This window comes from Micromonospora wenchangensis, assembly GCF_002210435.1.
Lineage (GTDB): Bacteria > Actinomycetota > Actinomycetes > Mycobacteriales > Micromonosporaceae > Micromonospora > Micromonospora wenchangensis.
In genome coordinates this window covers 1-115,343 of record NZ_MZMV01000003.1, presented here as the reverse complement: position 1 = coordinate 115,343, position 115,343 = coordinate 1, and the positions used below count along the sequence as shown (strand labels likewise).

Annotated in this window: 56 protein-coding genes and 1 pseudogene (1 of these 57 running past the window's edge); 35 read left to right on the top strand and 22 right to left on the bottom strand. The window is 73.8% G+C overall.

From position 1 onward, the window contains the following. A protein-coding gene (locus tag B5D80_RS02710; RefSeq protein WP_088642156.1) for a beta-ketoacyl-[acyl-carrier-protein] synthase family protein crosses the window boundary here: on the top strand, positions 1-177 show its 3' portion. The gene continues 1,059 nt to the left of window position 1, outside the view; only the last 177 of its 1,236 coding nucleotides appear in the window; its start codon lies beyond the left edge, outside the window; its stop codon occupies positions 175-177. A 45-nt stretch (positions 178-222) separates the two neighbouring features. On the opposite strand, the gene B5D80_RS02705 is transcribed toward B5D80_RS02710, so the two are convergent. From B5D80_RS02705 to B5D80_RS02695, 3 genes are all read right to left on the bottom strand, one after another. Next, entirely contained in the window at positions 223-1,536 is a 1,314-nt protein-coding gene (locus B5D80_RS02705; RefSeq protein ID WP_088642155.1) for a glycosyltransferase family 2 protein, read from the bottom strand. A gap of 44 nt (positions 1,537-1,580) precedes the next feature. After that, positions 1,581-1,862, bottom strand: coding sequence for a phosphopantetheine-binding protein (locus B5D80_RS02700; RefSeq protein WP_245854181.1), 282 nt, complete (start codon positions 1,860-1,862; stop codon positions 1,581-1,583). A gap of 71 nt (positions 1,863-1,933) precedes the next feature. Next, on the bottom strand, positions 1,934-2,638 hold the full coding sequence (locus B5D80_RS02695) for a 4'-phosphopantetheinyl transferase family protein (protein WP_088642154.1): 705 nt from the start codon (positions 2,636-2,638) through the stop codon (positions 1,934-1,936). 98 nt (positions 2,639-2,736) lie between these two features. Here B5D80_RS02695 and B5D80_RS02690 point away from each other — a divergent pair, with 98 nt between their 5' ends. Continuing rightward, positions 2,737-4,134: a condensation domain-containing protein gene (locus B5D80_RS02690; protein ID WP_088642153.1), complete on the top strand. Its 1,398-nt coding sequence runs from the start codon at positions 2,737-2,739 to the stop codon at positions 4,132-4,134. Between the two features lie 82 nt (positions 4,135-4,216). Here B5D80_RS02690 and B5D80_RS02685 read toward each other — a convergent pair whose 3' ends face one another. Then, entirely contained in the window at positions 4,217-5,422 is a 1,206-nt protein-coding gene (locus B5D80_RS02685) for a cytochrome P450 (protein WP_088642152.1), read from the bottom strand. A gap of 30 nt (positions 5,423-5,452) precedes the next feature. Next, positions 5,453-6,649 carry a nucleotide disphospho-sugar-binding domain-containing protein gene (locus B5D80_RS02680; protein ID WP_169733024.1) on the bottom strand — a complete coding sequence of 399 codons (1,197 nt, stop codon included), beginning with the start codon at positions 6,647-6,649 and terminating at the stop codon, positions 5,453-5,455. Positions 6,650-6,836: 187 nt separating this feature from the next. On the opposite strand from B5D80_RS02680, the gene B5D80_RS02675 reads away from it, so the two are divergent. Further along, positions 6,837-8,009, top strand: coding sequence for a cytochrome P450 (locus B5D80_RS02675; protein ID WP_245854180.1), 1,173 nt, complete (start codon positions 6,837-6,839; stop codon positions 8,007-8,009). Between the two features lie 50 nt (positions 8,010-8,059). Here B5D80_RS02675 and B5D80_RS02670 read toward each other — a convergent pair whose 3' ends face one another. Beyond that, complete coding sequence (locus tag B5D80_RS02670) at positions 8,060-8,923, bottom strand: TauD/TfdA dioxygenase family protein (RefSeq protein WP_088642151.1); 864 nt, start codon at positions 8,921-8,923, stop codon at positions 8,060-8,062. 167 nt (positions 8,924-9,090) lie between these two features. Between B5D80_RS02670 and B5D80_RS02665 the strand changes: the two genes are divergently transcribed. The 6 genes from B5D80_RS02665 to B5D80_RS02640 all read left to right on the top strand — a co-directional run bounded on the left by B5D80_RS02665 (position 9,091) and on the right by B5D80_RS02640 (position 16,400). Continuing rightward, the gene (locus B5D80_RS02665; RefSeq protein WP_088642150.1) at positions 9,091-10,116 is read left to right on the top strand and encodes a methyltransferase; all 1,026 of its coding nucleotides are present in this window, start codon (positions 9,091-9,093) and stop codon (positions 10,114-10,116) included. A 230-nt stretch (positions 10,117-10,346) separates the two neighbouring features. Beyond that, positions 10,347-11,366, top strand: coding sequence for a polyprenyl synthetase family protein (locus B5D80_RS02660; protein ID WP_088642149.1), 1,020 nt, complete (start codon positions 10,347-10,349; stop codon positions 11,364-11,366). After that, positions 11,363-12,400: a UbiA family prenyltransferase gene (locus B5D80_RS02655; protein ID WP_088642148.1), complete on the top strand. Its 1,038-nt coding sequence runs from the start codon at positions 11,363-11,365 to the stop codon at positions 12,398-12,400. The genes B5D80_RS02660 and B5D80_RS02655 overlap by 4 nt, the downstream gene beginning before the upstream one ends. Beyond that, complete coding sequence (locus B5D80_RS02650; protein WP_088642147.1) at positions 12,397-14,097, top strand: prenyltransferase/squalene oxidase repeat-containing protein; 1,701 nt, start codon at positions 12,397-12,399, stop codon at positions 14,095-14,097. The genes B5D80_RS02655 and B5D80_RS02650 overlap by 4 nt, the downstream gene beginning before the upstream one ends. Then, positions 14,094-15,368 (top strand): FAD-dependent oxidoreductase, encoded by a 1,275-nt coding sequence (locus tag B5D80_RS02645; protein WP_088642146.1) that lies wholly within the window; start codon positions 14,094-14,096, stop codon positions 15,366-15,368. The genes B5D80_RS02650 and B5D80_RS02645 overlap by 4 nt, the downstream gene beginning before the upstream one ends. A gap of 6 nt (positions 15,369-15,374) precedes the next feature. After that, positions 15,375-16,400 (top strand): aminotransferase class I/II-fold pyridoxal phosphate-dependent enzyme, encoded by a 1,026-nt coding sequence (locus B5D80_RS02640; protein WP_088642145.1) that lies wholly within the window; start codon positions 15,375-15,377, stop codon positions 16,398-16,400. An 18-nt stretch (positions 16,401-16,418) separates the two neighbouring features. On the opposite strand, the gene B5D80_RS02635 is transcribed toward B5D80_RS02640, so the two are convergent. Beyond that, positions 16,419-17,336: a 2-hydroxy-acid oxidase gene (locus B5D80_RS02635; RefSeq protein WP_211291364.1), complete on the bottom strand. Its 918-nt coding sequence runs from the start codon at positions 17,334-17,336 to the stop codon at positions 16,419-16,421. 64 nt (positions 17,337-17,400) lie between these two features. Further along, positions 17,401-18,345, bottom strand: a complete 945-nt coding sequence (locus B5D80_RS02630) for a 3-oxoacyl-[acyl-carrier-protein] synthase III C-terminal domain-containing protein (protein WP_088642144.1) — start codon at positions 18,343-18,345, stop codon at positions 17,401-17,403. A 168-nt stretch (positions 18,346-18,513) separates the two neighbouring features. Here B5D80_RS02630 and B5D80_RS02625 point away from each other — a divergent pair, with 168 nt between their 5' ends. From B5D80_RS02625 to B5D80_RS02610, 4 genes are all read left to right on the top strand, one after another. After that, positions 18,514-19,695, top strand: coding sequence for a glycosyltransferase (locus B5D80_RS02625; RefSeq protein ID WP_088642143.1), 1,182 nt, complete (start codon positions 18,514-18,516; stop codon positions 19,693-19,695). 81 nt (positions 19,696-19,776) lie between these two features. Further along, positions 19,777-20,757 carry an ATP-binding cassette domain-containing protein gene (locus B5D80_RS02620; protein ID WP_088642142.1) on the top strand — a complete coding sequence of 327 codons (981 nt, stop codon included), beginning with the start codon at positions 19,777-19,779 and terminating at the stop codon, positions 20,755-20,757. Positions 20,758-20,782: 25 nt separating this feature from the next. Next, on the top strand, positions 20,783-21,547 hold the full coding sequence (locus B5D80_RS02615; RefSeq protein ID WP_088642141.1) for an ABC transporter permease: 765 nt from the start codon (positions 20,783-20,785) through the stop codon (positions 21,545-21,547). A gap of 188 nt (positions 21,548-21,735) precedes the next feature. Next, positions 21,736-23,352 (top strand): class I adenylate-forming enzyme family protein, encoded by a 1,617-nt coding sequence (locus B5D80_RS02610; protein ID WP_211291368.1) that lies wholly within the window; start codon positions 21,736-21,738, stop codon positions 23,350-23,352. 65 nt (positions 23,353-23,417) lie between these two features. Here the strand turns inward: B5D80_RS02610 and B5D80_RS02605 are convergent, their stop codons facing one another. After that, positions 23,418-28,883 carry an ATP-binding protein gene (locus B5D80_RS02605; RefSeq protein WP_088642139.1) on the bottom strand — a complete coding sequence of 1,822 codons (5,466 nt, stop codon included), beginning with the start codon at positions 28,881-28,883 and terminating at the stop codon, positions 23,418-23,420. Positions 28,884-29,085: 202 nt separating this feature from the next. After that, positions 29,086-30,009, bottom strand: coding sequence for an NmrA/HSCARG family protein (locus B5D80_RS02600; RefSeq protein WP_088642138.1), 924 nt, complete (start codon positions 30,007-30,009; stop codon positions 29,086-29,088). A 92-nt stretch (positions 30,010-30,101) separates the two neighbouring features. On the opposite strand from B5D80_RS02600, the gene B5D80_RS34710 reads away from it, so the two are divergent. Beyond that, positions 30,102-30,668, top strand: a complete 567-nt coding sequence (locus tag B5D80_RS34710; protein WP_088642137.1) for a TetR/AcrR family transcriptional regulator — start codon at positions 30,102-30,104, stop codon at positions 30,666-30,668. Positions 30,669-30,764: 96 nt separating this feature from the next. Here B5D80_RS34710 and B5D80_RS02590 read toward each other — a convergent pair whose 3' ends face one another. After that, positions 30,765-31,469, bottom strand: a complete 705-nt coding sequence (locus B5D80_RS02590) for a YoaK family protein (protein ID WP_088642136.1) — start codon at positions 31,467-31,469, stop codon at positions 30,765-30,767. Positions 31,470-31,585: 116 nt separating this feature from the next. Between B5D80_RS02590 and B5D80_RS02585 the strand changes: the two genes are divergently transcribed. The 10 genes and pseudogenes from B5D80_RS02585 (at position 31,586) to B5D80_RS02540 (ending at position 67,630) form a co-directional block, all read left to right on the top strand. Then, the gene (locus B5D80_RS02585; protein ID WP_088642135.1) at positions 31,586-31,864 is read left to right on the top strand and encodes a hypothetical protein; all 279 of its coding nucleotides are present in this window, start codon (positions 31,586-31,588) and stop codon (positions 31,862-31,864) included. Continuing rightward, positions 31,861-32,874: a cupin-like domain-containing protein gene (locus B5D80_RS02580; protein ID WP_211291363.1), complete on the top strand. Its 1,014-nt coding sequence runs from the start codon at positions 31,861-31,863 to the stop codon at positions 32,872-32,874. Before B5D80_RS02585 ends, B5D80_RS02580 begins: the two co-directional genes overlap by 4 nt. Before the next feature lie 167 nt (positions 32,875-33,041). Next, on the top strand, positions 33,042-34,130 hold the full coding sequence (locus tag B5D80_RS02575) for an NYN domain-containing protein (RefSeq protein WP_088642134.1): 1,089 nt from the start codon (positions 33,042-33,044) through the stop codon (positions 34,128-34,130). A 74-nt stretch (positions 34,131-34,204) separates the two neighbouring features. Continuing rightward, on the top strand, positions 34,205-34,423 hold the full coding sequence (locus tag B5D80_RS02570; RefSeq protein WP_088642133.1) for a hypothetical protein: 219 nt from the start codon (positions 34,205-34,207) through the stop codon (positions 34,421-34,423). 280 nt (positions 34,424-34,703) lie between these two features. After that, positions 34,704-35,969: a glycoside hydrolase family 16 protein gene (locus tag B5D80_RS02565; RefSeq protein WP_088642132.1), complete on the top strand. Its 1,266-nt coding sequence runs from the start codon at positions 34,704-34,706 to the stop codon at positions 35,967-35,969. A 334-nt stretch (positions 35,970-36,303) separates the two neighbouring features. Next, positions 36,304-41,727 (top strand): annotated as a pseudogene (locus B5D80_RS02560) (type I polyketide synthase); the annotation flags it as partial. 47 nt (positions 41,728-41,774) lie between these two features. Further along, positions 41,775-50,801 carry a type I polyketide synthase gene (locus B5D80_RS02555; protein WP_088642130.1) on the top strand — a complete coding sequence of 3,009 codons (9,027 nt, stop codon included), beginning with the start codon at positions 41,775-41,777 and terminating at the stop codon, positions 50,799-50,801. A 40-nt stretch (positions 50,802-50,841) separates the two neighbouring features. Beyond that, complete coding sequence (locus B5D80_RS02550) at positions 50,842-55,602, top strand: type I polyketide synthase (protein WP_088642129.1); 4,761 nt, start codon at positions 50,842-50,844, stop codon at positions 55,600-55,602. A 59-nt stretch (positions 55,603-55,661) separates the two neighbouring features. Next, entirely contained in the window at positions 55,662-66,713 is an 11,052-nt protein-coding gene (locus B5D80_RS02545; RefSeq protein ID WP_088642128.1) for a type I polyketide synthase, read from the top strand. 11 nt (positions 66,714-66,724) lie between these two features. Continuing rightward, positions 66,725-67,630: a proline iminopeptidase-family hydrolase gene (locus B5D80_RS02540; protein WP_211291367.1), complete on the top strand. Its 906-nt coding sequence runs from the start codon at positions 66,725-66,727 to the stop codon at positions 67,628-67,630. Positions 67,631-67,654: 24 nt separating this feature from the next. On the opposite strand, the gene B5D80_RS02535 is transcribed toward B5D80_RS02540, so the two are convergent. Next, entirely contained in the window at positions 67,655-68,119 is a 465-nt protein-coding gene (locus B5D80_RS02535; RefSeq protein ID WP_088642127.1) for a winged helix-turn-helix transcriptional regulator, read from the bottom strand. Positions 68,120-68,241: 122 nt separating this feature from the next. Here B5D80_RS02535 and B5D80_RS02530 point away from each other — a divergent pair, with 122 nt between their 5' ends. After that, positions 68,242-69,108: an aldo/keto reductase family oxidoreductase gene (locus B5D80_RS02530; protein ID WP_088642126.1), complete on the top strand. Its 867-nt coding sequence runs from the start codon at positions 68,242-68,244 to the stop codon at positions 69,106-69,108. 64 nt (positions 69,109-69,172) lie between these two features. Here the strand turns inward: B5D80_RS02530 and B5D80_RS02525 are convergent, their stop codons facing one another. Further along, positions 69,173-69,427: a phosphopantetheine-binding protein gene (locus tag B5D80_RS02525; RefSeq protein ID WP_088642125.1), complete on the bottom strand. Its 255-nt coding sequence runs from the start codon at positions 69,425-69,427 to the stop codon at positions 69,173-69,175. Positions 69,428-69,585: 158 nt separating this feature from the next. Between B5D80_RS02525 and B5D80_RS02520 the strand changes: the two genes are divergently transcribed. Next, complete coding sequence (locus tag B5D80_RS02520; protein WP_088642124.1) at positions 69,586-71,181, top strand: D-alanine--poly(phosphoribitol) ligase; 1,596 nt, start codon at positions 69,586-69,588, stop codon at positions 71,179-71,181. 144 nt (positions 71,182-71,325) lie between these two features. Here the strand turns inward: B5D80_RS02520 and B5D80_RS02515 are convergent, their stop codons facing one another. The 4 genes from B5D80_RS02515 to B5D80_RS02500 all read right to left on the bottom strand — a co-directional run bounded on the left by B5D80_RS02515 (position 71,326) and on the right by B5D80_RS02500 (position 76,521). Then, positions 71,326-72,870, bottom strand: a complete 1,545-nt coding sequence (locus tag B5D80_RS02515; RefSeq protein ID WP_088642123.1) for an AMP-binding protein — start codon at positions 72,868-72,870, stop codon at positions 71,326-71,328. Positions 72,871-72,895: 25 nt separating this feature from the next. Next, positions 72,896-73,825, bottom strand: a complete 930-nt coding sequence (locus B5D80_RS02510; RefSeq protein ID WP_088642122.1) for an ACP S-malonyltransferase — start codon at positions 73,823-73,825, stop codon at positions 72,896-72,898. Between the two features lie 64 nt (positions 73,826-73,889). Next, positions 73,890-75,146, bottom strand: coding sequence for a pyridoxal phosphate-dependent aminotransferase (locus B5D80_RS02505; protein WP_088642121.1), 1,257 nt, complete (start codon positions 75,144-75,146; stop codon positions 73,890-73,892). Positions 75,147-75,174: 28 nt separating this feature from the next. Next, entirely contained in the window at positions 75,175-76,521 is a 1,347-nt protein-coding gene (locus B5D80_RS02500; protein ID WP_088642120.1) for a KamA family radical SAM protein, read from the bottom strand. Positions 76,522-76,879: 358 nt separating this feature from the next. Between B5D80_RS02500 and B5D80_RS02495 the strand changes: the two genes are divergently transcribed. The 4 genes from B5D80_RS02495 (at position 76,880) to B5D80_RS02480 (ending at position 100,210) form a co-directional block, all read left to right on the top strand. After that, positions 76,880-78,067, top strand: a complete 1,188-nt coding sequence (locus B5D80_RS02495) for a cytochrome P450 (RefSeq protein WP_088642119.1) — start codon at positions 76,880-76,882, stop codon at positions 78,065-78,067. Further along, positions 78,064-78,300: a ferredoxin gene (locus B5D80_RS02490; RefSeq protein WP_088642118.1), complete on the top strand. Its 237-nt coding sequence runs from the start codon at positions 78,064-78,066 to the stop codon at positions 78,298-78,300. The genes B5D80_RS02495 and B5D80_RS02490 overlap by 4 nt, the downstream gene beginning before the upstream one ends. Before the next feature lie 138 nt (positions 78,301-78,438). Further along, positions 78,439-99,729: an SDR family NAD(P)-dependent oxidoreductase gene (locus B5D80_RS02485; RefSeq protein WP_425437147.1), complete on the top strand. Its 21,291-nt coding sequence runs from the start codon at positions 78,439-78,441 to the stop codon at positions 99,727-99,729. Between the two features lie 214 nt (positions 99,730-99,943). Beyond that, positions 99,944-100,210, top strand: coding sequence for a PqqD family protein (locus B5D80_RS02480; RefSeq protein WP_088642116.1), 267 nt, complete (start codon positions 99,944-99,946; stop codon positions 100,208-100,210). A gap of 86 nt (positions 100,211-100,296) precedes the next feature. Here B5D80_RS02480 and B5D80_RS02475 read toward each other — a convergent pair whose 3' ends face one another. Further along, entirely contained in the window at positions 100,297-100,884 is a 588-nt protein-coding gene (locus B5D80_RS02475; protein WP_088642115.1) for a TetR/AcrR family transcriptional regulator, read from the bottom strand. Positions 100,885-100,966: 82 nt separating this feature from the next. On the opposite strand from B5D80_RS02475, the gene B5D80_RS02470 reads away from it, so the two are divergent. Beyond that, a complete protein-coding gene (locus B5D80_RS02470) occupies positions 100,967-102,739 on the top strand; it encodes an MFS transporter (protein ID WP_088642114.1) in 1,773 nt (590 codons plus the stop codon). A 216-nt stretch (positions 102,740-102,955) separates the two neighbouring features. Next, positions 102,956-103,732 (top strand): thioesterase II family protein, encoded by a 777-nt coding sequence (locus B5D80_RS02465; RefSeq protein WP_088642113.1) that lies wholly within the window; start codon positions 102,956-102,958, stop codon positions 103,730-103,732. A gap of 56 nt (positions 103,733-103,788) precedes the next feature. Here the strand turns inward: B5D80_RS02465 and B5D80_RS02460 are convergent, their stop codons facing one another. Continuing rightward, positions 103,789-104,058, bottom strand: a complete 270-nt coding sequence (locus tag B5D80_RS02460) for a DUF5988 family protein (protein WP_240762714.1) — start codon at positions 104,056-104,058, stop codon at positions 103,789-103,791. A gap of 829 nt (positions 104,059-104,887) precedes the next feature. Between B5D80_RS02460 and B5D80_RS02455 the strand changes: the two genes are divergently transcribed. From B5D80_RS02455 to B5D80_RS02445, 3 genes are all read left to right on the top strand, one after another. Next, entirely contained in the window at positions 104,888-107,731 is a 2,844-nt protein-coding gene (locus B5D80_RS02455) for a helix-turn-helix transcriptional regulator (RefSeq protein ID WP_088642111.1), read from the top strand. Between the two features lie 151 nt (positions 107,732-107,882). Beyond that, on the top strand, positions 107,883-108,692 hold the full coding sequence (locus B5D80_RS02450; protein WP_088642110.1) for an ABC transporter ATP-binding protein: 810 nt from the start codon (positions 107,883-107,885) through the stop codon (positions 108,690-108,692). Next, entirely contained in the window at positions 108,692-111,256 is a 2,565-nt protein-coding gene (locus B5D80_RS02445; protein WP_088642109.1) for an FtsX-like permease family protein, read from the top strand. Before B5D80_RS02450 ends, B5D80_RS02445 begins: the two co-directional genes overlap by 1 nt. 122 nt (positions 111,257-111,378) lie before the next feature. Here B5D80_RS02445 and B5D80_RS02440 read toward each other — a convergent pair whose 3' ends face one another. The 3 genes from B5D80_RS02440 to B5D80_RS02430 are packed head-to-tail and all read right to left on the bottom strand — an operon-like array spanning position 111,379 to position 114,848. Continuing rightward, on the bottom strand, positions 111,379-112,041 hold the full coding sequence (locus tag B5D80_RS02440) for a response regulator (protein WP_088642108.1): 663 nt from the start codon (positions 112,039-112,041) through the stop codon (positions 111,379-111,381). Next, entirely contained in the window at positions 112,005-113,309 is a 1,305-nt protein-coding gene (locus B5D80_RS02435) for a sensor histidine kinase (RefSeq protein WP_088642107.1), read from the bottom strand. The genes B5D80_RS02440 and B5D80_RS02435 overlap by 37 nt, the downstream gene beginning before the upstream one ends. 18 nt (positions 113,310-113,327) lie before the next feature. After that, positions 113,328-114,848, bottom strand: a complete 1,521-nt coding sequence (locus B5D80_RS02430) for a serine/threonine-protein kinase (RefSeq protein ID WP_088642106.1) — start codon at positions 114,846-114,848, stop codon at positions 113,328-113,330. Positions 114,849-115,343 lie beyond the last annotated feature (495 nt).

Sequence of the window (115,343 nt, the reverse complement as noted above, 5' to 3'; positions counted from 1 at the left end):
GCGCTGCGCCGCGGCCTGCTCCCGCCGACCCACAACCTCGACGACCCCGACCCGGGCGACGATCTCGACCACATCCGCAAGCAGCCGCGCGAGGCCGCGGTGACCACGGTGATGTCCAACTCGTTCGGCTTCGGCGGCCACAACGTCAGCCTGCTGCTCGGACCGCCCGGGGCGTGACCCGCCGCGTCCCGGGACGGTTCCGGCTGCCGCGTCGGGGCGGTGTCAGCGGACGGTGAGCACCGACGCCCCGTCGTGCCGGGCGACGGTGACGGCGAAGTGCTGGTCCAGCATGTCGGTCACGTAGTCGAGGTCGGCCACGAGCGGCACCGGCAGCATCGCCCGCTGGTCGACCGGGGCGTGGGTGCAGACCAGCTCGATCCGGTCGGCCTTGAGCAGCCCCCGGGTCAGGAAGGCCGGCAGGTCCTCGGGCAGCAGGAACCGCCACAGGTCGACGTTGACGATCACGTCGAGCGCGCCGGCCTTGAACTGCTGGAGCACCGTGCCGATCAGGTGCGCGTTGGTCGGCCCGGCCGGGGCGTCGTGGTCGAACGTCTGCGAGTCGGGGCCCAGCTCCAGGGTGGACACCCCGTTGCCGATCACCAGTGCCGTACGGCTGGCCAGCTCCTTGCGCAGCGTGTCGGGCAGCGCCTCCGGCCGCCCCAGCCCCGCCCGCCGGTACGCCTCGATGGCCTGACCGTAGAGGCGGATGCGGCCCACGTGCCGGCCGAACGTGCTGATCGTGTACAGCACCTCGACGTCGTAGCGCAGGTGCTTGCGCAGCAGGTACTTCATGTTGTCCATCGAGGCGAGCCCGTTGGACGTCTTGCGGAAGTGCGGCAGGTGGTAGGACGTCGCCTCGACGTCCAGCTCGAACACGTCGGGTCGGCCCCCGTGCAGGTGGAAGATCCGGTAGAAGAACTCCAGGTCCTCGAACCCCCACTTGACCATCGCCTCGTCGAAGCCGGCCACCCGCAGGAACGACTCCCGGTCGACCGAGGCGTTGTGGGTCAGGCCGAGCACCCAGGGCGCGCTGAGGAAGTCGCGGACGCGTTGCGGGTGGGCGAGGTCCTCCAGCCGCGGGTCGCCCCGCTCGGCGTCCAGCAGCTCCGGGCCGATGGGCTCGCCCCGACGCAGCGCGTCCGCACCGGCCCAGTCGAGGTCGTACCGCTGGCCGAGCAGGACCCCGGGGCGGCCGCCGCGCGCGGCGTGGTGGTCGCGGTGCCGGGCGAGCAGGGTGGGGTGGGGGACCGTATCGGCGTCCAGGAACAGCAGGACGTCGGCCTGGGCACGGGCCGCCGCCGCGTTGCGGTTGGCGCTGCGGCCCCGGTTGGTCTCGCTCCGCACGCAGGCGATCCGCAGCCGGTCGGCGTAGCGTTCGACGACCGGGGTCAGCGGGACGGCCGAACCGTCGTCGCCGACGATGACCTCGAACTCCTGCGCCGGGAGGGTCTGCCGGGTCAGCGACGCGACGGTCGTGTCGAGCGCGACGGCGTTGTTGTGGGCGGGGATCACCACGCTCAGGTGGGGCCGGTCCATGGAACTCCTTAGGAAGATGCCGGCCGGGCCCCCGTCGCGGGCCGTCAGCGGGGGGTGCTGTGCTGGGTGATGTAGTCGGCCAGGTCGCCGACGGTGGTCATCCGGTCCTCGTCGAGGTCCTCGACGTCGATCTGGATCTCCAGCTCGTCCTCGACCTCGAGCAGCAGCTCCAGCGCGAGGGAGGAGCTGAGGCCCAGCTCGTCCATGAGCTGCGTGCCGACGGTGACCGGGGCCTCCGGCCGGAGCATCCTGGTCAGCAGCGCGACCATCGTGTCGACGACCTGCGCGCGCAGTTCCGGCGCGGTGGTCGTGTCGGACTCTGTCACTGGACCGCACGCTCCAACATGGAGCCATCAGAGCAAACGTGATCGTCGGGTGTCAACGGGTGTCGCGATCTTCAGCCGGTCGGCCGCGGAGCCGGTCCGGACGGCCCGTCGAGACCGTGGAACGACGCCGTGTCGTAGGGCGCGTCGCCGGCCAGGGCCACCGCGACCCGGTAGCCGGCCGGGGTCGCGACGTCGGTGACCCGGTGTACACCCGGCGGGTCGCCGCACGCCACCACGTCGCCCCGGTGCACCGGCAGCGCCAGGTGCGGCCAGAGCCGATCCCCGGCCGCCTTGACCACCGCCTCCTTGCGGGCCCACAGCCGGGCGAACCGGTCGGCCCGGCCGGCGACGTCCGGCCCCGAGGCGACGTGCCGGGCCTCCCCGGCGGCGAAGAACCGGGCGGCCAGCGCCACCGGGTCCCGGCCCGGCGTCACGTGCTGGAGGTCGACCCCCACCGGCCGGTCGCCGCCCACCGCCACCGCGACCAGGTCGTCGGAGTACGACAGGCTGGTCTGCGGCCCGCCCCGGGGCTCGGTCAACGTCGGCTTGCCGTGCCGGCCCCGCCGCCAGGCGAGCCGTTCGGGTGCGACGCCCAGGGCCGCGCCCACCAGCAGACGCAGCGCCCCGTGCGCCACGGTGAACCGGTCCCGGGCGGTGGCCGGGCCGAGCGCCGCCGCCCGGCTGCGTTCGTCGGCGGTGAGCACCGCGTCGTACCGGGCCAGCTCGTCCGGGCCGACCCGGGCCGACAGGATCCAGATCCGGACGGTGTCCCGCATGGGCCGTACCCTAACCCCGTCGTCCGCACGCGCGGCCCGGCCGGCGGCGGCGATTTGCGACGTTGACACGTGCCGATCTTCGTTGCTCTGATGGACCGATGTTCGCGCAGACCGCCGAGGCGCAGGTGCTCGTCCCGTTCGCCGGCCCGGGGGCCGGGACCGCGCCGCTGACCTGGGGTCAACTGGCGATCATGCAGGACATGCGGGAGACCGGGTGGACGCACAACGTCAGCGGCGCGCACCCGGTGCCGGCCGGGGTCACCGTGGAGCAGGTCGCGGCGCAGCTCGGTGACCTGATGAGCCGGCACCCGGCGCTGCGGATGCGGCTGGGCACCGACGACCGCGGCGAGCCCTGCCAGGTGGTCGCCGCCGACGGGGAGATCGCCCTGGACGTGCTGGACGTCCCCGACGACGCCGACCCGGCCGACGTGGCGAAGTTCGCCTACGAGCTGGGCCACGCCCGGCTGCTGGCCCCCTACGACCTCTACCGGGACTGGTCGGTGCGGATGGCGGTGATCCGGCACCGGGGCGCGCTGGTGCACCGGGTGCTGACCCTCGACCACCTGGTCGTCGACGGCGCCGCGACCGGCCTGGTGATGGCCGACCTCGGGCTGGTCGACCTGACGGCCCGGCGCGCGCCCGACCCGCGTACGGTGCAGCTGCTCGACCTGGGCCGGCGGGAGCGCACCCCGCCGCTGCGCCGGGTCAGCGACCGCGCGGTCCGCCACTGGGAGGCGCACCTGCGCGACCTCCCGCCCTCGACCTTCGGCGAGGTCACCAACCCGGCCGGGCGGCACGGCCGGCGGTTCTGGCACGGCCGGTTCAGCTCACCGGCGGCCTACCTGGCGGTGCAGGCCATCGCCCGACGCACCCGCACGGACACCTCCCGGGTGCTGCTCGCGGTGATCGCCGTGGCGGTCGGCCGGGCCACCGGGGTCAGCCCGCTGACCGCCAAACTCATCTTCAGCAACCGGTTCCGGCCGGGGTTCGCCGAGGTGATCGCCCCGCTGAGCCAGAACGGGGTACTCACCGTGGACGCCACCGACACCACCGTGGACGAGGTGGTGACCCGGGCCCGTCGCGCCTCCGTCGCCGCCGGCATGTACGCCTACTACGACCCGGTGCAGCTCGCCGAGGCCGGTGCCCGGCTCGACGAGGAGCGCGGCTACCCGGCCCGGGTCACCCTCCGGATCAACGACCGGCGGGGGGCGACCCGGCAGGCGGCGGATCACGCGGCCCGCGCCGCCGAGGTGACCCCGGAGCAGATCCGCCGCCGGGCGGACGAGACGTTCCTGGTCTGGGACGGCACCCTCGACCACCTGCCCGAGCAGGCGTTCATCACCGTCGAGGACCAGCCGGACACCATCTTCCTCCAGGTGATCTTCGACCTGGGCTGCTTCACCGAGGCCCGGGCCGAGGCGCTGCTGCGCGGGGTGGAGGAGGTGGCCGTCGAGGCGGCGTTCGACCCGACGGCACCGACCCGGGTCACCGGCTGACCGCCCGTACGACGGTCACCGGCCGCCGGGCCACCCGGTGACCGACGCCGCGACGGTCACCGGTCCACGGCCCGGGGGAGGGTCACCGCTCGACCCGGTCCCAGGTCACCGGCAGCGCCTCCAGGCTGCGTACCACCAGGCCGGGCTTGAACCGCAGCTCCTCCTCGGGCACGGCCAGCCGCAGGCCGGGCAGCCGGCGCAGCAGCGCACCGAGGGCCTCCTGCAACTCCATCCGGGCCAGCGCCGCGCCGAGGCAGTGGTGCGGGCCGGCCCCGAACGCCAGGTGCGGATTGTCGGTCCGGGTCAGGTCGAGGGTGTCCGCCCCGGCGAACACCGACGCGTCCCGGTTGGCCGAGGCGATCGCCGGCAGCACCGGGGTGCCCGCCGGCAGGCACACCCCGCCCAGTTCCACCTCCTCGGTGGTGACCCGGGGCAGCAGCACGCCGTTGTCGCCGAGCTGGATGAACCGGGACAGCTCCTCCACCGCGCGGGCCACCGCGACCGGGTCGTCCCCGCGCAGGCCGGCGAGCTGCTCGGGGTGCCGGGCCAGCACGAGCAGGAACAGGTTGAGCTGGTTGGTGGTGGTCTCGTGGCCGCCGACGAAGATGCCTGCGGTCACCGAGACGAGTTCCCGTTCGGTGAGGTCGTCGTGCTCGTCCCAGGCCTTGATCAGGGCGCTCATCAGGTCGTCGCCCGGCTCGCGGCGACGTTCGACGATCATCTCGCCGAACGCGTCGAGGGCGGCCTGCGGGGCCGCCGGGTCGGCGTCCCAGTCGCCGACGAGCGCGTCGGACCACTCGCGTACCCGGTCCTGGTCCTGCTCCGCGATGCCGAACAGCTTGCTGATCACGTAGATCGGCAGCGGCGCGGACAGGTGGGGGATCAGGTCCGCCGGTGGCCCCGCCGCCACCAGGTCGTCGATCATGCCGTCGACGAGCGCGGCCACCGTCGGGCGCAGCGCCTCCACCCGGCGGACGGTGAACGCGTGCGACACCGCCCGGCGCATCGTGGTGTGCCGGGGCGGGTCCATCCCGATCAGCGAGTCCTCGGCCAGCGAACCCAGCTCCCGGGTCGGCCGGTCCGGCCCGGCCGCGGCGGCCCGGCTGAACCGCTGGTCGGTGAAGACCCGGCGGACGTCCGCGTGCCGGGTGGCCAGGTAGGCCTTCCCGCCGTCGGGCAACGCGATCGGCGCGACCGGGCAGGTCTCCCGCAGCCGGGTGTAGTCCGGTGACGGGTGGTAGATCGTCGGAGCCGGAGCGAGCGGGTACGGGATGGGCTCTTGCGTCATCTGCGACTCCTAGGGTGGTCTGACGGTGGATCAGCTCCGGGTGCCCGCAGCGAGGTCCACCAGCGCCGGCACCACCTCGGCGGGGGCGGGCATCGCGTGGACCCGGTCGCGCATCAGCGCGGCGGCGGCGCGCCGGGGTCCGTCGGCGATCAGCTCGCCGACCAGCGCGCGGAGCGTGTCGTCGTCGGCGGCCCGCGCGTCGGGCAGCCAGGTGCCGGCCCCCGTGACGGCCAGCCGCTCGGCGTTGAAGTGCTGGTCGCTGACCTGCGGCAGGACGAGCTGCGGCACCCCGAGGCCGAGCGCCGTCATCGTGGTCCCCGCGCCGCCCTGCTGCACCAGCGCGGCGCAGGTCGGCAGCACCAGCCGCAGGGCCAGCGGGCTGTCGACCAGCCGGACGTTGCCCGGCAGCGGGCCGAGCGCCGCCTGCTGGGCCGGCTCGACCAGCACGACGACCTCCACGTCCAGCCCGGCCACCGCCCGCACGACCCGGGGGAGGTCCAGCCGGTCGTCGAGCCCGGCCCCGGCCATCATGGTGCCGGCCGTGACGCAGACCCGGGGCCGGTCCGCCGGGCCGTGCAGCCAGGGCGGCAGCACGGCCGGGCCGTTGTACGGCACGTAGCGGACCGGCCGGGTCGGGCCGGTCGCCGGCACCTGCATCGGGGGCGGCACCGGGTCGAGGGTCAGCACCCCGGCGAGGTCCACGTCGGCGGCGGCCAGCCCGAACCGGCCGGCCAGCGGGCCGAGCACCGGCTCCGGGTCGAGCCGGAGGGTGACCGAGGAGTCCGGCCCCCACAGGTGCCGTACCCCGGGCACGCCAAGCGCGGCGGCGGCGACCGCGGCGGCGAGGTTGAACGGCTCCCAGACCATCAGGTCCGGTCGCCAGGAGCGGCCGAAACCGACCAGATCGTCGAGGAGGGCGTCGGCGAACCGGACCACGCCGCCGTCGGCGGTGATCGCCGGTTCGACCGTGCCGTCGGGGTTGTCGTCCGGCTCGTCTTCGGCCGGGTCGAGGGCGCCCACCGCGCCGATCCGGCCGGCGAACGCGGTGGCGAAGTCGACGTCCGCGCCCAACGGCACCGCCGCCAGCCCGGCCGCGGTGATCGCCGGCACCAGCGCCGGATGGCTGGCCACCCGCACCTCGTGGCCGGCGGCCTGTAGGGCCCAGCCGAGCGGCACGAGGCCGTAGAAATGCGACCGCCAGCCCCACGTCGTCAGCAGAATCCGCAAAGCCGCAGTCAAGTCCGACCCATCCGCGCGCACCACCCGGCAGTCCTGGTGCACCGATGCTAGGCGATGGGTGTCCGCACCCGGAAGATCGTCGCGGCGACCAACGGATATTGACGCCGGCCGTACCGATGACCGAGTCTTACCGGTGCCCGATGTGGACCGCCGACCGACAGGTGGGTAGCTCGCCATGACCGTCGTCTCGGAGCTGCGGGACTACCCCTTCGCGCCGTTCACCGGTGACCTGCCCGCCGAACTGCTGGACATGGTGGTGTCCGAGCCGGTCAGCCGGGTGCGGCTGCCCGACGGCCGGCCCGCCTGGCTGGTGCTCGGCTACCAGGACTGCTGCACGGTGCTGGCTGATCCCCGGTTCTCCCGGCTGCCGCTCGGCGCGACCGGGGCCCCCGACGGTGGCGGCCCCCGCGAGTTGAACATGGACGGTCCGGCGCACGCGGTCGTCCGCCGGGTGGCCAGCCGCGCCTTCACCGCCCGCCGGATCGACACCTTCCGCCCCCGGGTACGCCGGCTGGTCGACGCGCTGATCGACGACCTGCTGGCCGGGCCCCGCCCCGCCGACCTGGTCGCCGCGCTGGTGGCGCCGCTGCCGGTCCACGTGGTCTGCGACGTGCTGGGGGTGCCGGTGGCCGACCGGCCCCGGTTCTACGGCTGGATCGAGGGCCTGAACTCGGTCACCGCGTACGGCTCCGCCGACGCCGCCGCCGCCCAGGCGGAGCTGCGGGCGTACCTGGCCGGACAGTTGGCGGGCAAGCGGGCGACCCCCGGCGACGACCTGCTCTCGGCCTGGGTGCTGGGCCGCGACGCGCACGAACTCGACGACGCGGAGCTGGTGGAGCTGGCGATGGGGGTGCTGCTCGGCGGGCTGGAGATCAACTCGACGAGCGCCGGGCTGCGCGCGCTGTTCCAGCACCCCGAGCAGTTGGCCAAGCTGCGGGCCGACCCGGGCAGGCTCTCCTCGGCCACCGACGAGATCCTGCGGTACACGTCGGTGAGCAGCATGTTCCGGGTCCAGGTGGTCCGCGAGGACCTCACCCTGGGCGGGGTGGCGATGCGCGCCGGGGACTGCGTGATGGCGATCCCGTGGGCCGGCAACCGCGACCCACGCGTCTTCCCCGATCCGAACGTGTTCGACATCGACCGGGTGCCGGCCGCACCGCACCTCACCTTCGGCTTCGGGCCGCACTTCTGCCTGGGCACGGCGCTGGGCCGGATGCAGGTGGAGCTGTCCATCGGCGAGCTGCTGCGGCGGCTGCCAGGGCTGGCCCCCACGGTGCCGCTCGACGAGATCCCCTGGCGGCACGACCGGATGAACGGCGGCATCGCGTCGTTCCCGGTCACCTGGTGAGGCCGCCCGCCGGTCACCGGCGGGCGGCGGCCAGCCCCCTGCGCGGGCGGTCAGTAGCTCTCCACCGCGTTGACCCGGTCCGGCCAGTACCGCTGACCGGGCGCGGCGACGTAGTGCTCCCACCGGGGCGTGTCGCCGGTCGGGTGGTCGCCGAGCACGGTGATCCGCTGCCCGCGCCGCACGCCCGTGTAGTCGTTGATCGCGTAGTGCTGGGTGACCCGGTTGTCCCAGATCGCGACGTCGCCCACCCGCCAGCGGTACCGGCAGGTGAACTGGGGGCCCTCGGAGAAGGCGAACAGGTACTCCAGCAGCGCGTCGCTCTCGTTGCGACTCAACTGCGGGATGTGCGAGGTGAACAGCCGGTTGACGTACAGCGAGCGGCGGCCGGTCTCGGGGTGCACCCGGACCACCGGGTGTTCGGCCCGGCTGGTGAACTCGGTGCCGATCCGGATGACGTGGATGGCGGTCAACCCGTCGAGCAGGTCCCGCATCGGCGCGGAGAGCGCCTCGTACACCCTGCACTGGTTGGTCCACATGGTGTCGCCGCCGGTCTCGGGCAGCTCCACCAGGTGCAGGATCGAGGCGATCGGCGGGCTCTGGTGGAAGGTCATGTCGGTGTGCCAGACGTCCACCTTGCCGCCGTCCTCGGAGTCGATCAGGACGATCTCCGGGTGCCCCGCCAACCGGGGCAGGTACGGGTGCAGCTCGACCTCGCCGAAGCGCCGGCCGAGGGCGATGTGCGCCTGCGGCGTCAGACCGGTCTGCCCGGCGACGAAGACCACCTGGTGCGCGAGCAGCAGCCGGTGCAGGTGGGCGAACCCCTCGTCGGTCAGGGTGTTCAGGTCGATGCCGTGGACCTCGGCGCCCAGGGCGCCCGCGACGAGCCGTACCTGTGGCACGAGGGACGTGGTCATCGGTGCTTCCTCCGGTCTGGGCACCCGGGCCCGTCGGCGCATTGTTCCACGACGGTGAATGGGATCTCCACCGTCGATGTTGACGCCGTCGCGCCGTGCCTGGGAGCATTCGGGCCGGCGGAGGCCACGGCCATCGTGGACGCGCGGCGCGACGGAGGGCTGTCCCGGTGACGATCGAGACCTCGACCGATGACGATGCGGCGGCCCGGCTCGGCCGGCTGACCGACCTGGCCACCCCGTTCGCCGTACGCACGGCGGTCACCCTGCGGGTGCCGGAGCGGATCGCGGCCGGCGTGACCGGCCTGGACAAGCTGGCCGCCGCCTGCGAGGCCGACCCGGACGCGTTGGGCCGGCTGCTGCGCTACCTGGTCCACCGGGGCGTGTTCGTGGAGACCGCGCCGGACGTGTTCGCGTTGACCGACGTCGGTGAGCTGCTCTGCGAGCGCGACGGCGGCGGCCACGGCGGCTACCTCGACCTGGACGGTCTCGGGGCGCGGATGGACCTCGCCTACACCGGGCTGCCGCACGCGGTGCGCACCGGCGGGCCGGGCTACCAGGCGGTGCACGGGCGGGACTTCTGGGCCGACCTCGACGCGCACCCGTCCTACCGGGCCTACTTCGACGCGCTGATGCTCAGCCAGCAGCGGTTCACCGCGCCGCAGGTGGCGGCGCTCTACCCGTGGCAGCGGGTGGGGCACGTGGCCGACGTCGCCGGGGGCGCCGGCGGGCTGCTGCGGGAGCTGCTGACGGCCCACCCGCACCTGCGGGGCACCCTGGTCGACCGCGCCGAGCCGGTGGCCACGGCGACGGCGACGTTCGCCGCGCACGGGCTGACCGACCGGGTCGACACCGTGGTCGGGGACTTCTTCGCCGAGCTGCCGGCCGGTGCCGACGTGTACGTGGTGTCCCGGGCGCTGACCGACTGGAGCGACAGGCACGCGACGGCGATCCTGCGCCGGTGCGCCGAGGCGGCCGGGCGCACCGGTCGGGTGCTGGTGGTGGAGGTGCTGCCGACCGACCCGTACGTGCCGCACCGCTCGCCGTACGACCTGCAGATGCTGGTGCTGGTGGGTGGCCGCGAGCGGGGGGTGCCCGAGCACGTGGCGCTGGCCGCGGCGGCGGGTCTGAAGCAGGTGGGGACCTACCGCGGCACCGGGGGGCTGACCCTGTTGGAGTTCGCTGTGGACGCCTGATCCGCCGACGGGTGATCCGACGTTCGTACCTGTTTTCCCGGTGCCGTGTGACGCACGGTGAGCAGTTCAGCGGATTTCTCTGGCATCGACCGATTTGCCGGTGAATAGGTTCGTGACATTCGTGTTTCTCCATAGCTGGCGCAGTTTTCCGAAGGTTGTTCATGGACGGACCGGCAGGTAACGTCTCGCGTGCCGGCTGGGCCGAGCCTTTGCGAAAGGGTCGACACGCTATGACGGTTACTGGTTTCACGCGATATCCGCCCTTCATCGACGACCTTGCCCACAGCGAATCGGGGCGGCTGCTGCACGCGGAACTCGGACGCCGGTGGCCGGAGTCGACCGACCCGTTGGTCGGCATCGCCCGCTACGCCCTGCTGCCGGCGGGCAAGCTGCTCCGTCCGATGATGACGCTGCACGCGGCCGAGTCGGTGGGCGGATCGCCGGCCGACGTCTTGCCGGCCGCGCTGGGGATGGAGTACCTGCACGTCGCGACGCTCGTGCACGACGACATCATCGACGCCGACACGCTGCGCCGGGGCCGCCCGGCGGTGCCCGTCGCCTTCGGCATCCCCAACGCCATCGTGGTGGGCGACCACCTCATCTTCACGGCCTTCCAGTCCATTGTGGAGTCCGGGGCGACCGCGCCGGCCGGGCACGTCGCCGCCGCCGTCGCGGCCCTGGCCGAGGCCGGCCGGGACCTGTGCCGGGGGCAGATGCTCGAAACGCAGCTCGTCGGCGACCTCGACGAGGGCGCCCGCAGCTACGCCGAGATGATCCGGCTCAAGACCGGCGCGCTGTTCCGCGCCGTGTGTCACGTCGGCGCGCTGCTCGGCGGCGCCGAACCGCAGGTCGCCGCCGCACTGGCCCGCTACGGCGAACACCTCGGCGTCGCCTTCCAGATCCGCGACGACCTGCTGTCCTACGTGGCCACCCCCGAACAGACCGGCAAGCCGGCCACCAGCGACCTCAACAACGGCCGGCCCACCCTGCCGCTGCTGCTCGCCTACGACGCCGCCACCGACGCCGCCCGGGTGGAACTGATGGCCGTGCTGCACCGGCGCGGGGCCGGCCCGGGGGACGTCGAGTGGGTCGCCGGCCTGCTCACCGAGGTCGACGCGGTGCGCAGCGCCCGCCGGCAGATGGTGGAGCACGCCGAGCGGGCACTGACCGAGCTGGCCGGGCTCGCCCCGTCCCCCAGCGCCACCGTGCTCGCCGGCATCGCGCACTGGATGACGAGCGAGACGGCGTGAGCGCGGCCGGCGCGGTACGGGCGCTGCGGGCACACGTCGAGACCTGGCGCCCGTACACCCTGTGGTACGTCGGGCTGGTCGGCCTCGCCGGTGCGGCCCTGGCCGACGGGCCGCACCACCCGTGGCTGCTGCTGTCGGCCTGGGCCGCCCCGACCGCCGGCTGGCTCGGCGGCCACTACCTCGGCGACTACTTCGACCGGGACCTCGACGCCGGCAGCAAGCCGCACCGGCCGATCCCGTCCGGCCGGCTGGCCGCCCGTACGGCGCTGTGGTGCGGCTGCGCCTGCTTCGCGGTGCTGGCGTCGCTGGCGGTGCTCGGCGGGTGGGGCACCACCTCGGCGGCGGTGCTCGCCGCGTTCGGCATCGTCGCCTACAGCCGCTGGTGCAAGGCACGCGGCATCGCCGGCAACCTGGTCCGGGGCGCGCTCGGCGCGATCGCGCTGCTCTACGGCACGCTGACCGTCGGACTGTCCCCGCAGCAGCCGTCGGCGGTGCCGGTGCTGCTCGCCTCGATGCTCGCGTTCTGGGCGCACGACACGATGTCCAACCTGGTCGGTGCGCTGCGCGACATGGACGGTGACCGGGCCGGCGGCTACCGCACCCTGCCGGTGCGCCGCGGCGCGCCGTTCGCGGTGCGCACGGTGCTGGCCCTCTACGCCGGCACCGTCGCCGCCGCGCTGGCCGCCGGACTGCTGGCCGACCCCGCCCGACGGGCCGGCTACCTGGCGACGCTCGCCGTCGTGGTGGCGCTGGGCGTCGCCGCCCTGGCCCCGCTCGTCGCACACCGCGCCGACATGCCCGTGCTGGTGGCGTTGCGGGCGCACGCCGTCCTGGTGGTGGAGCGGGTGGTGCTGGCCTCGGCCCTGGTCGGGCTGGGGCTCGGGGTCGGCCCGCAGCTGCTGCTGGCGCTGCCGATGGTCGTCCTGACCTGGTGGGCGCAGCGGATGATGCGCGCCGGGCACGAACTCGGCACCGGACGACCCGCGCTGGCGCTGGCCACCCCCCGTCGAGCCGCCATGGAGGACGTGTCATGACCGCTGTGCCCACCGAGGCCCTCGACCGGGCCATCACCCGCGGCGCGGAGGCGCTGCTGCGCCGGCAGCGCCCCGACGGGGTGTTCGGCGACGACCCGCCGGCCTCGGTGCTGGGCACCGCCGGCACGGTGGCCGCCCTGCACGCCGCCGACCCGGTGGGCAGCGCCGACCTCGTCGACGCCGGCACCGGATGGCTGCGCCGGCAGCAGCACGACGACGGCGGCTGGGGTGGGGTGGTGGGGGCCGACAGCGAGGTCGTCGCCACCGCCGTCGCAGTCGCCGCGCTGGCCCTGACCGCGCCGGCCGACAGCGCCGAGGCGATCGCCGCCGGGCGGGCCCGGCTGGCCGCGATGGGCGGCGTCGACACGGTCACCGACCCGGCCATCTCGCTGCTCTGCCGGCAACTGCTGACCATGGCCGGGATGACCGCCGAGGCGGGCCCGCTGCGCCGGCTGCCGCTGGAGATCGTCCTGTTCGACCGGGTCCGCCGCCAGCGCCTGTCGTTCCGTACCGCGCCGTTCATCGGGTTGGCCCTGATGCAGGCCGACCTGCTGCCCACCGGGCGGCTGCGCCGGGCCACCCTGCGCCGGGCCCGCCCGGCGGCGCTGCGGCTGCTGCGCGCGATCTACGACCACGAGGGCCGCACCGGCGCGTTGAGCGAGGACCCGTGGCCCGCCGCCCTGGTCCTGCTCGGCCTGGCCCGCTCCGGCGAGGCCCCCGACATCGCCACCGCCGTGACGGGCTGGCTGCGCCGCGCGGTCCGCCCCGACGGCGCCTGGGACGCGGTGGCCAACCTCGACCTGACCCGCTCCGGGTACGCGGTGACCGGGCTGATCGCCGCCGGGTACGCCGCCGACCCCCGGCTGCGCCCCACCCGCGAGTTCTTCCACGCCACCCGGAAGCCGACCGCGTTCACGGTGCTGGACGTGCCACCGGGCGGGTGGAGCTACTCCAACGTGGGCGGCTGGCCGGTGACCCTGGAGTCCGCCGAGATCCTCTCGGCGCTCGCCGGCTACCCCGACGCCGGCACCGACCCGGTGCTGCGCGGTGGCCTGGACTGGCTCGTCGGCCGGCAGGACAGCCGGGGCTCGTGGAGCCTGTGGGTACGCGACACCAAACTCGCCAACGACGGCCCCTGCCCCGCCATCACCAGCCAGGCCGTGCTCGCCCTGCACGACGCGGGGCACCCCGACGACCACCCGGCGATCGCCGCGGGGGCGGCCTGGCTGCTGACCGCCGCGCGCCCCGACGGCAGCTACGAGAACCTGTGGTACCGCGACCACACCTCCGGCACGGCCGTGGTGGTGGCGACGCTGTCCCGGGTCGGGCACGCCCGGCACGACGTGGTCCGGCGGGCGGTGCGCTGGCTGCGCGACACCCAACTGCCCGACGGGTCGTGGGGGCCCGGCGACGGCACCGCCGGGTCGGTCGAGGAGACCGGCTGGGCCGTGCAGGGGCTGCTGGCCAGCGGTGACCCGGAGGCCACCGACGCGGTCGACCGGGGGGTCTCCTGGCTGCTCGCCGCCGCCGGGCCCGACGGTGGCTGGCCGGCCACCCGGGTCTGCAACTACATCCGCCACCACCTGCGCTACCCCAACGCGGTGATTACCCAGGCGGTCGCGCTGCGGGCGCTCGGTGAGTACCGGCGTGCCGTGGCCGGGCGGGCCGGCGTCACACCCGGCGCGGTCGCCCGATGAGCGCCGACGTCGTCGTGGTCGGTGCCGGGGCCGGCGGCCTGGCCGCCGCCCGTGCGCTCGGCGCGCGGGGGCTGCGGGTGCTGGTGCTCGACCGGCAACGCACCCCCGCGTCGATCGCCAAGGGTGAGATCCTGCAACCCGAGACGGTACGCATCCTGGACGGCTGGGGTGTGCTCGACGCCCTGCGGGCCACCGGCGCGTGCCCGGTCGACCGGCTGGCCATCCGCGACCCGCAGGGCCGTCCGCTGCTCGCCCTCGACTACGGCACCCTGCCCGGCGGGTACCGGCAGATCCTCTGCGCCGACTACGGCGACCTGCGTGCCGTGCTCGCCGACGGGCTGCCCGCCACCGTCGAGATCCGGTGGGGTCAGCGGGTCACCGGCCCGCTGTGCGCCGCCGACGGCCGGGTCACCGGGGTCCGGGTCACCGGCGGCGACGGCGGGCAGGAGATCCGGGCGGCGCTGGTGGTCGCCGCCGACGGGATGTCCTCGCCGCTGCGCAAGGCCGTCGGCATCGACGTCGAGCGGCGGGAGTACCCGCACGGCCTGGTCGCCTTCGACGTGCCCGGCGTGCAGGTGGCCGACGAGGTGTCGGCCTACCGCACCGAGCGGGGCCTGTGCCTGGTCTACCCGCTGCCCGGCGGGCGGTGCCGGGTCTACGTCCAGGTGACCCCTGACGAGTTCCGCGGCCGCAGCACCGCCGACCTGGCCGACTGGTGCGACCGGCTGCTCGCCGGGGTGCCGGCCGTCCGGCCGCTGGGCGCGGCCCTGCGGGCGAACCTGCACCGGCGGCAGCTCCTCGCCGTCTACCGGCTACGGGCGGCACGGTTGACCGTGCCCGGCCTCGCCCTGCTCGGGGAGGCCGCCCACGCGGTGCACCCGATGGCGGCGCAGGGCGTGAACAGCTCCCTCGCCGACGCCGAGACCCTCGCCGCCGGCCTGGCCGCCGGTGCGGGCGGCCTGGACGACGCCGTCGTGGACCGGGCGCTGCGGGACTACGACGCCGCCCGCCGGCCACAGCTCGACCACGTCGCCACGGTCAGCCACAACGCCGCCCGCATGATCACCAGCGTGTCGGGGCTGCCCCGGCTGCTCGGGGCGCGGATGATGCGGCGCACCGCGGCCAACCCCCGGCTGCTCGGGCTCACCGCCGGGAACCTGTCCGGCACGAACGTCCGACCGCTGTCCCTGGTCGACCGGATGTACCAGCTCGGGCTGCTCACCGACCGGCACGCCCAGCCACCCGTTCCCGCCGGCCCCGCGACGAAGTGAGCGACGATGACCACTGCCACCCCCGTCGGCACCCAACCGCCGGCCGACCTGTCGATGAACGAGACGCCGTACCCGCCGCTGCCGAGCATCCGGCGGATCGTCGAGGACGGGGCCGCCGCCCTCCAGCGGTACCCGGACCGGACCGCCGCCGCGTTGCGCGGCGCGCTGGCCGCGCGGTTGGGTGTGGGACCGGAGTCGATCCTCGTCGGGCCCGGTTCGGCCGGGCTGTGCCAGCACCTCGTCCAGGCGCTCGGGCCGAAGCCCGAGGTGGTGCACCCGGCGCTGTCCTTCGAGGGCTACCCGCTGATCATCCGCAACGTCGGGGCCCGGGGCGTGCCCGTGAAGATGGACGGCTACCGCCACGACCTGCCGGCGATGGCCGCCGCCGTGACCGACCAGACCCGAGCAGTGCTGCTGTGCAACCCGAACAACCCGACCGGGGCGGTGCTGCACCGCGACGAGATCGAGGCGTTCCTGGCCCGGATCCCGGCCGACGTGCCGGTGATCATCGACGAGGCGTACCGGGAGTTCGTCACCGACCCGCAGGTGCCCGACGGGATGGACCTGTTCCGCGCCCACGACAACGTCTGCGTCCTGCGCACCTTCTCCAAGGCGTACGGGCTGGCCGCGCTGCGCGTCGGCTACGCGGTGGTGCCACCCCGGGTGACGCCACTGGCCGGCATGATGGGCGCGGTGTTCTTCCCGAACAGCCTGGCCCAGGCGGCGGCGGTGGCGAGCCTCGACGAGGCGGTCACCCCCGAGCTGACCCGGCGCTGCGCCGACCTGGCGTCCTCGCGGGCCCGGCTGATCGACGGGCTGCGCGGGATCGGCCTCACCGTGGCCCCCAGCGAGGCGAACTTCGTCTGGCTGCCGCTGGGGGAGCGGGCGGTCCCGTTCGCCGAGCGGGCCCGCGACGCCGGCATCCTGGTGATGGCCCTGCCCGGCGCGGGGGTCCGGATCACCGTCGGCCCTGACGAGGCGAACGAGCGGCTGTGCGCCGTCGCCCGGACCATCCTGGCCGTCGGCGACTGACGGGCCGGCGGGGGCCGGTCAGCGGGGGCGGGTGTCGACCGGGGTGGTCTCCCAGCCGGTCAGGCAGAGGTAGCGCAGGTCCGGGTCGTAGTCGGCGGTCAGCACCGGCCCGGACCGGGCCGGGCCGGCGGCGAGGACGTCGAGCAGGGTCCACCACGGTCCGGTGACCGGCTGCCCCGGCGGGGCGACGGTCACCCCGCCGGTCGGGTGCGCCGGCCAGGCCGCGGCGAGGTCGACGCCGAGCACGATCCGGGTGTCGGGCCGGCCCGCCGACAGCGCGGCCAGTTCGGACCCGGCCAGCGCCGCGACGTCGCCGGCCGCCACGTCGGGATGCTGGCGGAGCACCGTCATCCGGGCCGGGGCGGGCACCACGTCGCCAGCGGGGTCCGGCCCCGGCTCCGTCCCGGCCACCGGGGCGGTGCGGTAGAGCATGGCGACGGCCTGCTGCCGGGCCGGGGCGGGCGTCGGCGTGCGGTACGGCAGCACAGCCTGGTCGACGGCGATCAGCAGGGCCGTGGTGCCGCCGTCCGGGGACGCGTACGCGTGGGCGAGCCGGAGACCGCTGACGACCGCCGCCGGCCCCTGGTCGCAGACGGCGAAGGAGAGCGGCGTCCCCGGGCAGAGGTGGCTCAGGTAGGTGGCGGTGGCCCGGCCGGGCAGCACGTCGTGCCGGGCGAACGCCAGCACGAGCAGGTCCACCGGTTCGTGTGGCGGCACGAGCGCCCCGATCAGCGCCTCGGCCATCTCCGCGTGGGACCGGCCCAGCGCCTCCTGCCCCGGGCCGTCCGGCAGCTCCAGCCCGTACGGGTGGGCCAGGTCGGCCAGGTAGCGGGCGGACCGGGCCCGCTGCTTCGGGTCGTCCAGCAGCGTGGACGGCCCGGTGAAGACCCGCCGGGCGGCCCGGATCAGGTGCAGGTCGGTCGACGGGACCGCCATCGCGGTGCTCCTTCCTCGGTGTCCGGCCGGTGGGCGGTCCCGGTGGGCGAAGACCATCGCGGTGTCAGTGGGCGAAGACCATCGCGGCGAAGGTCGCGCCCTCGCCGGCCCCGACCGCCGCGACCAGGTAACGGTCACCCGGGCTCAGCAGGCCCCGGTCGCGGGCGGTCAGGTAGTTGGTGAACGCGTCCGCGCAGAACACGTGGCCGGTCTCCCGGACGTTGTCCAGCAGCACCCGGTCGCGGGGGAACCCGATCAGCCGGCTCAGCCGTTGCCAGGTCACCACGTTGACGTTGTGCGGCAGGATCAGCCGGATGTCGTCGAGGTCCACCCCGGCCACCGTGAGGGCCCGGCCGATCACGTCCGCCAGCGCCGGCCGGTACTCGCGCTGGAACTGCGCGCCGGACGCGCCACCGGCGACGTCGAACTCGCCCCGCTGCCGGCACGCGTAGCCGAGCAGCCGGTCCCGGGGGCCGTCGAGGCTGACCAGGCACGCCGACGCCCCCTCGCTGAACACCGAGGTCTCCGGGATGAACTGGGCGTCCCTGGTGAACGCCTTCTCGGCGGTGAGCACCAGCGCCAGCGGCCCCCCGCCCGGCGGGTGCGGCCCCGGCTCGGCGGCCAGCAGCCGGCCGGCCATCTCGACGGCGAGCAGCGCGCTGGCACAGGACTGCTGGGTCAGGGTGAAGGAGACCGCGTGGCCGAGCCCCAGCGCGCGGCACACGTCGTGCAACGGGTTGACCGGGTACGGCACGACGACGGGGAACGCCCGCCCGTACAGCACGAACCGGACCCGGTGCTCCTGCCCGCGCAGGGCGGTGAGCCCGGTCGCGGCCTGCCGGAGCAGGTCGGCCAGGGACCGGTCGGGATCGCGGCGTACCTGGTCGAGACCGTGGAACCGGCGGAACAGCCGGACCTGCATCTCGGTCAGCTCCAGCGGGCCGGCCAGGCTCTCGATGGGGACGCGGTGCGGCGGCAGGTGGACGGCGACCGCGTCGAGCGCCGTCATGCCGCCGGTGCCTCAGTCGACCGGGGGTGGCCGGCGACCGGGCCGGAACCCCTCGCACCGCCGCAGGACACAGTGGACGGTCGCACCCGGGAACGTTGCTCGTCGACCGCCACGTCAGGAATCCCATCAGCGGCGTCGGTCGCTGTCAACGCGTGCCAGAATATCGACGTGTCCCGCTTCCTGTTCGTCGTCCTGCCGGTGGCGTCGCATCTCAACGCCCCGCTCGCCATCGGCCAGGCGCTCCGGGCAGCCGGGCACGAGGTGGCGTGGTGCGGTCCCCGCACCGACCTGCGCCCGCTGATCGGCCCCGACGCGACGCTCTACCCGACCGGCAAGCGGTACTTCCGCCTCGACGGCGAGACCGGCATGGCGTCGGTGCGCACCCTCTGGGAGGGGCACGTGCTGCCGGTCAACCGGTTCATCCGGGACGCCGTCGACCGGGCGGTCGCCGACCACCGGCCGGACGTCGTCGTCGTCGACCAGTACGCGTTGGTCGGCGCGCTGGCCGCGCACCGGCACGGGGTGCCGTGGGCGACCTTCTGCGTCGGCGCGCTGGAACTCACCCCGCCGGACCTGCCCGGGTTCGGCGACCACGTGCGCGCGCAACTGGGCAGGGTGTGGGCGATGACCGACCTGCCCGTCGACGACGCGATCGACCTGCGGTTCTCGCCGTACCTGGTGCTGGGGTTGACCAGCACGGCGCTGACCGGCGCGACGCCGCTGCCGGCGCGGTGCGTGCTGACCGGCCCGGCCCTGGGTCACCACCCCGACGCGCCGGCCTTCGACTGGGCCGCCTGGGACCCTTCCCGCCGGCATGTGCTGGTCACCGTCGGGACGATGGCCGAGCACCTGGCCCGGGACTTCTACCGGCGGATGATGGCCGCGACGGCGGCCCTGGCCGACCGGGTGCAGGTGGTGGTCACCGCCTCGCCCGACGTGCTGCCCGAGCCGCCCGCGCACGTGCTGGCCGCCCCCCGGGTGCCGGTGCTGGAGCTGATGCCCCGGCTGGACGCGGTGGTGTCGCACGGCGGGCTGGGCACCATCACCGAGGCGTTGGCGCACGGCGTGCCGGTGGTCGTCGCGCCGATCCGGCACGACCACCCGACGGTGGCCCGTCAGGTGACCGACGCGGGCGCCGGCACCGAGGTCGCGTTCGCCTCGGCCACCCCGGCGGACCTCACCGCCGCGCTGACCGCCGTCCTCGACGATCCGGGCTACCGGGAGGGGGCCCGCCGGGTGGGCGAGTCGTTCGCCGCCGCCGGTGGCGCGGCCGCCGCCGCCCGGCACCTGGCCGCCCTGGCCGCCCGGCCCATCGAGCATTGTCCTTCGGGTACGGCCGCACTAGCCTGACCTGACGCACCCGCACGGGTGTCGCCGTCCATGGTCGACACCCCCCCGTGGCCCGGCGTCGTCCCCGTCCGAGGAGGCTCGATGATCGAGGCCACCGGCCTGCGCAAGTCCTACCGGGTCGGCCGTGGCCGCAAGGCCGGCACCGTCGAGGCGGTGCGGGGGGTGGACTTCGCCGTGGAGCGGGGCGAGATCGTCGGGTTCCTCGGCCCCAACGGCGCGGGCAAGTCCACCACCATGCGGATGCTGGCCACGCTGATCCGCCCGGACGGGGGCCGGGCGACGATCGCGGGTGTCGACCTGCTGCGGGCCCCGGCCCAGGTGCGCCGGCAGATCGGTTTCGTGGCCCAGGCCAGCGGCACCTACGACGACTCTACGGCCCGCCGGGACCTGGTGCTCCAGGCCCGGCTGTACGGCTTCGGCAAGGCCGAGGCGCAGCGCCGGGCCGAGGCGGCGATCGGGGCGTTCCAGCTCGACGACTTCGCCGACCGGCGGATCAGGACGTACTCCGGGGGGCAGCGTCGGCGGCTCGACGTGGCGCTCGGGGTGATCCACTCTCCGCAGGTCATCTTCCTCGACGAACCGACCGCCGGGCTGGACCCGCCGAGCCGGGTACGGATGTGGCAGGAGGTCCGGCGGCTGCGTGCCGAGGGCATGACGATCTTCCTCACCACCCACTACCTCGACGAGGCCGACACCCTGTGCGACAGGCTGTCCATCATCGACGGTGGCCGGATCGTCGCCGAGGGCACCCCGTCGGATCTCAAGCGGGAGATCTCCGGTGACGTGGTCGCGATCGACCTGACCCGCGCCGACGTGACCGACGGCCCGGCCGACGCCGACCTGCCGATCGCCGCGAAGCTGCTGGCCGAGCAGCCGTACGTGCACTCGTCGGAGGCGGTCGACGGGACTCTGCGCCTCTACGTGGACAGTGCCGCGACGGCGATTCCGCAGATCATGCGCACCCTGTTGACGCGGGGGGTCGAGCCGGGGGCGATCGAGGCCCGCCGGCCCAGCCTCGACGACGTCTTCCTGGCCAAGACCGGCCGCTCCCTTCAGGAGTGACCCGGCCGGCACGAGAGGAGCCGCAGTGAAACTGGTCCGCGACACCTGGCTGATCTTCCAACAGGAGGTCGGCCTGATGGTGCGCAACCCGGTGATGGTGGCGTTCAGCCTGGCCCAGCCGGTCACCTACCTCATCCTGTTCGCCCCGTTCCTCAAGGTGGTGATGGTCGACCGGGGCGCTTCCTCGTACGCCGACGCCTACCGCATCTACGTGCCCGGCCTGTTCGTGGCGATGGGCCTGTTCGGTGGCCTGTTCGCCGGGTACGGGCTGCTCAGCGCGCTGCGCGCCGGCATCATCGACAGGTGCCGGGTGACCCCGGTGAGCCGGACCGGCCTGCTGCTGGGCCGGGCCCTGATGCACGTCTGCCTCAACGTGGTGCAGGCGGTGATCATCACGGTCGTGGCGTTGCCGTTCGGGTTGCGGGTGCACCTGGGCAACCTGCTCATCTCGTACGCGCTGCTGTCGGTGATGGTGCTGCTGAGCACCTCGATCTCGTACGACATCGCGCTGCTGGTACGCAACGAGAACAGCCTCGGCGTGCTGGTCAACACCGTCGGCCAGCCGATCTCACTGCTCGCCGGGGTGCTCATCCCGCTCGTGCTGGCACCACTGTGGATCCAGCAGGTCGCGGTCTGGAACCCGTTCTCCTGGGCGACCAACGGCATGCGGGCGTTGTTCAACGGGCAGATCACCGAACCCGTGGTCTGGCAGGGCGCCCTCATCATGATCGTGCTGGCCGCGGTCAGCCTGGTCTGGTCGTCGCACCTGTTCAACCGCGAGGTCTCCTGACCCCGACCCGCCGTGGACCGGGCGGCGTGACCAGGATTGATGTTGGCCATTGTCTGCCGGTGATCGGCGCTCTAGCCTGAGCGTGTCCCAGATCGGCTGCTGCGCCGGGGTGCGGCGACCGTGAGCGTGCCAGGTGAGGAGACAACTCGTTGGGTGCCGACAACTTCCGGGCGACGCTCGCTGCCGACATGGAGCTGGGGGCCGGCAACGTGCTGCTCCGGCTCGCCGAACACGGTGCCGACCCGGATTCACCCCGGGTGACCTTCGACGTCGACGTGGACGGCATCCCCGCCTGGACGCCGCTGTCGTTGGCCACCCTGACCGAACGGGTCGCCGCCCGCGCCGACTGGTTCCGGCGGCGGGGCGTCGGCTGGCGTGACCCGGTCGCGGTCTACGTGACGTCCGCGCCCGACGTGTTCCTCAACTTCTTCGCCCTCAACCGGCTCGGCGCGATCCCGGCCCTGATGAACGGCAACATGCCGATCGAGTTGGCAGCCGAGTTCATCAGGCGGCTGCGCGGTGTCGGCGTCGTCGTCGACGCCGACCACGCCGCGCTGCGTGAGCACGACCTCGGGGTGCCGATCCTCGGCGACGCCGCCGAGACCGGCACCGGCGACCCCGACCAGGCCCCACCGCACTACCGCCACCACCCCGAGGACCCGGTCGCCATCACCCACTCGTCGGGCACCACCCGGGTGCCGGCCGCGATCGTCCACTCGCACCACGGGCTGTTCGCCGCCATCCGGGCCGTCCGGCTCACCGAATCCCGCCCGTACGGCGAGGTGCGCGAGCTGTCCGTGCTGCCGGCCGCGCACGCCGCCGGCATCATCACGGTCAACCAGGCGCTGTGCAACAGCTACCAACTGCTCTACCTGTCGGCGCAGGGTGGCCCGTTCGCCAGCAGCGCCGAGACGATCCTCGACGCCATCGAACGCTGGCGGCCGACAGGCGTCTTCGGCTTCGCGGTGACCTGGTCCGAGCTGGCCCGCCACGACCTGACCACCCGCGACCTGGGTTCCGTGCGCAACTGGTTCAACACCGGGGACTGCGCCCACGAGTCGCACGTGCGCCGGCTGGTCGCCGTGGGCAGCCACCCCGCGTACACCCGGCAGGGGATGGTGGACGTGCCCGGGTCCAAGTTCGTCGACATGCTCGGCTCCACCGAGATGGGCCACGGCGCGTTCCGGATCAGCCACCGCCTCGGCAGCGACAACTACGACCGCTGCGTCGGCAAGCCGTACCCGTTCGCGCAGATCGCCCTGCTCGACGTGACCACCGGCGAGGAGGTCCCCGAGGGACAGGTGGGGCACGTCGGGCTCAAGTCGCCGACCCTGGCGCTCGGGTACTGGAACGACTCGGTCAACACGTTCCGCACCCGGCTGGGCGGCTACTACCTGACCGGTGACCTGATGTACCGCGACCCGGACGGCAACTACCACCACGTCGACCGGGCCAGCGACGCGGTCGACCTGGGCGACGGCAACTGGCTCTACACGGCGCTGTCCGAGGAACGCATCCTGAAGCACTGCCCCGACGTACGGGACTGCACGGTCATCGCGGCCCGGGAGGCCGACGAGCGGACCGTCACCGAGGTGCTGCTCGTGCTCGCCGAGGACGCCGACCCGGAACTCGACCGCTCCGACCAGGTCCGGGCCGCGCTCGGACCGGTGGTCGCCGCGACGCTGCGGCGGGTGGTCACGGTGCCGGCGGACGGCGTGGTGATGGGGCCGACGGGCAAGGTCCGCAAGTTCCTGATGCGCCAGCGGCTGCTGGCCGACGTCGGGGCGACGGCCAGCACCGGCTGACCCGTGAAACGCCCCGCGCCCCGACCGCTCACGGCGGCCGGGGCGCGGGGCGTTACCGACGGGCGTCAGCCCAGTCGGGACTCGATCGCCTCGATGACGCGGGGGCGCAGCTCGGCGGCCCGGATCACCGCGTCGACCGAGCCGACCTCCACCGCCCGCCCGATGTTGTGCACCCGGTCGAACTCCGCCGCCACCTCGCCGAGCTTCTCCGCGCGGACCGCCGCGCGGGTCTCGTCGAGTTCCGCGGTGAGCGCGGCCCGCTCGGTGCCGGTGGCCGCCGCGACCCGCGCCTCCATGTCGCGTACCCGCAGGTCGGCTGCGGTACGGGCGTTGACGTCGCCGGAGAACACCACCGCCGCCGCCGGTGCGCCGCCGAGCACCGAGGCGAACGAGCCCTCCAGCGCCAGCACGGTCATGTTCGGGTTCAGCGCCTTGGAGAAGACCACGAACGCCCCACCGTGGTACCGGGAGATCACGCAGAACACGATCGGTCCCCGGAAGTTGACGATCGCCCGGCCGATCTCGGCCCCGTACTCCAGTTGCAGCTTGCGCATCGACTCGGGCGAGCCGTCGAAGCCCGACAGGTTGGCCAGCACCACCAGCGGCCGGTTGCCGCTGGCCGCGTTGATCGCCCGCGCGGCCTTCTTGGACGAGCGGGGGAACAGGGTGCCCGCGGTGTAGGTGTCCGGGCCGTCGGTGGGCGGGAAGCCCCGCCGGGTCACCGACCGCGACTCGATGCCGAGCAGGCAGACCGGGATGCCACCGAGGTGGACGTCCTGCACCACTGCGGTCTCCGCGTCGGCCATGCCCGCCCACCGCTCCAGCACCGGGTGGTCCTGATCGGACAGTGCCCGCATCACCGTACGGATGTCGAACGGCTTCTTGCGGTCCGGGTTGGCGGTGGCGGAGAAGATCTCGCCGACCGTGGTGAAGTCGCTGCCCGCCACGGTGTGCGGGAAGGTGGAGATGTCCCGGTCCACCGGGTCGGCGGTGGTCGCCCGGCGCGGCTCGCTCTCCCCGGGCGCGACGTACGTGTGGTCGTAGTACGCCATCAGCACGTCCCGGGCCGCCGTCAGGTTCGGCGCCCAGTACTGCGCCTGCCCGTTGGGGCCCATCACCCGGTCGTAGCCGCCGATGCCGAAGTTGTCCTCGGCCGACACCCCGCCGGAGAAGTCCAGCGACTGCTTGCCGGTGAGCACCATCGCGGCCTCCGGCGTCATCACCAGGATGCCCCGGGTGTGCATGAGCATCGTCGCCTCGGCGTTCCAGTACGGCTGGGCGCCCACGTTGATCCCCGCGACCACGATGTTGATCTCACCGCCGTCCTGGGTGAACTCGACGATCCGCTTGAGCGCCGCCGCCACCCAGTCCATGTTCTCGGTGCCCGACGTCATCGAGATCCGCGCCCCGGCCGACAGGGCGTACCACTCCAGGGGCACCCGGAGCCGCTCGGCGAGGTCCAGGGCGGCGATCACCCGACGGCACTCGCCCTCGGAGAGCGCGCCGAGCGACTTGGTCGGGTCGCCCAGCAGCACCACCCGGGTGACGCCCTGCGGGTGCCTCGGGGTCGGCGTGGTGACCACGCCCGCGACGATCGCCGCCGTGTTGCGTCCCCGGGGCCGGTCCACCGGCACCAGCGCGTGGTCCTCGTCGAGGTCGTGCTCGACGAACTGGCCGAGCAGCCCGGTCAGCTCGTACGGGTAGACCGTGTTACGGCTGCTGGCCCGCAGCACCTTCAGCCGGTAGTCGTCGAGCGGCTCGACCGGGTCGACCGGCGGCTCACCCACGGTCAGCTCGGCCCCGCCGGTGGCGTCGAACGCGATCCGCACCGCGATCTTGTTCAGCTCGCCGGTCCGGCGGTCGCGCTGCCGCGCGATGAACAGGATCTCCTCCAGCCCCGCGCCGACGGTCGTCGGGCGGACCCGACCGGCGATCATCTCCATCTCCTCGCGGGTCAGGTCGCTCGGCGGCCAGACGTAGATGACGATCCGGTTGGTGTTGAAGCGGGTCTTCGACGGGCGACGGGTCTGCGCCCGACGGATCGAGTCCAGGCAGGTGGCGACGATGTCCTCGGCCGTGGGCAGGGCGACCAGCCGCCCGTCGTGCTCCCGCAACGCGGTCAGGTCGCGCACCTGGGCGAACGCGACGAGCCGCTCGTCGGACGGGTTCTCCCGCGCGACGGCCTGGAAGAGGTAGACCTCCTCGTCCGACGACGGCAGCCGGGTCAGGTCGAACTTGCGCAGCCGCTCCAACTGCATCCGCTGCGCGATGTACGGGTGCAGGCCCCGGATCAGCCGCTCCTCGCTCATCCCGGTGCTCGACGGGCGGAACGTGAAGTGGTGGTGCATCACCGCGCCGCCGCGCCCGGCGACGGTGGTGGTGAGCCGGCGGACCTGGGCCGGCAGCGGATGCGCGTTGACGACCTCCAGCAGCGCCGCGGCCATCGCGTCGAAGTCCTCCGGCTGGTTCTCCCAGCCCAGGTAGATGTCGGCGTCGACGGCCGAGCCGTCCCCGGCCAGCTCGGCGAGACCGCGCAGCGCGTCGCCCAGCGCGTCGAACCGGACGGCGGCGGAGAGCAGGCTGGAGTCGGCCCGTTCGGCGACCACGAACGTGCAGTCCGCCACCCGACGGGTCCGCACGTCGGCCAGGCCCTTGTTGCCGTAGTACCGCCGGGTCAGCACCTCCAGCATCACCGCGTTGTCGAGGTGGTCCCGCACGAGCCGCTGGCCGAGCACCCGGACCAGGGGTTCGGTGCTGCGGACCATCTCCGCGACCCGCTCGGCGCGGTCCGCCGCGTCCGGGTGCGCGTCCAGGTGACGCAGGTGCCGGCGGACGGAGGCGTACAGCCGGGCCCGGTTGCGCAGCAGCAGCGGCTGGGCGAACCAGGCGAACACCACCCCGCGCGCCAGGTCGGCGACGACCGGGAAACGCACCTGCGTCGCCGCCACCAGCCGCTCCAACGCGAGGCCGGCGGGCTCGCGCAGCACCGCGTCCGGCGGCGGCTCACGCAGCCAGGCGCGCAGCAACGTCGCGATGACCGTCGCGTCGGTGGCCGCCCGCTGCTGGGCCAGGAAGATCCGGAACACGGCGGCCTCGAGGGCGGGGGAGCGGTCCAGCTCGGTGACGCCGTAGTGGCCGAGCGCCTTGGCCAGCTTGGCCTGGAAGTGCGCCGGCAGACCGGCCCGCTCGACGTCGAGGCTCTGCAGGTAGGTGTGGAAGTACTCACGGGCGCTGGGGACGTGGTTGTCGCCGCTGGCGTCCTCCCCGGTCAGCCGGTTGCGGCTGAGTTCGGCGAGGTCGGCGAAGACGTCGACGAGATCGATCTCCTCGGCCAGCGGGCGGTGGCCGTCCTCGATGGCGGCCCGCCGCGCGGCGAGGTACTCGTCGAGCACCCGGCCGTCGTCGTGCGGGTCCACGTCGAAGCCCAGCAGCAGCCCACGGAGGTCCTCCTGGCCGCGCCGGGACCGCTCGATCGCCGGGGCCTGGTCGGGCGCGGCGGGCAGGTCCAGGGCGACCGGCGCGGCGGCCTCGGCGTCCGGGGCGTCGTCGGTGTCGTCGGCGAGGGGTTCCAGCCGCAGCAGCGCCGCGCCGGCCTCCACCTGGCTGCCGACGGAGACGCCGCACTCCTTGAGCCGGGCCCGGAACGGTGCCCGCAGCACCGTCTCCATCTTCATCGCCTCCAGCACCAGCACCGGTGCGCCCGCCTCGACCTCGGCGCCCACCTCCACCGGGGTGGCGACGACCAGCGCCGGCATCGGCGAACGGACCACGCCGCCCTCGTCGCGGCCGACCCGGTGGGTCACGCCGTCCACCTCGACCAGGTGGATCGCGCCGTGGGTGCCGGTGAGCAGCCGGTACCGGGTGCCGTTGACGGCGATCTGCCCGGTGTGCCTGTCGAAGCGGTCCAGCTCGACGTCGGCGGTGTGCACGTCGCCGCCGGCCTCGATGCCGACCCGGAACCGGTGCGCGCCGACCCGGGCCACCCGCATCCGGTAGCCGACGCCGCGCAGCTTGAGGTCCAGCGGCCGGCCGCTGGCGTGCTGCACCTGGGGCCGTCCGCCGAACGCCGTCGACATCAGCCGCTGCTGCTCGGCCTGCTCCTGTTCCTCGTACGCCTCGATCGCGGCGGCGGCGAGCGCGACGGCGGAGTGCCGGTGCGACACGAGCCGGCCCTCGGCGCGTACCCGGTCGATCCAGCCGGTGTCGGCGCTGGCGTCGATCACCTCGGGCTGGTCGAGCAGGTCGAGCACGAAGCTCTTGTTCGTCGCGCCACCCTCGATGATCACCGTGGTCTCGGCCATCGCCCGGCGCAGCCGGCCGAGCGCCTCGTCCCGGTCCCGCCCGTACGCGATGATCTTCGCGATCATCGAGTCGAAGTCGGCCGGGATGGTGTCGCCCTCGCTGACCCCGGTGTCGACCCGGATGCCGGGGCCGGCGGGCAGGTCCAGCCGGGCGATCCGGCCCGGGGCGGGGGCGAAGTCGCGGTCCGGGTCCTCGGCGTTGAGCCGGGCCTCGATGGCGTGCCCGCGCTCCAGCGGCGGCACACCGTCGAGCCGGCCGCCCGCCGCGACGTGCAGCTGCGCCTTGACCAGGTCGAACCCGGTGGTCAGCTCGGTGATCGGGTGCTCCACCTGGAGCCGGGTGTTGACCTCCAGGAAGGCGAACAGCCGGTCACCCGGGTGGTAGAGGAACTCGACGGTCGCGGCACCCCGGTAGCCGACCGCGACGGCCAGCCGCTCGGCCGAGGACTTGAGTTCGGCCGTCTGCTCCGGGCCGAGCACCGGCGAGGCCGACTCCTCGATGACCTTCTGGTTGCGCCGCTGCACCGAGCAGTCCCGTACGCCGAGCGCCCAGGCGGTGCCCTGACCGTCCGCGATCACCTGCACCTCGACGTGCCGGGCACCGGTGACCAGGCGCTCCAGGAACACGATCCCGCTACCGAAGGCGCGGGCCGCCTCCTGGCTGGTGCGCTGGTAGGCGTCGGCCAGCTCGGCGTCGCTGGTGACCACGCGGATGCCCCGCCCGCCACCACCTGCGGTCGCCTTGAGCATCAGCGGGTAGCCGATCTCGGCGGCGGCGGCGATCGCGGCCTCCAGGGTCTCCACCGCGCCCCGGCTCCACGGCGCGACCGGCACGCCGACCTCCTCGGCGATCAGCTTCGCGCCGATCTTGTCGCCGAGCTTGCGCATCGCGTCCGGGCTCGGCCCGACGAAGGTGATGCCGATCTTCTCGCACAGCTCCGCGAAGGCCGGGTCCTCGGCGACGAAACCCCACCCGACCCACGCCGCGTCGGCCCCGGTCTCGACCAGGGCGTGCTCGAGCTTCTTCAGGTCGAGGTACGGCCGGGCGGACGCCGGACCCAGGTCGTAGGCGATGTCGGCCTCGCGGACGAAGGTCGCGGTGCGGTCGACGTCGGTATAGAGGGCCACCGTCTCGATGGGAGTGTCGGTCTGCGCGGCCAACTCTCGGACCGCGTGAATGAGGCGCATCGCGGCCTCACCCCGGTTGACGATGGCGACACGGCTGAACACCCGACCGACTCCTCCGGTAGATCCACGAGTACGCGCCGCAAGGCATCGACCCCCGACAGCGATCACCCTTCCGGGTGCCGGGCGGTAGCGCCATGTCGTAATCACCGAACCCTGAGCGGTGACCGTTGTAGGAACCCCACAAAAGTTTTTGGTCTTCCCGGCCGTGCCGGCGGGTACCGCAGCACCCGCCGCAGGTCGCGGGTCAGGCGTCCGCCCGTAGGTGCGTCTGCGCCCAGGCGCTGAAACTGGTGAGCGGGAGGCCGAGTTCCCGTGCGTACCGTGGACGGGCCGGTTGGGGGACCGCGTTCATCCACTCGTGGGTGGCACCCATCGCGGGCATGCCGGCGGCGAGGGCCTCCTGCTCGGTCATCTGCGGCGCGACCAGCCGTACGCCCAGCGCCCGGGACAGGACCTCGGCGATCTCGGTCATCGACAGGTGGTCGCTGGCCAGTTCCAGTTCGATCCGGTCGAAGCGCTCCGGGTCGGTGAGGGCGGCGGCGGCCGCCCGTCCTATGTCGTCCGTCGCGACCAGCGCCAGCCGGGTCTCCGGGCGCAGGACGCTGACCAGCCCGCCCTCGACGCCACGCGGAAACAGGAAGGCCATGGACGGCAGGAAGTTGTCCATGAAGAAGCCCGGCTTGAGCAGCGTCCAGTGCCGGAAGCCGGCCGTGCGCACCCGGTCCTGGATCGCGCTCTTGGCGTCGAGGGCGGGTGCCATCGGGGCCCAGCGCCCCTCGGCCCAGCCGGCCGCCTCGACGTGTCGACCGGCGCCGGTGACGGAGGTGTGCACGAACTGGGGCACCCCGGCCGCCCGTGCGCCCTCGACGAGGTTGACGCCCTGGGCCACCTCGCCGTCGAAGTCGAAGCCCGCCGCGCCCAGCGGGGGCATCTGCACGGAGAAGACGGCGCGGGCCCCCTCGGCGGCCCGGACCACCGACCCGCGGTCGAGCAGATCGCCGGTGACCAGCTCGGCACCGAGGGCGGCGACGGCGCGGGCGCGGTCGGTCGCCGGGTCGCGGACCAGTGCGCGGACGGGAACCCCGGCCGCGCGCAGGGCACGGACGGTGGCTCCGCCCTGCCGGCCGGTGGCGCCGGTGACCAGGACGGGGGCGGTGGCTGTGGACATGACGCTCCTCCGATTAAACGGCGGGGCCCGCCGTTTTCTGTCGGGTACGATACGGCGGGCCCCGCCACTTATCAAGGTCGGAGAGGAACGTCATGGCCGACGGCCAGCGCGCCGACGCCCGGCGCAACTACTCGCGCATCCTCGCCGTGGCCGAGCGGGAGGTGGCGGTGCACGGTGCCGGTGCGTCCCTGGAACAGATCGCCCGCACCGCGGGGGTCGGCTCGGCGACCGTGCGCCGTCACTTCCCCACCCGCCGGGCGCTGCTGGAAGCGGTCTCCCGGGAACGGGTCGAGGCCCTGCGGGTCCGCGCCGAGGAGCTGACCGGCCGGGACGACAGCCGGGCGGCACTCCTGGAATGGCTCGGTGACGTCGTCGTCTACTCCGTCGCCGCCCGGGGGCTGGCCGCCGCGCTGGCCTACGACGGCGCTCCGGCCGACCCGGTGCACGAGAACAGCTGCTCGGCGACGTTGGAGGAGGCGGCGGCCCCGCTGCTGCACCGCGCCGTCCAGGACGGCGCGTTCGCGGCGGACGTCACGGTCGGGGACCTGATCACGCTGATCGTCGGCATCGTCCTGGCCACCGAGCACCATCCCGACCCCGCCGCCCGGGCGGACCGGCTGTTCCGGATGGCCGTGGCGGGACTCGGCCCCCGGGGCTGAACCCCGCCGACGGCTAACAGCCCCCGAAGGTGTCCCGGTCGGCCGGGGAACGGACGGCGGACCGGCCGGCGCGTGGTGGCGCGGCGACCCGCCGGGTCAGTGACCGTTGGGCGACGGCCCGGCGGTCGCCGCTGCGGCGACCTCACGGCGGCGGACCACCGCGACCAGCGCCGTGCCGAGAGTCAACAGCGCGCCGGCCACGACCAGCGCCACCGCCCCGTTCACCCGCAACGTCAGCACCGCGGAGACGAACGCGCCCAGGCCCATCGTGGTGATCGCGCCGAACCGGCGGAGCCAGGCCGTGCCGGGGCCACCGGCGGCCCGGCTGTCGGTGGACAGGTTCACCATGGTCATGGTCACCACCACCGTCGACAGGTCCCGGATGCCGATGTGCTTGACCGCCGCGGCCTGCGCGCCGAGCACCAGGGCGAGCAGGCCGGTGACGACCAGCATCGCGCCGTGCGCCGGCGGACCGGTGACGAGCCAGAACCCGGCCAGGGCGAGCGACAGCACGCTGCCACCGACCAGGATGGCCAGCCCGGCGGCGGGCAGCGCCGCCGGCCCCGGCGCGCCCCGGGTCAGCCGGGCGGCGAGCACCGCGCCGAGCATGAACGTCAGCAACGCCACCAGGTTGTTGAGCACCGGCAGGCCGGACACCCCGGCCAGCCCGAACCCGATGAAGAGCACGTTGCCTGTCATGTTGCCGGTGAACACCCGGTCCAGGGCGAGATAGCTGACGCCGTCGACCGCCCCGGTCGCCGCGGTCAGCACCAGCAGCGGCACCTCGTAGCTCTTCGTCATGGCCCTTCCGATGATCGTTTCCGGCCGGCAGTCTACCCATGACCTGCGGGAACGTCCCGGGTAGCCGGGACACCGGCCCCTGGTGGCCGGGACGCCGGGGCCCGTTGACTGGCCCCATGACCGAGCTGCCGGACCACTTCCCCGCCCACGTCAAGGGTTCCTACGTCAACTGCGACCAGTACGCCCGCGAGGCGCGGCTCACCCCGCCCCCGGACCACATCCCGGCCCACGTGAAGAACTCCTACGTCAACTGCCAGGAGTACACCCGTCAGCTGCGGCTCACCCCGCCGCCGGCCGCCGAGCACTTCCCCGAGCACGTGAAGAACTCGTACCCGACCTGCCAGGAGGCGGTCCGCCCGCCCCGGCTCACCCTCGTGCCGGCGGCCGGGGCGTGACCACCGTCGTCCCGCCCCGGCTCGACCCGGCCTGGCGGGAGTGGCTGGTCGAGAACCTGGCCATGGGCGCGTCGGTGGAGCAGGCGCGGACCGTCGCCGTCGCCGGGTCCGCCGACCCGCAGGCCGTCGACGCCGAGCTGCGGGACCTGGCCGACCATCCGTACTTCGCGGTGTGCCGGCGGCTCGCGCTGCGCTACGACTGGTTGGAGTCGGTGCTCGACACGTACCGGACGCTGCGCGACAGCGACGGCGGGCGGACGCTGGAGCGGCGCGCGGACCTCGACCCCGCGGAGTTCTTCTCCCGCTACTACTTCGGCAACCGGCCGGTCGTGCTGGACGGCCTGATGGCCGACTGGCCCGCCCTCGGCTGGACTTTGGACGGGCTGGCGGCGGCCTGCGGCGACGCCGTGGTCGAGGTGATGACCGGCCGGGACGCCAACCCCGACCACGCCTGGCAGTACGACAGGCACCGCACCAGCATGCCGTTCCGCGAGTACCTGGCGCTGCTCGGCTCGGGCCGGCGCACCAACGACTACTACATGGTGCCGCGCAACGAGAACTGGTCCGGCGCGCTGCGCCCGCTCGTCGCCGACATCCGGACCCCGGAGGGGATCGTGGACCCGTCCGGGCTCGGTCACCTGCTGCTGGGACCGGCCGGCACGGTGACGCCGCTGCACGTGGACAACAGTTCGGTGCTGCTCGGCCAGGTGCTCGGCCGCAAGCACGTCCGGCTGGTCCCGTCGTACGAGCGGCACCTGGTCTATCCGCGCGGCGGCACGTTCAGTGCGGTCGACGCGGCGGACCCGGACCTCACCCGGCACCCCCGTTACGCCGAGGCGACGGTGCTCGACGTCGTGCTGGAGCCGGGCCAGCTACTGTTCGTGCCGGTGGGCTGGTGGCACTGGGTGCAGGCCCTGGAGGTCAGCGCCACGGTCAGCTTCCACCACTTCCGCGTCCCCGGCCAGAACCACAAGATGGCCACCCCACCCGCCGCCACCCCACCCCGCTGACCCACCCCTCCGCCCGGCCCCCCGCCGGCCCTGACCCCCGGTGATCAAGAGAAATGCGTCAGGAACATGCCCGGCGGCTGACCTTTTCCTCTTGATCACCGGGCTTCGGCGGGGTGCCCGCGACGTGGCGGGATGGTGGGGGAGGGACGCGGGATTAGGGTGTTGCGGTGGATCACGAGGATCGAATCGCGCTCTTTCTCGACTACGAGAACCTTGCCCTGGGGGCCCGGGAACACCACGGTGGGCGGGCGTTCGACTTCCGCCCGATCGCCGACGCGCTCGCCGAGCGGGGGCGGGTGGTGGTCCGCCGGGCGTACGCGGACTGGTCGTACTTCGACGAGGACCGTCGGATGCTCACCCGTTCGCACGTCGAGCTGATCGAGATCCCGCAGCGGATGGGGGCGTCCCGCAAGAACGCCGCCGACATCAAGATGGCCGTCGACGCGGTGGAGTTGGCCTTCGAGCGCGGCTACATCTCCACCTTCGTCATCTGCACCGGGGACAGCGACTTCACCCCGCTGGTGCACAAGCTGCGCGAACTCAACAAGCGGGTGATCGGGGTCGGGGTGGAGAAGTCCACCTCGGCGCTGCTTCCACCCGCCTGCGACGAGTTCCTCTACTACGACCGGCTGGAGGGTGTCGACCTGCCGCCGGTACGGGGGCGGCGCGGTCGCCCGGCCAAGCCCGCCGAACCGCAGCAGGCGGTGGAACCGGCGCAGGAGCAGCCCGAGCCGGAGCGGCAGCCGGCCGCCGAGGAGCCGGTACGCGACGCCGAGGCGCTAGCGGTGCTGGTCGCGCAGACCGTCGCCGGCCTCCAGGGCAGCTCGGAGGGGGAGGTGACCGCCTCCCGGCTCAAGCGCACCCTGCTGCGCAAGGACCCCACGTTCAGCGAGTCCGACTACGGGTTCCGCACCTTCGGCGAGCTGCTGCGCCACCTCGCCGGGCACAACGTCGTCGAGCTGGCCGAGGGGCCGGCCAAGGGCGACCCGGAGGTGTCCCTGCCTGAGCACGGCGACCAGGAGGTGGCTTTCGCGCTGCTGCGTACGGTGGTGGCGGAACTGGCCGCTGCGGGTGGCCCGGTGGCGCTCTCCGGGCTCAAGAACCAGCTCCGTCGGGCCCGCCCCGAATTCAGCGAGAAGAAGCTCGGCTACCGCAGTTTCCTCCAGTTCGGTAAGGCCGCCGCCACCGCCGGTGAGGTCACGTTGGCCTGGAGCGCGGAGGCCGACGACTACCTGCTCACGCCCCGGCAGGGGTGACCGGGCGGGTCGGCGGCGGGCCTCGACGAATTCGTGACTCACGTTCCACGGCCGGTTTGCTATACGGTCGGTGAATGATGGTCGAGGAGCACTGGTGGAACGGTGACCCGAGCCCACGCGGGCGGCGGGACGTCTACATCCGTACCGACGGGGAGGCCTGGGAGGTCCAGGCGCAGATCGGCGGGGCGTCGGGTCGCTCCCGCGTGCAGCAGTGCCCGAGCCGGGCGGCGGCGGTCATCCTGGCCGACGCCTGGCGCGGCAGCAATCCTTCCTGGCGCGGGCTGCACCGCTGATCGGTCCGGGCGCCGGCGGGCGGTCCGCACCGCGTCCCGCCCGCCCCGCCCGCTGGCCGGTCCCGGCCGGGCACCCCGCAGCAGACCCCCGAGCGGGCTGGCGCACAACGACTCCGATCACGCAGCGTAACCTTTTCTTCACTGGCCGGTCAGCGGGGCCCTGAGCAGGGCGAGCTAACTGGCAACATTCTTGACAGAAGGGCCGGATATCGACATCCTTCGTGGAGAGCGCTCTCCCCGGCGTGCTCCCCGCCCCCGATGTCGCCCCAAGGAGCCTCCCGTGCCCGGAGCCCGAGCCGTCCCCCGGCCCCGATCCCTCGCCCGCGCGGCGGTCGCCCTCGTCACCCTCGCCGCCGCCCTCGTCCTGCCCGCCCAGGCCGAGCCCGCCTCGGCCGCCATCGGCGGCATCACCTGGCAGGACGAGTTCAACGCCGCCGCCGGCACCCCCGTCGACCAGAACCGATGGCGCTTCGACATCGGCGGTGGCGGCTGGGGCAACAACGAACGGCAGTACTACACCAACAGCACCAGCAACGCCGTCCACGACGGACAGGGCAACCTGGTCATCACCGCCCGCAAGGAGAACCCGGCCAACTACCAGTGTCACTACGGCCGGTGCGAGTACACCTCGGCACGGCTGCTCACCGCCGCCACCTTCACCCAGGCGTACGGCCGGTTCGAGGCCCGGATCAAGATCCCCCGGGGTCAGGGCATCTGGCCGGCGTTCTGGATGCTCGGCAACGACATGGGCAGCGCCGGCTGGCCCGCCGCCGGTGAGATCGACATCATGGAGAACATCGGCCGGGAACCCAACACCGTCTACGGCACCGTGCACGGCCCCGGCTACTCCGGCGGCGGCGGCATCACCGGCAGCCGTACCATCGGCCAACCCCTCGCCGACGGCTTCCACACCTACCGGGTGGACTGGGAGCCCAACCTGATCGTCTGGTACCTCGACGGCGTCGAGTACCACCGCGTCGACCCGTCCCGGCTCGGCGGCAACCGCTGGGTCTACGACCACCCGTTCTTCATGATCCTCAACGTGGCGGTGGGCGGCAACTGGCCCGGATATCCCGACGGCTCCACCCAGTTCCCCCAGCAGATGCTCGTGGACTACGTGCGGGTCTCCAGCTACGTCCCCGGCGGCGGCAACCCGCAGCCCGGCACCACCCGGCTGCGCGGCACGCAGAGCGGCAGGTGCATCGACATCCCGAGCGCCGACCCGGTCGACGGCGCGAAACTCCAGATCTGGGACTGCAACACCACCGCCGCCCAGGCGTGGACCTTCGCCAGCGACGGCACCGTCCGCGCGATGGGCAAGTGCATGGACCCGGCCTGGGCCGGCACCGCCAACGGCACCGAGGTCAACCTGGTCACCTGCAACGGCAACCCGGCCCAACGGTTCACCCTCAACGGCGCCGGGGACCTGGTCAACCTCAGCGCCAACCGGTGCGTCGACGTCCGCGACCAGAACCCCAACAACGGCGGCAAACTGCACCTGTGGGACTGCCTCGGCGTCGGCAGCCAGAAGTGGTCCCGCTTCTGACCACGGCCCGGCGGTAACACCGCGACGGACGGCCCCCCGGCACCCGCCGGGGGGCCGTCCGTCGTCGCGCCCCGGTCGGCCGCCCGACCCGCAACCCCAGCCCCACCGGGGTGGCCCGGCCGGCGACGACCGAGGGGTCGAGGTAGCAGCGTCGCGGGCTAGGGGGCGCTCTGGGGGCGGTAGGGGGTTAGTGGTGCGCCGGGCGGCCGTAGGGTCATCGCGAACAACCAACAATGCCTGAAGAAGCTCTCTGTTTCGACAATTGCCACCGTGCTGACCCGTGCGTCGATATTGGCCCGGGTCTGCCCGGCTGGGCTAGTGGCGGGAGACGTAGATGGAGAACGAGGAGAAGCTTCTCGGGTATCTGAAGCGGGCCACCACCGATCTGCGTGAGGCCCGCCGGCAGTTGCGCCAAGCCGAGCGGCGGGAGTACGACCCCATCGCCATCGTCGGTATGAGCTGCCGCTTCCCGGGTGGTGTGGATGGTCCTTCGGCGCTGTGGCAACTCCTCGCCGACGGGACCGACGCCGTCTCCGACTTCCCCGACGACCGGGGCTGGAACGTCGAGGAAATCTACGACCCCGACGATTCCAAGGCCGGCAAGACGTACGCGCGGACCGGTGGGTTCCTTTCCGACGCCGCACTTTTCGATGCCGAATTCTTCGGCATTTCCCCCCGCGAGGCCCTCGCCATGGACCCGCAGCAGCGGTTGTTGCTGGAGGCGTCCTGGGAGGCGTTCGAATCGGCCGGCATCGACCCGACGTCGGCGCGTGGCAGCCGTACCGGGGTGTTCGCCGGGCTGATGTACCTCGACTACTCGAGCCGGCTGCCGGTGATCCCCGCCGAGTTGGAGGGCTTCATCGGCAACGGCAACACCGGCAGCATCTTCACCGGCCGGGTCGCCTACGTGCTGGGTCTCGAAGGCCCGGCGATCACCGTGGACACCGCCTGCTCGTCGTCGCTGGTCGCGCTGCACCTGGCGATCCAGGCGCTGCGCCGCGAGGAGTGCACCATGGCATTGGCCGGTGGTGTGACGGTGATGGCCACCCCGGAGACCTTCGTCGACTTCAGCCGGCAGCGGGGGCTGGCCGCCGACGGCCGGTGCAAGCCGTTCGCCGCCGCCGCCGACGGCACCGGCTGGGCCGAGGGCGTCGGGGTGCTGCTGGTCGAACGGCTCAGCGACGCCCAGCGTCTCGGGCACCGGGTGCTGGCCGTGGTCCGTGGCAGCGCGGTCAACCAGGACGGCGCGAGCAGCGGACTCACCGCCCCCAACGGCCCGTCGCAACGCCGGGTCATCGCCGACGCCCTGGCCAATGCGCGGCTCACCGCCGACCAGGTGGACGTCGTCGAGGCGCACGGCACCGGCACCCGGCTCGGCGACCCGATCGAGGCGCAGGCGATCCTCGCCACCTACGGCCGGGACCGGGCGCAGCCGCTCTGGCTGGGCTCGGTGAAGTCGAACATCGGGCACACCCAGGCTGCCGCCGGGGCCGCCGGAGTGATCAAGATGGTGTTGGCGATGCAGCACGGCATGCTGCCCCGCACCCTGCACGTCGACCGGCCCACCCCCCACGTCGACTGGACGGCCGGCGACGTCCGGTTGCTCACCGACCCGGTCGCCTGGCCGGAGACCGGGCGACCCCGCCGGGCGGCCGTGTCCTCCTTCGGGCTCAGCGGCACCAACGCCCACGTGGTGCTGGAGCAGGCCCCACCGGTCGAGGCCGTCGAGCCGGACGACGGCACCGCACCGACGCCGGCCACCGAGCCGTCGGTGCTGCTCTGGCCACTGTCGGCCCGGTCGGCGGACGCGCTGGCCGGTCAGGCGACCCGGCTGGGCGCCTTCCTGACCGACGAGCGTCCGGTGGACGTCGGGTTCTCGCTGGGCGTCGGCCGGGCCGGGTTGGAGTTCCGGGGGGTGGCGGTCGGCCGGGAGACCGCCGAGCTGTCCGCGGGCCTGGAAGCTCTGGCCGCCGGTGGTGGCCTGTCGGGTCGCACGGTCGCCGGTCGTACGGCGGTGTTGTTCACGGGTCAGGGTGCGCAGCGGGTCGGGATGGGTCGTGAGTTGGCGGAGGCGTTCCCGGTGTTCGCTACCGCTCTGGACGAGGTGTGTGCGGCGTTCGGGCCGTTGTTGGACGGTGATCTGCGGGAGGTGATGTTCGCCGATCCGGACGGGGTTCTCGATCAGACGGGGTGGACGCAGCCGGCGTTGTTCGCGGTCGAGGTGGCCCTGTTCCGCCTGGCAGAGTCGTGGGGTCTCAAGCCGGACTTCGTGGCCGGTCACTCGATCGGTGAGTTGGCTGCCGCCCACGTGGCCGGTGTGTGGTCCCTGGAGGACGCGTGTCGGGTGGTGGCGGCCCGTGGTGGTCTGATGCAGGCGCTCCCGGCGGGTGGGGCGATGCTGGCGATCGCCGCGTCCCTCGACGAGCTGGATCTGGGCGATGTGGATGTGGCGGCGGTGAACGGTCCGTGGGCGGTGGTGGTGTCCGGTACGGAGGAGCAGATCGCGGCGCTGGAAGCGTCCCTTGAGGTGAAGACGCGTCGGTTGCGGGTGTCGCATGCGTTCCACTCGCATCTGATGGACCCGATGCTGGCCGGCTACGGGCAGGTCGTGGACGGCGTGACGGCGAGCCCGGCGGGTATCCCGTTGGTGTCGACCGCGACCGGTGACCTGGCCACGGACGACGAGTTGGGTTCGGTCGCGTACTGGCAGGGTCAGGTGCGCGGCACGGTGCGGTTCGCCGACGCGGTTGCTGCCCTGGCGGCCCGGGGGGTGACCCGGTTCGTGGAGATCGGGCCGGACAGTGTGTTGACCGCGATGGTGGCCGACTGTGTGGAGGACGCCACCGCCATCGCCCTCCAACGGCGCAGGCGCGACCAGACAGGTACGGCGCAACCGAACGACGACGGCCAGGTGCAGGCGTACGCGGCCGGGATGGCGCAGGCGTGGATCAGTGGGATCACGCTCGACTGGGCGGCCGTGAACCCGGGTGGCCGTCAGGTCGACCTGCCCACCTACGCCTTCCAGCACCGGCGGTACTGGCTCGACATGCCCCCCGGCATCGGTGACACCACCGGACTCGGCCAGCTTCCCGCCGGACACCCGATGCTCGGTGCGGTGGTCGACCTGCCCGGCAGCGGTGGCGTGGTGCTCACCGGCCGGCTCTCCCGCACCGGCCAGCCGTGGCTCGCCGACCACGCGGTGTTCGACACCGTCCTCGTCCCCGGCACCGGACTGGTCGAACTCGCCCTGCGCGCGGGCGATCAGGTCGGCTGTCCCGTGCTCGACGAGCTGACCATCAGCGCGCCGCTGGTGCTGCCGGCCGACGGCGGCCTGGCCCTGCGGGTGACCGTCGACGCCGCCGACGAGAGCGGCGCGCGTACCCTCGGCATCTGGAGCCGGGCCGACGACGCGGCCGACGACACCGACTGGACCCCGCACGCCGAAGGGGTCCTGGTCCGGCAGGCGGGGGCCGACCCGGCCGCCGCCGACCTCACCGAGTGGCCGCCCGCCGGTGCCGAAGCCGTCGACCTCGACGGCCTCTACGACCGGCTGCGCGACCACGGCTACGGCTACGGGCCGGTGTTCCAGGGGCTGCGCGCGGTGTGGCGGCGCGGCGACGGCGACGCCGCCGAGATCTGGGCCGAGGCCGCACTGCCCGAGGTGGCCACCGCCGACGCGTCCCGGTTCCTGCTGCACCCGGCGCTGCTCGACGCCGCCTTGCACGCCAACCTGGTCGACGAGGGCGCGGGCGACACCCCGCTGCCGTTCTCCTGGCGTGGCGTCACCCTGCACGCCGCACACGCCGCCGCCCTGCGCATCCGGATCTCCCCGGCCACCGGCGACAAACTGGCCGTCACCGTCGCCGACGGCCACGGCACCCCGGTCGCGACCATCGACCAGCTGGTCGTCCGCCCGGTCGCCGCCGACGCGCTCGACGCCGCCGCCCGCAGCCAGCACCGCCACCTGTACGAGGTGGACTGGCAGCCGGTCTCCGCCCCGGACGCCCACACCGACGGCTGGACCCTGCTCGACGTCGACGCGGAGCTGCCCGAGGAGGCACCCGACACCGTCGTGGTCACCCTCGACCCGCCCGGCACCCCGCCGGCCGCCGTGCACGAGGCGACCGCCCGCCTGCTGGGGCTGCTGCGCCGCTGGCTCACCCACCCGGGGTACGCGCACAGCACGCTGGCGCTGCTCACCCGCACCGCCGTCGGTGCCGGCGACACCCCGGTCGACCCCGCCGCAGCGGCCCTGTGGGGGCTGGTCCGGGCGGCCGAGGCCGAACACCCCGGCCGGTTCGTCCTGGTCGACACCGACGACGGCGGCACCGGCCACCTGGCGGCGGCACTGGCCACCGGCGAACCCGAGGTGGCGGTCCGCGACGGTCAGCTGCTGGTGCCCCGGCTGACCCGGGTGGGCACCGACGTGCCCGCCGACAGCAGCGGATGGCCCACCGACCGCACCGTCCTGATCACCGGTGGACTCGGCGGCCTGGGTAGCCTCGTCGCCCGGCACCTGGTCACCCGGCACGGCGTACGCCGGCTGCTGCTGACCGGGCGCGGCGGCGCGGCCACCCCCGGCGCGACGGAACTGGTCGCGGACCTCGCCGCCGTCGGCGCGGACGTGACCGTCGCCGCCTGCGACGTCGCCGACCGGGACGCGGTCGCCGCCCTGCTGGCCGACCACCGGGTCGGCGCGGTGGTGCACGCCGCCGGCACCGCCGAGAACGCGTTGGTCGACGCCCTCACCCCCGAGCAACTGCACCGGGTGCTGCGGCCCAAGGTGGACGCCGCGTGGCACCTGCACGACCTCACCCGCGACCACGACCTGACCGCCTTCGTGCTGTTCTCCTCGTCGGCGGGCTGGGTGGCCGGGGCCGGGCAGGGCAACTACGCCGCCGCGAACCTCTTCCTCGACGCGCTCGCCCAACGCCGCCGCGCCGACGGGCTGCCCGCCACCTCGCTGGCCTACGGCCTCTGGGCCACCGGCACCGGGATGGGCGGTCACCTCGACGACGCCGACCTGCACCGGATGCGCCGGCTCGGAATGCCCGCGATGAGCACCGACGAGGGGCTGGCGTTGTTCGACGCGGCCGTCGCCGCCGGGCGGGCCACGACCGTACCGGTGCGCCTGGACCTGGACGCGCTGCGGCGGCGCACCGACGCGCTGCCCGCCGTGCTGCGCGGCCTGGTCCGTACCCCCGCCCGGCCGACCGCGGCCGGTGCGGGTGCGGCGGTCGACGGCCCGCCGCTGGCCCAGCGCCTCGCCGGCCTCTCCGACGCCGACCGGGACACCCTGCTGCTCGACCTGGTCCGCACGCACGCCGCCGCCGTGCTGGGCTTCCCCGGCCCGGCGTCGGTGGAACCCGGCCGCGCGTTCAAGGACCTCGGCTTCGACTCCCTCGCGGCCGTGGAGTTCCGCAACGTGCTCAGCACCGTCACCGGGCTGCGGCTGCCCGCCACCCTCGTCTTCGACCACCCGGAACCCACCGCCCTGGCCCGCGCGCTCAAGGCCGACCTGGTGGTGCCCGACGCCGATCCGGCAGGTGCGGTGCTCGCCGACCTCGACCGGCTGGAGAAGGCCCTGACCGAGGTGCCCGGCACGGAACACGCCCGGCTGACCGCCCGGCTGGAGGCGGTGCTGCGCGGCTGGCAGGACCGGACCGGCCGCCCCGACGACGACACCCCGCACGACTACGAGTCCGCCACCGACGAGGAACTGTTCGACGTGCTGGAGAACGAGCTCGGCCTCTCCTGACGGCAGCCTCCGACGAACCTCCGGCGCGGGAAAGATTGGTGTGAACGATGGCGAACGACGACAAGCTCCGGACCTTCCTCAAGCGTGCTACCGCCGAACTGCAACAGGCCAACCGGCGGCTGCGTGAGGTGGAGGGCCGGGACCAGGAGCCGATCGCGATCGTCGGCATGGGCTGCCGCTACCCCGGCGGGGTCCGGTCGCCTGAGGACCTGTGGCGGCTCGTCGCCGACGGCACCGACGCCATCTCCGGCTTCCCCACCGACCGGGGCTGGGACGTCGACGGCATCTACGACCCGGAACCCGGCAAGCCCGGCAAGAGCTACACCCGGCACGGTGGTTTCCTCTACGACGCCGCCGACTTCGACCCGGGGTTCTTCGGGATGAGCCCCCGGGACGCGGTGGAGACGGACCCGCAGCAGCGGCTGCTGCTGGAGGCGTCCTGGGAGGCGTTCGAGCACGGCGGCATCGACCCGACCTCCCTCAAGGGCAGCGCCACCGGGGTGTTCGTCGGCGTCATGCACCACGACTACGTCGACAGCACCACCTCCGGCAGCCTCGTCTCCGGCCGGGTCGCCTACAACCTGGGCCTGGAGGGGCCGGCGATCACCCTCGACACCGCCTGCTCGTCCTCGTCGGTGGCGATGCACCTGGCCTGCCAGTCGCTGCGCAAGGAGGAGTGCGGGCTGGCCCTGGCCGGCGGGGTCGCCGTGATGGCCACCCCGCAGCTCTTCGTCGAGTTCAGCAGGCAACGCGCACTGTCCCCGGACGGCCGGTGCCGCTCCTTCGGTGACGGCGCGGACGGCGCGGCCTGGTCCGAGGGGGTCGGGGTGCTGGTGCTGGAGCGGCTCTCCGACGCGCAGCGCAACGGGCACCGCGTCTACGGGCTGATCCGGGGTTCGGCGGTGAACCAGGACGGCGCGAGCAACGGGTTGACCGCGCCGAACGGGCCGGCCCAACAGCGGGTGATCCGGGCGGCGCTGGCCAACGCCCGGCTCTCCGTCGCCGACGTGGACGTGGTCGAGGCGCACGGCACCGGCACCACCCTCGGTGACCCGATCGAGGCGCAGGCGGTCCTCGCCACCTACGGCCGGGACCGGGAGACGCCGCTCTTCCTCGGCTCGATCAAGTCCAACATCGGGCACGCGCAGGCCGCCGCCGGGGTCGCCAGCGTGATCAAGATGGTGATGGCGATGCGGCACGGCACGCTGCCGCGCACGCTGCACGCCGAGACGCCGTCGCGGCAGGTCGACTGGACCGCCGGGGACGTTCGACTGTTGACCGAGGCGGTCGACTGGCCGGCGGTGGACCGGCCCCGCCGGGCGGGCGTGTCGTCGTTCGGCATCAGCGGCACCAACGTGCACCTCATCGTCGAGCAGGCCCCGCCCGCCGAGGCCGGCACGCCGGGGCCGACCCCGCCTGTCGTCCTCTGGCCGGTGTCGGGGCGTTCCCCCGAGGGGATGGCCCGCCAGGCCGCCCGGATCGCCGGGTTCGCCGCCGACACCGACGAGCGTCCGGTGGACGTCGGGTTCTCGCTCGGGGCGGGTCGGGCCGGGTTGGAGTTCCGGGGGGTGGCGGTCGGCCGCGAGGCCGCCGAGCTGTCCGCCGGTCTCGACGCCCTGGCCGCCGGGGCCGGCGTGTCGGGTCGGATCACCACGGGTCGTACGGCGGTGTTGTTCACCGGTCAGGGTGCGCAGCGGGTCGGCATGGGCCGTGAGTTGGCGGATGCGTTCCCGGTGTTCGCTCAGGCGTTGGACGAGGTGTGTGCGGCGTTCGGGCCGTTGCTGGATGGTGATCTGCGGGAGGTGATGTTCGCCGACCCGGATGGGGTTCTCGATCAGACGGGGTGGACGCAGCCGGCGTTGTTCGCGGTCGAGGTGGCCCTGTTCCGCCTCGCGGAGTCGTGGGGGTTGAAGCCGGACTTCGTGGCCGGTCACTCGATCGGTGAGTTGGCCGCCGCGCATGTGGCTGGGGTGTGGTCCCTGGAGGATGCGTGCCGGGTTGTTGCCGCGCGGGGCGGCTTGATGCAGGCGCTTCCGGCGGGTGGGGCGATGTTGGCCATCGCCGCCCCGCTGGCCGAGTTGGATCTCGGCGATGTGGATGTGGCGGCGGTGAACGGTCCGCGGGCGGTGGTGGTGTCCGGTACGGAGGAGCAGATCGCGGCGCTGGAAGCGTCGCTTGAGGTGAAGACGCGTCGGTTGCGGGTGTCGCATGCGTTCCACTCGCACCTGATGGACCCGATGCTCACCGAGTACGGGCGGGTCGTGGACGGCGTGACCGCGAACCCGGCGGGTATCCCGTTGGTGTCGACCGCGACCGGCGATCTCGCCACCGACACCGAGTTGGGTAGCGCCGGCTACTGGCAGGGTCAGGTGCGGGGCACCGTCCGGTTCGCCGACGCGGTCGCTGCCCTGGCGGCCCGTGGGGTGACCCGGTTCGTGGAGATCGGGCCGGACAGCGTGCTCGCCACCATGGTCGCGGACTGCGTCGACGACGCGGTGACCGTCGCGTTGCAGCGGCGGGACCGGGAACAGGTCACCGCGTACGCCACCGGGATGGCGCAGGCGTGGACCACCGGCGTCGACCTCGACTGGACGGCCGTGCACCCGGGGGCGCGGCAGGTTGAACTGCCCAGCTACGCCTTCGCCCGTCAGCGGTACTGGCTGGCCGCCCCCACCGCCGCACCGGCCACCGTCACCGACGACTGGCGCTACCGGGTCGTGTGGCGGGCCGCCGACCTGCCCACCGGGCCGGAACTCACCGGCGACTGGTGGCTCGTCACCCCGGAGACGCTCACCGACGACCCCCGGGTCACCGCCGTGGCCGACGCGCTCGCCACCCGGGGCGCCACCGTCACCCGGCTCACCGGCACCGACCCGCTCGCCGGCCGGGGCACCCCCACCGGGATCGTGTCCCTGCTCGGCCTCGACGACACTCCGGACCCGTACGACGCCGGGCTGTCCGCCGGGGTCACCGGCACCGTACGACTGGTGCGGGCCCTCGCCGCCGCCGACGTCACCGGTCGGCTCTGGTGCCTCACCACCGGCGGCGTCGCCGTCGACCGGTACGAGGACCTGCCGCACGCCGCACAGGCCGGTCTCTGGGGCCTCGGCACCGTGCTCTCCCTGGACTACCCCGGCTGGTGGGGTGGCCTGGTCGACCTGCCCGCCGACTGGACGCCCGACACCCTCGACCGGCTCGTCGACGTGCTCGCCGACGGCGGCGAGGACCAGGTGGCCCTGCGTACCGCCGGGGTGCTGGCCCGGCGGATGGTGCGCTGGCCCGTCGCCGGCAGCCCCGAGCGGCGCTACACCCCCTCCGGCACGGTGCTGGTCACCGGCGGCACCGGCGGTATCGGCGCGCACCTCACCGAATGGCTCCTCGACCACGGGGCCGAGCGGGTGGTGCTGGCCAGCCGGCGCGGCCCCGCCGCCCCCGGGGCCGCCGACCTGGCCGCCAGGCTGCCCGGCGTGCAGGTCGTCGCCTGCGACGTGGCCGACCGGGACGCCGTCGCCACGCTGCTCGACGGGATCGGCGACGAGCTGACCGCCGTCTTCCACGCCGCCGGGGTCCTCTACGACCCGGCCCCGCTCGGCGAGACCAGCCTCGACGACTTCGCCGCCGTGTGCCGGGCCAAGGTGCTCGGCGCGACCCACCTCGACGCGCTGCTCGGTGACCGGCCGCTGGACGCGTTCGTGCTGTTCGCCTCCGGCGCGGCCGTCTGGGGCAGCGCCGGGCAGGCCGCCTACGGCACCGGCAACGCCTGGCTGGACGCGCTGGCCCACCAGCGCCGCCGCCGGGGTCGGACCGCCACCTCGGTCGCCTGGGGCACCTGGGGCGGCGGTGGCATGGTCGACGAGCAGGCCACCGAACACCTCCTGCGGCAGGGCACCCCGCCGATGGAACCGCGCCTCGCCCTCGGCACGCTCCAGCAGGTCCTCGACCACGACGAGAGCCACCTCGTGGTCACCGACATCGACTGGGCCCGGTTCACCCCGATCTACACCCTGGCCCGGCCCCGGCCGCTGCTCGCCGCGCTCCCCGAGGCCCGGCAGAGCCCGGCCGTCGCCGCCCCGGCCGCGTCCACCGACACCTCCGTGCTGGCCGGGCTGCCCGACGCCGAGCGGCTGCCGTACCTGCTGGACACGGTGCGCACCCAGGTCGCCGCCGTCCTCGGGTACGACGCGACGACCAGCGTGGACGTCCAGCGGCCGTTCCGGGAACTCGGCTTCGACTCGCTGACCGCCGTGGAGCTGCGCAACGCCCTCGGCGAGGCCGTCGGGCTGCGCCTGCCGGCCACCATGGTCTACGACCACCCGACCCCGGCCGTGCTGGCCCGCCACCTGTACGACGAACTCGTCGGCACCGCCGCCCCGACCACGGTCACGTCCGGCGTCGGCGGCTCCGACCCGGACGAGCCGATCGCCATCATCGGGATGAGCTGCCGCTACCCGGGCGGCGTCCGGTCCCCGGAGGACCTGTGGCGGCTCGTGGACAGCGGCACCGACGCGATCAGCCCGTTCCCGGTCGACCGGGGCTGGGACACCGACGCGCTCTTCGACGCCGACCCGGACCAGCCGGGCACCAGCTACGTCCGCTCCGGCGGCTTCGTCTACGAGGCGGGCGCGTTCGACGCCGAGTTCTTCGGCATCTCGCCCCGGGAGGCGATCGCCATGGACCCGCAGCAGCGGCTGATGCTGGAGGTCACCTGGGAGGCGTGCGAGCGGGCCGGGATGGACCCGGAGGCGCTGCGCGGCAGCCCCGTCGGGGTGTTCGTCGGCTCCGGCGCCCAGGACTACGGCGACCTGCTCGGTCTCGCCCCCGCCGAGTCGGAGGCGTACCTGAGCACCGGCAGTTCCGCGTCGGTGATCTCCGGCCGGGTGTCGTACGCGTTCGGGTTCGAGGGACCGTCGATGACCGTCGACACGGCGTGTTCCTCGTCGCTGGTCGCGCTGCACCTCGCCAGCCAGGCGCTACGGGCCGGGGAGTGCGCCACCGCCATCGCCGGTGGGGTGCTGGTGATGTCGAACCCCACCCCGTTCGTGGCGTTCAGCCGGCAGCGGGGGCTCGCCCCCGACGGCCGGTGCAAGTCGTTCTCCGACGCCGCCGACGGCACCGGCTGGTCCGAGGGCGTCGGGGTGCTGATGCTGGAGCGGCTCTCCGACGCGCAGCGCAACGGGCACCGCGTCTACGGGCTGATCCGGGGTTCGGCCGTCAACCAGGACGGCGCGTCGAACGGGCTGACCGCGCCGAACGGGCCGGCCCAGCAGCGGGTGATCCGGGCGGCGCTGGCCAACGCCCGGATCACCCCCGACGAGGTCGACGCCGTCGAGGCGCACGGCACCGGCACCACCCTCGGTGACCCGATCGAGGCACAGGCGCTGCTCGCCACGTACGGCCGGGACCGGGACCGGCCACTGTGGCTCGGTTCGATCAAGTCGAACATGGGTCACGCCCAGGCCGCCGCCGGCATGGCCGGTGTGATCAAGATGGTGATGGCGCTGCGGCACGGCACCCTGCCGCGCACGCTGCACGCCGAGACGCCGTCGCGGCAGGTCGACTGGGCTGCCGGCGACGTGCGGCTGCTCACCGAGCCGGTCGACTGGCCGGCCGGGGACCGCCCGCGTCGCGCGGGGGTGTCGTCGTTCGGCATCAGCGGCACCAACGCCCACGTGATCGTGGAGGAGGCCCCGCCGGTCGAGCCCGCCGCGCCCGCCGCGACCCCCGAGCCGCCGGTGGCACTCTGGCCGCTGTCCGCCCGGTCGGCGGGTGCGCTGGCCGAGCAGGCCGGCCGCCTGCGTGACTTCCTCACCGACGAGCGTCCGGTCGACGTCGGGCATTCGCTGGCCGTCGGTCGGGCGGCCCTGGACCACCGGGCGGTGGCCGTCGGTGGTACGGCGGCTGAGTTGTCCGCCGGTCTGGAGGCCCTGGTGTCCGGCACCGGCGTGTCGGGTCGGATCACCACGGGTCGTACGGCGGTGTTGTTCACGGGTCAGGGTGCGCAGCGGGTCGGGATGGGTCGTGAGTTGGCGGATGCCTTCCCGGTGTTCGCTACCGCTCTGGACGAGGTGTGTGCGGCGTTCGGGCCGTTGTTGGGTGGTGATCTGCGGGAGGTGATGTTCGCCGATCCGGACGGTGTTCTCGACCAGACGGGGTGGACGCAGCCCGCCCTGTTTGCGGTCGAGGTGGCTCTGTTCCGTCTTGCGGAGTCGTGGGGGTTGAATCCGGACTTCGTGGCCGGTCACTCCATCGGTGAGCTGGCCGCCGCGCACGTCGCCGGGGTGTGGTCGCTGGAGGACGCCTGCCGGGTCGTTGCCGCACGCGGTGGTCTGATGCAGGCGCTTCCGGCGGGTGGCGCGATGCTGGCGATCGCCGCGCCCCTCGACGAGCTGGATCTCGGCGACATCGACGTGGCGGCGGTGAACGGTCCCCGGGCGGTGGTGGTGTCCGGTACGGAGGAGCAGATCGCGGCGCTGGAAGCGTCCCTTGAGGTGAAGACCCGTCGGTTGCGGGTGTCGCATGCGTTCCACTCGCATCTGATGGACCCGATGCTCACCGAGTACGGGCAGGTCGTGGACGGCGTGACCGCGAGCCCCGCGGGTATCCCGTTGGTGTCGACCGCGACCGGCGATCTCGCCACCGACACCGAGTTGGGTAGCGCCGGCTACTGGCAGGGTCAGGTGCGGGGCACCGTCCGGTTCGCCGACGCCGTCGCCGCTCTCGCCGCGCGAGGCGTCACCCGGTTCGTCGAGATCGGGCCGGACAGTGTGCTGACCGCGATGGCCGCCGACAGCGTCGACGGGGCCGCCTGCATCCCGTTGCAGCGCCGGGACCGCGACCAGGTCACCGCCTACGCCACCGGGATGGCCCGGGCCTGGACCACCGGCGTCGACCTCGACTGGTCCGCGATCAACCCGGGTGGCCGGCCGGTCGATCTGCCCACCTACGCCTTCCAGCACCAGCGGTACTGGATCGAGCCCGAGGCCGGCAGCGGCACCGGCACCGACGCCGCCGACGGCGGGTTCTGGGACGCCGTCGACCGGGGCGACACCGACGTGCTCGCCGACGGTCTCGGCGTCGCCCCGGGCGTCGTCACCGAGGTGCTGCCCGGCCTCGCCGCCTGGCGGGCCCGGCAACGGGACGCGGCCACCGTGGACGACTGGCGGTACCGGGTGGTGTGGCGCTCCACCGAACTACCCGACGGCGGCGAACTCACCGGCACCTGGTGGCTCGTCGTACCGGCCGCGTCGACAGGCGACACCCGGGTGTCCGCCCTCGCCGCCGGACTGGCCGCCCGGGGGGCCGACGTCGTCACCGTCACCGGCACCGACCTGCCCGCCGGGGACACCCCCGCCGGGGTGGTGTCCCTGCTCGCCCTCGACGACACCCCGGACGCCACCGACGCCGGCCTGTCCGTCGGCGTCACCGACACCGTCGCGCTGATCCAGGCGCTCACCGCCACCGACTTCGCCGGCCGGGTGTGGTGCCTCACCGCCGGTGGGGTCGCCGTCGACCGGTTCGAGGAGCTGCCGCACCCCGCGCAGGGCGCGCTGTGGGGCCTCGGCACCGTGCTGTCCCTGGAGTACCCGCACTCCTGGGGTGGCCTGGTCGACCTGCCCACCGACTGGACCGACGAGCACGTCGCACGGCTCGTCGACGTCCTCGCCGCCGGCGCGGAGGACCAGGTGGCCGTCCGTACCGCCGGGGTGCTGGCCCGGCGGCTGGTCCGCTGGCCGGCCGCCGGCAGCCCCGAGCGGCACTACACCCCCACCGGCACGGTGCTGGTCACCGGCGGCACCGGCGGCATCGGCGGGCACCTGACCGAATGGCTGGTCGGTCAGGGCGCGCGGCGGGTGGTGTTGGCGAGCCGGCGTGGCCCGGCGGCACCGGGTGCGGCGGAGCTGACGGCCCGGCATCCGGGTGTCGAGGTGGTGGCGTGTGACGTGGCGGACCGGGACGCGGTGGCCGCGCTCCTGGCCGACCTCGGTGACGAGCTGACCGCCGTGTTCCACGCCGCCGGGGTGCTGCACCAGGAGAAGTCGCTGCCGGAGACCAGCGTGGCCGAGTTCGCCGAGGTGTGCCGGGCGAAGGTGCTCGGCGCGGTGCACCTCGACGAACTGCTCGCCGAGCGGTCGTTGGACGCGTTCGTGGTGTTCTCCTCCGGTGCCGCGGTGTGGGGCAGCGCCGGTCAGGCCGGGTACGCGACCGCGAACGCGTACCTCGACGCGCTGGCGCACCGGCGGCGCAGCCGGGGCGCGGTCGCCACCTCGGTCGCCTGGGGCAGCTGGGCCGGCGGCGGGATGGCCGACGGGGAGGCCACCGCGCACCTGCGCCGGCAGGGCACCCCGCCGATGGAGCCCCGGCTCGCCGTCCGGGCGCTGCGGGAAGCCCTCGACCACGACGAGAGCCACCTCGTCGTCGCCGACATCGACTGGGCCCGGTTCACCCCCATCTACACCCTGTCCCGGCCCCGGCCGCTGCTGGCCGCGCTGCCCGACGCCCAACCCGAGGCCGAGACGGCCGCCCCGGCCGCGGTGACCGCCGACCTCGCCGGCCGGCTCGCCGCCATGCCCTCACCGGACCGCCTGGGCACCGTCCTGGCACTGGTCCGCGACCAGGTCGCCGCCGTCCTCGGGTACGCCTCCGGCGCGGACGTCGACCCGGAGCGGGCGTTCAAGGAGGCCGGCTTCGACTCGCTGACCGCCGTCGAGCTGCGCAACCGGCTCGCCACCGAGACGGCGCTGCGGCTGCCCGCCACCCTGGTCTTCGACTACCCGACCCCGACCGAGCTGGCCCAGCAACTGCTCACCGAGCTGGTGCCCGCCGACGCCGGGGGCGTCACCCTGCTCGACGACCTCGACCGGCTCCAGGCCGCGCTGTCCACCCTGGACGCCGACGCGGTGGCCGCTCTCGACGAGAGCACCCGGGCCGGGGTGGGGGAGCGGTTGCGCACCATGCTCGCGGCGTGGACCGCCGGTCAACGTCCGGCCGAGGTCGCCAGCGTCACCGAGGAGCTCGACACGGCCTCCGACGACGACCTCTTCGACTTCATCGACAGCAAGTTCGGCACCTCATGATCCGTCCGCTCCGTCGGCGCCGTCCGGGAATGGGTTCCTGATGTCCAACGAACAGAAGCTTCGTGACTACCTGCGGCGGGTCACGGCCGACCTGCACGAGACCAGCGAGCGGCTCCGCGACATCGAGGAGCGCGCCGCCGAACCGATCGCCATCGTCGGCATGGGCTGCCGGTACCCAGGCGGGATCGACTCGCCCGAGGCCCTGTGGGACCTCGTCGTCGCCGGCACCGACGCCATCTCCGGCATGCCCACCGACCGGGGCTGGGACCTCGACCGGCTCTACGACCCGGACCCGGACCACCCCGGCACCAGCTACACCCGCGAGGGCGGCTTCCTCTACGACGCCGCCGACTTCGACCCCACCTTCTTCGGCATCTCGCCCCGCGAAGCCGCCGAGATGGACCCGCAGCAGCGGCTGTTCCTGGAGACGTCCTGGGAGGCGTTCGAGCGGGCCGGTATCGACCCGCTGTCGCTCAAGGGCAGCCCCACCGCCGTTTTCACCGGCGTCGTCTACCACGACTACCCGAACAGCTGGGGTGCCGGCAGCATCGTCTCCGGCCGGCTGTCCTACACCCTCGGGATGGAGGGGCCGGCGGTCACCGTCGACACCGGCTGCTCGTCGTCGCTGGTCGCCCTGCACTGGGCGTGCCAGTCGCTGCGCGCCGGGGAGTCGTCGCTCGCCGTCGCCGGTGGGGTCACCGTGATCGGCACCCCCGACGCGTTCGTCGAGTTCTCCCGGCAGCGGGCGCTGTCCTTCGACGGCCGGTGCAAGGCGTTCGCCGACACCGCCGACGGCACCGGCTGGGCCGAGGGCGCGGGCGTGCTGGTGCTGGAACGGCTCTCCGACGCCCGCCGCAACGGGCACCCGGTGCTCGCCGTCGTGCGCGGCTCCGCGATCAACCAGGACGGCGCGTCCAACGGCCTCACCGCCCCCAACGGGCCCTCCCAGCGCCGGGTCATCCGGGCCGCGCTGGCCAACGCCCGCCTCGCCGCCCAGGAGATCGACGCGGTCGAGGCGCACGGCACCGGCACCCGGCTCGGCGACCCGATCGAGGCGCAGGCGTTGTTCGCCACGTACGGTCGGGACCGGCCCGCCGACCGGCCGCTCTGGCTCGGCTCGCTGAAGTCCAACATCGGCCACTCGCAGGCCGCCGCCGGGGTCGGCGGGGTGATCAAGATGGTGCAGGCGATGCGGCACGGGCTGCTGCCCCGCACCCTGCACGTCGACGAGCCCAGCAGCGAGATCGACTGGACGCCCGGCACGGTACGGCTGCTCACCGAGCCGATGGACTGGCCGCAGACCGGCCGGGCCCGCCGCTGCGCGGTCTCCTCGTTCGGCATCAGCGGCACCAACGCGCACGTCGTGCTGGAAGAGGTGCCCCCGGCCGAGGAGGAAGCACAGCCGGCCAACCCGCCCGTGCTGCCGTGGGTGGTCTCCGGGTACACCGACCAGGCGCTGCGCGCCCAGGCCGAGCGGCTGCTGTCCCACCTGGACGCCGCGCCGGCCGAGCCCGCCGCGGTGGGCCGTACGCTGGCCGGCCGGGCCCGGCTCGCGCACCGGGCCGTGGTGCTCGGTGCGGACCTGCCGCAGTTGCGGGCCGGGCTCGTCCCGGTCGCCGCCGGTCAGCCCGCGCCGAACGCGGTCACCGGCACCGCCGACGCCGCCGGCCGGGTCGTCTTCGTCTTCCCCGGCCAGGGCGCCCAGTGGGTCGGCATGGCCGCCGCGTTGCTGGACTCCTCGCCGGTCTTCGCCGAGCAGATGGCCCGCTGCGCCACCGAGCTGCGCGCGTACGTCGACTGGGACCTGCTCGATGTGGTCCGGGGGGTGCCCGGCGCACCCTCCCTGGAGTGGGTGGACGTCGTCCAGCCCGCCCTGTGGGCGATGATGGTCTCCCTCGCCGCCACCTGGCGCAGCTACGGCGTGGAACCCGACGCGGTGGTCGGCCACTCGCAGGGTGAGATCGCCGCCGCCTGCGTGGCCGGTGGACTCTCCCTGGCCGACGGGGCGCGGGTGGTGACCCTGCGCAGCCGGGCCATCGGCGAGAAGCTGGCCGGCCGGGGCGGCATGGTCTCGGTCGGGCTGCCCGCCGACCGGGCGCAGGAACGGATCGCCCAGTGGGCGGGCGACATCTCCCTCGCCGTGGTCAACGGCGCGGGTTCGGTGGTGGTCTCCGGCACGCCGGAGGCGCTGCGCGAACTCGTCGCCGCACTCACCGAGGAGGGGGTGCGGGTCAAGCAGGTCGCCGTCGACTACGCCTCGCACTCCGCCCAGGTGGAGCTGCTGGAACACCGGCTGCTGGAGGACCTGGCCCCGATCAACCCGCGCACCGGGACGATCCGGATGCTGTCCACCGTCACCGGCGACTGGGTGGACACCGCCACCCTCGACGCCCGCTACTGGTACGACAACCTCCGCAACACGGTCCGGTTCGACCCGGCGATCCGCTCTCTCGCCGGGCAGGGCTGGACCGGGTTCGTGGAGGTCAGCCCGCACCCGGTGCTCGGCATGGGGATGCAGGAGACGCTGGAGTCGGCGGACCGTCCCACCGTCGTCACCGGCACCCTGCGCCGTGACGACGGTGGCCTGGACCGGCTGCTCACCTCCCTGGCCGAGCTGTACGTCCGGGGCATCGACGTGGACTGGGCCGCCGCCCTGCCCGGCACCAGTCGGGCGGACCTGCCCACCTACGCCTTCCAACACCAGCGCTACTGGATCGCGCCGACCACCGCCGCCCCGGCCGGCGGCGGCACCGACGCCGGGTTCTGGGACGCCGTGGAACGCGCCGACGTCGACCTGCTCGCCGACGGCCTCGGCGTGGACACCGCACTCGTCGGCGAGGTGCTGCCCGGCCTGACGTCGTGGCGGTCCCGGCAGCGCGACGTCGCCACCGTGGACGGCTGGCGCTACCGGGTGGTGTGGCGGCCTGCCGAGGTGCCCACCGGCGGGCAGCTCACCGGCGTGTGGTGGGTGGTCGCCCCGGCGGCGCTGGCCGACGACGAGCGGCTGCGTACGCTCGCCGACGGGTTGGCCGCCCGGGGTGCCGAGGTGGTCACCGTCACCGGCACCGACCACGCCGGCCGGGAGGCCCCCGCCGGGGTGCTCTCCCTGCTCGCCCTCGACGAGGGGCCCGACCCGCTGGGTGTCGGCCTGTCCGCCGGGATCACCGCCACCGTGTCGCTGGTGCACGCGCTGGCCGCGTCCGACTTCACCGGCCGGCTCTGGTGCGTCACCGCCGGTGGGGTCGGCGTGGACCGGTTCGAGCCGGTCGCCGACCCGGCCCAGGGTGCCCTGTGGGGTCTGGGCACCGTGCTCTCCCTCGACTACCCCGGCTGGTGGGGCGGCCTGGTGGACCTGCCCGCCGAGTGGACGCCGCAGACCGTCGACCGGCTGGCCGACGTGCTGACCGGCGGCGGCGAGGACCAGGTGGCGCTGCGGGCGGCCGGCACGCTGGCCCGCCGGATGGTCCGCCACCCGGTGACCGGGGCACCCGAACGGCGCTACACGCCCACCGGCACCGTCCTGGTCACCGGCGGCACCGGTGGCGTCGGCGGGCACGTCACCGAATGGCTGGTCGGCAACGGCGCCCCCCGGGTGGTGCTGGCGAGCCGGCGTGGCCCGGCGGCACCGGGCGCGGCCGAGCTGACGGCCCGGCATCCGGGTGTCGAGGTGGTGGCGTGTGACGTGGCGGACCGGGACGCGGTGGCCGCGCTCCTGGCCGACCTCGGTGACGAGCTGACCGCCGTGTTCCACGCCGCCGGGGCGCTGCACCCCGAGGTGCCGTTGGGGCAGACCGGCCTCGACGACTTCGCCGACGTGTGCCGGGCGAAGGTGCTCGGCGCGGTGCACCTCGACGAACTGCTCGCCGACCGGTCGTTGGACGCGTTCGTGGTGTTCTCCTCCGGTGCCGCGGTGTGGGGCAGCGCCGGTCAGGCCGGGTACGCGACCGCGAACGCGTACCTCGACGCGCTGGCGCACCGGCGGCGCAGCCGGGGCGCGGTCGCCACCTCGGTCGCCTGGGGCAGCTGGGGCGGCGGCGGTGGGATGGCCGGCGGCGAGGTCGGCGCGCACCTCGACCGGCTCGGCGTCGGCGTGATGGACCCCCGGCTCGCCGTCGACGCCCTCGGGCAGGCCCTCGACCACGACGAGAGCCACCTCGTCGTCGCCGACATCGACTGGGCCCGGTTCGCCCCCATCTACACCCTGTCCCGGCCCCGGCCGCTGCTGGCCGAACTGCCCGACGCCGCACCGGAGGCCGCCGAGGCCACCGACGCGGGGTCGTCGTCGGCGCTCGCCGACCGGCTCGGCACGCTGCCCGAGGCCGAACAGCGCGCCCTGCTGCTGGAGACCGTCCGCACCAACGTGGCCGCCGTGCTCGGCTACGGCGACGCCGAACTGGTCGAGCCGCAACGCGCGTTCAAGGAACTCGGCATGGACTCGGTGACCGCCGTCGAGCTGCGCAACCGGCTCAGCGCCGCCACCGGCGTACGGCTCTCCGCCACCCTGGTGTTCGACCACCCCAACCCGACCGCCCTGGCCGACCAGCTCCGGGCCGAACTCGGCTACACCGGCGACACCGCCGGCGGCCTGCTCGCCGAGCTGGACCGGCTGGAGGTCACCGTGGCCGGCCTGACGCCGGAGGAGATCGAACGCAACCGGGTCACCGCCCGGCTCCAGTCGCTGCTGGCGAAGCTCAACGAGACGCTCAGCACCACCACCGGCACCACCCTCGTCGACCGGCTCGAAACGGCCTCCGCCGACGACGTGTTCGACCTGATCGACAAGGAACTCGGCATGACCTGAGCCGCCACCGCGCTCCCGGAGCAACGTGTCCCGCTGGCAACGAGTTTGGTGAGGTTCGGATGGCGAACGAAGAGAAGCTCCTCGAGTACCTGAAGCGGGTCACCGCCGATCTGCACCGCACCCGGGAGCGGCTGCGCGAGGTCGAGTCGCAGGAGCAGGACCCGATCGCGATCGTCGGCATGGCCTGCCGCTACCCGGGCGGGGTCAACTCGCCCGAGGACCTGTGGCGGCTGGTCGCCGACGGTGTCGACGCCATCGGCGAGTTCCCCACCGACCGGGGCTGGGACACCGCCGCCCTCTACGACGCCGACCCGGACGCCGCCGGCAGCAGCTACGTCCGACAGGGCGGGTTCGTCCACGACGCCGACGAGTTCGACGCCGAGTTCTTCGGCATCTCGCCCCGCGAGGCGCTGGCGATGGACCCGCAGCAGCGGCTGGTGCTGGAGGCGAGCTGGGAGGCGTGCGAGCGGGCCGGCATCAACCCCGACACGTTGCGCGGCGGCCCGGTCGGCGTCTTCGTCGGCTGTGGCGGCCAGGACTACTGGGACCGGCTCACCGTGCTGCCCGAGCCGGTCGAGGCGTACATGAGCACCGGCAGCTCCGGGGCGGTGGTCTCCGGTCGGGTCGCGTACAGCCTCGGGTTGGAGGGGCCGGCCGTCACCGTCAACACCGCCTGCTCGTCGTCGCTGGTCGCGCTGCACCTGGCCGCGCACGCGCTGCGGCAACGCGAGTGCGGGATGGCCCTGGCCGGTGGCGTCACCGTGATGTCGACGCCCGGCGCGTTCGTCGCGTTCAGCCGGCAGCGGGGGCTCGCCTCCGACGGTCGCTGCAAGCCGTTCTCCGAGGACGCCGACGGCACCGGCTGGGGTGAGGGCGTCGGCATGCTGCTGCTGGAACGGCTCTCCGACGCCCAGCGCAACGGCCACCGGGTGCTCGCCGTCATCCGGGGCTCGGCGATCAACCAGGACGGCGCGTCCAACGGGCTCACCGCCCCCAACGGGGTGGCCCAGCAGCGGGTCATCCTCCAGGCGCTCGCCAACGCCGGACTCACCTCCACCGACGTCGACCTGATCGAGGCGCACGGAACCGGCACCACCCTCGGCGACCCGATCGAGGCGGAGGCGCTGATCGCCACGTACGGGCACGACCGGCCGGCGGACCGGCCGCTCTGGCTCGGCTCGGTCAAGTCCAACATCGGCCACGCCCAGGCCGCCGCCGCCGTCAGCGGTGTGATCAAGATGGTGATGGCGCTGCGGCACGGCGTGCTGCCCAAGAGCCTGCACGTGGGTGAGCCGTCGACCCACGTCGACTGGTCCGCCGGCACGGTGCAGCTGCTGACCGAGGCGCGGCAGTGGCCCGACCACGGCCAGCCGCGCCGGGGCGGGGTGTCGTCGTTCGGGGTGAGCGGCACCAACGGGCACGTGATCCTGGAGCAGGCCCCACCGGTGGAGGCCGTCGAGCCGGCCGGGACGGCCGAGCCGCCGGTGGTGCTCTGGCCGCTGTCCGGCCGGTCGGCGGCGGCGCTCGCCGGTCAGGCCGCCCGGCTGCGGGAGTTCGTCACCGACGAACGTCCGGTCGACGTCGGGTTCTCGCTGGGCACCACCCGGGCCGCCGGCGCGTACCGGGGTGTGGTGCTCGGTGACGACGTGGCCGGCCTGGAGGCCCTGGCCGCCGGTGGTGGCCTGTCGGGTCGGGCCGTCGCCGGTCGTACGGCAGTGTTGTTCACGGGTCAGGGTGCGCAGCGGGTCGGCATGGGTCGTGAGTTGGCGGAAGCGTTCCCGGTGTTCGCTACCGCTCTGGACGAGGTGTGTGCGGCGTTCGGGCCGCTGCTGGACGGTGATCTGCGGGAGGTGATGTTCGCCGACCCGGACGGTGTTCTCGACCAGACGGGGTGGACGCAGCCGGCGTTGTTCGCGGTCGAGGTGGCCCTGTTCCGCCTGGCCGAATCCTGGGGGTTGAAGCCGGACTTCGTGGCCGGGCACTCGATCGGTGAGTTGGCCGCCGCGCACGTCGCTGGTGTGTGGTCCCTGGAGGACGCCTGCCGGGTGGTGGCGGCCCGTGGGGGTCTGATGCAGGCGCTTCCGGCGGGTGGCGCGATGCTGGCCATCGCCGCCCCGCTGGCCGAGCTGGATCTCGGCGATGTGGACGTGGCGGCGGTGAACGGTCCCCGGGCGGTGGTGGTGTCCGGTACGGAGGAGCAGATCGCGGCGCTGGAAGCGTCCCTTGAGGTGAAGACGCGTCGGTTGCGGGTGTCGCACGCGTTCCACTCGCACCTGATGGACCCGATGCTCACCGAGTACGGGCAGGTCGTGGACGCTGTGACCGCGAATCCGGCGGGCATCCCGCTCGTGTCGACCGCGACCGGTGACCTGGCCGGCGACGACGAACTCGGTTCGGTCGAATACTGGCAGGGTCAGGTGCGCGGCACCGTCCGGTTCGCCGACGCGGTCGCCGCTCTCGCCGCCCGGGGTGTGACCCGGTTCGTCGAGATCGGGCCGGACAGTGTGCTGACCGCGATGGTGGGCGACTGTGTGGAGGACGCCACCGCCATCGCCCTCCAGCGGCGCAAGCGCGAGCAGGTAGAGGCGTACGCCACCGGGATGGCGCAGGCGTGGATCAGCGGCGTCGACCTCGACTGGGCGGCCGTCAACCCCGGCGGCCGGACCGTCGACCTGCCCACCTACGCCTTCCAGCACCAGCGGTTCTGGCTGGACGCCACGGCCGACCCCGGTGACGCCACCGCGATGGGCCTGGACTCCGCCGACCATCCGCTGCTCGGCGCGGCCGTCACCCTCGCCAACGCCGACGGGGCCGTCCTCACCGGCCGGCTCTCCCTCGACCGGCACCCGTGGCTCGCCGACCACGCCGTCGACGGCGCGGTGGTCTTCCCCGGCACCGGCTACGTCGACCTCGCCCTGCACGCCGGTGCGCAGGTCGGCGTCGAGACCGTCGACGAGTTGACCATCGAGGCCCCGCTGGTCCTGCCCGAACACGGTGGCGTCCAGCTCCAGGTCGTGGTCGGCCCCGCCGGCACCGACCACACCCGCACCCTCCAGGTGTACGCCCGCAGCGCCGACACCGACGCCCCGTGGACCCGGCACGCCAGCGGGGTGCTCGCCCCCGGTTCGCGTACCACCGGGACCGCGCTCACGCAGTGGCCGCCGGCCGACGCCGAAGCGGTGCCCATCGACGACCTCTACCAGCACCTGGCGACCGGCGGCCTCGTCTACGGCCCGGTGTTCCGGGGCCTGCGCCGGGTCTGGCGGCGCGGCGACGAGTTCTACGCCGAGGTCACCCTGCCGGAGGGGGTGGACGCCGACGGGTTCGGCCTGCACCCCGCCGTGCTCGACGCCGGCCTGCACGCCCTCGGCCTCGCCGAGGGCGACACCTTCCGGGGACTGCCGTTCGCCTGGACCGGCCTCAGCCTGCACGCCACCGGCGCGGCGAGCGTCCGGGTCCGGCTCACCCCGGTCGGCTCCGGGGTACGGGTGGCGGTCGCCGACGCGGTCGGCGCACCCGTCGCCACCGTCGACTCGCTGGTGCTGCGTCCCGTCCAGGTGACCCGCCCCGGCGGGGTCGCCGACGCGCTGTTCGACCTGACCTGGCCGGAGATCGGCACCCCCACCAGCACGGTCGTCCCGTCCTGGGCCCACCATCCGGCCACCGGCACTGGGCCGGCCACCCCCGAGGTGGACCTGCTGGTGCTGACCGCCGGCAGCGCCGGGGACGTCACCGGCCCGGAAGCGGTGCACGACGAGGTGAACCGGGTCCTCGGCCTGGTGCAGGAGTGGCTGGCCGGCCCCGACACCCACCGGCTCGTGGTGCTCACCCGGCGCGCCGTCGGCGGCGACGGGACCGACCTGACCGGGGCGGCCGTCTGGGGCCTGCTCCGCTCGGCGCAGGCCGAGAACCCCGACCGGCTGCTGCTGGTCGACACCGACCCGGACGCCGACGTGGCCGCGTCGCTCGCGCTGGCCCTGGCCACCGGCGAGCCGCAGGTACGGGTCCGCGACGGCGTGGTCTCGGTGCCCCGGCTCACCCGTCAGCTCGTCGAACCGGCCACCCCGGACACCCCGCTGTTCGGTACCGGCACGGTGCTGGTCACCGGCGCGACCGGTGCCCTCGGCACGGCGGTGGCCCGGCACCTGGTGACCACGCACGGGGTCACCCGGCTGCTGCTGGTGTCCCGCCGGGGCCCCGCCGCGCAGGGGGCCGACGACCTGGTCGCCGAGCTGACCGCGGCCGGCGCGCAGGTCGAGCTGGTCGCCGCCGACGTGGCCGACCGGGACCAGGTGACGGCCCTCCTCGACGCCCGCACCGACCTGTCGGCGGTGGTGCACACCGCAGGCGTGCTCGACGACGGCGTGGTGTCGTCGCTGTCCACCGCCCGGCTGTCGGCGGTGCTGCGGCCCAAGGTGGACGCCGCATGGCTGCTCGACGAGGCGACCCGGGGTCGGGAGCTGTCGGCGTTCGTGCTGTTCTCGTCGCTGTCCGGGGTGCTGGGTGCGCCGGGGCAGGGCAACTACGCGGCGGCGAACGCGTTCCTCGACGCGTTGGCGGTGTCGCGTCGGGCCGCCGGGTTGCCGGCGGTGTCGTTGGCGTGGGGCCTGTGGGGCGAGGGTTCGGCGATGACCGACCGGCTTGGCGACGCCGACCGGGAGCGGATGTCCCGGGGTGGGGTGCTGCCGCTGGCCACCGCCGACGGGTTGGCCCTGCTCGACGCCGCCGTGGCCAACCCGTACCCGACCGCGGTGCCGGCCCGGCTCGACCTGGCCGCCCTGCGTACCCTCGGCGAGGACCTGCCGTTGCCGTTCCACGGCCTGGTCCGCCCGGCCCGGCGGACGGCCGCCCGCGCCGCCGCCGGCGTCACCACCGGATGGGCGGCGGACCTCGCCGCGCTGTCCACCGAGGAACGCGAACGCGCCGCGACCGCCCTGGTCCTCAGCCAGGTGGCGGCGGTGCTCGGGCACGCCTCCGCCGAACGGATCGACGCCGGCCGGGCGTTCCAGGAGCTGGGCTTCGACTCGCTCACCGCCGTCGAGCTGCGCAACGGGCTCTCCGCCGCCACCGGTCTGCGGCTGCCCGCCACCCTGATCTTCGACTACCCGTCGCCGCGTGACCTGGCCCGGCACCTGCTCAGCGAGATCGCCGGCCCGGACGGCGTCGACGCCGTCCGGAAGGTCGCCACGGCCGTCGCCGAGGACGAGCCGCTGGCGATCGTCGGGATGGCCTGCCGCTACCCCGGCGGCGTCACCTCGCCCGAGGACCTGTGGCGGCTGATCGCCGACGGCGCGGACGCCATCGACGGTTTCCCGACGGACCGGGGCTGGGACCTGGCCCGGCTGTACGACCCGACCAGCACCCGCCCCGACACCACGTACGTGGACAGGGGCGGTTTCCTCACCGACGCCGCCGAGTTCGACCCGGTCTTCTTCGGCATCTCCCCCCGCGAAGCGGTGATCATGGACCCGCAGCAGCGGTTGCTGCTGGAGGTGTCGTGGGAGGCGTTCGAGCGGGCCGGCATCGACCCGGGCACCCTGCGCGGCTCGTCCACCGGCGTGTTCGCCGGGGTCATGTACCACGACTACGTCTCCGGGCACAGCGCCGGCAGCGTCGTCACCGGCCGGGTGGCGTACACGCTCGGGCTGGAGGGGCCGGCGGTGTCGGTCGACACGGCGTGTTCGTCGTCGTTGGTGGCGATGCACCTGGCGGGTCAGGCGTTGCGGTCGGGTGAGTGTGATCTGGCGTTGGCCGGTGGGGTGACGGTGATGGCGACGCCTGAGACGTTCGTGGAGTTCTCGCGGCAGCGGGGGTTGGCGCCTGATGGTCGGTGCAAGCCGTTCGCGGCGGCGGCCGACGGGACGGGCTGGTCCGAGGGCGTCGGCGTGCTGGTGTTGGAGCGGTTGTCCGACGCGGTGCGCAACGGGCACCGGGTGCTGGGCGTGGTTCGCGGTTCGGCGGTGAACCAGGACGGCGCGTCGAACGGGCTGACCGCCCCGAACGGTCCCTCCCAGCAGCGGGTGATCCGGCAGGCCCTGGCCAACGCCGGGGTGTCGGCGGCCGAGGTGGACGTGGTGGAGGCGCACGGCACGGGCACCACGTTGGGTGATCCGATCGAGGCGCAGGCGATCCTGGCGACGTACGGTCGGGACCGGGAGCAGCCGTTGTGGTTGGGTTCGGTGAAGTCGAACCTGGGTCACACGCAGGCGGCGGCCGGTGTCGCCGGGGTGATGAAGATGGTGTTGGCGATGCGGCACGGGGTGGTTCCCCGCACGTTGCACGTGGACGCGCCGAGCCCGCACGTGGACTGGTCGTCCGGCGAGGTGCGGCTCGCCACCGACGAGGTGCGGTGGCCGGCGGTGGACCGGCCGCGTCGGGCGGCGGTGTCGTCGTTCGGCATCAGCGGCACCAACGCCCACGTCATCGTCGAGGAGTACCCGCAGCCGGTCGTGGCACCCGAGCCGACGCCGGCACCGGCCGTGGTGCTCTGGCCGTTGGCCAGCCGCTCCACCGCCGGCCTCACCGCCCAGGCCGGCCGCCTGCGTGACTTCCTCACCGACGAGCGTCCGGTCGACGTCGGGCATTCGCTGGCCGTCGGTCGGGCGGCCCTGGACCACCGGGCGGTGGCCGTCGGTGGTACGGCGGCTGAGTTGGCCGCCGGTCTGGAGGCCCTGGCCACGGGCACCGGCCTGTCGGGCCGGACCGTCGCCGGTCGTACGGCGGTGTTGTTCACGGGTCAGGGTGCGCAGCGGGTCGGGATGGGTCGTGAGTTGGCGGAGGCGTTCCCGGTGTTCGCGCAGTCGTTGGACGAGGTGTGTGCGGCGTTCGGGCCGCTGTTGGATGGTGATCTGCGGGAGGTGATGTTCGCCGACCCGGATGGGGTTCTCGATCAGACGGGGTGGACGCAGCCGGCGTTGTTCGCGGTCGAGGTGGCCCTGTTCCGCCTGGCGGAGTCGTGGGGTCTCAAGCCCGACTTCGTGGCCGGTCACTCGATCGGTGAGTTGGCCGCCGCGCATGTGGCTGGTGTCTGGTCGCTGGAGGACGCCTGCCGGGTTGTTGCCGCGCGTGGGGGTCTGATGCAGGCTCTTCCGGCGGGTGGCGCGATGCTGGCGATCGCCGCGCCGCTGGCCGAGTTGGATCTCGGCGATGTGGACGTGGCGGCGGTGAACGGTCCCCGGGCGGTGGTGGTGTCCGGTACCGAGGAGCAGATCGCGGCGCTGGAGTCCCGTCTTGAGGTGAAGACGCGTCGGTTGCGGGTGTCGCACGCGTTCCACTCGCACCTGATGGACCCGATGCTGGCCGGCTACGGGCTGGTCGTCGACGGGGTCACCGCTAACCCGGCGGGCATCCCGCTGGTGTCGACCGCCACCGGTGACCTGGCCGGCGACGACGAACTCGGTTCGGTCGAATACTGGCAGGGCCAGGTGCGCGGCACGGTCCGGTTCGCCGACACCGTCGCCGCTCTGGCGGCCCGGGGCGTGACCCGGTTCGTCGAGATCGGGCCGGACAGTGTGCTCACCGCCATGGTCGCGGACTGCGTCGACGACGCGGTGACCGTCGCGTTGCAGCGCCGGGACCGGGAACAGGTCGCCGCGTACGCCACCGGGATGGCGCAGGCGTGGATCAGCGGCGTCGACCTCGACTGGGCGGCCGTCAACCCCGGCGGCCGGACCGTCGACCTGCCCACCTACGCCTTCCAGCACCAGCACTACTGGATGCAGGACACCGGGGCGGACCGCGACGTCACCGCCGCCGGGCTGCTCGACGCCGGGCACCCGCTGCTGTCGGCCGTCACCACCCTGCCCGACACCGACGGGCTGATCGCCACCGGGCTGCTGTCCCGGCGTACCCACCCGTGGCTGGCCGAGCACGCGTTGGGCGACACGATCGTGCTGCCCGGCACCGGACTCGTCGAACTCGCCCTCCGGGCCGGGGACCAGGTCGGCTGCGGCCGGCTGGCCGAACTCACCCTCCAGGCCCCATTGGTCGTCCCCGACGACGACGGCGTACAGGTGCAGGTGGCCGTCGGCGCACCCGGCGAGGACGGCGGCCGGCCGGTCACCGTCTACTCCCGGCACCGGGACGCGCCGTGGACCCGGCACGCCACCGGCCTGCTCACCCCGCCCCCGGTCGACCCGCCGGTCGACCCGGCGACCGCCTGGCCGCCGGTCGCCGCCACCCCCGTCGACGTCGACGGGATCTACGAGCGGATGGCCGACGCCGGACTGGTCTACGGCCCGGTCTTCCAGGGCCTGCGGACCGCCTGGCGGCACGGCGACGAGGTGTACGCCGAGATCGCGCTCCCCGGCGACGTGCTCGACGCCGACCGGTTCCACCTGCACCCGGCCCTGTTCGACGCGGCCCTGCACGCCATCGGGCTGAGCCGGGGCGAGGGGAGACCCGCCGTCCCGTTCTCCTGGACCGGGGTCACCGTCCACGCCACAGGTGCGGGCGCACTACGGGTCACCGTCACCCCGGCCGGCCCCGACGAGGTCGCCCTCACCCTCACCGACCAGACCGGCGCACCCGTCGCCCGGGTCGACTCGCTGGTGTTGCGGGAGATCGACGCGGGTCAGCTCGCCGCCGCCCGTACCGGTCGGCAGGAGCACCTCTACCGGGTCGACTGGACCCCGGTGCCGCTGACCGCCACCCCGGCCACCGGCCGCTGGGCGCTGGTCGGCGTCGACGAGTTCAAGGTGGCCGCCGCGCTCGACACCGTCGGTCTGCTCACCGAGACCCACCCCGACCTGCCCTCCCTCACCGCCGCCCTGGACGCGGGCGGGGCCGCACCGGACGTGGTGCTGGTCGCCAGCGTGCAGCCCGACTCCCGGGATCTCGCGGTCGGTGCCCGGCACACCACCGGGCAGCTGCTCACCCTGCTCCAGGGTTGGCTCGCCGACGAGCGGTTGGCGTCGTCCCGACTGCTGGTGCTCACCCACGGCGCGCAGGGTGACCGGGTCACCGAACCGGCCGCGGCGGCGGCCTGGGGTCTGGCCCGGTCCGCACAGTCGGAGAACCCGGGTCGGATCGTCCTGGTGGACCTCGACGACCACGACGGGTCGGCCCAGGCGCTCCCGGCGGTGCTGGCCGGCGGCGAACCGCAACTCGTCGTCCGCGAGGGCGTCGCCCACGCCGCCCGGCTGACCGCCGCGACGGCACCCGACGGCACCCCCGGCAGCGGCTTCACCGACGGCGGCACCGTCCTCGTCACCGGGGCCGGCGGCACCCTCGGCCGGCTCGTCGCCCGCCACCTGGTCGACGCGTACGGGGTACGGCACCTGCTGCTGGCCAGCCGGCGCGGGCCGGACGCGGACGGGATGGCCGCGCTGCGCGACGACCTCACCGCCCGCGGGGCGCAGGTCACCGTGGCCGCCTGCGACCTGGCCGACCGGGAGGCGGTCGCCGCGCTGCTCGCCGGGGTGCCCGCCGAGCATCCGCTGACCGGGGTGGTGCACGCCGCCGGGGTGCTCGACGACGGGATCATCCCGTCGCTGACCCGGGAGCGCCTCGACGCGGTACTGCGTCCCAAGGTCGACGCCGCCACCCACCTGCACGAGTTGACCCGCGACGCGGACCTCACCGCGTTCGTGTTGTTCTCCTCGGCGGCCGGCGTGCTCGGCGGCCCGGGGCAGGGCAACTACGCGGCGGCGAACGCCTTCCTCGACGCGCTGGCGAGCGCGCGACGGGTGGCCGGGCTGCCCGCCCAGTCCCTGGCCTGGGGGCCGTGGGCCGGCGGCGGGATGGCCGACGACCTCGGTGGCACCGACCGGGCCCGGATGTCCCGGGGCGGGGTGTTGCCGATGTCCGCCGGGGAGGGGCTGGCGCTGCTGGACGCCGCGCTGGCCCGCACCGAGGCGGTGCTCGTCCCGCTCAAGGCCGACCTGGGCACCCCGGCGGGCGGCGAGGTGCCGCCGATCCTGCGGGCCCTGGTCACCCCGACCAGGCGGGCCGCGTCGGGGACGAACCGGCCCGACCCGGCGGCGCTGCGGCGTACGCTCGGCGGGCTCGACGCCGACGGGCAGCAGGCGCTGCTGGCCGACCTGGTGCGTGCGCGCGCCGCGACGGTGCTCGGCCACGGCGACGCCGACGACCTCGACCCGGCGCTGCGCTTCGTCGAGCTGGGCTTCGATTCGCTCACCGCGATGGAGCTGCGTACCACCCTCAACGAGGCGACCGGCCTGCGGCTGGCCACCGGGGTGGTCTTCGACCACGGCAGCGTCGACGAACTGGCCGCGCTGCTGCGCACCGAACTGGCCGCGCCGCCGGCCGAGGACCGGGCCGGTACGCCCGACGCCGCCGCCGACTCGATGAGCGCGCTGTTCGGCACCGCCGTCCGGGGCGGTCGGGTACAGCAGGGCCTGGCGTTGCTGCACGCGGTGGCCGACATCCGGCCCAGCTTCGACGGGCCGGCCGACCTGCCGCAGATCCCCGCCCCCCGGCGGCTCGCCCGCGGCGACCAGGGACCGGCGATCGTCTGCTTCCCGTCGCCGATGGCCCTCGGCGGCGACCAGCAGTACGCCCGGTTCACCGCCGAGTTCGGCGGCACCCGGGACGTGTGGACCCTGCCGGTGCCCGGCTTCGGCCGCGACGACAGCCTGCCCGCCTCCGCCGACGCGGCGGTGCGGGTGTTCGCCGAGATGGTCCGCCCGATCGCCGAGCAGGGGCCGTACGTCATCGTCGGCTACTCCTCCGGCGGCCTGTTCGCCCACGCCACCGCCGGTCTGCTGGCCCGGCAGGGGCACGGCCCGACCGGGGTGGTGCTGCTGGACACCTACCTGACCACCGGCAGCACCACGGCGACGTTCTTCACCCACATGCTCGAATCGCTGCTGGACAAGGAGGCCACGTTCGGCGAGTTCAGCAGCGCCCGACTCTCGGCGATGGGCCGCTACATCCGGTTGCTGGAGAGCTGCCCGGTGGAGGCGATCGACGCGCCGGTGCTCTTCGTCCGGCCGCAGGAGTCCATCGTGGCCGGCGGGGACGACGACGGGTGGCGGGCCACCTGGGAGACCCCGCACACGCTCCGGGAGGTGCCCGGCGACCACTTCACCATGATGGAGGGTCAGGCCGGCACGACCGCCGGGGTGGTACGGGACTGGATCGCGCAGTGACGACAGCTGGAGTGGACGACATGACACTGGCACCGACCGCCAAGGGCACCGTCGAGTTCGGCGACCACCGGACGTGGTACCGGGTGACGGGGGAGCTGCCCGGCGACCGGCCGCCACTGGTGGTGCTGCACGGCGGCCCCGGCAGCACCCACGACTACCTGCTCAACCTGGCCGAGCTGAGCCGTACCGGCCGGCCGGTGGTGCACTACGACCAGCTCGGCAACGGCGGCTCCACCCACCTGCGGGGTCGGGGCGCCGACTTCTGGACGGTGGAGCTGTTCCTCGACGAACTGGACAACCTGCTGCGTCAGCTCGGCATCGCCGACGGGTACGTGCTGCTGGGGCAGTCCTGGGGCGGGGTGCTGGCGGCGGCCCACGCGGTGCGTCGTCCGGCCGGGCTGCGTGGCCTGGTCGTCGCCAACGCGCCGGCGTCGTACCCGCTGTGGCTGCCGGAGCTGGACGTGCTGCGGGCCGCGCTGCCCCCCGGGGTGGACGCGACGCTGCGCCGGCACGAGGCCGCGGGCACCACCGGCAGCCCGGCGTACACGGCCGCGATGATGGTCTTCTACCAGCGGCACGTGTGCCGGTGTAAGCCGTTGCCGCCGGAGCTGATGGCCTCCTTCATGGAGATCAACGGTGATCCGACCGTCTACCACGCGATGAACGGGCCGAGCGAGTTCCACATCATCGGCACGCTGCGCGACTATTCGCTGGTCGACCAGCTGCCGCAGATCGACACCCCGACCCTGGTGATCACCGGCGAGTACGACGAGGTCACCCCGGCGGCCGCCCGCCCCTACCACGATCTCGTGCCCGGCGCCCGTTGGGAGATCATCGAGGGGGCCAGCCACCTGCCCCACCTGGAGACCCCGGAGCGGTTCACCGAGATCCTCACCCAGTTCCTCGACAAGCTCTGAACCCGACCGCCCCGGACGGCCCGCTCAGGCGGGGCGGGCCGCCGGGGCGGGGTGCCGGGCGTCGTAGGCCGCCCGGTGGGCGTGCACGTCGTCCAGGTGCGTCTCGGCCCAGCTCTTGAGGGCCCGCATCGTCTCGTGCAGGGAGAAGCCGAGGTCGGTCAGCTCGTAGGTGACCGTGACCGGCACGGTCGCCGTCGCGGTACGGCTGACCAGACCGTCGCGTTCCAGGGTGCGCAGGGTCTGGGTGAGCATCTTCTGGCTGACCCCGGCGAGCAGGCGGGACAGCTCCGAGTAGCGCATCGGCCGGGGGGTGCCGGCGCAGTCCGCGCCGAACGGGTGCGAGCCGTCGGTGCGCAGCGCGGCCAGCACCAGCGCGACCCACTTGTCGGAGATCCGGGCGAGCAGCTCGCGACTGGGACACTGCGCCACGAACGCGTCGTACGCCGCCGCCGTCTCCGCCCGGCGCTCGGCCGCCGTCCTCGTCGTCATCGCCGTTCCTCCCGCGGTCGGTGCGCTACGCACTTTCGGGTGCCTACTTCCCTGCAGAAAGCTACCTCACCGATAGTGGTCCGGTACCACTCCGTTCACCACGAAAGGCCGAGGTAAGTCACATGCCCACCCGCTCTCTGCCCGGCGGCACCTGGACGCTGGGCGACCTGACCGTCACCCGGTTCGGCTACGGCGCGATGCAACTCGCCGGCCCCGGGGTGATGGGACCGCCCGCCGACCCGGACGCCGCGCTGGCCGTCCTCCGCGAGGTCGTCGCCCTCGGCATCACGCACATCGACACCAGCGACGCCTACGGGCCGCACGTCACCAACCGACTGATCCGCGAGGCCCTGCACCCGTACCCCGAAGGGCTGCACCTGGTGACCAAGGTCGGCGCGACCCGGGACCGACAGGGCGGCTGGCCCACGGCGCGGGAGCCGGAGCAGCTGCGCCGGGCCGTCGAGGAGAACCTGGAGAACCTCGGCGTCGAGGCCCTGGACCTGGTCAACCTCCGGCTCGGTGACGCCACGGGGCCCCGGGCCGGCTCCCTCGCCGAGCCGTTCGAGGCGCTCGTCGCACTCCAGCGCAAGGGCCTGGTCCGGCACCTGGGGGTGAGCAACGTGACGCCGGAGCAGGTCGCCGAGGCGCAGTCGATCGCCCCGGTCGTGTGCGTGCAGAACCTCTACAACCTGGCGAACCGGCAGGACGACCCGCTGATCGACAGGCTCGCCGGGCAGGGGGTGGCCTACGTGCCGTACTTCCCGCTGGGCGGGTTCAGCCCGTTGCAGTCCGCCGCGCTGTCGGCCGTGGCCGCCCGCCGGGACGCCACCCCGACGGCCGTCGCCCTGGCCTGGCTGTTGCAGCGCTCACCCAACATCCTGCTCATCCCCGGCACCTCGTCGGTGGCACACCTGCGGGAGAACGTCGCCGGGGCGGGGCTGACGCTCACCGCCGACGACCTCGCCGCGCTGGACGCGATCGGAGGCTGACCGGCGGACCACGAAAGTGCCCGTGACCGCATCCGGTCACGGGCACTTTCGGAACGGGTGCCGCTCACACGGGAGCGGGCACGCCACGCATGTCGGTCAGCACGCTCCACAACGTCTGCGGGGTGGCGAACGTCTCCATCGACATCGCCTCGTCGACGAAGCGCACGTCGTACTCGCTCTCCAGGGTGGCCAGCAGTTCGACCATGGCGAGGGAGTCCAGGCCGGAGTCGCGCAGGCTGGTGCCGGCCAGCAGCGTCTCCTCGGGGTCGAGGAAGGGCAGGTGCTGGCGCAGGATGGCCTCGAACCGTTGATCCCACATGTCCGCGATTCCTTCCGGTGCAGGGTGAGAAAACGCTAACAACGCCCCACGGGCAGTGACGACCCGACAATTTCCCGGCCGCCGCCCGGCCCGGGTAAGGGGTCGTTAGGGGGGTCGATGCGGGTGGGGGCCGGCGGGGCCGCCGATACGCTCCGGCCATGAGTCGAGAGAACTTCGCGCGCACGCACGCCTCCGTGGAGACGCTGCACGAGTTCCTGTTGGCGGGCGCCCGGCTGACGCCCGACAAGCCGGCCGTCATCCAGGCCGTCGGCGGCGAGGTCGGCTCCATCTCGTACCGTCAGCTCGCCCAGCGGGTGGACGGCTACGCCGCCGCCCTCGACGAGCTCGGCCTGGACATCGGCGACCGGGTGATCCTGGAGTCGGACACCTCCCCGACCGCCATCGCGGTCTTCCTGGCCTGCTCGTCGCTGGGCCTGACCTTCATCCCGGTCAGCCCGGAGACCCCGGCCCAGCGGCTCGCGCTGATCGCCGAGAGCACCGCCGCCGCGCTGCACCTGCAACCCGTCGACGGCCGCCGCGAGGGCGTGCCCGCGCCGCTGGGCACCGCCCGGTTCGGCCCGGACGGCATCCAGGTCGAGCGGGCACCCGCGCCGCGCACCCGGCACCGCCGGGAACTGGTGCCCACCGACCCGGCCTACATGATCTTCACGTCCGGCACCACCGGCCGGCCCAAGGGCGTGGTGATGAGCCACCGGGGCGTGCTCGCCTTCTTCCGGGGGATGCTGCGGCACGGCATCGTCTCCGCCGAGGACCGGGTCGCCACCACCTCGCCGTTGCAGTTCGACTTCTCGCTGCTCGACATCGGCCTGGCGCTGGGCAGCGGCGCGGCCGTGGTGCCGGTGCCCCGGTCGCTGCTGCGCTGGCCGCGCCGCTTCGTGCAGTTCCTCGCCGACAGCGGCGCCACCCAGGTCAACGGCGTGCCGTCGATCTGGCGGGGGGTGCTGCGGCACGAGTTCGCCGGGCTGGCCGCGCTCGGCGAGCAGATCCGCGGGGTGCTCTACTCCGGCGAGAACTTCCCCCTGCCCGAGATGCGCGAGCTGCAACGCGCCCTGCCGCACGCCCGGGTGGTCAACTGCTTCGGCAGCAGCGAATCCATTGCCGCGTCCTTCACCGACGTGCCCAACCCGCTGCCCGACGACGTCGACCGGATCTCCATCGGCCACGCCCACCCGGGCGCGGAGATGCTGCTGATCGACGAGGACGGCCGGCCGGTCGACGAGCCGGGTGTGGTCGGGCAGATCCACCTGCGCAGCGCCGCCCTGTTCCACGGCTACTGGAACGACCCGGAGGCCACCGCCGCCGCGCTCGTCCCCGACCCGCTCAACCCGGCCACCGGGCAGGTCGTCTTCCGCACCGGCGACCTGGCCTACCGGGGTGAGGGCGGGGAGCTGTACTTCACCGGCCGGGCCGACTCCCTGGTCAAGGTGCGCGGCAACCGGGTCGAGCTGGGCGAGGTGGAGCGCCGGGTCCGGGAGTTCCCGGGCATCGCCGGGGCCGCCGCGTTGATGCTGCCGCAGGAGGGCAAGGACCCGGTGCTGGCCGCGTTCGTGGTGCTCGACGAGGGCGTCACCGGCGTGGAGGAGATGGAGCTGGGCGCGTTCTGCCTGGAGGCGCTGCCCGACTACATGGTGCCGCAGCAGGTCCGGGTCATCGACGAGCTGCCGGTCAACGCCAACGGCAAGATCGACAGGCGGGCCCTCGCCGAGCGCGCCGGACAGTCCACGCGGCGCTGATCCGGCCCCTGACGGCCCCTGGCCGGTCCCTTCAGGAGGGGGACCGGCCAGGGGTTTTCGCTATGTCGCCACTACGACGCCGAGATGGCGGCATCCGGTGAGTCGGATGCCGCCATCTCGGCGTAACAGCGTCGATCGACCGGATCAGCCCTCGGCGGCCTCGCGGGCCAACCGGGCCCGGTCCACCTTGCGGTTGGAGTTCAACGGGAACTCCGGCACGTGCCGGTACGAACGCGGCAGCATCCCCTTGGGCAGGATCTGCCGCAACTGCCGGGACAGCTCCGCCGGGGCGGTCGGCGCACCCGTGTAGAAGACCACCAGTTCGGTGCCACCGGCCCCGGTACGGGCCACCGTCACCGCGTCCTCGATGCCGGGGCAACCCCGCAGGGCGTGCTCGATCTCGGCCAGCTCCACCCGCCAGCCGTGCACCTGCACCTGCGAGTCGAGCCGGCCCAGGTAGATCAGTTCCTTGTTCTCCAGCCGCCGGACCCGGTCCCCGGTGCGGTACCAGCGCCGGCCGTCACGGACCAGGAACCGACCCTCGTCGTCGGCCGGGTCGAGGTAGCCGGGGGTGAGCTGCGGGCCGGTGATGCAGAGTTCCCCCTCCACCTCGCTGGCCGCGCCCCCGGCGTCGAGCAGCACCCCGTCGTGCCCGTCGTGCAGCGTCCCGATCGGGACCAGACCGTTGACGCACAGCCCCGGCGAGGTCTGCGGCGACCAGCGGTGCCCGGTGATGGTCACGGTCAGCTCGGTCGGGCCGTAGATGTTCTCCAGCGTCGACCCGGGGGCCGCGTCCTGCCAGTCCACCGCGTCGGCCGCGTGCAGCGCCTCCCCGGCGAAGAAGCTCCACCGCAGCGACGGCATCGCCGCCGCGGCCAGCCGGCCGGTCCGCCGGACCAGGGTGATCGCGCTCGGCGTGGAGAACCACACGGTCAGTCCCCGCTCGGCCACGAACGCCGGCACGTCCCGGTACGCCGCCGGCGGCACCGGGTGCACGCTCGCCCCCGCACCCCAGGCGCAGAACAGGTCGAACATCGCGCAGTCGAAGTTCAGGTCGAACGACTGGGAGAACCGGTCGTCCGGGCCGAAGTCGTACCTGTCGTCCAGCACCGAGAAGTAGTGCCGCAGGTTCCCGTGGGTGATCGGCACCCCCTTGGGCCGCCCCGTCGACCCGGAGGTGAACAGCACGTAGGCGATGTCGTCGGGGCCGGCGGGGCGGGGCGCGGCCAGCGGCGTCGCCCCGACCACCGGCAGCCGCGGGCCGGTACCGCTGCCGCGCGGGTCCACCACCGGCGCGAACACCGGCACCCCGGCGACCGCGTCGCCCATCTCCGCCCGGACCGCCAACCCGGCCTCGTCGAGCAGCAGGGTGGAGACCCCGCACGCGGTGAGCATCCCCGCCGTCCGGGCCGCCGGGAACTCCGGGTGCAGCGGCACGGCGGTCGCGCCGACGTACAGGGTGGCCAGCAGCCCCGCGTACGACTCCAGGGTCTTGCCGGCCAGGATGCCGACCACCCGGGGCGGGCCGTCCGGGCCGGCGGCCAACGCCCCCGCCCAGCGCAGCGCGGTGGCGTGCAGCTCCTCGTAGCTGACCGGGCCGGACGGCAGGTGCAGGGCGGTGGCCCGGGGTGCCGCGGCCAGCCCCTGGAGGAACCGGCCGTGCAGGGCGTAGTCGGTGTGCTGGGTCATCTCGTCCTCCGTGCTCTACCGGCGCTCAGGCGGCCACGGTGCGCCGGATCGGCCGCATCGCCCGTCGCGGGTCCACGATGGTGGTCCGGAAGTTGCGGACGGTGGCACCGACCCGGCCCCACAACCGGTCCGGCCCGCAGACGTGCACCGTCTGCACCCCGGACCGCTGGAACGTGGCGACCACCTCCGGCCAGCGCACCGGGGTGACGATCCCGTCGAGCAGCATCGTCCGGACGCCGTCGGCGGTGGTGCGTACCGTGCCGTCCTGGTCGGCGACGACCGGGATCTGCGGGTCGGTGAAACGCAGCGAGCCGAACAGCTCCGCCTCCACCCGGTCGCGCAGCGGCCCGAACGCGGCGGCGTGCAGCGGCGGGTCCATCACGTACAGCGGCAGCCCGCCGCCGGCCCGCAGCCGCTGCGCCAACCAGTCGGTACGCCCCTCGTGCAGGGTCACCATCCAGAAGTCGGTGTCCACGTAGCAGGAGATCTCGTACCACTCGCCGGCCTCGTCCAGCTCGGCCAGGATCTCCCGCAGCCGCTCGGCCGGGGTCCGGACGAACGACATCGTCACCACGCCCCGTTGCTCGGCGGTGAAGTACTCCGTCTCGATCCGGGACAGCCGCGCGGTCATCCGGACCGCCTCGGCGAAGTCCAGCGCGCCGCTGAACACGGCGGCGGCCTTGCCGCCGAAGCTGGGCCCGGCGATCAGGTCCGGCCGCAGGTCCATGGTCCGTTCCGCCCACCGGGCCAGCGCCACGCAGTTCACCAGGAAGGCCACCTGGGCGTACTCCGAGTAGTCGCTGTCGCTGTCGCGGTACCTGGCGAACAGGTCGTAGTCGAGGGCGTCGCTGGCGGTGGCGAGCAGCTCGCGGGCGTCCCGGTCGATCAGCATGAACTTCGCGACGTCGGCGAAGTCGCACGGACCCATCCCGGGAAAGACGATGGCGCTGGTCATCTGGGGCGTCCTTGTCGTCGGGGCAGACCGGCGCGGGCGCGGTCGGCGGGGGAGTCGGGGCGGGTCACCGGGGGAGCTTGGCCAGGGCCTGCTCGATGCGGACCAACGCGTCGGCGACGTGCGGCACCGTCAGCGGGTCGGCGGCGGTCTGGGTCTGCCGCTGCTGCTCCGGGGTGTCGCCGTAGAGCATGCTGGTGGCGGCCCGGAACCGCAGCGCCTCCGGCCGGTCGCCGAAGTGGTGGCCGGAGAGCACCGCCACGCCCAGCTCCTCCAGCAGGTAGTGCTGCAGGGTGGCGCCGTCGGTGATGCCCTGCTCGGCCAGCGGCTCCCGCAGCGGCGCGAAGTCCGGGTACACGTAGAACGCGCCGGTCGGCGGCCGGCAGGTCGCGCCCGCGTCCACCATGATCCGGTGCACCGCGCCGGCCACCGCGCCGTGCAGCGCGGCGTCCTCGACGAGCCGCTCGCGGATCTCCGGCGGCTCGGCGAAGGCGTACCGGGCGACCGACTGCATCGGCCCGGCCAGGGTGGACCAGATCTCGCTGGCCACCGAGGCGACGTCGGCGCGGATGCGCTCACCCCACCCGCCGGCCGGGAACCGGGCCGCGCCGATCCGCCAGCCGCCGAGCGCCAGGTTCTTGCTGAGCCCGGTGAGCACCACGGTCCGCCGGGGTGCGATCTCGGCGGGGGAGAGCAGGTCCGTGCCCGGCGTGTGCAGGATGTCCCGGTAGATCTCGTCCGAGACGATCAGCAGGTCCTCCTCCTCGGCGATCGCGCACAGCTCGCGGACCAGGTCGTCCGGGGCGTGCGTGCCGGTCGGGTTGTCCGGCGAGGTGAGCACCAGGATGCGCGGGTCGTGGCCGAGTACCCGGGCGGCGCGGATCGTCTCCCGCAACGCCGCCGGGTCGGGCACCCCGCCGCACGACTCGGGGACCGGCACCCCCAGCGCCGTCCGGCCGGCGAGCCGGGCCTGTGGCGCGTAGGTGACCCAGCTCGGCGCGGCGAGCAGGGTGTCCCCGCCGACGACCAGTTGCAGGGCCATCAGCAGCGGCTTGCTGCCCGGCGCGATGATCACCTGGTCGGCCTCGGTGGGCAGCCGGCGGCGGGAGAAGTACCCGGCCACCGCGTCCCGGGTGGCGGGGTCGCCGACCACCGGCCCGTAGGCGTTGCGGTCGCCGCCCTCGGTCAGCGCCCGCAGCAGCGGCGGGAACACCGGCAGGCGGGACTCGCCGAAGCCCAGGTGCACGATGGACTCGCCTGCGGCGATGCGCTGCGCGACCAGCTGGTCGAGCGCGAGGTTGGGCGAAATCTTCCGGCCGGCCATCGCCAGCTCCCTTCGGGTCGGTGGGTGTTCAGGCGGTGACGGCCGCGCCGGGGCGGGCCGCGCTGGGGCTGACCGCGGCGAGGATGTCCGCCGGGGCGGTCGGGTCGAGTTCCAGGTCACTCAGCCAGGCCGCGTCGGCCGACCAGCGGGCCCGGAACGGCCGGCCGACCAGCCGCCGGTCGCGGGCCTGGATCAGCCGGAGCTGGAAGAAGTCGCCGTCCGGGGTCCGCTCGACGCCGTCGACGAGGACCTTGCCGGGGGTGGCCGACATGACCGGTCCGCGCACCGTCCGGGCCAGGCCGGGCAGATCCTGGTACGCGGTGCGGAAGATGTCGGCGGCCCGGGTCAGCGGCACCTGGAAGTAGTCCCGGGGACCGGTGTCCCGCTCGACGAACATGTAGTAGGGCACCGCGCCGACGGCCAGCTCCGCCCGCCACATCTCGCTCCAGGCGCGGGCGTCGTCGTTGACGTAGCGGATCAGCGGGGCCTGGCAGTAGACCACCGCCCCGGTCGACCTGATCCGGGCGATGGCCCGGGTGGCGACCTCGGTGGCCAGTTCCCGGGGGTGGCTGAAGTGCGCCATCACCGCGACGCTGCGCCCCGACGCGACCACCTGCTCGAACAGTCGCAGCAGGTCGTCGGCGTCGGTGTCGGAGACGAACCGGTACGGCCAGTAGGCGACCGCCTTGGTGCCGAACCGGATGGTGCGTACCGTGTCGACGGCCAGCAGCGGCTCCACGTGGCTGCGCAGCCGCTCCGTCGACATGATCATCGGGTCGCCGCCGGTGACCAGCACGTCGGTCACCGCCGGGTGCCGGTGCAGGTAGCTCACCAACTGCTCCGGGCCGGGCGCGGCGAACCGCAGGTCGGCGTCGCCGACGAACTGCGCCCAGCGGAAGCAGTAGGTGCAGTACGCGTGGCAGGTCTGCCCCTGCTGCGGGAAGTACAGCACCGTCTCCCGGTACTTGTGCTGCATACCGGGCAGTTCCTGACCGTCCAGGCTGGGCACGTTGTGCTGCTGCTGCCCGGACGGGTGCGGGTTGAGCCCCGCCCTGATCCGGGCCACCTCGCCGCGCAGCCCCTTGCGGTCACCGGCGCGCAGCAGGTCACCGAGGAGCTGCTCGTCGGCGGCGGCGAGCATGCCGCGCTGCGGGAACACCAGCCGGAAGATCGGGTCGTCCGGGATACGGTCCCAGTCGATCAGGTGCGACAGGACGTACTCGTTGACCCGGAAGGGCAGCACCTGGGAAATGGTGCGGATCGCGTGCAGATTGTCGGCCGACAATCCGTACCGGGCGCCGAGCTCTTCGATGTGGTGCGGCCCGAAGGAGTGGAACCGCCCCGGATCGGCGGTCGTGGAAACGAGCAGGGACATCAACCATCCTCCATGGGGGGTTGCGCCCACCGACGTGGCGTGACTCAATCACCGGTGCGCGCCCGCGAGAATCGCTCGACGGTCAACAGCGCGTTGCCTCGCCCACACGCTAGTGGCGGCCCGTCCGCCCGGACCCCTAGCGGAACCCCAGAGCCGCCCCTTAGCGCAGCCGCTAGGGGGAGGCTAGGGGCGTCGCGGGGGTGTAGGTGGATTTCCTTTCCTGATTACGTATCCCTCGCGCCTGGTCCGGCCGGTGCCCGGCGTGTCGCCCGGAAACGCCGTACCGCACCGAGCGGCCGAAGAGACATCGATGCCAGCGCCGATCCCGTGCGCCCGGTGCGAACCTAGGGAGTGCTCCGTGACGATCGATCAGGAGATCCGCAAGTATCCGTTCAGCGAGGTGCCCGGGATCGACATCGACCCGACGTACGGGCTGCTGCGCAGCACCGAACCGCTGGCCCGGGTGCAGTTGCCGTACGGCGAGGTGTGCTGGCTGGCCACCCGGTACGAGGACGTCAAGACCGTGCTCACCGACCCGCGCTTCAGCCGGGCCGCCGCGCAGGGCAAGGACCAGCCCCGCCTCCGCGAGGAGATGACCTACGAGGGCATCATCGGCCTCGACCCGCCGGACCACACCCGGCTGCGCAAGCTGGCCGGCAAGGCGCTGACCGCCCGCCGGGTCAACGGCATCCGCGAGGACGCGCAGCGGATCGCCAACGAGTACGTCGACGACATGATCGCCAAGGGGTCTCCCGGCGACCTGGTCGAGATGTTCGCGCTGCCCTTCCCGATCACCGTGATCTGCGAGCTGCTCGGCGTCCCGTTCGAGGACCGCGCCCAGTTCCGGATCTGGACCGAGGGACTGACCAGCACCAGCGAGCAGCTCATGACCTATGTGGAGCAGTTGTTCGGCTACATGGGCAACCTGGTCGCCCAGCGTCGCGAGCAGCCCACCGACGACCTGCTCGGCGCACTGGTCAAGGCCCGCGACGAGGGCGACCGGCTGACCGAGCAGGAGCTGCTCTCGATCGCCGGGGTCGGGCTGCTGCTCACCGGCGTCGAGACGGTCTCCACCCACATCCCCAACTTCGTCTACGCGCTGCTGACCAAGCCGGAGCTGATGGCGCAGCTGCGCGCCGACCGGAGCCTGGTGCCGGCCGCCGTGGAGGAGCTGCTGCGGATGATCCCGCTCAACCCGGCCGCGATGTTCCCCCGCTACGCCGTGGAGGACGTCGAGCTCGGCAGCGGCCTCGTCCGTGCCGGGGAGCCGGTGCTGGTCTCCCTGCCCGGCGCGAACCGTGACCCGGAGGTCTTCGACAACCCGGAGACCTTCGACTTCACCCGCGAGCAGAACCCGCACGTCGCGTTCGGCCACGGCCCGCACCACTGCCTCGGCGCGCAGCTCGCCCGGATGGAGCTGCAGGTGGCCCTGCACACCATCCTGGACCGGTTCCCCGAGCTGCGCCTGGCCGACGGTGACGCGGGTGTGTCGTGGAAGTCCGGCCTGCTGGTCCGGGGCCCGAACAAGCTGCTGGTGGCCTGGTGACCGCGGTGGACACCCGGTGGACGGTCACCGTCGACCGGGACGCCTGCATCGGCACCGGGGTCTGCGCCGGCGCGGCCCCCCGCCAGATCGAGATCCGGGCCGGCAAGGCGTCCGCGCTGGCCCCGGAGACCGCACCCGACGAGGCGGTCATCGACGCCGCCGACATGTGCCCGATGTCCGCGATCACGGTCCGCGACGCCGCCTCCGGCGCGCTGCTCGCGCCCGAGGAGTGAACAACCGCCCCGACCGGTGAACCCCACCGGTCGCCGCGAGGCCGCCGCGACCGGTCCCCCCTACCGGTCGCGGCGGCCTTGCCGTGATCGGGCGCCGAAAGCCGACACACCGAGCCGGGCGTCGAACCCGGAGACCTAGTGGAGCGTGCCATGAGCGAGTCCGTGAACCCCACCGGTGCCGAGCCCGACGCCCTGTCGGCACTGCGGCGGCGGCTGGAGGGCCGCACGGCCGACGAGCAGGACCGGGCGCTCACCGCGCTGGTCCGGGAGCAGGCCCGCGACGTGCTGCGGACCGTACTGCCGGACGGCCCGGACGCCGTCGAGCCCGGCCGGCCCTTCCGCGACCTGGGCTTCGACTCGCTCGCCGCGGTCGAGCTGCACCGTCGGCTCACCGCCGCGACCGGCCTGGACCTGCCGGTCACCCTGGTCTTCGACCACCCGACGCCGCAGGCGGTCGGGCGGCTGCTGCGCACCCTGCTCGGTGGGGACGCCGCGCCCGCGCCGGTCGCCGCGCCGCTGCTCCGGCCCGCCGCCGACGACGAGCCGATCGCCGTGGTCGGCATCGGCTGCCGCTACCCGGGGCACAGCACCTCCGCCGACGACCTGTGGCGGCTGGTCTTCGAGGGCCGGCACGTGATCAGCGACTTCCCGACCGACCGGGGCTGGGACACCGACGGGCTCTACGACCCGGACCCGGGCAAGCCGGGCAAGACCTACGTGCGCCAGGGCGGTTTCCTGGAGGGCGCGGCCGAGTTCGACGCGGACTTCTTCGGCATCAGCCCGCGCGAGGCGATGACGATGGACCCGCAGCAGCGGCTGGTGCTGGAGACCGCCTGGGAGGCGCTGGAGGACGCCGGCATCGACTCGGCGTCGCTGCGCGGCAGCCAGACCGGTGTCTTCATCGGCGCCGAACCGCAGGAGTACGGCCCCCGGCTGCACGAGGCCCCGGAGGGCCTGGACGGCTACCTGCTCACCGGCAACGCGCCGAGCGTGGTGTCCGGTCGGCTCGCCTACACCTTCGGCTTCGAGGGCCCGACGCTGACCGTGGACACCGCCTGCTCGGGTTCGCTGGTCGCCCTGCACCTGGCCTGCCAGGCGGTGCAGCGTGGCGAGTGCACCACCGCGTTGGCCGGCGGCGTCGCGGTGATGGTGCACCCGGGCGCGTTCACCGCGTTCAGCCGGCAGCGTGGCCTCGCCCCGGACGGGCTGTGCAAGCCGTTCGCGGCGGCGGCCGACGGCACCGGCTGGGCCGAGGGGGTCGGCATCCTGGTGCTGGAGCGGCTCTCCGACGCCCGCCGCAACGGCCACCGGGTGCTCGGGGTGATCCGGGGGTCGGCGATCAACCAGGACGGTGCGTCCAACGGGTTGACCGCCCCGAACGGGCCGTCCCAGCAGCGGGTGATCATGTCCGCGCTGGCCTCGGCGGGCCTGGCCCCCACCGACGTCGACCTGGTCGAGGCGCACGGCACCGGCACCCGGCTCGGCGACCCGATCGAGGCGCAGGCGATCATCGCCACCTACGGTCGGGAACGCCCCGCCGACCGGCCGCTGTGGCTCGGCTCGTTGAAGTCCAACATCGGCCACTCGCAGGCCGCCGCCGGTGTCGCCGGTGTGATCAAGGTGCTGATGGCGATGCGGCACCGGGTGCTGCCGCGCACCCTGCACGTCGACGCGCCCACCCCCAACGTGGACTGGTCCGCCGGCACCGTCGCCCTGCTCACCGAGGCCCGCCCGTGGGACGACCCGGGCCACCCGCGCCGGGCCGGCGTCTCCTCGTTCGGGGTCAGCGGCACCAACGCGCACGTCATCGTCGAGGAGCCGCCGGCCGTCAACGACGAGGCCGTGCCCGCCGTGCCGCAGCTGCCCAGCGAGGTGCTGCCGGTGGTGCTCTCCGCCCGCGGCGAGGCGGCGCTGCGCGACCAGGCCGCCGCGCTGCTCGCCGTCGTCGGCACCGACGGGGACGCCCCGGAACTGCTCGACGTCGCCTACTCGTTGGCCACCACCCGGACCGCGCTGGAGCACCGGGCGGTGCTGGTGGCCCGGGACCGGGCCGCTGCGGTCGGTGACCTGGCCGCCCTCGCCGCCGGTGGCGACGTGCCCGGCGTGCACCTGGGGCAGGCCACCGGTGGCGGGCTCGGCTTCCTGTTCACCGGGCAGGGCAGCCAGCGGCTGGACGCCGGCCGGCAGCTGCACCGCAGCTACCCGGTCTACGCCGCCGCGTTCGACGACGCCTGCGGCTGGCTCGACCTGCAACTGGACGTGCCGCTGGCCGACGTGCTGTTCGCCGAGCCCGGCACCGCCGAGGCGGCCCTGCTCGACCAGACCGCCTACACCCAGTGCGCGCTGTTCGCGGTGGAGGTCGCCCAGTTCCGGCTGCTGGAGTCCTGGGGGGTCCGGCCGGACCTGCTCGCCGGGCACTCGATCGGCGAGCTGGCCGCCGCCCACGTCGCCGGGGTGCTCTCCCTGGAGGACGCCGCGCTGCTGGTCGCCGCCCGGGGCCGGCTCATGCAGCAGCTCCCCGCCGAGGGCGCGATGATCTCGGTGCAGGCCACCGAGGAACAGGTCCGTGCGCTGCTGGCCGGGCGCGAGGAGCAGGTGGGCGTAGCCGCGGTGAACGGCCCCACCTCGGTGGTGGTCTCCGGCGACGAGGACGCCGTGCTGGAGGTGGTCGCCGCCCTCGCCGCCGCCGGGCACAAGACGAAGCGGCTGAAGGTCAGCCACGCCTTCCACTCGCCGCTGATGACGCCGATGCTCGCCGAGTTCGGCCGGCTGGCGCACGTGCTCACCTACCGTCCGCCGACCATCCCGGTGGTGTCCACGGTCACCGGCCGGCCGGTGCTCTCCGGTGAACTGTGCGACCCCGACTACTGGGTGCGGCACGTGCGCGACAGCGTCCGGTTCGCCGACGCCGTCCGGGCCATGGCCGACGAGGGGGTCACCACCTTCCTCGAACTCGGCCCCGCCGGTGTGCTCTCCGCGATGGGTCCGGCCTGCCTCGACGACGACGCCGACGCGGTCTTCGCCCCGCTGCTGCGCGCCGACCACGACGAGGAGACCGACGTCGTCGCCGCCGTCGCCCGCGCCCACGTGCGGGGGGTGCCGGTGGACTGGACGGCGTTCTTCGCCGCCCGCGGGGCCCGCCGGATCGCGCTGCCCACCTACCCGTTCCAGCGTCGCCGGTTCTGGATGGAATCCGGTGGCGGCAGCGCCGACGCGACCGGCTTCGGTCAGCTCGCCGCCGGGCACCCGCTGGTCGGCGCGGTCGTCGGCCTGGCCGGCGGCGACGGCGTGGTGCTCACCGGTCGGGTGTCGCTGCGCAGCCACCCCTGGCTGGCCGACCACACCATCTCCGGGGTGGCGCTGCTGCCCGGCACCGCCTTCGTCGAGCTGGCCGTGCGGGCCGGCGACCAGGTCGGCTGCCCCACCGTCGAGGAGCTGACCCTGGAGGCACCGCTGGCGCTGGACGAGCGCGGCGTCGCCCTCCAGGTGGTCGTCGGCGCCGCCGACCCGGCCGGCCGCTGCCCGGTGGCCGTCTACTCGCGGCCCGACGGGTCCGACCCGGACGACCAGCTCTGGACCCGGCACGTCAGCGGCTTCCTCACCCCGGAGACCGCCGACGCCGGGCAGCCGCTCACCCAGTGGCCGCCGCGCGACGCCCGGCCCGTCGACCTGGCCGGCATCTACGCCGAACTGGCCGGCCAGGGCTACGGCTACGGCCCGGTCTTCCAGGGCCTCAAGGCCGTCTGGCGGCGCGGCCAGGAGGTGTACGCCGAGGTCGCGCTCCCCGCCGACAGCCGGGCCGAGGCGGCCCGCTTCGGGCTGCACCCGGCGGTGCTGGACGCCGCCCTGCACGCCATCGACGCGGCCCGCCGGGGCGAGCCCACCGACGACGAGGTGCGCATCCCGTTCGCCTGGAACGACGTCACCCTGCACGCCGCCGGTGCGGCCGAGGTGCGGGTGCGGATCGCCCCGGCCGCCGGCGACAGCGTGTCGGTGACCCTCGCCGACGCCACCGGCGCACCGGTGGCCTCGGTGCGGTCGTTCGTCTCCCGGCCGGTGTCCACCGCCCAGCTCACCGCCGCCCGGGGCGGCTACCACGAGCGGCTGTTCCGGCTGGAGTGGACGAAGCTCGGTCACCGGCCCGCCCCGGCGGGCACCCCCCGCTGGGTGGTGCTCGGCGACGAGCGGATCGGCACGGCCGCCCGGCACGCCGACCCGGCCGCGCTGGGCGCCGCGATCGACGCCGGCGCGACCGCCCCCGAGTGGGCGTTCGTCGGGGTCGCCGCCGGTGACGTCCGGGCCGCCACCGCCGAGGCGTTGACGCTGCTCCAGCAGTGGCTGGCCGACGCGCGGCTGGTCGGCACCCGGCTGGTCTTCGTCAGCCGCGCCGACGACCTCGCCACCGAGGCGGTCTGGGGTCTGCTGCGCGCCGCGCAGACGGAGAACCCGGACCGGTTCGTCACCGTCCGGCTCGGCGACGCCCCCACGTCGCTGCTGGCCGCCGCCCTGGCCACCGGCGAACCGGAGCTGCGGGTGCGGGACGGGGAGATCAGTGTGCCCCGGCTGGCCCGGGTCGCCACCACCCCCGACGGCACCGGCGACGCCGGTTGGCCGACCGACGGCACGGTGCTGGTCACCGGCGGCACCGGTGGGCTCGGCGCGCACGTCGCCCGGCACCTGGCCGGCCGGCACGGCGTACGCCACCTGCTGTTGACCAGCCGCAGCGGCCCGGCGGCGGCCGGCGTGGCGGAGCTGCGCGCGGAGCTGGAAGCGGCAGGCGCGAGCGTCGACGTGGCCGCCTGCGACGCGGCCGACGCCGACGCCCTGGCCGCGCTGCTCGCCGCCGTCCCGGCCGACCGGCCGCTGCGGGCGGTGGTGCACGCCGCCGGCATCGTCGACGACGGGACGATCGGCTCGCTCACCCCGCAGCGGATCGACGCGGTGCTGAAGGCCAAGCTGGACGGGGCGGTCAACCTCGACCGGTTGACCCGCGACGCCGACCTGACCGCGTTCGTGCTCTTCTCCTCCCTGGCGAGCCTGCTCGACTGCGCCGGGCAGGGCAATTACGCCGCCGCGAACGCCACCCTCAACGCGTTGGCCGCCGACCGCCGGGCGCAGGGCCGGCCCGCCGTCGCCCTCACCTGGGGCCTGTGGACCGGTGACAGCGGCATGGGCGGCCAGTTGGACGCCGCCGCGTTGCAGCGCATCGAGCGTTCCGGCATGCCCGGCCTCAGCCCGGCCGAGAACCTGGCCCTGCTCGACGCGGCGCTCGGCGTCGACGAGCCGGTGCTCGCCCCGATCCGGGTCGACCTGACCGCCCTGCGCAACCGGCCGGACGGCGTACCGGCGCTGCTGCGTGGCCTGGTGCCGTTGCCGGCGCGCCGCAGCGCCCAGGCCGCCGGCCCGGCCGACGCCACGCAGGGGCTGGCCCGGCAGTTCGCCGCGTTCAGCCAGGCCGAGCGGGACCGGTTCACCCTGGACCTGGTCCGCGAGCACGTCGCCGCCGTGCTCGGCCACGACGGCGCGGAGGCGATCGAGCCGCGCCGGGCCTTCAACGAGTTGGGCTTCGACTCGCTGGCCGCGGTCGAGCTGCGCAACCGGCTCAAGGCGGCCACCGGGCTGCGGCTGCCGGCGACCCTGGCGTTCGACTACCCGACCCCGGCGGCGCTTGCCGAGTTCGTGGTCTCCACCGTGCTGGGCACCGGCGCGGACGTGGCGACGCCGGAACCCGTGGCGGCCTCGTTCACCCAGGAGCCGATCGCGATCGTCTCGATGAGCTGCCGCTTCCCCGGCGGGGTGGCCACCCCGGAGCAGCTGTGGGAACTGCTCGACGGCGGTGTCGACGCGGTCTCGCCGTTCCCCGCCGACCGGGGCTGGGACCTGGTCGGCATGTACGACCCGGAGCCCGGCAAGCCCGGCAAGACGTACTCGATGGAGGGCGGTTTCCTCTACGACGCGGCCGACTTCGACGCGGACTTCTTCGGGATCAGCCCGCGCGAGGCGGTGGCGATGGACCCGCAGCAGCGGTTGATGCTGGAGACCTCGTGGGAGGTGCTGGAGCGGGCCGGGATCGACCCGACGTCGCTCAAGGGCAGCCCGACCGGTGTCTTCGCCGGCGTCATGTACCACGACTACGCGCTGCGGCTGCACCAGGTGCCCGAGGACCTGGCCGGCTACCTGGGCAACGGCAGCCTCGCCAGCATCGTCTCCGGCCGGGTCGCCTACACCCTCGGGCTGGAGGGGCCGGCGGTGTCGATCGACACGGCCTGCTCGTCGTCCCTGGTGGCCATCCACCTGGCGGTGCAGGCGCTGCGGGCCGGGGAGTGCTCCCTGGCGCTGGCCGGTGGCGTCACCGTCATGTCCACCCCGGACACGTTCCTCGACTTCAGCCTCCAGCGCGGCCTGGCCCGGGACGGCCGGTCGAAGTCCTTCGCCGCCGGTGCGGACGGCACCGGCTGGGGCGAGGGCGCGGGCATGCTGCTGCTGGAGCGCCTCTCCGACGCCCGGGCCAACGGGCACCAGGTGTTGGCGGTCATCCGGGGTTCGGCGACCAACCAGGACGGCGCGTCCAACGGGCTGACCGCGCCGAACGGCCCCTCCCAGCAGCGGGTCATCCGGCAGGCCCTGGCCTCGGCCGGGGGCATCCCGGCGACCGAGGTGGACGTGGTGGAGGCGCACGGCACCGGCACGGCGCTCGGTGACCCGATCGAGGCGCAGGCCCTGCTCGCCACGTACGGGCAGGGTCGGCCGGCGGACCGGCCGTTGTGGCTGGGGTCGATCAAGTCGAACATCGGGCACACCCAGGGCGCGGCAGGTGTGGCCGGTGTGATCAAGATGGTGCTCGCGATGCGCAACGACCTGCTGCCGCGCACCCTGCACGCCGACGAGCCCTCGCCGCAGATCGACTGGTCGGCCGGGGAGGTACGGCTGCTCAACGAGCCGCAGCGGTGGCCGGCGGTGGACCGGCCCCGGCGGGCCGGGGTGTCGTCGTTCGGCATCAGCGGCACCAACGCCCACGTCATCATCGAACAGGCACCCGCGGAGCAGGAGCCCGCACCGGTCGAGGTCACGGCGTCGGTGGCCCCGGCGGTGTTGCCGTGGCTGCTGTCCGCGCGGTCGGTCGAGGCGCTGCGGGCGCAGGCCGACGGGGTCGCCGCCACGGGTGCCGGCCTGGACGTGGCGTACTCGTTGGCGACGACGCGGGCGGCGCTGGAGCGCCGGGCCGTGGTGGTGGCCGCGGCGGGCGAGGACGCGACCCGTGCCCTGCGGTGCGTGGCGGAGGGAAGCGACTCGACCGACGTGGTGTACGGGTCGCCGTCGGTCGGCAAGTTGGCGGTGCTGTTCACCGGCCAGGGCGCGCAGCGGTGGGGGATGGGCCGTGAGCTGGCGGCGGCGTACCCGGCGTTCGCCGAGGCGTTCGACGAGGTCAGCGCCCACCTGGACGCGAAGCTCGACCGGCCGCTGCGGGAGGTGCTCTACACCGGGCCGGAGGCGGCCGACGCGGCGCCGCTGGATCAGACGATGTACAGCCAGGCGGCGTTGTTCGCCGTCGAGGTGGCGTTGTTCCGCCTGCTGGAGTCGTGGGGGGTCCGGCCCGACATGGTGGCCGGGCACTCGATCGGCGAGGTGACGGCCGCCCACGTGGCCGGGGTGTTGTCGCTGGCCGACGCGGCGACCCTGGTCGCGGCGCGGGGCCGGCTGATGCAGTCGATGCGCGAGGACGGTGCGATGGTCGCCGTCGAGGCGTCCGAGGCGGAGGTGCGGGCCGCGCTGACCGGCCTGGAGACGCAGGTGGGCATCGCGGCGGTGAACGGTCCCCGGGCGGTGGTCGTCTCCGGTGACGCCGACGCGGTGGAGTCGGTCGCGGCGGGTCTGCGGGATCAGGGCCGGCGGACGAAGCGCTTGCGGGTCAGTCACGCCTTCCACTCGCCGCACATGGAGCCGATGCTGGCGCAGTTCCACGAGGTCCTCTCCGGTCTGACGTTCGAGCGGCCCCAGCTGCCGGTGGTGTCCAACGTGACGGGTGCGGTGGCCGACCCGGAGGCGCTGCGCGACCCGGACTACTGGGTGCGGCACGTGCGGGAGTCGGTGCGCTTCAGTGACGGCGTCGCCGCTCTCCAGGCGGCGGGCGTCAGCACGTTCCTGGAGGTGGGTCCGGACGCGGTGCTGACGGCGATGGGTCGGGACTGTGTCACCGACGAGGACGCGGTGGCCCTGGTGCCGGCGCTGCGCGCCGGCCGGGACGAGCCGACGACCCTGCTGACCGCCCTGGCGACCCTGCACACCCGGGGCGTGGCGGTGGACTGGCGGGCCTGGTTCGCGCCCACCGGCGCCCGCACCACGGCGCTACCGACCTACCCCTTCCAGCGTCGCCGCTACTGGATCAACGCCACCACGGCGGCGACCGACGTGGCGTCGGTGGGCCTCGGGACGGCGGGCCACCCGCTGTGGGGGGCGTCGGTGTCGATGGCCGAGTCCGGCGAGGTGCTGTTCACCGGCCGGTTCTCCGTGGACGCCCAGCCGTGGCTGGCCGATCACGCGGTCTCCGGCGCGGTGCTGCTGCCCGGCACCGGCTTCGTCGAACTCGTCCTGCACGCCGGGGGCCACGTGGGCCTCGGGCATCTCGAAGAGCTGACCCTGCACGCTCCGCTGCTGCTGCCCGACGGCGGCGCGATGCAGGTCCAACTGCTGATGACGGCCGCCGACGAGACGGACCGGCGTACCGTCACCGTGCACTCGCGGCCCGAGCACGCCGACCCGGACCTGCCGTGGACCCGGCACGCCACCGCGGTGCTCGCCGCCACCCCGGCCGTGGCCACCTTCGACCTGACCGCCTGGCCGCCGCCGGGCGCGGCGTCCGTGCCCGTGGACGGGTTCTACGACGACCTGGTGGCCCAGGGGTACGAGTACGGTCCGGTGTTCCAGGGCGTGCAGGCCGTGTGGCGGGCCGGCGAGACGGTGTACGCGGAGGTGTCGTTGCCGGCGGACGCCCACGCCGACGCGGCACGCTTCGGTCTGCACCCGGCGCTGCTCGACGCGGCGCTGCACGCCGTGGGCATCGGCGAGCAGGTGCCCGCGGACCAGCCGCCGTCGGTGCCGTTCGCCTGGACGGACGTGACGCTGCACGCCGCCGGTGCCACCGCACTGCGGGTGCGGATCACCCCGGCGGGCACCGAGGCGGTGGCCCTGCACCTGGCCGATCCGACGGGCGCACCGGTGGCCGAGGTCGGTGCGTTGGTGTCCCGGCCGGTGCAGCTCGCCGCCGGGACCGCCACCGACGGCAACCTCTACCGCGTCGACTGGACCACCCTGCCGACGCCCACCGCGCCGGTCACCTCCTGGGCGTACCTCGACGACCTCGGCGACGAACGTCCGGAACTGGTCCTGACCCGCCTGAGCCCCCCGCAGGCCGACGACCTGTCGGTCACCGTCGACGGCGACCCGGCCGGCGACGTCGAGTCGGCGGCGAGGACCGTCGCCGCGACGACGCTCGGGCTGCTCCAACGCTGGCTGGCCGACCCCCGGTCGGCGGAGTCCCGGCTGGTGGTGCTGACCAGTGGGGCGGCCGACGGGGTCACCGACCTGGTCCAGGCCCCGGTCTGGGGTCTGGTGCGGGCCGCGCAGGCGGAGAACCCCGGCCAGTTCGTGCTGGTCGACGCCGCCCCACAGACGCCGGTCGAGGAGATCGTCACGGCGGTGGGCACCGGCGAGCCGGAGCTGTCGTTGCGCGACGGGCAGGTACGGGTGCCACGGCTGGCCCGCGCCGCCACCGACGACGCCGGTTGGCGGGCGGAGGGCACGGTCCTGGTGACCGGCGGCACGGGTGTGCTGGGTGCGCTTGTCGCCCGGCACCTGGTCGCCGTGCACGGCGTCCGTGACCTGGTCCTGGCCTCCCGGCGGGGGCCGGCGGCACCGGGTGCGGTGGAGCTGCGCGAGGAACTGACAGGTCTCGGCGCCACCGTCGAGGTGACCGCGTGTGACCTGGCCGACCGGGAGGCCGTCGCCGCCCTGGTGGCCGGGATTCCGGGGTTGACGGCGGTGGTGCACACCACGGGTGTCCTCGACGACGGGTTGGTGACCTCGCTGACCGCGGCGCAGTTCGACGGGGTGTGGCGGGCGAAGGCCACCCCCGCCTGGCACCTGCACGAGGTGACCCGGGACCGGAACCTGTCGGCGTTCGTGCTCTTCTCCTCGGCCGCCGGTGTGGTGGACGGCTCCGGGCAGGGCAACTACGCGGCGGCGAACGTGTTCCTCGACGCCCTGGCCGAGCACCGGCGTGGGCTCGGCCTCGCGGCGACCTCCCTGGCCTGGGGCCTGTGGGAGGAGCGCAGCGGGATGACCGCGCACCTCGGCGAGGCCGACCTGGCCCGGATGGCCCGCTCCGGCATCCTGCCCATCAGTTCCGCGCAGGGCCTCGCGCTGCTCGACGCGACGGTGGCCACCGGCGGGCCGGCGTTCGTGCCGATCCGGTTGGACACCGCCGCGCTGCGCGCCCAGGGCCAGGCCATGCCGGCCCTGTTCCGGGGCCTGGTCCGGCTCCCGGCCCGGCGGGCCGCCGAGGCGGGTCGGACGCCGGTCGGCGGATCGGCGCTGCAACGGCGACTGACCGGGCTGACCGACACCGAGCAGCGGCGGCTGCTGCTCGACCTGGTCCGGGCCGACGTGGCAGCGGTCCTCGGCCACGACAGCCCGGCCACCGTGGAACCGGCCCGCGCGTTCCGGGAGATCGGCTTCGACTCGTTGGCCGCCGTGGAGCTGCGCAACCGGCTCAACACCGCCACCGGGCTGCGGCTGCCGGCCAGCCTGGTCTTCGACTACCCGAACCCCACGGTGCTCGCCGACTACCTGCACACCCGGCTCCTCGGCGAGGCCGCCCCGGCCGCCCCCACCGTCGCCACCGTGATCGCCGACGACGAACCCGTCGCGATCGTCGCGATGAGCTGCCGGTTCCCCGGCGGGGTCCGCAACCCGGAGGAGCTGTGGCAGCTCCTCGTCGACGGGACGGATGCGATCACGCCGTTCCCCACCGACCGGGGCTGGGACCTCGACAACCTCTACGACCCGGAGCCCGGCAAGCCCGGCAAGACGTACTCGATGGAGGCCGGTTTCCTCTACGACGCGGCCGACTTCGACCCCGACTTCTTCGGCATCAGCCCGCGCGAGGCGGTCGCCATGGACCCGCAGCAGCGGCTGCTGCTGGAGACCTCGTGGGAGGCGCTGGAGCGGGCCGGCATCAACCCCACCTCGCTGCGCGGCAGCCTCACCGGCGTCTTCGCCGGGGTGATGTACCACGACTACGCCAGCCGGCTGCCGGAGGTCCCCGAGGACCTGGTGGGTTACCTGGGCAACGGCAGCATGGCCAGCGTGGCCTCGGGGCGGATCTCGTACACGTTGGGGTTGGAGGGTCCGGCGGTCAGTGTCGACACGGCCTGTTCGTCGTCGTTGGTGGCGATCCACCTGGCGGTGCAGGCGTTGCGGTCGGGGGAGTGTTCCCTCGCCCTGGCCGGCGGCGTCACCGTGATGTCCGCCCCGGACACCTTCGTCGAGTTCAGCCTCCAGCGCGGGCTGGCCGCCGACAGCCGGGTCAAGTCCTTCTCGGCCGGCGCGGACGGCACCGTGATGTCCGAGGGTGTCGGCATGCTGCTGTTGGAGCGGTTGTCCGATGCCGAGCGCAACGGTCATCACGTGCTCGCCGTGGTGCGGGGTTCGGCGATCAACCAGGACGGCGCGTCCAACGGGCTGACCGCCCCGAACGGCCCCTCCCAGCAACGGGTCATCCGGCAGGCACTCGCGGCCGCCGGGGGCATCCCGGCGACCGAGGTGGACGTGGTCGAGGCACACGGCACCGGCACCTCCCTCGGCGACCCGATCGAGGCGCAGGCCCTGCTGGCCACGTACGGGCAGGGGCGTCCCGGGGACCGGCCGTTGTGGCTGGGTTCGATCAAGTCGAACATCGGGCACACCCAGGGCGCGGCAGGTGTGGCCGGTGTGATCAAGATGGTGCTGGCGATGCGCAACGGCCTGCTGCCCCGCACCCTGCACGTGACCGAACCGTCCCCGCAGATCGACTGGACGGCCGGGGACGTGCAGTTGCTGACCGAGCCGCAGCAGTGGCCGGCGGTGGACCGGCCCCGGCGGGCCGGGGTGTCGTCGTTCGGCATCAGCGGCACCAACGCCCACGTCATCATCGAACAGGCACCCCCGGGCGAGGAGCCCCCGGCCGACGCCCCCGAGCCGGAGATCCTGCCCTGGGTGCTGTCCGCCCGTACCGACCAGGCCCTGCGGGAGCAGGCCGGGCGGGTGGCCGCCGTCGCCGGGAGCGACACCGCACGGCCGGGTGACCTCGCGTACGCGCTGGCGACCGGGCGGGCGCTGCTGGACCGGCGGACGGTGATCGTCGGCGACCGGGCCGAGTTCGTCGCCGCAGCGCGGGCCTTCGCCGAGAGCGGCACCGCCCCCGGGGTGCTCCAGGGCGGCACCGTCTTCGTCTTCCCCGGGCAGGGCTCGCAGTGGCTGGGCATGGCGGTGGAACTGCTCGACTCGTCGCCGGTGTTCGCCGAGCGGATCAACGAGTGCGGCACGGCGTTGTCGGAGTTCGTGCCGTGGCGGTTGACCGACGTGCTGCGCGGGGTGGAGGGCAGCCCACCGGTGGACCGGGTGGACGTGGTGCAGCCGGTGCTCTGGGCGGTCATGGTGTCGCTGGCCGGACTGTGGCGCGCGTACGGCGTGGAGCCGGACGCGGTGATCGGCCACTCGCAGGGTGAGATCGCCGCCGCCGTCGTGGCGGGTGGCCTGTCGTTGCGCGACGGCGCCGCCGTGGTGGCGCTGCGCAGCCTGGCCATCGCCGAGGACCTGGCGGGGCGGGGCGCGATGGCCTCCGTCGGCCTGCCGGAGCGGGAGGCGGCCGAGCGGCTGACCGGCTACGCCGGGCGGATCTCCGTCGCCACGGTCAACGGCACCTCCTCCGTGGTCGTCTCCGGCGACCCCGACGCGGTCGACGACCTGGTCGCCACCCTCACCGCCGAGGGCCACCGGGCCAAGCGGGTCAACGTGGACTACGCCTCGCACTCCGCCCAGGTCGAGCTGATCGAACAGCGGCTGCTCGACGTCCTCGCCGGGATCACCCCCCGCGCCTCCCGCGTGCCGTTCTACTCGACGGTCACCGCGGGTGTGCTCGACACCGCCGGCCTGGACGCCAGGTACTGGTACACCAACCTGCGGCAGACGGTGCGGTTCGAGGAGACCACCCGGGTCCTGCTCGCCGCCGGAATGCGGGTGTTCCTGGAGTGCAGCGCCCACCCGGTGCTGACCATGGGCATCGAGGAGACCGCCGCCGACGGGGGCGTCGAGGTCGCCGCCGTCGGCTCGCTGCGCCGTGGCGAGGGCGGTCTGCGCCGTTGGCTGACCTCGCTGGGTGAGGCGTTCAGCAGGGGCGTCGCGGTGGACTGGGCGCCGGCGCTGCCGGCGCGGCCCCGTGGCGAGGTGCCGTTGCCGACCTACCCGTTCCAGCGCCGCAGGTACTGGATCAACGCCACCGGCAGCACCGCCGACCTCGCCGCCGCCGGGCTCGGTTCCGCCGGCCACCCGCTGTGGGGTGCCGCGGTCGGCATGGCCGAGTCCGGTGAGGTGCTCTTCACCGGGCGGATCTCCCTGGACACCCATCCGTGGTTGGCCGACCACGCCGTCAACGGCACGGTGCTGCTGCCCGGCACGGGCCTCGTCGAGCTGGTGCTGCACGCCGGTGAGCACGCCGGCGTCGGTCACCTCGACGAGCTGACCCTGCACGCTCCGCTGGTCCTGCCCGCGCAGGGTGCCGTCCAGGTGCAACTCCTGCTGGCTGCCCCCGACGAGGCCGGCCGACGCGCGGTCACCGTGCACTCCCGCCCGGAGCACACCGAGAGCTGGGTCCGGCACGGCACCGGCATCCTCTCGGCCGACACCCCCGACCCCGCGTTCACGCTGACCGCGTGGCCGCCGCCGGGTGCGGTGCCGGTGCCGACGGCGGGCCTGTACGACGACCTGATGGCCCAGGGCTACGAGTACGGGCCGATGTTCCAGGGCGTGCAGGCGGCCTGGCGGGCCGGCGACGTGGTGTACGCCGAGGTGGCCCTGCCGGAGGAGGCGCACGCGGACGCGGCCCGGTTCGGGCTGCACCCGGCGCTGTGGGACGCCGCGCTCCAGGCGGTGGGGATCGGTGAGCCGGTGCCCGCCGGTCGGCCGCCGTACCTGCCGTTCGCGTGGACCGACGTCACCCTGTACGCCACCGGGGCGACCGCCCTGCGGGTCCGGATCACCGCCACCGGGCCGGAGTCCGCCACCCTGCACCTCGCCGACCCCGACGGGGTTCCGGTGGCCGTCGTCGGTGCCCTCGTCTCCCGTCCGGTCCAGCTCACCACCGCCGCCCCGACCGACGGCGACCTGTACCGCATCGACTGGACGACGGTCCCCACCGGCACCCCCACCGAGTCGTGGGGCTACCTGGAGGGGATCGGCTTCGGCGTCCCCGACGTCGTGCTCGCCCCGCTCACCCCGGTCGGCGACGGCACCGACCCGGCCACCGCCGCCCGGACGGCGGTGGGGGAGACCCTCGCCCTGCTCCAGTCCTGGCTGGCCGACCCGGCGCAGGCGGCCGCCCAGCTGGTGGTGGTCACCGACGGTGCCGTCGACGGCGGCACCGACCTCGCCCACGCCCCGGTGTGGGGCCTGGTGCGGGCCGCGCAGGCGGAGAACCCGGGCCAGTTCGTGCTGGTGGACGCCGACCCGGAGACGCCGGTGGAGGACATCCTGGCGGCGGTGGGCACCGGCGAGCCGGAGTTGTCCCTGCGGGACGGCCAGGTACGGGTGCCACGGCTGACCCGGTTCGCCGGCTCCGGCGAGGTGTGGCGGGCCGACGGCAGCGTGCTGGTGACCGGTGGCACCGGTGTGCTGGGTGCGCTGGTGGCCCGTCACCTGGTCGCCGGCCACGGCGTCCGCGACCTGGTGCTCACCTCGCGGCGGGGGCTCGCCGCCCCCGGCGCGACGGACCTGCTCGACGAGTTGACCGCCCTGGGCGCGACCGTCCGGATCGTCGCCTGTGACATGGCGGACCGGGACGCCGTCGCCGCCCTGCTCGACGGCATCCCCACGCTGACCGCGGTCGTGCACACCACAGGTGTCCTCGACGACGGGCTGCTGGCCACCCTGACCCCGGCGCAGCTCGACTCGGTCTGGCGGGCCAAGGCCGAACCGGCCTGGCACCTGCACGAGCTGACCCTCGACCGGAACCTCGACGCGTTCGTGCTGTTCTCCTCCGCCGCCGGGGCCGTCGACGGGGCCGGGCAGGGCAACTACGCCGCCGCGAACGTCTTCGTGGACGCCCTGGCCGCCCACCGGCATGCCCTCGGCCTGCCCGCCACGTCGTTGGCCTGGGGGTTCTGGGAGCAGCGCAGCGGGATGACGTCCCACCTCGGCGACGCCGACGTGGCCCGGATGGCCCGCTCCGGTGTCCTGCCGATCGACTCCGAGCAGGGCCTGGCCCTGCTCGACGTGGCGGTCGCGGCGGGCGAGCCGACGCTGGTGCCGATCCGGTTGGACACCACCGCGCTGCGTGCCCAGGGGCAGCAGATGCCGGCGCTGTTCCGGGGGCTGGTCCGGTTGCCCGCCCGTCGGGCGGCGGGTGCCGGGGCCGCCCCGGTCACCGGCTCCGGACTACAGCGGCAGCTCGCCACCCTCGGCGCGGACGACCAGCGCCGGATGCTGCTCGATCTGGTCCGGGCCAGCGTCGCGGCGGTCCTCGGCCACGACAGCGGCACCGCCGTCGAACCGACCCGGGCGTTCAAGGAACTCGGCTTCGACTCGCTGGCCGCGGTGGAGCTGCGGAACAAGCTGAACACCGCCACCGGGCTGCGGCTGCCCGCCACGCTCGTCTTCGACTACCCGAACCCCGCCGCGCTCGCCGACCATCTGCACCACACCATCGTCGGCGGTCCGGCCGAGGTCCGGCCGGACGAACCGTCCCGCCCGGTGGCCGACGAACCCGTCGCGATCGTCGCGATGAGCTGCCGGTTCCCCGGCGGGGTCCGCAGCCCGGAGGAGCTGTGGCAGCTCCTCGTCGACGGCGGGGACGCCATCTCGGCGTTCCCCACCGACCGGGGTTGGGACCTCGACAGCCTCTACGACCCGGAGCCCGGCAAGCCCGGCCGGACGTACTCGTTGGAGGGCGGTTTCCTCTACGACGCGGCCGACTTCGACCCGGACTTCTTCGGGATCAGCCCGCGTGAGGCGGTCGCGATGGACCCGCAGCAGCGGCTGCTGCTGGAAAGCTCGTGGGAGGCGCTGGAGCGGGCGGGTATCGACCCGACGTCGCTCAAGGGCAGCCCGACCGGTGTCTTCACCGGCGTGATGTACCACGACTACGGCAGCCGGCTGCCCTCCGTGCCGGACGAGGTGGCCGGTTACCTGAGCAACGGCAGCATGTCCAGTGTCGCGTCGGGGCGGATCTCGTACACGTTGGGGTTGGAGGGGCCGGCGGTCAGTGTCGACACGGCCTGTTCGTCGTCGTTGGTGGCGATCCACCTGGCGGTGCAGGCGTTGCGGTCGGGGGAGTGTTCCCTCGCCCTGGCCGGCGGCGTCACCGTGATGTCCACTCCGAGCACCTTCGTCGAGTTCAGCCTCCAGCGTGGGCTGGCCGCCGGCGGCCGGTGCCGGTCCTTCGCGGCCGGCGCGGACGGCACGGCGATGTCCGAGGGTGTCGGGATGCTGTTGTTGGAGCGGTTGTCCGATGCGGAGCGCAACGGTCACCACGTGCTCGCCGTGGTGCGGGGTTCGGCGATCAACCAGGACGGCGCGTCCAACGGGTTGACCGCCCCGAACGGCCCCTCCCAGCAGCGGGTGATCCGGCAGGCGTTGGCTGTCGCGAACGTCGCCCCCGACCAGGTGGACCTGGTCGAGGCGCACGGCACGGGGACCACCCTGGGCGACCCGATCGAGGCGCAGGCGTTGCTGGCGACCTACGGGCAGGACCGGCCGGCGGACCGGCCGTTGTGGCTGGGGTCGATCAAGTCGAACATCGGGCACACCCAGGGCGCGGCAGGTGTGGCCGGTGTGATCAAGATGGTGCTGGCGATGCGCAACGGCCTGCTGCCCCGCACCCTGCACGTGGACGAACCGTCCCCGCAGGTGGACTGGTCGGCCGGGGCGGTGCGGCTGCTGACCGAGCCGCAGCGGTGGCCGGCGGTGGACCGGCCCCGGCGGGCCGGGGTGTCGTCGTTCGGCATCAGCGGCACCAACGCCCACGTCATCATCGAACAGGCACCCCCGGAGCAGGACGCGCCGGTCGAGGTCGACGTGACGGTCGCCCCGCCCGTCCTGCCGTGGCTGCTCGCGGCCCGCTCGGACGAGGCGCTGCGCGCCCAGGCCGACCTGGTCGCCGCCACCGGCGCCAGCCTCGACGTGGCGTACTCGCTGGCCACCACCCGGGCGGCGCTGGAACGCCGGGCCGTGGTGGTCGCCGCCGCCGGGGACGACGCGGTGCGCGCGCTGCGGGAGACGGCCCGGGGCGGCGACGGCAGCGAGGTGGTCCGGGGTACCCCCGTCGGCGGCAAGCTCGCCATGCTCTTCACCGGTCAGGGTGCCCAGCGACTCGGTATGGGCCGCGAACTGGCCGCCGCGTACCCGGCCTTCGCCGAGGCGCTCGAGGAGGTCAGCGCCCACCTGGACGCGAAGCTCGACCGGCCGCTGCGGGAGGTGCTCTACACCGAGCCGGACGTGGCCGACGCCGCCCTGCTCGACCAGACCGTCTACAGCCAGAGCGCGCTGTTCGCCATCGAGGTGGCCCTGTTCCGGTTGCTCGACTCGTGGGGCGTCCGACCCGACCTGGTCGCCGGGCACTCCATCGGGGAGGTCGCCGCGGCGCACGTCGCCGGGGTGCTGTCGCTGCCCGACGCGGCCACCCTGGTCACCGCGCGGGGCCGGCTGATGCAGAGCATGCGTGAGGACGGCGCGATGGTGGCCGTCGAGGCGTCCGAGGCGGAGGTACGCGGGGAACTGGTCGGCCGCGAGGCCGAACTGGGCATCGCCGCGGTCAACGGTCCGCAGGCGGTGGTGGTCTCCGGTGACCACGACGCCGTGGGCGCGATCGCCGACGGTTGGCGGGCCCGGGGCCGCCGGATCAAGCGGCTGCGGGTCAGTCACGCCTTCCACTCGCCGCACATGGAACCGATGCTTGCCGAGTTCCACGAGGTTCTCGCCGGCCTGACGTTCAGCCCGCCGCGGGTGCCCGTGGTGTCCAACCTGACCGGCCGGCTCGCCGACCCCGACGAGATCCGTGACCCCGGCTACTGGGTGCGGCACGTCCGGGAGGCGGTCCGGTTCAGCGACGGGATCACCACCCTGGAGGCCGAGGGCGTCACCACGTACCTGGAGGTCGGCCCGGACGCGGTGCTCACCGCGCTGGCCCGGGAGTGTGTCACCGACACCGACGGCGTCGCCCTGGTGCCGGTGCTGCGCAGCGGCCGGGACGAGGCGACGACCCTGCTCACCGCCCTGGCGACCCTGCACACGCGGGGCGTGCCGGTGGACTGGCGGGCCTGGTTTGCGCCGACCGGCGCCCGGGTCACCGAACTGCCGACGTACCCGTTCCAGCGTCGCCGGCTCTGGTTGAACGCGGCGGCGGAGGTCGACGGCGACGTGCCCGGCCTCGGCCAGCGTCCGGCCGCCCACCCGCTGCTCGGCGCGGTGGTCGGGTTGGCCGGCGTCGACGGCACCGTGTTGACCGGCCGGCTCTCCCTGCGGACCCATCCGTGGCTGGCCGACCACGCCCTCGCCGGGACGGTGCTGCTGCCCGGGACGGCCTTCGTGGAGCTGGCCGTCCGCGCCGGTGACCAGGTCGGCTGTGGCCTGGTGGAGGAGCTGACCCTGGAGGCCCCGCTGACCGTGCCCCCGCGTGGCGGGGTGGATCTGCAGGTGGTGGTGGGGGCGCCCGACGGGACCGGCCGTTGCTCGGTCACCGTCCACTCCCGCCCGGCGGACGGCGGTGACGGGTGGACCCGGCACGCCACCGGCGTGCTGGCTCCGGCGGCGGCCGCCGCCCCGGCCGTGGCGGCCGGCGACACCTGGCCGCCGGCCGACGCCAAACCGGTCGAGCTGGACGGGCGCTACGACCGGCTCGCCGATGCCGGCTACCACTACGGCCCGTTGTTCCAGGGGCTGCGGGCCGCCTGGCAACGCGGCGACGAGGTGTACGCCGAGGTGGCGCTCCCCGAGGACGCCTGGTCCTCGGCCGCCCGGTTCGGTCTGCACCCGGCGCTCTTCGACGCGGTGCTGCACGCCCTCGACCTGGCCGAGGCGGACCAGCCCGACGACGGGCGGCTCCAGGTGCCGTTCGCCTGGCGCGGCGTCGCCCTGCACGCCACCGGTGCCACGGCGCTGCGGGTCCGGCTGACCCGCACCGGCCCGGAGGAGGTCGCCATCGATCTTGCCGACGCCGGTGGCGCCCCGGTCGCCTCGGTCGCCGCGCTGGTGGTCCGGCCGCTCGCGACCGACCAGTTGGGTGTGGCGGGTACCGCCCACCGATCGGCGCTGTACCAGCTCGACTGGGTCCCGGTTCCGGCCGGGGACGCCGAGCCGGCCGACCGGACGGTGGTGGTGGTCGGTGACGGGGACCTCGGCCTCGGGGTGCCGCACCACCCGGACCTGGCCGCGCTCGCGGCCGACGTCGCGCGGACCGGCGTCGTGCCGCAGACCGTCGTGCTGCCCTGGCGGGCCACGTCGGACTCGCCGGTGCCGGCCGCCGCCGGGGCGCTGGACGTGGTCCAGCGGTGGCTCGCCGACGACCGGTTCGGCGGTGCCCGGCTGGCCCTGGTGACGACCCGCGCGATCGCCACCGGCGACGGCGAGGACGTGCCCCGGCCCGCCGACGCCACGGTCTGGGGTCTGGTCCGGGCCGCGCAGGAGGAGAACCCGGGCCGGTTCGTCCTGGTCGACGTCGACGGGGTCGATCCGACCGGCCTGCGGGCGGCCCTCGCCGCCGCTGCCGAGCCGCAACTGGCGGTACGTTCCGGCGGGCTGTTCGTGCCCCGCCTCGCGCCGCTGCCGGTGGCTGCCGGTGAGCTGCCCGCCGGCCCGGACCCGGACGGCACCGTGCTGGTCACCGGTGGCACCGGCGGGCTGGGCCGGCTCGTCGCCGAACACCTCGTGACCCGGCACGGCGTCCGGCGGCTGCTGCTGGCCAGCCGGCGTGGCCCGGCCGCACCCGGCGTCGACGAACTGGTGTCCCGCCTGACGGCGGCCGGTGCGGAGGTGACGCTGGCCGCCTGCGACCTGGCCGACCGGTCGGCGGTGGCGGCCCTGCTCGACGGGGTGCCCGCCGCGCACCCGCTCACCGGGGTGATCCACGCGGCCGGCGCGCTCGACGACGGTCTGCTGCCCGCGTTGACCCCGCAGCGGCTGGCGGCGGTGGTGGCCCCCAAGGCCGAGGCCGCCCGCCACCTGCACGAACTCACCCTGCACCTGCCGTTGCGCTGGTTCGTCCTGTTCTCCTCGGCGGCGGCCACGCTCGGCGCGGCCGGGCAGGCCAACTACACCGCGGCCAACGCCTACCTGGACGCCCTCGCCCAGCACCGTCGGGCGCACGGCCTGGCCGGCACCTCGTTGGCCTGGGGTCTGTGGGCCGAGTCGGGCAGCGGGATGACCGGACACCTGGGCGAGGCGGACCTGCGGCGGATGGCCCGGTCCGGGGTGGGTGCGTTGTCCACCGTCGACGCGCTGGCACTGTTCGACGCCACCACCCACCCCACGCCCGCGCTGGCGCTGCCGGTCCGCCTCGACCTGGCCGCGTTGCGGGCCCGGGCCGAGGGGGTGCCGCCGTTGCTGCGTGGCCTGGTCCGCGCTCCGGCGCGTCGGGTGGCGGCCGGTGCGGTGGCCGGGGAGCGGACGTTGGCGGACCGGCTCGCCGGTCTGCCGGCGGAGGAGGCCGACCGGGTGGTCACCGAGCTGGTCCAGGCTCGGGCGGCCGAGGTGCTCGGCCACGACCGTCCGCACGTCGTCGACATGGACAAGGGCTTCCTGGAGCTGGGCTTCGACTCCCTCGCGGCGGTGGAGTTCCGTAACAGCCTCGGTGCGGCCACCGGGCTGAGGCTGTCGGCGACGCTCATCTACGACCACCCGAGCCCGGCGGCGGTGGCCCGGTTCGTCCGGACGGAGCTGGGCGGTGAGCCGCCTACCGCGCCGTCGCTGGAGGCCGAGCTGGCCCGGTTGGAGGTGCTGCTGGACGGCACCGTCCCGGACGATGCGGAGCGGAACCGGATCACCGTCCGGCTGCAGGCGTTGATGGCACGGTGGAACGCCGCGTACGGCACGGCCAGCGTGGAACCGGCGGCCCGGGACCTGGCGTCGGTCTCCGCGGACGAGCTGTTCGACATCCTCGACGACGAGTTGGAGGCGTCGGACTGACCCTCCGGCTGCCGGACCCGAGGTCCGCCGACACTCCGGTGAACGGCGGGCCTCGGGTCTTCCCACCCGGTTGAGGGGTGGGTATTTGTCCACCTTCGACGTGGGTCCATGACCGTATCGCGTTACCGCCCGACCTCGTACGGTAGTTGCCGGACGGGGTGGACGTACGGGTTCGCCGCAGGTGCCACCAGGTGGACGCGGAGAGGCAGGGAGGATGCGGGTGCGACTCGAACAGGGAATCATCGCGAAGGTCACCCGGAGTGGGCAGCTGGAGCTGACCTCCGAGCGGGACGGACTGCGATACCGGTTCGGGGCGACCGCCGCCGCCATGTGGATCGCCCTACAGCAGCAGGGCGGCTCGCCGGAGCGTGCGGCGGGTGTTCTCGCCAGGCAATGGGCGGCCGATCCGGCGGCCACCCGGCGGGACGTCGACGTCTGGCTGGAGGACATGCTCCGCGCCGGGCTGGTGCGGGTGGAATGACGGTCGGGGTCGGACCCCTGCCGGCCCCCTGTGTCGACCCGGCCCTCGGCGGGGGAGCGGACGCGACCCCTGTTCCGGGGGGTGGATCAGTCGTCGGTGGACCCGGCTACCGCACCGATGATCAGCCGCAGCGCCGCTGCCAGTTCCCTGCCGGAGGGGGCTGCTTCGGGGTCGAGCAGCCGCTGCACCGTCAGGCCGGTCATCAGTGCCAGCAGGAACGAGCCGACGGCCTTGCGGGTCTCCTCGCTGACGTTCTCGCCGCCGTTCTGGATGACGAAGGCGGCCAGCGCGGGGCGGGCCCGGCTGTAGCTCTCGGCCAGCTGCTCCCGTAGCACCGGCAGGTGTTCGGCCAGCGCGAACGCCTCGATCCCGGCGACCCAGAGCGGTCGGTGCGAGCCGAAGGACTCGACCAGCCCGGTCCACATCGACTCCAACCGGTCCATCAGGTCGGGCTGGGTGCCGTCGCGCAGCACCCGGTCGATCTCGACGCCCCACTCCTCGAACGCCTGGACCAGAGCTGCGGTCAGCAAGGCTTCCTTGGAGCCGAAGTGGTAACCGATCGACGCCAGGTTGGTGTCCGAGGCGGCGACGATGTCGCGGGCGGTGGTGCGTGTGTAGCCGCGTTCGTAGAGGCAGACCCTGGCCCCTGCCAGCAGGCGTTCCCGATGACCCACGGGCGTCACCCTACTCGGAACGACCCCCTAATTCATCCGCCGGATGTATACGCTTGTATAGACCCGGTGATAGCTTTCGGCCATGGCTACAGCGCAGGCAAAGGCCGGCCGCCGCGAGTGGATCGGCCTCGCGGTTCTCGTCATGGTGACACTGATCATCAGCATGGACATGACCGTGCTGTCATACGCCCTGCCGTTCATCACGGCGGACCTTGAACCGACCAGCAGCCAACTCCTCTGGATCACCGACGTCTACGCCTTCGTGCTGGCCGGCCTGCTGATCCCGATGGGAACGCTGGGGGACCGGATCGGGCGCCGTCGGCTGCTGATGATCGGTGCGGCCGTGTTCGGTGCGGCATCCGTGGCCACGGCCCTCTCCACCAGTCCCGGCATGCTGATTGGGACCAGGGCGGTGATGGGCGCCGCCGGTGCGACCCTCATGCCGTCGACCATGTCGTTGATCCGCAACATGTTCCACGACGAGAACGAGCGGCGGGCCGCGATCGGGCTCTGGGCGGCCGGGTTCTCCGCCGGCGGCGTCATCGGCCTGGTGGCGGGGGGCGCCCTGCTCCAGTACTTCTCCTGGGGCACCGTCTTCGAGATCAACGTTCCGATCATGGTGCTCCTGCTGATCCTGGCCCCCCTGCTGCTGCCGGAGTTCCGCGACCCGGCGGCCGGGCGGTTCGACCTGCTCAGCACGGTGCTGGCCTTCGTCGCGGTGCTGCCGACGATCTGGGGCATCAAGCAGTTCGCCGAACACGGGGCGGACTGGCCGCCGGTGGCCGGGGTGGTCGGCGGGCTGGTCTTCCTGGCCGTCTTCGTGTGGCGGCAACGACGCCTCGCCGACCCGGTGATCGACGTCCGGCTGTTCCGCGCGCCGGCATTCAGCGCGGCGGTCGTGATGAACGTGCTGGCGAACTTCGCGCTTGTCGGCTTCATGTTCTTCATCAGCCAGTACCTCCAACTGGTGCTCGGACTGCGTCCGTTCACCGCCGGGCTGTGGTCGCTGCCGGCCGCCGCTGCGGCGGGCGTCGGCGCGGCGGTGCTGGCTCCGGTGTTGGCGCAGCGCTTCCGGCGGGCCTACGTCGCGGCCGGTGGCCTGCTGGTGGGCGCGGCCGGCTGCCTGGTGCTCGCCCAGGTCGGCGACGAGGTGGGTCTGACCCAGGTGGTCGTCGGTCAGGCGCTGATGACCGGTGGCGTCGCGATGGTGCTGACGTTGAGCGCCGAGCTGATCGTCTCCACCGCGCCGCCGGAGCGGGCCGGTGCCGCTGCCGGGCTCTCCGAGACCGGCAGCCAGCTCGGTGCCGCGCTCGGCGTCGCGATCCTGGGCAGCATCGGCACGTTCGTCTACCGGCAGCAACTCTCGGGCGCCGCACCGGACGGGGTGTCGGCGGATTCCTGGGCGACCGCCCGGGAGACCCTGGGTGGCGCGGTCCAGGAGAGCCGCACGCTCACCAGCGCTGCGGGGGACACGCTGGTGGCGCTGGCGCGCGCCGCTTTCGCCGCCGAGTTGCGGGCCGCCGCGGTCGTCGCGGCCGGAATCCTGCTGGTGACGGCGGTGCTGGCCGCCGTGCAACTACGTAACGTGGGCGCGTCGGTGCCGGGCCAGGACACGTCGGGTGGTCCGGGCGGGCCCGTCACCCCGGCCGCCGCCCGGCCGCCGGCCGACGGTTCCGCCGCCCCCGACACCGACGCCGCCACGGTCGACGCCGCACCCGTCCCGGTCGACCCGGAGCCGGTCGGCACGGTCGCCGAGGGTGCCGGCCCCACCGGTGCCGCGCCCGGCCCGGAGGTCCGGATCGGACCGCCCACGGCCGCTCCGGCCGGCACCCGTCCGGCCCATCCGGTGGCCTGAGATCCGCATCCCGCTGCCGGGCTAGGGGGGCCGGGACTCCCGCGTAGGGGTTGTCCCGGCCTCCCGGTGTTCCTACGCTCGCTTCGTCAGCGGGCACCGGCACCGCAGCGACGCTGTCGGCGTGCCGGCCGGGACACCGCTGGCCCGGGGACCTCCCGTTGTAGACGTCCCGCTGCGGGGCGCGTGCCCGCGGCGTCGATCCCCGAAGGACCAGTGATGACGGCAACGCTAGAGAACGACCTGTGGGTGCGGCGGTTCCACCCGTCGACGTCCAGCGCGATCCGGCTGGTGGCGCTGCCGCACGCCGGTGGCTCGGCCAGCTACCTGTTCCCGGTCTCGCGGGCGCTCACGCCCACCGTGGAGGTGCTGGCGATCCAGTACCCCGGCCGGCAGGACCGTCGGCACGAGCCGGTGCTGGACACCGTCGCCGCGCTGGCCGACGGGGTGTTCGGCGCGCTACGGCCGTGGCTGGACCGGCCGGTGGCGCTGTTCGGCCACAGCATGGGCGCGGTGATCGCCTACGAGGTGGGGCTGCGGTTGCAGCGGGAGACCGGCCGGCCGCCGGTGCGGCTGTTCGCGTCCGGCCGCCGGGCCCCCTCCCGGGTCCGCGACGAGCGGTACGTGCACACCCGCGACGACGCCGGGGTGTTGCGGGAACTGGCCCGGCTCAGCGGGTCGGACCCGCGTGTGCTGGGCGATCCGGAGCTGCTCCCGATGATCCTTCCCGCGGTGCGCGGGGACTACAAGGCGGTGGAGACCTACCGGGCCGATCCGGAGCAGCGCCTGGACGCTCCGATCACCGTGCTCACCGGCGACGCCGACCCGATGACCACCCTGGACGAGGCACACGACTGGCGTCGGCACACCACCGGCGAGTGTGACGTGCGGGTGTATCCGGGCGGGCACTTCTACCTCAACGACCACGCCGCCGACGTGATCCAGCTGATCGCGACCGAGTTGGCACCGTCACGACCCGGCGGGCCGACCGGCTGATCCGCGACGACGACGCAGGGGGCACCGGTAGCGCCGGTGCCCCCTGCGTCGTGCCGTCATTCGGCGATCTTGGTCCGCATGGTCCAGCGGAAGACCACCACCTGTGAGGCGTCGTCGTTGAGGCCGTCGTGGTCACCAGAGCGTTCGAAGTGCTCGTAGCCACCCAGGTAGGGCACCTTGATCCGGCCGGTACCGGCCGGTGCGCTGCGGGCCCTGGTGGTGGCCGGCAGGCCGACCGGGCCACCCTCCAGCAGCACGTCGAAGTGGTCGTCACCGCGAACGTCGCTGAATCGCCGCGGGCTGCTCACCGATGTGAGATCGTCCACGATTTCCTCCTCGGCTGGGGGCGGGGACGCTTTCGATACCGTGTCGTACGTCACTGCCCTCGGATGGTTCCAGCCTGACGGCAGGGAAAGCCCACGTATACCCGGAAGCCACCCCTAACCCGCCGGTCCACCACTGGATTTCAGCCGCCGGTCAACCTGCGGTCACTTTACCGACTGGCCGGTCGCATTTGCGATGCCTGTGCCGATGTCGCAAGGTCGACAGGAATGCGGCAAGCTATGAATTGCTCCCGTAATAGCTCCGTCTTCTCACCGAAACTCAATTTTTGCTCAAGAGTAAATTGCCCGTTTTAATGCTTCTGGCCCGTTCGATGGTGGTGTGACGAGGTCGTAGTGGTCGGAGGGGGCTGAGGGTGACTTGGCGTAAATGTTCCGGTAGGAACCCTCTGTAGTGGTCCTTTTCCAGGTCAACGACCTGCTGGCTGATCGATTCTGCGGCCGTCTGCGCAGGTGGGCGGGGTGGGCCGGTTGTTGGATCATGAATTTGCTACCGATTGGTAATTTCGTGGTCGACGCCGTCGACCCGACATAACGTCACCCTCGTGCGTAATATCAGTGACGAAGTATCACCACCCCACTACCGTCTTGTACGGGTGTCTATGTATGCTGGGGTCGCCGTCGAGGCGCGGTGAAAGCCGTCATTAAATTGACCATCTTCATTGAAGTGCCCGGTTTGCAGGCTGACGTGGTCAGTGGCCGGGTAGGCCTCGGCGGACCGCGTGGCATCGAGCCGAACGGTTTCGTCGGGGGCCTGTCCCGCCAGGCGACAGCGCCCCGTTCGATGCGTCACCGCTGACCTGGGGGGAGACGGGTGGAATTCGTGGAGAGAACCCGCGAGCTTGACATCTTGCGGGACCTTTACTCCGGAAGCATCACGGGCAGGGGACGGGTCGTGCTGATCGGCGGCCCCGGTGCCACGGGCAAGACCGAGCTGTTGCGGGCCTTCGCCGACCACGTCGAGGCGACCGGCGGTCTGGTGCTGAGCGCCGCCTGCTCGCGGGCCGAGCGACTGCTGCCCGCCGCCGTGATGGGGCAACTGTTCCACAGCGTGCCGCTGCCGGCCGAGACGCTGGGCCGCATCGCCACGTTCGTCGAGGCCGGGGAGGCCACCACCGAGGGCGCGGTCGACATCAACATGGTGCGCGGGATGTGCGCCGAACTACTCGACCTCGCCCGGGAACGGCCGCTCGTCCTGCTCGTCGACGACGTCGAGTTCGCCGATGAGGCCACCCTGCAGACCCTGCTCTACCTGCAACGCCGGCTCACCGCCGCGCAGCTGTTGGTGGTCCTCACCGAGTCACCCCAACCCCAACCGTTCAATCCGGAGTTCCGCGCCGAGCTCACCCGGCACGCCTGCTTCAGCAGCATCCAGCTGGCCCCACTCTCGACGGCTGGGGTCGTCGAGCTGCTGAGCGGCTGGATGGACCGGGAGACCGCCGAGGCGCTCGCTCCGGCGTACCACCAGGTCAGCGGCGGTAACCCGCTGCTGCTGCACGCGCTCGGCCAGGACCGGCGGGCCGCGGGGGCGCCCGACGGCACCGAGGTGGTCGTCGGCGACCAGTTCCGCCAGGCCGTCCTGGCCTGCCTACGGCGGTGGGACCCGGTGATCCTGGAGACGACCCACGGGCTGGCCCTGCTCGGCGACCTCGCCACCCCGGCGCTGCTGGGCCGGCTGCTGGACAGCAAGCCGGCCCGGGTCCAGTGGGTGCTCGACGCGCTGGCCACGTCCGGCCTGCTGGAGGCGGGCCGGTTCCGCCACCCGGCGGCGCGGGCGGCGGTGCTGCACGACCTCCCCCCGGAGGCGCTGTCCGAGATGCACGCCCGCGCGGCCGAGTTGCTGCACGCCGAGGGCGCGCCCGCCTCGGCGATCGGGGACCACCTGCTCGCGGCCGGCGGCCTGGTCGAGCCCTGGGCGATCACCGTGCTCCAGGAATCGGCGACGCACGCCCTCGCCGAGGACCGCGTCGACGACGCGGTGGAGGCGCTCAAACTGGCTCAGGAGATGTGCGACGACGCCCCCCGTAAGGCGGCGTTGACCGCACTGCTGGCCGACTGCCAGTGGCGGATCAATCCGGCAGCGGTGAGCCAGCACCTCCAGTCGCAGCGCGACGCGCTGCGCGCCGGGCACCTCTCCGAGCGGCACGCAGCGGCGCTGCTGCGTTACCAGCTCTGGCACGGCCACCGGGAGGACGCCCAGGAGACGCTGCGGCACCTGCGTTCGGCGCGACAGCAGTGGGACGCCACCACCGCCGCAGAGCTGGAGGGGTGCACCGAGTGGCTGCGGCTGCACTTCCCGGTCGCCTTCGCCGAACTCGACGCCACCCCCGGCATCCCGACGGCGACCGCGCCGGCCGTGACGGCGGCCCGCGCGGACGGTCCACTCGGGTCGGCCACCCCGTCGCTGACCGCCGTCCTCACCGACGGGGTGACCGAGGACGTGATCGCCCGCGCCGAGCAGGTGCTCGGTAGCCACCTGCTGGTCGACGTCGGACTGGAATCGGCCCTGTGCGCGTTGCAGACGCTCGTCTGGGCCGACCGGATGGACCGGGCCGTGCACTGGTGCGACGTCCTGGGGGCCGAGGCCGGGGCGCGGGGTGCCACCACCTGGCACGCCATCCTGTCCGACGTGCGGTCGCACATCGCGCTACGACAGGGCGACCTGCCGCTCAGCGAACGGTTCGCCCGCGAGGCGCTGGACGCCATGTCCCCGCACAACTGGGGTGTCGCGATCGGCTCGCCACTGTCCAACCTGCTGCTCGCCAAGATCGGTATGGACAAGCTGGACGAGGCTGAGGCGCAGCTCAAGCACGTCATCCCGGATGCCATGCGGGACACCTGGTTCTGGCCGCTCTACCTGCGGGCCCGTGGCCACCTGCACCTGGCCGGCGGACGCGTGCACGCGGCGCTCGCCGACTTCGAGACCTGCGGGCAGCTGGCCACCCAGTGGGGGCTGGACCTGCCCACCCTGCTGCCCTGGCGGGGCGATCTGGCCCAGGTCTACCTGCGGTCCGGCCGACCCGAACTGGCCCGGGGGATGGTGACCGAGCAACTGTCCCGGCCCGGTGCCGAGAACGCCCGCACCAGGGGCATCTCGCTGCGGCTGCTCGGGTCGGCGCTCGACGTCAAACAACGGGTCAACAGCCTGCGTCAGGCGGCCAACCTGCTCCAGGAGGCCGGCGACCGCTACCAGCTGTTCCTCGCCCTCGCCGCGCTCAGCAGCGCCCACTACGGGCGCGGGGAGTTCAACACCTCGCGGGTGGTGGCCCGCAGCGCGATGCAACTGGCCAAGGACATCCAGGCGCAGGCGCTGTGTCGTCGACTGCTGCCCGGCGGGGACGCCTCGGGCGGTGACGAGGCGGAGGCCCCGTCCGAGCACGAGGAGATGTCCCGGCTCAGCGACGCCGAGCAGCGGGTCGCCACGCTGGCCGCGCTGGGTCACACCAACCGGGAGATCGGCAAGAAGCTGTACATCACGGTGAGCACCGTCGAGCAGCACCTGACCCGGGTCTACCGGAAGTTGAACGTCCGGCGACGCACCGAGCTGTCGCTGGGGCTGCCGATGGACGCCACCGGGGCGGGGCTGTTGGCCGTGGCGCCGAGCGGAACCGAGCGCTCCTGGGCGCACTGGGAGTCGGCGGCGGTACAGGCGAGCTGAGCTGGTGCGGAAGGCCCTAAAGTCGACCCCGAGACGTGGGTCTAGACCCACCGCTTCGGGTCATTAGCTCCATAGAGCGCCGCCTGCCCGTTGCATAGCGTGAACGTATACCCACCGCCGTCAGGCGACGTTCTTCTGCGGGGAGCATGAGGTGAACTGGAACAAGGATAATCGGACGCCCACCAGCGGTGCCGTCGACGCGGTCCGACTGGGGGACGTACGCAAGACATACGGGCGCGGCGAGAACCGGGTCGACGCGCTGCGCGGCGTCACCATGAGCTTCCCGCGGGGCAGCTTCACCGCCGTGATGGGGCCGTCGGGCTCCGGCAAGAGCACCTTCCTGCACTGCGCGGCCGGGCTCGACGTGCCCTCGTCCGGTTCCGTGATGCTGGACGGCAAGGAACTCAGCGGCATGAACGAGAACCAGCTCACCATCCTCCGTCGTGAGCGGGTCGGCTTCATCTTCCAGGCGTTCAACCTGATGCCGGCGCTCACCGTCGAGCAGAACGTCGGACTGCCGTTCCGACTGGCCGGCCGTCGCCCGGACCGTTCCTCCGTGATTGAGGTGCTGGGCCGGGTGGGGCTGGCGGAGCGCCGCAAGCACCTGCCGAGCGAGCTCTCCGGCGGCCAGCAGCAGCGGGTCGCGATCGCCCGGGCGCTCATCATGCGGCCGGCGGTCATCTTCGCCGACGAGCCGACCGGTGCGCTCGACACCCAGACCACCATCGACGTGCTGCAACTGCTCCGCGAGACGGTGTCCAGCGGCGGCCAGACGATCATCATGGTGACCCACGACCCGGTCGCCGCGTCCGCCGCGCACCGGGTGCTGTTCCTCGCCGACGGTCAGTTCATCGGTGAGCTGGAGGCCCCCACCGCCGACGTGGTGGCCGAGCGGATGACCCACCTGACCGCGTGGCAGCAGAACCGGTCGCCGCAGTCCGCCGGCAGGGGTGGCTTCTGATGACGTACCTCGCCTGGCGCACCCTGCGCTACCGCAGGCTCGCGTTCATCGCGACCTTCGCCGCGGTCTTCCTCGGGGTGGCGCTGATCGTCGCCTGCGGTGGCCTGATGGAGACGGGCATCCGGCTGGCGGTCCCGCCGCAGCGCCTGGCGGCGGCCGACGTCGTGGTCAGCGGCAAGCAGACCTACGGCGTGCCCAAGAAGGACCCGCAGGACACCAAGGACATCAAGTCCGTGCCGCTGGCCGAACGGTACTGGATCGACCCGACCCTGGTGAACAAGATCCAGGAGGTGCCCGGGGTCGAACGGGCGATCGCCGAGTCGTCCTTCGTCGCCACCGTCGTCCGCAAGGGGGCGCCGGTGATCGTCGGCACCCAGTCGCTGGGCCACGGGTGGGAGTCGGCCCAGCTCGGGTCGTACAAGCTCGCCGGACAGCCGCCCGCCCAGGCCGGCCAGGTCGTGCTGGACCGGGCGGTGGCCACGCTGGCCCGGGTCAAGGTCGGTGACCGGGTCGACGTGGTGGTCGGTGGGGTGAGTTCCTCCTTCCAGGTCAGCGGCATCGCCACGCCGCCGGTCGAGATGGGCCAGACGGCCTTGTTCTTCTCCGGCGACGACGAGCGGCGACTCAACCCGCACACCGGCAGTGCCGATGCGATCGGCGTGGTGGCCAAGCCCGGCACCGACGTGGAGGCCCTGCGCGGCAAGATCGAGCGCACCCTCGCCGACCGCAAGCTGGTGGTGCTGACCGGCGACGACCGTGGGGCGGCCGAGTTCCCCGAGGCGGTCGGCGGGCAGGCCGGGCTCATCCCGCTCTCCGGTGTGTTCGCCGGCATGACGGTCTTCGTGGCGATCTTCGTGGTCGCCAGCACCCTCGGCCTGTCGGTGCAGCAGCGGCAGAAGGAGATCGCGCTGTTGCGCTCCATCGGCGCGACGCCCCGGCAGATCCGGACGATGGTCCGCCGCGAGGCGCTGGTGGTGGCGGTCGGTGCCGCGATCCTCGGCTGCGTGCCCGGCGTGGTGTTGGGGCCGTTGCTCTTCCACATCGTTTCGGAGGCCGGGGTCATCTCGCCGGTGGTCGAGTTCCACCAGGGCTTCCTTCCCTACCTGATCGGTCCGGTCGTCGGGATCTTCGCCGCGCTGATGGCCGCCAACGTCGCCGGTCGGCGTCCCTCCAAGATCCGGCCGACCGCCGGTATCGCCGAGGCCGCCCTCCAGCGCAAGTGGGTCACCTGGCCCCGGGTGGTGTTCTCGTTCCTCTTCTTCGGCGGCGGGTTCGCGCTGTTCCTGGTGACCGCGATCGCGATGAGGGGCCCGGTGGCCTCGGCGACCGCCGGGCCGGCGGTGATGTGCTGGGCGATCGCCATCGCGCTGATCAGCCCGGGGCTGACCAAGCTGCTGGCCGCCATGCTCAGCGTGCCGGCGCGGGCGTTCTTCGGACTCGCCGGCTACCTCGGCACGATCAACGTGCGGACCCGCGCGGTCCGGGTCGCCTCCGCGGTCACCCCGATCATGCTGGCGGTGGGCCTGGCGCTTGCCAACTTCTACATGCAGACCACCCAGAACGAGGCCGCCGAGCGTTACTTCTCCGACAACCTGCGTGCCGACGTGGTGCTCAGCTCCACCACCGGGGGATTCCCCGCCGACACGGTGTCGGCGATCCGGTCCGCGCCGGGCGTCGAGGAGGCGTCCGCGTACGTCACCAGCGCCGGTTGGATCAACAAGCCGTACGACGGGTCGCACGTCGAGTCGCCGTGGCCCCTCCAGGGGGTGAACGGGGCGAGTGCCGCCGCCATCACCGGGGTGCAGGCGAGCGCCGGCAACCTGGCCGAGCTCACCGGCGACACCGTGGCGCTGCCCGAGATCGCCGGGAAGAACCTCAACGTCGGCATCGGCGACCAGATCACCCTGCGCCTCGGTGACCGGTCGGCGGTGGACGTACGGGTGGTCGCGCTCTACCCGGCGAAGGAGGGGTACGAGACGATCATGCTCCCCGCCGAGCTGCTCGCCGCCCACAGCACCACCGGGCTGGCCCGGCAGATCCTGGTCACCGCCGAGCCCGGCACCGACCGGGACGCGCTCGCCGCCAGCCTGCGCAAGCAGACCGCCGGGCAGCCGGGGACCCTGATCGAGGGGCGCGACGCGATCACCACGTTCGCCGAACGGACCAAGACCCTGGCCTGGGTCAACTACCTGCTCGTCGCGCTGGTCGCCGGCTACACCATGATCTCGGTGGCGAACACCCTGATCGTGGCGACCGCCGGTCGCCGTCGGGAGTTGGGCATGCAGCGGCTCATCGGTGCCACCCGGCAACAGGCCCTGCAGATGCTCAGCGTCGAGGCCGGCATGGTCGCCATCATCGGGGTGGTCCTCGGGACCATCGCCTCCGTCGTCACCCTGATGCCGATCAGCATCGTGGTGCTGGGCCGCCCGGTCCCCTCCGGGTCGGTCCTGATCTACCTGGCCGTGGTGGCCGGCGCCGTGGGGCTCACCTTCGCCGCCACCCTGCTGCCGGGTCGGCGGGCGATGCTCTCCCGGCCGGCGGAGGCCGCCATCGCCGTCGAGTGACCCGAGAAACCCAGGAACGCCCCCGGTCGGACGACCGGGGGCGTTCCCGCATGACGTCGGTGCCGTGGAACCAAGCCGGCATGCCGCCGCGGCGCTGCTCCGGCAGGGCCCGGTCGGGTGGGTCAGGAGACGTCGGCGCGGGTGCCGTTGAGGTACGCCAGCACGGCCAGCACCCGACGGTTGCTGTCGTCCGCCGGGGCCAGGTCGAGCTTGGTGAAGATGCTGGTGGTGTATTTGGCGATCGCACCCTGGCTGACGATGAGGCGCTGCGCGATGGCCACATTTGAACATCCCTCGGCCATCAGCTTCAGCACCTCCCGCTCGCGTGGGGTGAGCGTGGACAGTGGCTCCCGGCGGGAACGACCTGCCAGCAGTTGGGAGATCACCTGCGGGTCCATCGCGGTGCCTCCGCCGGCCACCCGGCGGATGGCGTCGACGAACTGGTCGCTGTTGAGCACCCGGTCCTTCAGCAGGTATCCGATGCCGCCGCTGGCGTCGGCGAGCAACTCTTTGGCATACAGCTGCTCGACGTGCTGGGAGAGCACGAGGATGGGCAGGCCGGGGCAGCGGCGTCGGGCCTCCAGGGCAGCCTGGATCCCCTCGTCGGTGAACGTCGGGGGAAGTCGCACGTCGACCACCGCGACCTCGGGGCGGATGGTCACCAGAGCGTCGAGCAGCGCCGGTCCGTTGTCGACCGCCGCGACGATCTCGAAGTCGTACGACTCGAGGAGCTGAACCATTCCCTGCCTCAGGAGGAAGAGGTCCTCGGCGAGTACAACGCGCACGGCAGCTCCAGGATCGCGACGGTCGGCCCACCTTCGGGACTGCTGAGGACGAGCGTCCCGTCGAACGTAGCACAGCGCCGCTCGATGCCCCGGAGTCCGGTGCCGAGGGTGGCGTCCGCGCCGCCCTGACCGTTGTCGATCACCACCGCCCGCAGTAGACCCGCCTCGTGACGCACGTCGATGCTGACCCGGTCGGCGTTGGCGTGCTTGACCACGTTGTTGAGCAGTTCGGACAGGGCGAAGTAGACGGCGGACTCCGCCGGGGCGGCCATCCGGCCGGGCACGTCGGTGGTGACCTCGACGTCGACCGGGCTCTCCAACGCGATGGCCCGGATGGCGTCCTCCAGGCCCCGCTCGGCGAGGACCGGTGGGTGGATCCCCCGGATCAGGCAGCGCAGCTCCTCCAGCGCGGAGGCGGTGGCGTTGCGCGCGTCGACCAACAGGGTCTCGGCGGCGTCCGGATTGGTCCTCAACTGGCGGTTGGCCGCACCGAGCTTCATGCCGATCGCGACCAGCCGCGCCTGTGCGCCGTCGTGCAGGTCCCGTTCGATCCGACGCAGCTCGGTGGCCTGGATGTTGATCACGTCCGAACGGGTCTCGGAGAGGTGCCGCATCCGGGAGGCGATCACCGAGCGTTCACTCGGCCCCAGGAGCGACCGGGCGAAGTGCGCGTGGCCGGCCGTCACGTGCGGGGCGACGGCCGCCCAGAACGCGAACACCGCGAGACTGACCAACGCCCCGAGCGCCGCGTGTGGCCAGGAGTCCAGCGCGGTGAAGCCGTACCAGAAGTTGACCCCCGACTCCCGCATCAGCATCCAGAACCCGGTGGAGAGCACCAACCCCTCCACCGAGTAGACCAGCAGGGTGAGCGGCAGCAGCCCGAGGGCGAACCCGACAAGCGTGTTGAGCAGCAGGAACAGCAGGTCCCGCCAGGTCGCCGGGTCGGTGAGAATGGACCGGCAGCGCTGCACCCAGCCGAACATCCCCGGTTCCAGCGGCGGCAGGGGAAGATAGGGCGTGGCGATCGGTACCCCGCAACGGGCGGCGACGTTCCGGCACAGCCCGGTGAGCCGGCGGACCAACGGTGTGACCAGTGGCAGCAGCAGCACCCCGACACCGAGCAGGATGAACGCCGTGGCGAGGGTGGTGACGATGAAGAGGACCAGGCTGAGTGCGGCGGTGGCGACGAGCACCACGCCCCGCCCGGTGGCGTACAGGGCCCGGGTCAGTGCCCGCCCGGTGAGGCCGATGGCGACGGCGACGTCCATGTTCTCCGGCTCTCTCGGTCAGGGTAGATCGATGGTGGTGCCCGCACTCAGTGGCGTGTCGTGGACGACGAGTTGGCGAAGTTCGGTGCCGACCGGTGTGTCGTAGACCAGCGCCCCGCTGACCGTCGCACCGGGCTCGATCTTCTTCGTCAACCGTTGCGTGTCCGGATAGTAGAGCAGGGAACGGGTGTCGGGGGTGTATCCCCGCCCGTCGGCGTCTACCAGCCGCTGGCTGAGCGGCCAGACGATGGTCCCCTTGGACCCCGTGTTGAGCACGTCGACGTCGACCATGCAGAACACGCCGTCCGCCTTCTGGGTCAACGGCCAGAATCCGATCTCCCGCGACCCGCAGTGCACCCCCGTCACGGTGAACTCCAGCGACCCGTCCTGACCGGTCGCGGTGGCGGGGGTGGGGCTCGGGGTGGGCGACGGGCTCGGGGTGGGGCTCGGGGTGACGATGCCGGTCGGCGCGGACGGACCCGGCCCGGCCGACGGCGCGTCCCGCTGGTCGGCCTGGCGCAGCGCGACGACGCCCAGCACGACGAGGGCCACCACCGCCACCACCCCGGTCAGCATCGCCGGCCAGGACGGCGGCGGGCGACGCGGCGGCGGCGTCGGGGCGACCAGGGTGGCCGGCTGGCCGGTCGCCGGGTACCACCGGGTGCCGTCGAGCTGCTCGGTGGTGGCCGCCACCGGTTCCACCGCCGACCGGATGCTGGCCGTGTCGGCGCTGCCGACCAGGATCAGCATCGCCTCCCGGGCGGTGGGACGCTGGTGGGGCTCGGTGCGCAACGCCCGCGCGACCACCGCGGCCAGGCCGGCGGGCAGGCCGCTCAGGTCGGGCGGGCCGGCCGGGTGGACCCGGGGGTCGACCGGCAGCCGGCCGGTGGCGGCCCAGCCGACGAGGATGCCCCAGGCGTAGACGTCGGCGGGCTGGGCCGGCGGGAAACCGGCGAGTCGTTCGGGGGCCAACCAGCCGGGCGTGCCGTACGAGGGCCCGGTGGTCGGGTCGAACGCCTCGATCAGGCTCGCCAGGCCGAAGTCGATGACCTTGGGGCCGAACGGGGACAGCAGGACGTTGCGGGGGGTCAGGTCGCCGTGGGCCAGCCCGGCGGCGTGGATCGCGGTGAGCCCGGCGGCCACGCCGACGGCCAGCGCCTCGGCCTGCGGGCCGGAGAGCGAGCCGTGCCGGGTCACGTGCTCGTGCAGGGACGACCCGGTCACGTACTCGGTGACGAGGTAGGGGACCGGTCCCTGCGGGTCGGCGTCGAGCACCCGGGCGGTGCAGAAGTCGGCCACCCGGCCGGCGGCGGTGACCTCGCGGGCGAACCGTCGCCGGAACTCCGGCCGGGCCCGCAGCTCGTCGTGGACGACCTTGACCGCCACCCGGCCCCCGCCCGGGGCGTCGGCCAGGAAGACCACCCCCATGCCGCCCGAGCCGAGCAGGCGACGAAGCCGGTAGGGCCCGACGTGCTCCGGATCGCCCGGCCGCAGCGGTGACCCCGGCTCGGCCACTGCGCCGCTGGTCAGCTCGCCCATGTAGACAAGTGTCCCATGGCGGGTCGAGGCACGCGCCCCCTGCGCCGTCCTTGGTGGACGCCCCGCAGCGCCCGTCGTCCGGCCGCCCGCAGGTGGGTGGGGGTAGGGGATCGCTAAGGGTTGGCACGGCCGGGGCCGGACCCTAGCGTGTGGTCGCACGCGCTCGCCGGCGCTTGATGCGGTCGGCGACCCCGCAGGTTGACGCCGGGGTCGCCGACCCCGGCGGTACGGACCTGCGCCGCCGTACCGCGCCGGCCGATGGCTGCGCTGGTACCGCCGGGGCCGGGTGTCGGCCCGCCGTTCGCCGGCAACGCACCGTCGCGGTGCGGGTCGCGCAGCAGAGAGGGACGTGATCGCCCATGACCTCCACGACACGGTACGACGATGCGCCGGCGGCGGAGGGTGGGACCCCCGGCAGGACCGAGATCCGTCAGTTGGACCGGGTGGTGATCCGGTTTGCTGGTGACTCGGGTGACGGGATGCAGTTGACGGGGG

Coding starts and splice junctions, on each gene's coding strand:
- B5D80_RS02585 (WP_088642135.1), top strand. CDS start 31,586: ATGACCGAGCTGCCGGACCACTTCCCCGCCCACGTCAAGGGTTCCTAC.
- B5D80_RS02610 (WP_211291368.1), top strand. CDS start 21,736: ATGGAGCTGGGGGCCGGCAACGTGCTGCTCCGGCTCGCCGAACACGGT.
- B5D80_RS02675 (WP_245854180.1), top strand. CDS start 6,837: ATGACCGTCGTCTCGGAGCTGCGGGACTACCCCTTCGCGCCGTTCACC.
- B5D80_RS02695 (WP_088642154.1), bottom strand. CDS start 2,638: ATGCGGGACACCGTCCGGATCTGGATCCTGTCGGCCCGGGTCGGCCCG.
- B5D80_RS02555 (WP_088642130.1), top strand. CDS start 41,775: ATGGCGAACGACGACAAGCTCCGGACCTTCCTCAAGCGTGCTACCGCC.
- B5D80_RS02620 (WP_088642142.1), top strand. CDS start 19,777: ATGATCGAGGCCACCGGCCTGCGCAAGTCCTACCGGGTCGGCCGTGGC.
- B5D80_RS02520 (WP_088642124.1), top strand. CDS start 69,586: ATGAGTCGAGAGAACTTCGCGCGCACGCACGCCTCCGTGGAGACGCTG.
- B5D80_RS02465 (WP_088642113.1), top strand. CDS start 102,956: ATGACGGCAACGCTAGAGAACGACCTGTGGGTGCGGCGGTTCCACCCG.
- B5D80_RS02660 (WP_088642149.1), top strand. CDS start 10,347: ATGACGGTTACTGGTTTCACGCGATATCCGCCCTTCATCGACGACCTT.
- B5D80_RS02545 (WP_088642128.1), top strand. CDS start 55,662: ATGGCGAACGAAGAGAAGCTCCTCGAGTACCTGAAGCGGGTCACCGCC.
- B5D80_RS02470 (WP_088642114.1), top strand. CDS start 100,967: ATGGCTACAGCGCAGGCAAAGGCCGGCCGCCGCGAGTGGATCGGCCTC.
- B5D80_RS02630 (WP_088642144.1), bottom strand. CDS start 18,345: ATGACGGCGCTCGACGCGGTCGCCGTCCACCTGCCGCCGCACCGCGTC.
- B5D80_RS02535 (WP_088642127.1), bottom strand. CDS start 68,119: ATGACGACGAGGACGGCGGCCGAGCGCCGGGCGGAGACGGCGGCGGCG.
- B5D80_RS02600 (WP_088642138.1), bottom strand. CDS start 30,009: ATGTCCACAGCCACCGCCCCCGTCCTGGTCACCGGCGCCACCGGCCGG.
- B5D80_RS02640 (WP_088642145.1), top strand. CDS start 15,375: ATGACCACTGCCACCCCCGTCGGCACCCAACCGCCGGCCGACCTGTCG.
- B5D80_RS02525 (WP_088642125.1), bottom strand. CDS start 69,427: ATGTGGGATCAACGGTTCGAGGCCATCCTGCGCCAGCACCTGCCCTTC.
- B5D80_RS02690 (WP_088642153.1), top strand. CDS start 2,737: ATGTTCGCGCAGACCGCCGAGGCGCAGGTGCTCGTCCCGTTCGCCGGC.
- B5D80_RS02650 (WP_088642147.1), top strand. CDS start 12,397: ATGACCGCTGTGCCCACCGAGGCCCTCGACCGGGCCATCACCCGCGGC.
- B5D80_RS02430 (WP_088642106.1), bottom strand. CDS start 114,848: ATGGGCGAGCTGACCAGCGGCGCAGTGGCCGAGCCGGGGTCACCGCTG.
- B5D80_RS02570 (WP_088642133.1), top strand. CDS start 34,205: ATGATGGTCGAGGAGCACTGGTGGAACGGTGACCCGAGCCCACGCGGG.
- B5D80_RS02590 (WP_088642136.1), bottom strand. CDS start 31,469: ATGACGAAGAGCTACGAGGTGCCGCTGCTGGTGCTGACCGCGGCGACC.
- B5D80_RS02550 (WP_088642129.1), top strand. CDS start 50,842: ATGTCCAACGAACAGAAGCTTCGTGACTACCTGCGGCGGGTCACGGCC.
- B5D80_RS02510 (WP_088642122.1), bottom strand. CDS start 73,825: ATGACCAGCGCCATCGTCTTTCCCGGGATGGGTCCGTGCGACTTCGCC.
- B5D80_RS02505 (WP_088642121.1), bottom strand. CDS start 75,146: ATGGCCGGCCGGAAGATTTCGCCCAACCTCGCGCTCGACCAGCTGGTC.
- B5D80_RS02435 (WP_088642107.1), bottom strand. CDS start 113,309: ATGGACGTCGCCGTCGCCATCGGCCTCACCGGGCGGGCACTGACCCGG.
- B5D80_RS02685 (WP_088642152.1), bottom strand. CDS start 5,422: ATGACGCAAGAGCCCATCCCGTACCCGCTCGCTCCGGCTCCGACGATC.
- B5D80_RS02705 (WP_088642155.1), bottom strand. CDS start 1,536: ATGGACCGGCCCCACCTGAGCGTGGTGATCCCCGCCCACAACAACGCC.
- B5D80_RS02530 (WP_088642126.1), top strand. CDS start 68,242: ATGCCCACCCGCTCTCTGCCCGGCGGCACCTGGACGCTGGGCGACCTG.
- B5D80_RS02480 (WP_088642116.1), top strand. CDS start 99,944: ATGCGGGTGCGACTCGAACAGGGAATCATCGCGAAGGTCACCCGGAGT.
- B5D80_RS02445 (WP_088642109.1), top strand. CDS start 108,692: ATGACGTACCTCGCCTGGCGCACCCTGCGCTACCGCAGGCTCGCGTTC.
- B5D80_RS02515 (WP_088642123.1), bottom strand. CDS start 72,870: ATGACCCAGCACACCGACTACGCCCTGCACGGCCGGTTCCTCCAGGGG.
- B5D80_RS02500 (WP_088642120.1), bottom strand. CDS start 76,521: ATGTCCCTGCTCGTTTCCACGACCGCCGATCCGGGGCGGTTCCACTCC.
- B5D80_RS02645 (WP_088642146.1), top strand. CDS start 14,094: ATGAGCGCCGACGTCGTCGTGGTCGGTGCCGGGGCCGGCGGCCTGGCC.
- B5D80_RS02635 (WP_211291364.1), bottom strand. CDS start 17,336: ATGGCGGTCCCGTCGACCGACCTGCACCTGATCCGGGCCGCCCGGCGG.
- B5D80_RS34710 (WP_088642137.1), top strand. CDS start 30,102: ATGGCCGACGGCCAGCGCGCCGACGCCCGGCGCAACTACTCGCGCATC.
- B5D80_RS02670 (WP_088642151.1), bottom strand. CDS start 8,923: ATGACCACGTCCCTCGTGCCACAGGTACGGCTCGTCGCGGGCGCCCTG.